The following is a 115,343-nucleotide window of genomic DNA, read 5'->3' on the forward strand; positions in this document are numbered from 1 at the left end:
AATGTAGATAAAATTCAATTTACAGGATTTTTTTGACAATATGCACTTTAAAAAACAAAACCCTAAGCAATTAGCCTAGGGTTTTAACTTATTTAATCTTCTCAGTCAGAAAAATGATTTCTTTATAATTGTCTTTCTCGTAAAGAATACCAATAGTATTGGGTTTTATCAGTACAATGTCTGAATAGGCTGAATATGCACCTTTGTAACCCTCAGGAGCTTTGGCAATCAATTTATTATAATACCAAGACTTTCCCTTATCTTTTGATAGCCTCAAGGTCAAGTTATTACGATCTTTCTCATCTGCAGCATTAATATGAGCCAAAATAAATTTTTTACCTTTTTTCCATGATAAAGCAGATCCTTGATTGATTGGATCAGGTAGATTAGCATCAGGAGATGAACTCACCCATGTCTGTCCAGCATCTTTAGAAATCGAAATAACCCTTTGTTTAGGAGTCAATTGTTGGTTCCGAGAACTCATATACACTTCATTGTCTCCTATTTGAGCAGCAATAGATTCATTCGTTCCGGGATACGGAAGGTTATCACTCAATTTAAAGGTTTTTCCATGATCGTCAGAATAAAAAGGCATGAGCATTCCAATCTTTACCTTGTGGCTGTGGGATCCCCGGCACTGTGATTGGCAGCGATGTAAATCCTACCTTTATTAGGCCCTGAAACAAATTGAAATCCATGCCCTGGTGTATTTGCATAGGTTCTCCAATCCTCAGAAAAAGAATATTCAGGATTTATTTCTGTTTGTTTTTGGCCTATGTGTCTGCGTTGTGATGTTCACAGGTTCTGACCATGTTTTGCTCCATCAGTCGAGGTAATGTACCATACTTCTCGTAGACCTTTACCTTTTCTCACTTCGCCTTCATGATTATTTCCGGTATTATAAAAAAGGAATATTCTACCTTCAGGATATGCAGGGTCCAATAAATCTGCTACTGGGGCTGCATTTCCCGCTTGAAGTTTATCATAGTCTGCCGCAACCTTCAAATCCCCCCCAAGTCTTGCCGTTATCCTTGCTAACTTTATATACAATGTCCACATTGCCATAATCTCCCGCATGATCTACACGGCCTTCGGAAAAAGCAATCAATTCCCCATTCTTGTTTTTTATTATGGCAGGAATTCTATAGCTCGCATAGCCCATCATCCCCAGATCTAAATACAACAGTTTCTTGCGCTTGAACCCCAGAAAGTAAGCAAACAGCTAATAATGATAATAATAGTTTTTTCATATTTGGTAAATTTAAACTTTGAACTTATTGATTACTGCCCAACAATACCATTCTTGCCTAGGCAAATGAAAAGGTCCTTTAAACATATTGCCTTTCGCAGTTTGGGCAATACTTCCATCTTTATGAAGATAACCAAACCATTCCCCATGTTCACTATCATGAAAATGCTTATAGGCATAATCATGGATAAGTTTATGCATCGTTGAATATTTTCTCATCCTTGGTTATTAAATAAGCTAATAGACAAGCAATTATGGTTTCATTCTGTGGCCACCAAAATTTTCATATCTTGCCAATACTCCTGCACCGGCTTGTTATAGACATCTCGGAAATATAAGATTCCACCATGTTCCTCATCCCAACCTCTTTCCCACATATAATCCAACATCCTTAACCCCTAAATCAATCAAATGTTGATCCATGCCTCGATAAATGGCTTCATGTAAAATAAAACCATGCGCCCTCAATAGCATGACCTGGATTTAATGTCCTGCCCATCAATGTGATCTATAATATCCCCATCTAATGAAACCTGCTCCATAACACAGCGAATATCATCTTTTACAAAATTTTTCCTCAATTTCTTTGATCCAGCCCATGATAGCTTCGTCACACCGAGGGTCACCGATTGTTTCCCTCAATTGCTGCGCTGTATTGCACATAATCATTGGAATGCCAATACCTTTACTTGGTCTTGTATCCTCAAACTTTGGATCCATTACCCTTTTTCCATTAGCATATTCTAAACAAACGGTAAACATTTCCCTCGCAAAAGTTGCTGCCTCACCACTGCCAGAAGCTTTAGCATAGGCAGCGCTCGCAATAACAGCAAATGTTTCCGAGAAAAAATAGCGACGCATCCGAATCGGATTTCCTTCACGGTCCACATGAAAATACATCTTGCCATCAGGGTTGAAACACTTATCCCTGATAAATTCGTAGCCTAGTCTTGCACCTTCCAAACCATTCTTGACGTGGCTCCACTGTATTGTACAATGTTGATAGTAAACCAACATGCTCGCCCCTGAATCCAAACAGCTTTATCCGTATCTATCAATGTGCCGTCATAGTCCCGCATCAATAAATAACCCCCGAATTCATGATCATATGATCTAGGAAAACCAAAATGGAACCGTATCGTTTATTAATTGATTTTTATAAAATTCAGCTAGATTGTCCAGCTCTTCATTTGTATACATTTTTTTAGTTTTTTATTGAAAAGGTCGAAACAGGAACTGATTCTTCATTCATTAAATTTGCCCTTGTAAATGCCTGATAACCATAATATATCTTAGACAAAGATTTTGGATTAAATAGGATGACTTTATTCCCTTTTATCTCTTTAACATGTAAGACTTCAAACTCCCCATTATTATCCATTCCTTGAAATCCAATAACCTCTTTGCCACCTAATACTTTAATATTTTTTGGCGTTATTGAACTCAATCACGAATAAATTGTTCTTTATTGGATAGGCTTTGATTGGCTGTGGAGTATCCGAGTTGATATTTTTTCCAAACTCATGTTTCTTAACGAGATTAGACAAACGGATACCAATTGGAATTTTGTCTTTAGGGTGCACTTCAAGAGAATCACCTAAGTCTGAACTAACAGCCATAAATACATTTGGAATTTCTGAACAAATCAACCTTTGGCTATCCCTAAAATATGGCCAAGAGGGACGATCGATACTAGATAGTTGTACAACATAAAAGGGAAGTTTGTCCTTGACATTGCCACTATTAGCAAAATTCTTGCGCCAGGAATGAACGAGGGTTTTAAATAAATGTTCGTGCAGTTCAACGTTATGAGCATTACTCTCCCCTTGATACCATAGGACAGCCTTAATATTAGTATTCTTCCATTTCACTAATCCTGCTTCAAAGTTGTAAGAAGGATCAAATGGGTGACGCTGGTGTTTTATACTAGACTGCTTCAAATTTACTCCAGCTCTTTCTTTACAGAAATCTTGAATGAAATCTGATTTTCTCCAAGTATGGATGTATCCCGCAAGTAAATCATCACTCTCCAAGCATTCCCTAGAAATCCAAGACTCGGTATTAGAGCCTCCAACAGCCAATTCAATAATACCAACCGGAACATTGCTGTCTTGATGGATATCCAATCCAAAACTATAAGCAATCGCTGAAAAATTCGATGAATTTTCAGCGTTCAGAGTTTCCCAGGTTCCTGTGAAAAATTCCAGATCGTTCACCTTTTTCAAAATATCAGTACTCCATTCAGAATTGTTCGTTTCTACTAGATTTTTGCTCTTGAAGATTCTGATTTGATTATTTAAACTTGCATTCCCTATCAGCGGTTCAGAATTTTTTGCCAATTTTAATGGGAATGCCATGTTGGATTGCCCAGATGCCAAATAAACATCTCCAAACAAAATATTCCCTAATAAAATAGAATCCTGATCAGTCTTAATCTTTATTAAATATGGACCTCCGGCAGAATGGGGATTAATACCTACTTCCCAATTCCCTAATTCATCAGCTTGGGAGGAATAAGTCTTGTTCTCTAATTCAAGGATTACCTTTTCTTTAGAAGATGCTTTACCATAAATAGAAACTTTTTCGTCGCGTTGAAGAACCATATTTGACCCAATTGTATTAGAAACAGATAATTTCTGCCTAACAGGAACAATATGTTTAAATACATTTTCTGCTAATATCTTTGCACCTTGTTCATTTGGATGCAGATAATCATCAAAAAGATCTATGCGGCTTGCTAAAGATATTTTGTTGTCAATAAGTCTATAGTTGTTTAAGATAGCTATATCTTCAATATTTTTTTGAATCTGGTTGTACCATTCCCTTGTTCCGGATAAAAATCGTGCATGTCCACTGAAAATGGGAGTCATCTGACATACATAAATCTCAATATTAGGGTTATGTTGTTTAAATAATGAGACTAGCTTATAATAATCCTTCGTAAAATCTAATTTATAATTTGGCCAGTTTCTCGGATCTGTATCATTTAATCCTAATGATATCACCACGATATCTGGACTGAATTCTAAAGCATCCTTTAACTCTTCTGATTTTAAATAGGGATTATGTCCTTTTTCCAATAAGGTAGCGCCGCTTTTTCCAAAATTACCAACCACAAATCCCTCACCTAATAATTCTTGCAATTGCGCAGGATAGGATTTCCCATTAGCCAAATTATATCCTTTGGTAACAGAATCTCCAATGCATGCAACCCTCTTTTTTGTTTGCGCAAAGAGAGAACTAATGGAGATGAAAATGAAAAACAAAAATTTAATCGATTGCTTCATTATACTTTGGTTTTAAAACAGCCAATTGAATAATCAAAACTATCAACACTATTCCTGCCAATAGGGCGAAATCACTTCCTAATTGCCCTGCATCTGCAGAAGCACCCAATAATTTAGTAATATATGCACCAGCAAAAACACCAACCATATTCATAATACCATATGCTGTAGCTCTGTATTTGGAAGAAACAAATTGACAGAGAATAGGCATATTATTGGCATCGAACATGCCAAAGCCAAACCCAAACATCAAACCAGCTAAGACAATAGCAAACACACTATGCCCATAACCTATGAGAATAACCGCAGGAATAGTTAATCCAAGACCTATTGCACTTGTATAAATCCTCCCCCGCAAGTTTCTTTGAATCCATTTGTCTGAAATAATTCCGCCAGATATAACCCCAAAGAACGATGACAGAGCAATTGTTATGGTAGCCAATGGACCAGCTTGTTCCATCGGTATGTGCAAATTCTCTGAGAATAAAGTTGGCAACCAATTCTTTGTTGCCCAGCCCGGCAAACTTGGAACAGCAAAGTATAGCAAAATCACCCAAAACGCTACGTTTGAAAACAATAAGGATATACCTTTGAATAATGAGGTCTTATCTCCAATAATTTTTTTAGCAACAGATCTATGGTCTGTTTCATGTAGGAAAAATATCAATACAAAAGAATAAACTATTCCAATCAATCCGAATAATATAAAGGTATAATGCCAGGAAAAAGATGCTGCAACTGTTCCGCCAAACCCTCCCAATGCCTGCCCAAAATAAAACCCTGTCATGTGGATCCCAATTGCCAAAGACCTGCTTTTATCCGAATGGTAATCAGCAATCAATGACAGTCCTGCAGGAATATATAAAGCCTCACTTACACCCATTATAGCTCTTAATGCATATAATTGCTCATAAGTATTGGCATAACCCATAGCCAACGTAACAGCAGACCACACAAACAAACTCCCAACAATCAACCATTTACGGTTCCATTTGTCAGCAACCATTCCTGCAACGGGGCTCATAAATCCATAAATCCACAGAAATACAGCCATTAGATTGCCAAATACAGCAGCACTCTCCAGCTCAACAATATCAATCGCCATTGCCGGACGCATGGTCGACAAAATCTGGCGATCCATATAATTTAACAATGCCACAAACCATAGTAACCCAACAACCACCCAAGGATATTTATTGCTATTTCTCATAGATTATAATTTCTTATCAGGATCATTAATTGGACCCTGCAATCTTTCCAACTAAAATTTGATCCGTTCGAACTCCCGCTCTTATCTCACCTGATGGTATTACAAAAATGTTATCCTTTAGGACTGCGGAAGTAGTAACCGGACTTAATCGCGGCATTCCTTCCAAAGCCATCCATGCACCTGTTACCAAATCAAAAGCCCAAATCTCTTTGCTAAAACCCGGATGATTTAATTGAATATCATTTTTAACACCGATAAGACTATCTTTCTTGACCTGATTGGATTCTAAATTAATCTGACCCAGCAAATCCTCAACTTTATGAAAGGTATTTGCTTGATCACCTCCAAACACCAAGATTTTACCCTGATAGTACAAACCTGTTCCCGCAGCAACAGCTGTAGGAAGCTGACCAATAGTTTTTATATTTTTAAAATTAATATCTATTTCCAAGATATCGTCATAAATATCACTGCGCGAATTCGCGTTTCTTTTCCTGCCCCCAATTACATAAATCTTATTTAAACCATCACTGACAACAACTGCGTGACTAACAGGATATGGAAGTGTTAAATATTCTTGCCAGCCATCGCCATTCTCTTTCAGATGCAATTGAAAGACCTTATCAGAAACATGATCAGAGTTTTCTCCTCCAACAAAGTATAAATGGTTACCTCCTCCAACTAATCCGCCATTCGTTAATGGATACGGCAAATCTGGCATTTGAGTTTTCTCTAGGTTTTCATCTTTATTCAACTGATACCTGTAAACTTCTCCAATTGCACCATTTTCATTTTCTCCCCCAGCACTATACAGGACATCTGAAATATTTACATTGGCAGAATAGGCGGAAGCATCCTCTAAAGCGAACTGCTTATAGAATTTCAATTCGGAACCTTCAAATGAATATAAATAAGCTGATTTTTGATAAACCTTTTTGCCTCCATCCCAAGGCATACCTTCTGGAAAATTAGCTCCTCCAGCAATTAAAAGACGATTCCCAAAAACACCAACCAAAGGCCCTGCTACCCCTAAATTAGGCTTACCAAATTCTTCCGGTAACTTGCTCGCATTACCCCATTCTAAATGAAGCTTCCCTTCATTACCTGAACATCCAACCATCAAAATCGCCATTGATATTATAACCTTGAATTGCATTATCGAATAGATTTAAATCCTGCAAAACCCAAATCCTCTACTTCTCTCTTAAATAATTCAAATTGATCGCTTGACATATTTGCTATAGGTAATCGAAACTCACCACAATCCAAATCAACCAATTTCATATAAGATTTTCCAGTAGCAATGCCCCCATATTTCCCTAACAAACGAATCATGTCAATTGATTTTTGTTGTGATTTATTTGCCTTTTCTAAATCACCATTATTATAGGCTTCAATTAATTCTAAATATAATGGTGCAGCATAATTGTAAGTACTTCCAACTGCTCCCTTAGAACCTAAAACCAATGAAGACAACATATTTTCATCACGGCCCCACAACATATCATATTTTCTTTCTTGAAAATTTAAACAGGATAAGAAATCCATAAAATCTTCGTGGGTATATTTGATTCCTCTGAAAGTAGGTATCTTATTGTCCACTTCCATCAATAGATCGATCATATTGAAATTACCACCTGTCAATACTGGAATATGGTAATAGTAAAATGCAGTATGAGGTGCAGCAGCAGCAATCTCAGCACAACATTTCGCCAATTGTTGAACGCCAGCAGGCTTAAAATAAAAAGGAGAAGTAAATGAAATAGCATCTGCACCTTCTTGTTCAGATATAACAGCAAGCTGTTTACATTCCTTGATATTTGTGCCACCCAAAAACATAATCAATGCAAAATCAGGATCATTTTTCGTTAAGGACGTCCAGGCTTTTAAAACAGAAACCTTTTCATCGAAAGTAAGAGAAACACCTTCCCCAGTAGATCCACAAATAAAAGCACCCTTAACATGGTTCTTCTTTAATGATTCATAATAAGAAGGGATAAGATCTAGATTTAATTCTCCGTTGGAATCAAATGGAGTGAAAGGAGCGGCTATTAATCCTTCAATTTTGTTAGTTAGCATAGTGTAAATGTGTAAAAACTATCCTAGAAGACTAGGATAGTATTGTTAAAATTATAAATTATGTTCCTGAATAACCAGGATTCTGATCTCCTGTAAGTTTAGGGTCTGCGGATAAGGTGCCTAAATCAATTGGCCATAATATCTTATGTTTTTGAGAATCATTGTTCTCCAATACGCCGACTAGATTTAAATCTTTTCGGAATACTAATGGTCTGCCATTACCGTCTTGCATTCTTCTCAAATCATACCATCGCTTTCCTTCAGCCACAAATTCTTTGCTACGCTCATAAAATATAGCAATTTCATTCGACTCAAAGGAACCATTTACAAACTGTGGAGCATTTCCCTGATAAGCTCTATTACGAACCATCATGATTTCAGCAGTCGGGTCCTGGTTCAATTTGTTCTTAATTTCTGCCAATAGTAAATAGGCATCTGCCAAACGATAAATTGGATAATCATCCGTATATACTCTAATATCATTCTGGAATGTTCCTAAATACTTTCTTAGGACAACCGCATGTAAATCTCCTTTATTAAAGTTTAGGAAGGTAAAATTAGCACGTTGGTCCGCTGCATCAAACAATTGATACAGATCGTATTTATATTCATATCTTAAAATCGTACCACTGGATGCAATCTTCAATGGATCACCATCAATACTATTGCCTTTATCATCCACAAAACCCGAGAGAACATCTGCCGGTGCATAAATAAAATAAGGGAATAATGTATTAGCTGCTTCTCCCGTTAAGTAACGGATAGCAAATATGATCTCATTGTTACCTTTATTTGCTGCTACACTTGCAGAATTAAATACATTTTCAAATGAACTCTGTAAAGAAAATTTAGGGATTACGGCCTCAACTGCTGTTTTTGCGGTTTGCAAATCTTGCTGTGTTGCTGTTGGAGCTGATCCATCAATAGAAACTTTCGCAGACCACAAATATACCTCTGCCTTTAACATCTGAGATGCGGCCAAAGACCATTGCCCTTTTTGATCCTTAATGCTGAAATCATCCCCAAATGAAGAAACAGACTTATTAATCTCCTCTTTGATGAAATCTAAAGACTCCTTCTCTGTTTTTGTCCTTGCCGTGTATGCTGACTCCGCTGAACTTGGTGTATTGATCGCCACCAAAGGCTCTGTAACAAGAGGAATGCGACCATATGTACGAAAAAGATGGAAATAATAAAATGCCCTGATTCCATGTGCCTGCCCTAAATAATAAGCCTTCTTGTCATCCGAGAGATAACTAGCATTATTAACTTGATAAATAAAGTTGTTCACCTGAAAGATTGGTGCATAAAGACCGGCCCAGCCTGATATACCCGTCGCACTTTCGCGTAGATCCTGAATGATAATATTGGCAGAACTTAAAGAAGATGTCCCCGTAAAACCTGTACCATCACGCAATGTACCGCCTCGAAGCTCTCCCAATGTCCAAAATGTACTCTGATTATTTCTTAATTGCGCGTGCAAGCCTTTCATTGCTCCACTTACCTGCTCCTCATTTTTCCAAAAACTGCCACTGGCAAAATAGTCCTCAGGAACTAAATCCAAATCCATCTTGCTACATGATGTCATCCAACCCGTAGATGCCATTAATGCGATCGCTAAAAATATATTTTTCATAATAAAAGGCTCTTAGAATGTTAATTGTAATCCAAAAATCACTGTTCTTGGCAATGGATAACCACCACCGCCCTGGCCAATACTCCCACTTTCCGGAGAAAATAAAGTACTTTTTGACCAATAATGTAAATTCTGACCAGTCACAGAAAGACTCAAGTCTTCAAGCTTTGCTTTCTCAGCAATTGATCTCGGCAACCTATATGACAAGGAAACTTCTCTCCACGCCAAATAATCACCTCTATTGAAAAACATACTGCTCATCCTACTCGTATTATTTTTGAATAATTGATCAGCGAAATAATAAGTTGGATATTTGGCTCCCGTATTCTCTGGAGTATATGTATCAAAAACATCCTGGGTTGTGTTAAATGTTCCTTGCATCATCCCCATGAACCATGCGCGTGGACCGTCATACTGCACAAATCCCAAGGCATAGTCGAAACGTGTGGACAAACTGAAATTCTTCCATGATGAATAAATCCCAAAACCGCCAGTCCATCTAGGAACCGTTCTCCCTTGGTAAACTTGATCGTAAGAATTAATAATGCCATCTCCATTCACATCCTTCCACATGACATCACCCAATGCTATTGGATAATGCAAAGCCTTCTCAGAGGCTGACATGCCCTCAAAAACATCAGGATGAACTAAAGTTTTCGCTCCTATTAAGTCCTGAAGCTTCAAAGCATAATTATCTAAATCAGATTGCGTACGGATGATTCCTTCGGCTTGATACGCATAAGCTATATTTGGGTCTTGACCCTCTTGAATGCCTCCAACCCAAATAAGATCTTTGGTTACTGGATCATAGACCTGAAAACCTCCTTGTCGATTGTTTTCAACTCCATTGTTTGGTAATTTTAAAACCTTATTGGCATTGTAAGCAGTATTTAAATTGAAATTCAACATCCAATCACTATTCCGTAGAATGTTGTAGTTCAAATCGATCTCAAAACCTTGATTTTGCATATCACCATTGTTCGTTAAGATTGGAAATCCTCCAGCGGTGACTGGCAAAACCAATTCTGCAATCTTATCAAAAGTAGTTCGGTGATAATATGCCAATGAAAGATCCAATCGGTTCACTAACCTTGTTTCTAAACCAACCTCTTTAGTGATTAAGCTTTCCCATTTTAACCCGAAATTACTTGGATTATTCATGGTGTAACCTACAGCACCATTGTAGTTTGAGGTCCCGTATCTTCCTTGTAAATAATAATAGCCCCTGTTATTTGCAGTAACTGGCCCTATGTCACCATTTGCTCCATAACTTGCACGAAGCTTCAAGGTATTAACGACCTGATCTTGTCCTATGAAGTTGGAGAACATCTCCTCATTATGCAAATTCCAACCGATCGAAATCCCTGGAAATGTACCCCACCTATTGTTCAATAATGTTGAATATCCATCACGACGTGCTGTCAAGGTCAATAAATACTTCTGATCATAATCATAGTTGATACGCCCAAAGAAAGAATTAATACGGTACCTATTATGGTAAGAATCTATACTGCGAAGGTTGTCAACGCTTGTGAGCGCCAAATCCATGAAATCATCTGTAGGTGCACCCGAACCTGAAGCTGACAAACCTTTGTTATAAGAATCAAAAAATTCCCAGCCTAGCATGGCGTCAACATTATGCTTCCCTAAAAAAGAGTCCCTATAGTTCAAAACCGAATTATATGTTTGGTTTAAGGTTTTGTCGTAACCAGCACTTGAATTTCGAGACCTTACCCAATTGCCTGGAGAGTTCAAATAATCCTTATTGAAGGCTTCATTCATACTTTGATTCAAATACCAACTCCCTGTTGATTTCCAATTGAGCTTTTCAGAAAACTTGATATTAAAACCTTGTGAAAGTGTAAGCTTCTGGTTCTCATTATTACGGATAAATTTGTCAATATTTACCATAACATTTCCGTCCCAGTTGTCGCGACCTATCAACAGATCCCCGTTTTCATTGTAGCCGCGCATGGTTGGAGGTGCACCTAAAGCTCTCGTCATATAGTTCGCTTCAGCATTATTAGCATCTCGCCATTTCGTGTTAGCAAAGTTCAACCCTGAAAGTGATTCCAACCACGGTTTGATCTTATAATCTCCGTTAAGAATAAATGTCAGTCGATCATAAAAAGTCTTTACGGGTACACCTTCTTCATAATATTTTCCAAGACTTGCATAATATTTCCCTTTATCGTTTCCACCTTGCATGGCAACATTATAATCTTGAGTAAGCGCATTTTGATTTAATGCCTGGTCACCATAATTGAATTCTGTGAAAATTATCTCCTTGCCAGTCACTGGATCAATCATCGTCCTCCAACCTTTATTCAATAATTCACGGTTGGTATCATCCAAAAACATAGTACTCCAGACAGCCTGGTTGGTTACATTCCCATCCAGGATATTGCCGTTTGCATCCTTATACTTATTGCCAGTACCAAATGGAACTGCAGAAGTTAGTTGATTTAGTTGTGTTGGATTGTAAATCCCAGAAGTTTGAATAGATTTACGCGACCAATAGATATAATCTTCCGCGTTCAAAAATTCAAATGGAATATTTAATGAATTCATCCCGATTTTTGCCTTGGCGGTAATGTTAGAAACACCCTCTTTTCCTCTTTTTGTTGTGATCAATACCACACCGTTTGATGCCCTTGCTCCATAGATAGCAGTAGCAGATGCATCCTTTAACACGTCAATAGATTCAATATCATCTTGGTTTATGTCTTGAAACCCCGACCGTATCAAACCGTCTACAATGACTAAAGGCGAACCTCCACCTGTATAACTGGTTCCTCCTCTAAGGACAATATTTGGAACAGCACCTGGGCGACCCGAAAGTTTGTTGAACACGTAAACCCGGAATTGTTCCTGCTAAGGCAGAAGCGGGGTTAGATCGCACACCTGTCTCCAAAACACGCTTGTCCAACCTAGAAACTGAACCCGTCAAATTTGATTTTTAATGCTGCCATAGCCCAAAACAACAACTTCATCCAAATTCTCCCCAGTCGGTACCATAAAGATCCTTAAAGAACCTAAGTTCTCTAATGTTATCGTTTGGGACTCATAACCGATCGAGGTAAATAATAGTACATCAGAAATTTCGCAGTAATACTGAAATTTCCTTGTAAATCGGTTTGTGTAGTTTGACTTTGTGTTTGATTAGAAACAGTAATACCTTCCAATGGATTCCCATCCTGATCAGTAACTGCCCCTTTGATTAAGGACTGCGAATAAGATGCTAAACTGAAGCAACTCAGAAAGATTATGGCAATAATCCCCCGCAATGAGTAATAATAAAGGTTTTTCATAGTAGATTTACAATAATTTGGATTATGTTATACATAATAACACATCAAATGTAAGACATAATGTTTTACTTCCAAACTTTTTTTTAATATTATTGTATCTTATTTCTAACCTAATACGAAAAACTTATGGAGGAAAATGGCCCCGAAATGGAAAAATTAGGAAGTATTGACACTTCAAGTTTAGTGATAAGGCTGAACAAAGAATCATTCAATACATCCAAAAAAATAAAATGACTGTAGGGGATGTTCTGCCTAAAGAGTTAGACCTTGCAGATAATTTAGGGGTAAGTAGAACTGTAGTTAGGGAGGCTTTATTGAGATTGAAAACCATTGGATTGATTGAATCAATAAAACATAAAGGTGCTGTATTGCGTAATCCTGATGTATTAGGCTCTTTGAGAAAAGTATTCCATCCCTCAATATTGGATAATGAAACATTAAAGGATATGTTCGAAATGAGATTGGCTCTGGAAGTGGGAATGGCTGATTTTATAGTAAATAATATCACCGATGAAGATCTTGATGAATTGGACAACATCGCCAATGAAATTGTATCGGGTGACACTGCTTATCCTTGGCAAGTCGAAGATGAAATAAAATTCCACGGAAAATTATATAAGATATCAAAAAATAGAATTCTATTGGAATTACAGGAAATGCTCATTCCAATTTTTGGAATATGTTCACCAAAGTGGATTGCTAGAAAAGGATATTGTAAAGGGTGGAATTTATCTCTCATAAAGAATTAGTGGAAATTTTGAGGTTAAGAGATGCAAAAGCTTATAGAACCGCTATTAGAAAGCATCTGAACAACCACTTTGCTAGAATATTAGATTAAAGATCATTACCAATTTCGGAATTCGGAAACAGTTTTTGATAATTAGCGAGTTTCAAGCACTGAAAAATTGCATAAATTAGCTAAAGAATTTTAGTGGAAATGGTTTTTATAGAGTCCCATATTCCCTCTCATGCTTAGCTGATCTTGTGCATTGCATAACCTATATCCAGCAAGATTTTCCGGCAAACGGCGGGATGTTCTATTCCACCCCCCCACACCACAATCGGGAATCTGTTTCCATTTCCATGCTCCCATTTCCCTTTACGACCCGAATACAAACCTGTTTCTTAAGCAGCCTCAATCCATAGTAGTCGGACCGCAGCTAAATCCAGTGTGGATTTATAGTAAAGATCAATACAGAACGGTCAGGGTTGGTCTACTCCCAGGAGCCTTGTTCCGACTTACTGGAATCCCTCAATATCAACTTTTAGATCAAGGAATTGACGCTGAACTCATTTTGGAAATAAAATAAAAACCCTCATCCAAGCTCTATTACAGGCAACCAGTCCCTATTGTGCACTTGACCTAATCCAATCGTTCTTAATGCAACAACTGACAATCTGCAAGGATAAACATCACTTAGATGCTGCCATGCATATGTTATGGTCCAATCAGGAACAGATGAAGATAAACAATCTTGCTGATAAGAGCTGTTTATAAACACGACAAATGGAAAGTATAAGTCAGCAACGAATTGGAATGCATCCCAAACTATGCCATAGAATCGTTAGATTCTCAAAAGCTTTTCAGATGCTAGAACAAGATTCATCCAATAACTTGACAAACTAGCCTATAGTAATGAATATTTTGACCGACAACATCTCAAAAAGGACTTTAAGAGTTTTACAGGCATGAATATGGAGAACCTAATCCATGAAATTAATAATGCACAAATTAGCATTCAAGGTAGGCTGAATTATTAGCTCTGACAGATAAAGATGTCGCATTTTTAACCCCCTTATTATTTTTAAACGAACTAATTTTACCTGAAAAATTAACATCGTTCAAATGCCTAGATCCCATTTGTCATGTCAAAAAAATTATTTCGAATCCCAACTACTATTACGAGAGTAAAACCAAAGTTTGATTTCTCCAAGGTAAAATAAATCAACTCCACACCCATAAGATTGATTTCTCCCCTAACGATAAGGTGACACTTTCTTTCAAAAGAGACCTAAAGCCTTACACCAATGCGAAGCAAGAAATTACTGGTTCAGATAACTCACCAGGTTGGAAATGTGCTATTGGTAAAACTTCAGGAACTTGGGCGTCCAACCAAGTTATCGAAACAAATTTTGCCATATCCAAAATATTCTTGGATGGGGTTTACCAAATGAAAGAACTCGTAACTGGAAATGCCAATACTGTTCCGTATGCTAGAAAGCCATTATACCTATTAGTAGATAGCCATCATTTTCAGGACGCATCAGTAAAGGTAGAAAACCCTTATAAACATGAAATAAGAGAAGTAATCAATAAGATCATTCGCAGTAAAGATATGCCCGACATTGCTTTTACGCATGGCAGTATTAAGGAATTTCAATCTTACTCCTCCCTTTTGACAAACTTCAGTGGAACAGGTCACTTCTTGGGATTCGGGGGAAGTCATGACATTTCTTTCGATTCAAAAAGAAAAACCCATAAGTTTTACTTAGAATGTAAACAGTTGTACTATACAGTTAGCGTGAGCAACACTATAAAAGAACCTGAGGACTTCTTTTACATAAAAGAAGAAGATCCAAACGTGGAAGATGCAGTACCTAGAAATAATATTGACCCAAATTGGGTATTCGTCGATTCAGTAGGTTACGGAAGATTGTTGTATCTCATCTTTGAAAGCGACGAAAGTTACGAAGGAATGGAAATGGACTTGGAGCAGTATGCAGATTATTGGCTTGCATCTGCAAAAGTCAATGAATCTGTACAAATAAAGGTACAAGAAAACAATGTGTCCGTACAGGTTGTAGCAATGGGTGGTTCTCCCCTAATCGCATTAAGCTTAACAGACAGCTCCCCAGAAAGTATCAAAAAAACAATTCAAGATTATTTAAAGGGAACTAATGATGAAGTGCCGATTTCTTATTCCTTATGTACGCTGGACATGCATTCTGTAGGAACTAGCATTTTTGTGGACTACGTAAGCCGGCAATGCCATTCTTCACCAACTAAATATAAGATTATATGGGAGACATTAATCTGTGAAGTAAATGATGATGGTGGTGAAGGTGAAGATGTAAAGGCCATGGTAAGAATCAGAGCCTTCGACAAAAACAACAAGGATATTTTGGATGAGGACAAATTCAATCAGAATATGCTCAAGGTCATCGAAAAAGGACTGCCTTATAAAGATTTCTTTTGGACATTCACAAAAGGAAATGAAGACAACCCTCTTCTATTGAAACAAAATAAATTCATTACGCTGAACAAAGCAATTAGATTTCCAATGAAAGGAGATCGCGAGATAGCTAAAATAGGAATAAGAGCGGATATCTTAGAATATGACTCTGGACCAAATGATGACTTCATGGACGACCATATCACTTTGAGAATAAATGAAATCGATCCAGATGAACCTATTGTACTGACTTGTCGCGAAGAAGAATCGGTGATTAACTTTAATTTTAGAATTGTACCGCTCTATGAATAGCTATCCTTTAACCAATTCAAAGATGGTAATCTCAGGAGCAATACCAACTCGTCCAGGATAACCTAAAAAGCCGTAACCCGTGTTCACATAAAGCTTGGATGATCCCTGAGTATACAATCCTGCCCATTCTTTGTAGATATATTTTGCTGGACTCCATTGGAAGTTCTCGCCACGGACACCAAACTGCATACCGTGAGTATGGCCAGCGAACATAACATCAATATCTGTATCCAATACCTGTGCTCTCCAATGTGAAGGATCATGAGACAACAATAGTTTTACAGCTTTATCATCAGTACCCAACATAGCTTTCTGCAGATCACCTTTTTTAGGAAATCTACCTGTCCCCCAGTTCTGAACCCCAACGATGGAAATCTCCTCATTGCCAACTTTCAACGTTCTATTTTCATCCATCAGAAGATCCCAACCCATTACTTTGTGAGTTTCGATAAGGTCTTGCAGGTTTTTACGCTTTGCAGGTGAGTCTCCAGGTCCGTAGTAATAATCTCCATAATCGTGGTTTCCTAAAGTGGAATACACTCCCAAATCTGCTTTTAAATGAGAAAAGATATCTTGGTAATCACGCATTTCTGAAGCTACATTATTCACTAAGTCACCCGTGAAAAAGATAACGTCAGGCTTCTCTCCCAACAGCATCTCAACGCCACCCATCACTGCTTTTTTATTATAGAATGAACCTGAGTGAACATCCGAAATCTGTGCAATAGTCATTCCATGGAATTCCTTCGGCAAGTTCGGCAAAACTAGTTTCTGACGTCTGATGCGATAATCATATGCCGTAGAGATAACTCCCCAAGCCAATGGAATCATCGGCAAGGCTGCAACTACGATTCCTGACTTCAGCAAAAAATCCGAACGAGAAATCCCCTTTTTAGGCACCTCCGGCAACGGTTCCTCCAAGGTCTCAATCCTCTCCTCCAAATCCTTACCTTTACCTCTAGAGAATAATCTGCCAACCCAAATTCCTCCTCTACGCAAATCATCTATTATAAGAACGATAGCATATATAAATTTACTTACCGCAGTAAGGAAAAAAGCTACTAAAATAATCGAACGTACAGAAAGAGGAATACTAAACTTAAATGAAATAAACAGACCGGCTAATAATGAAATAGAATAGCCCCACCATAAAATAGTGAACCATCTTGTTCTTATAAACTCTATTTTCGTCGCCCTTAAGGCAAAAAAGATATAAAAATCTAATAAAAATAGTATAACCGCGTTTAGTTGCAACATCTTAATTTCCGTTTTCCAGCACCATCCGTTTCAGTGCTTCAATCCATTTTGGATTATCGTTTAAACTCTCGACCATATGAACCTCTTCTCCTCCCATATCCTTAAACTCATTGGCATACTCAACCTGAATCTCATCCAAGGTCTCAATGCAATCTGCAACGAAAGCAGGACTGAAAACCAAAAGTTTCTTCTTTCCTTCCTTTGCTAAATTGTGCAAAGTGTCAGATGTATATGGCTGGATCCATGGTGTCTTTCCCAATCTGGACTGAAAACAAACCGTATACTTATCCTCGGGTATATTCAGTTTCTCAACCACTGCCCTCGTGGTCGCATAGCACTGAGACAAATAACAGTAGGGGTTAGTTTCTTTCTTACAACTTTCGCACCCAAAATCAGGACACTTCAATTCTTTCTTTGGATCGATCTTGCCCAACTGACGAACTGGTAACCCATGATAACTGAACAAAAAGTGATCATAACCCGCCCAGATCGTGCTTATGAGCATGCTCCGCAATCACATCAACCATCAAGGGGTTATCGCAGTAACTACTAACGAAACTTACTTTCGGAAAGTATTGCCACCCACGCATTAATTCCATCACGCGATCGATTACCGAACCGGTAGTAGCTGAAGCATATTGTGGAAATAAGGGAATGACAACCAGGGAGTCCAAAAACATGCCTTCAAGATTCTTTAGGGCATTAGGAATAGAAGGTTCTTGATAACGCATTGCCAACTCAACATGATAATCTTCACCCAACTCTTCCTGGAGTTTCTTTTGTTGACGAATGCTATAGTGCATTAATGGTGATCCATTCTCTTCGGACCAGATTGTAGAATAAGTTTCTGCGGACTTAGAAGCTCTCCTGGGTACAATAATGCCTTTAACCAATAACGTCCTTGAAACATAAGGTATGTCCATCACGCGAGGATCCATCAAAAATTCCGTAAGATACTTCTTCACTTCACCGGTAGTGGGTGAATTTGGAGTACCCAATTGTACCAACAAAACACCCTTTTTAGCTCTTTTACTCATTCTAAACACAAAATTAAGCAATATTTACAGCAAAACAGGCGCATCGATGTCTTTCAATGGCCTGAATCAATGAATTTTAAATTTAAATGACGATTAAAAGGATTCGATCGTATCCTTTACTTTTTTCATTAACCACATAGGGGTAGATGTAGCACCACAAATACCAACCGTCTCATTGACACCAAAAATCTGTGAATCAAGCTCTTCAGAATCTGAAACAAAGTAGGTATTCGGATTTATGTTTTTGCAAACATCAAATAAAACCTTGCCGTTAGAAGACTTCTTCCCGGAAACAAAAACAATCTTATCATATTGTTTAGCAAAATTCCCAAGATCTTCATAACGGTTTGAAACCTGCCTGCAAATAGTATCGTTTGCTTTGACTTCATAACCACGACGAATCAACTCATCCTTAATTTCATAAAAACGATCAACACTCTTGGTCGTTTGGCTATATAGTGTAAATGAAGAAGGCAATTCAACTGAATCTAACTCAGCGATATCCTGAAAAACGATAGCTTCATTATTGGTTTGCCCCTGCAACCCAATCACTTCAGCATGGCCATGTTTTCCAAAAATCAAGATTTTCTCATCACCATCAAAAGAAGTCTTAATGCGGTTCTGAAGTTTTAAAACAACAGGACAAGAAGCATCTATTAAAGTAATATTGTTTTCTAAAGCAGTCTTATAGGTTTCTGGAGCCTCTCCGTGAGCACGGATCAGCACTTTCTCGTTCTGCAAGTTAGGTAGTTCATCATGCGAAATAATGCGCAATCCTTTTGCTTTAAGTCTAGCAACCTCCTCATCATTGTGCACAATATCCCCAAGACAGTATAGATAACCATCTTCCCCGAGGATCTCTTCAGCCATATCTATCGCGTAAACTACGCCAAAACAAAAGCCTGAATCCTTATCTATAGTTACTTGCAAGTTCTTAGACATAATACAAAGTTATCAATTTTTTTGCCAAAAAAAAATGAAAAGCTGCTTCACAGCAGCTTTTCTAAACCATATAAACACTTAAACCAAATAAGTAATTTTAGAAGGCTCTAAATATTACTTATCTAATTTTTATAACCTCTGAATAAATTGCTTGATCGGCAGCAGTAGCTCGAACACCAACTCTAGCAAATAATGCTGTAGCTGACTTGGCAGTTTCATTGTTACTTAAGTCCTCCGAAACATTTATTACACTGCCGGTAGCTGTGTCATAATCTTTACGGTAAAAGTTAGAAACGTCGTCCACAAAAGCAGTCTTACTAACCAATACCGTGTAATAAGACATGTTTGCAGTAGCAACATTTTTCACAATTGAGAAGCTTCCAGACAATTTATTGTCGCCAGAAATGCTCAACTTCGTGTTCTCTACCAAGTAATAAGGATTAACCTCATAGTTCACTTCTGTATTACCGTTCAGATTGATGTCCAACGTATCGGTTGCATTGACCCATGGACCGTTGTTATTTCGTCCCACAAGCTTATATTGACCATCAAAAATTTTGATCTTAAATGTACCATCTTGACCAACATAAACAGGTACCTCCGCTTTTAACTGATACCCAGGCTGAAACAACTTGAGTTGAACCGCCTCACCGGTGCCCTTAACATTCAACGGAACCCCATTGAAAGTCACCTTCCCTGTAATCACTGATTGGGGCTCATCATAATTATCCTTTCCACAACCTTGAATAAACAAAGCTGTCGCGATTATCGCATATAGTAATCTTTTCATCTTCTTTGTTTTTAAAATTATTGAAATGGATTCCTAACAATCTTAGGATTATTATCAATCCAAGCCTGATCAATGAAATTATAATAATGTTTCATCTGGAAGAATCTTGGGTTTGGTGAGTTATTGAATTGTTGCTTGTCAAAAACCCATTTCCCGTGATTGGCAGTGCCAGGTGCTACAACTTTATATGGAAATAAAGCATAATGCATGGCTTTTGGATTCTGATTAGAACCGTTCCAAATCTTGTCCGCAAGTCTAAAACGTTTTAAATCCCAATATCTATGGTTCTCAAAGGCAAATTCAACCCTACGTTCCTGAACAATATCATTGATGGTCATCGAGGTCAATGCTGGTAAACCGGCACGTGCTCTAACTTGATTGATATAAGTTAATCCTTTAGCCGTATTGCCTAACTCAAATGCGGCTTCTGAAGCAATCAAAACAGCTTCCGCAAATCTAAATCTAGGGTACCAAAGGTCACTGTTACGACCACGCGTAGAAGCCAATGGAGTTTCATCCAAAAATTTCCTGAAAAAGAAACCAGTCTTATTGACATATTGAACGTTGGAAGTGATAGGTCCATTTTCAGATGTAATAAGTCCGTTTGCATCAGTAGATCCTAAATCACCAGTCTTATTCACATAAACACCATTCTGCAACACTTTTTGCCCTGCTTGAAGCACTACAGTTTCACCTTTAAAATCCGCACCTGGCAAAATAACAGTCCCTGCTAAACGAGGATCCTTATCTTTGAACAAATCCAAAGGTGAATTATAGAAAATATAATTGCCAGAAGCATCTTTGGTCTTTAATTCTCCATTCCTTGAATTTTTATATTCAAAATCCTCCACCAAGTTTAAGATAGGACCAGCATAAGCTCTATCGATATCTTCAGCATGTGAAGCCGGAATATTAACTCTCGTAAAGCCAACAGTTAACCCCGGATAAATATAATCCTTAGCCCAAATTACTTCTGTATTATTCTCTTTGATATTAATTGCTTCATAAAAGTTCCGACTTAAATCCTCAGGCTTTTTCAACATAAGGTTATATTTACCACTGTTGATAACTTGCTCAGAAGCATCCAAAGCCAATTGATAATATTTTGGTGCTTCAGAAGCCGGAATTCCAACTTCACCACCTGAAGTACGAATCGGACTAGTCATCTTATTGTTGTAATTAGCAATAGAACCTGCATAAATTGCTGCTCTTGCCTTTAACATTAATGCTGCCCATTTATTCGCGCGTGCTGCCTTTGTAGCCGGCACATCAGTCATATTACCTACAATGGCATCCACCTCAGAGATCACATAATCGTAGATCCCTGCTTCTGTAGATCGTGGGTATTGCAAAGCTGTAATATCCATCCCTGGGACATAATCAAACACCTCATCGCCAACAATCGGCATACCGCCAAGACCTTTCGCCATATTGAAGTATATCCAGGCCCTTAAGAATCTCGCCTCAGCCTCATATCCAGCACGTTTATCCTCAGCAATAGTCGAGCTTGCACGTAAGCCAGCCAAAAACTGGTTGATATTACGTATCAATGTATAGTCATAAACTCGCCATTGGGTATCAGAATAAGTTTGGATATTATCAGGACCACCATCCGATTTGCCAGCCTCATCAAGTATGGTAAAAGTGTAGGAATCATCAGTACTCTGACCCCACTGAACTCTGCCATAATAATTTGCCAACACAGACTTGATCATAATCTCGTCGGTATAAACTTGTTGTTCCGTTAAAATCTGATCCGGATTCTGATCTAAAATCTTATTACAACTCGCAGAAAACAAAGCAAGGAGAATAAGCGCTTTATATTTGTTTGAAAATCTTTTCATTACTAATCAATTTTAGGTTGTAAATTCAATTTATAGAGTCAAATTGATCCCAAAGTTCATAATCCTAGTCGTTGGATAAACCAAGCCATTCGTCGCATTGATCTCAGGATCTAATCCCTTTAAATTCGAGAATGTCAACAAGTTCTGACCAGAAAAATAAACCCTGATACGCTTCATATTGATCTTGTTGGTCAACCCTTCTGGAAGTGAATAACCAAACTCAAGATTTCTTAACTTGATGTAACGTACAGTAGTCTTCCAGAAATCACTGTTCCAATAGTTACTGTGATTCGAGTTACCGATTAATAACATCGGATATTTACCCGGAATTAGTTCGCTGTTGGCATCATAAATATCTGATAAACGCCATGTATCCTCCATATAATGCTGTGCATTGTTACCTCCGTCATGGAAAGGATTTCTTTGCTCCCACTCCATGAAATAGGTATTCAAAGCACTTCCCGATAAGTCAAATGCTAAATCAAAATTGCGCCATGAAAAACCAAAGTTCATACCATAGTTGAAAATAGGAGTAGAATCTTGACGGTAACCAATCGGACGCTCATCTAATCCGTTGATAACCCCATCGCCATTTTGATCTACATATTTAATGTCTCCCGGACGCAATGTCTTGTTTCCTTGACGGTCGTTGTCGATTTGCCAATTAGCAATTTCTTCCCAACTCTGGAACTGACCATCAGACTCTAAACCCCAATTGATATAACCATAACGCTCATTAATAGAATTACGGTAAACATTCCATGAATTGCTGAAACGTGGCTTATATTGATTCCAATCAAAGAAACGTGAATAAGTGGCATTGGCTCCTATACTATAGTTCAAATCACCTAAACGGTCTGCCCATTTAATCATCGCATCCATACCCGTGATAACGTCTGAGTTTAAGTTTTCGCTAGGCAAGGAAAATCCAACTTCTGACGGAAGCAGAATATCATACCTTGAAGCCGGTAAACCTGTTCTGATACGGCGAAAGTAATCTACAGTACCTGATAATTTTGAATCCAATAATGCAAAGTCAATACCTATGTCTAACATTTTAGCTTTGATCCAAGATAAAGTAGTCACTGGCAAACCTCTAGGCTGTGACCCTAAAACATATTTACCGTCAATTACAGAACCACCTGTTTTGTAGTTGAAACCTGGCATATATCCAAATGCACTGTATCCAGAAACCTCATCATCACCTAACAAACCATACGACGCCCTTATTTTAAAATCATTAACAACGCTCAAGCCACTGTTTTGCCAGAAATTCTCTGCTGAAGCTCTCCATCCAACAGATCCTGCAGGGAAAAATCCCCATCTATGGCCCGGAGGAAATTTCCATGAACCATCATATCTTCCTGATAATTCAACCAAATATTTCCCTTCAAAATCATAATTAAGACGTGCTGTGTAACCTATTCTACCTTGGGTATTGTTTCCCTCGTCATTATAGGTATCCATGGTCTGATAATCTATTAATTTCAATGAATTTGAAGTAGGAATTGAGTGAACCCACGTCGTTGGAGTATTTCGTTGTATTGTTTCGAATCCTCCTAAAACGTTAATATTGTGACCATCTATAGCTTTAGTATAGTTCAATTGAATGTTTGAGGTTAACTCTTCTACATAACCCATCCTGCGCTCCCTCCAAGGGTTATTGTTCTCAAAAATTACTGGATAAGTATCTGTGGGTTCATCATAACCATACAATTTATACGTGAATTCATGGTTATCCAATTTTTGAGCTGCATAATAGTATCCAACCAAAGCTTTTGCTTTTAACCCTTCAAATAGATCATACTCTGCATTGGCATTTAATTGTGCTACACGCCAAGTATCGGTGTATTTTCCAGAGAGGTCATAGTTCAACCAGGCGAAGTTGGTTCCAGGGTCAGTAGATGTTCTGGTAGGATAAAGTGGATTGTCGTTTGCAAAAGGTCTTTTTGTAGGCAGATTCCGGTATGTACCGAAAACTGGAAGCCAGTAATCGTCCGCTCCTGGAACCCCAGGATTGGTGCGGTTCTCATAGCGTCCGTTCATCGAAGCCCCAACTTTAAGCTTTTGGGTTATCTGGGACTCAACGTTCATCTGAATATTGGTACGCTTGAACCCTCCATAATTAACAATGATTGCATCTTGGTTCAAGTGACCAACACTGAAATAATAATTGATGTTCTCGGAACCACCTGATGTATTTGCAGAAATATACTGTTGTGGTGATGTCTCCCAGATATAATCGTACCAGTCAAATGGAACATATCCCTTTTCGGTACCCTGGCGCCACTTCTCCAAATCCTCCCTGCTATACGTCAATGACTTGCCCTGAACAGTTTCTGACTGAATGTAATTTTCAATGTAGGTTACTGCATTTGCTGGCTTGGCAAAAGTTGAAAGGTTCTGAAAGCCGTAGTTCCCGACTATATTGATAGTGTTTCCCGAATTGCGCTTACCTTTTTTGGTTGTAACAACGATTACACCATTCGCTGCGCGAACACCATAGATAGCGGCAGAAGCATCCTTCAGAACAGCAATGGTTTCGATATCATTGAAATCCAAGTTATTGAATTGTCCGGCATCTTTCTGCACACCGTCAATGACATATAAAGGATTTCCCATGTTCCGAATCTGAAGGGCAGTGCTTGCTCCCGGACGACCATCCGTCTGGCGAGAGTTGATTCCCGGGATCTTACCAACTAAGGCTCCAGAAGTAGTCGAAGCTACTGAACGACTGATGTCATCTGCCCCAATTGTAGAAATCGCAGAAGTCAACGACTCCTTCTTTTGGGTCATACCAAAACCTGTAACTACAACCTCTGTGATAGCCTCCGGATTGTTGTTTATTAAAAAAACAGAAATATTAGTGTCACTAGGCTTCACTTCTACTTCTTTTGTGGCATATCCTTGATAGGTAACAACTAAAATGGGATTCGTTTGCCCGGTAAGATTGATGGAAAAATTTCCATTGATGTCCGTAGAAGCTCCAATATTGGTCCCTTTAACGAAAATTGAAGCTCCTCCTAGTACATCACCAGAATCAGACGTAACTGTTCCGGTTAATGTTCGACTCTGAGAAAAAACCTGATTTATAAAAATCAAATTAAAAATTAATAGAATCGCAATTGATGATTTCACCTTCCCAAATGAAATCCAATTCTTAAAACTACACTGGTTAGTATATAAGTTTATCATTGGTGATAAGTTCATATTGATTACTTTAGGTTAAATAAATCCTGAGTGCTTTTGAGAAGCACCTTGAACTTGAATATTTTTTGTTGTTCTATTTCTCCTTGAAAATAGAACCTTGGTTTATAAGTTGGTTGAAATGTCTACTGGTTTATAGCCTCCTTTCCTTTTGAAATAAATAAGTAATATCAAATAGAACACAAACAATCCTGCCGGCAACAACGAAACTGTTGAAAGGGCAGATTTCTTAGCCTCATTTTCAACTTGCTGAACAACTCCCTTAACTTGGTCATCCTCGCCAGCTAACCTAACATGGTCGATAGATTGGTATTCTCCAAAAATGCTTTTCTTATCTAAAGTCATTAATTCTTCATGATAGTGGGTATTGTTGGTTTGGTCGTACGCCCGAAGTCCTTGGTCTATGTTTCCATCTTGTATAAATCCTAGGAACACTGCTCCAATTATGCCAACACCTAGTTGACCTACTGCACTTGTGATATTAAGTGCCAAAGCACCTCCACCCGGAAATTGCTCCGATACAACACCTAACATAGTACCCCATAAATAGGTCTTTCCAAGGGCATATAGCAATGAAGCCAACAGAATATACGCTCCAGTAGTAACTGATAATAATTGTAATCCTACTGCAGCAATCAGACAGCTAATCGTAAGGATGACTAATGGTGAAAAGATCTTGGTCACAGCACCTGAATACATCCTCAATACAGTCATTATAATTGCAGAAAAGACTAAAACCCAGCCGCCTTGGAATCCTAATTTCTTCATCTCAGGAGTCATCAAGTCTGTGATCCAACTGTCAGTCCCCAATTCCATCGTAGCCAAGGGAACCATAGCCAACAACAATAAAAAGAATAAACCCTTGCCCCAAGAACGAACGTAATAAGCAAAGACTCCTACCGATAACACAATCAAAATGATCTTTAAGGTTAAACCAATAGAAAACAAGTTCCCGATCTCAAAGACACAGAGACTGATAATTACCAATGCTCCCAATACCCCTACTTCCTTGAGCATATCGATATATTTCACACCTGCTTTAACCCGTTCGTTGACCGGAAAATGAACATTGGCAATCAGCAAACCGTAAACAATTACAGGCAATAAAATAAAGCAAATGATAATCTTCCAATCTGTTTGAATAGATATTAAGCCTATCCCCAATAAACCTGCAATTGCTATACCCATCGGCCAACCTGCATGTAGAATATTCAACCATTTAGTTTTGTCTTTGGGGTACAGACTTGCAACAACAGGATTTACAACAGCTTCCGCAGCACCATTTCCCAACGCAAACAAAAAAGTCCCTAAATACAACATCCAATATCCATTGGCAAAAATGGTAATACCAACAGAAAGGACGTGACAGATGAAAGCAAAGATCATTGACTTCTTATATCCAATGGAATCAATGATCAAGCTGAAAAACACAATACTTAAGGCAAATGGCCAAAAACTAACCCCAAAAATCTCTCCTTGTTGAGTTTTACTCAAGTCAAACTTTACCGCCCAATCGGCCATCAAAAAGGAACGGAAAACAAAACCAAATGCAGAAGCTACCAATACGATAAAACAGCCCCAAAACAACTTATTCCTAGCACCAAAGCTAATAGTCTCTATATCTTTTTGTTCTGCCATTGCAATTAAGATTTAAATTGTTGATAATAAAACTCGAAACACTCTTGTGCTAAAATATCTGCACTCTCTGCCAATGGTCTCCAAATGCTCGCTGCACGAGCCAGCTCTTTTGAAGGTGAACCAAATGTTTCCAAAACAATAGCACCTTGGTAATTCACTTCCGCCAAAGCAGCCTTGATTTTGTCCCAACTTAAATGCCCTGTTCCTGGAGTTCCTCGGTCATTTTCATTGCCTTGAATATGTACGATCAAATCACCATATTTCAGAATTTCCTCCTCAATATGCTTTTCCTCTATATTAGCATGGAAAGTATCTAGCAATAACCGTAGGTTTTTATCGTTAATTTCTCCAATCAGATCTGCAGCCTGATCCAAAGTATTGATCATGTCAGTTTCAAATCGATTCAAGGGCTCCAAGGCAAGTGTAATTCCTTTACTCTTCGCATAGGCTGTGGCTTCAGCTAAATTCTCTAGACACCACATCCGTTCTTCATACTTCTGATCATCAGAGACCAAACGGGTCTTGCCAACTGCAGAATATAAGGGTCCACCAAAAATGGGACTCTCAAAATAATGAGCAATATCAACGCAGTCTTTGATGTATTGTAATCCTATTTTCCGAAATTCTGGATTGTCACTCGAAATATCTCGCTCAGCACCAAAAGCACCACTCACACTCAGCTTAATATCCAATTCTCGACTGTACTTTTTTATCTGCCCAAAATCAATCAGCGACTTGTCCTCTACCGCAACTTCAAATAGATCATAGCCTATTTCTTTAGCCTTTAGAATGATATCCCTGTTTTCCGTAGAAAACGGGGATACCCATACAAAGGAACTTATTCCAATATCCATAGCTCCAGACCTTAGAAAGTTGGGATCTCTACTCGTATACCACCTTTCATTGCAGACTCATGCGCGCATATACCAGCAAGTGTATAGTTTGCCGCAACCTCAGCATCAACCGCTGAATCACGACCCTCAACAATAGCAGCAACAAATTCTTGAACCAGGTGAGGATGTGAACCGCCATGACCTGCTCCTTGTAAGAATGAAACATGGTTTGGATCATCTATCTTTTCACGCTTTGTAAAAGACGCAATCTCTGGAATCAACAAATCATCTGTATCAGGAACATCAATCCTAGAAGCATTCTCGCCACCGTCAAAAATAACGTGCTCCTCATCCTGCAATTGCTCCCACTCAAAAGACATCTTCGTACCATAAACATCATAGCTCTCGCGGTATTGACGAACAACATCAAACAATGAACGTGTTGCTTCAGCAACGACATCCGAATTCTTTAATTTGAAAGTTGCGGTCTCTACAGCAAAAGGGGAGTTATATCTTTTCGCCAAATCTTCACTCAACCTACCAGATCCATGGCAAACAACAGATTCTGCCAACGTATTATTGATCCTTAACAAAGGTGAAATTGCATGCGTACCATTCAACATTGGTGGATAACCTTTCCAGTATTCCGCCCATCCTTCCATGCTCATGTCTTGGATATGCGACCCTCTTACAAATTGAATCCTACCTAATTGGCCACTTTCTGCCAATTTAAGACCATACAGAAATTCTCTCGTATACAGTGCTGTTTCCATCATCATATACACCTTGTTAGCTTTACGTTTTGCCTCCACGATAGCCTTACAATCCTCAACTGTCATCGCCATAGGGATAGTACAGGCAGTATGTTTATTGGCATTCAATGAAGCTAAGGTCATTTTTGCATGTTCAGGAACCGGTGTGACAACGTGGATTGCATCCACATCCTCACGCTTAACAACCTCCTCAAAGTCCGTGAAAATTAGGTCATCGCTTAAATTGAACTTCTCCTTCAATTCTCGCAAGGTCTCCGGATTTCTTGTACAAATACCCACCGCCTCAATGTTTGGGTGTTGCTGATAGATCGGTATAAATTCCTTACCAAATCCCATTCCTACAATTACAACTGTGATCTTCTTCATAATATATTTTAAGGTTTAAAGTTTTAATGCCCAATTGACAGAATTAATTAAAATGGCCTTGTAGTCCTTGTTCAGGTGACTATGTTGATCATGGCCTTGCGTGATACCTACTAACCTGGACTTTGGATGGTTAACAGTAAAAACTGCAGGATAAACTTTGCCAGTTTCCAAAGACTCACCAATTACCAAAACATCTATGCCTTTGCCAGCAGGATCAGGTTCGTGACGGTACAGCTCATCCTGAAAATTGAACTGTGGACTTACATTTTTGGTAATAGCATGCCCATTGTTCACGACCAAGTTTTTAAATTCTTGAACCTTCTCATGACTCTTACTGCCACCACCCACATATTCAAAATTGTATTTCGGCCAATCATTCCAATTATACCATACCGCAGCATGCATCATGATCATAGGTTTTCCCTTTTGAATGAACTTCTCTATAGCCACCTTTGAAGGTGCCGCGATTTCTTGATTGTTAACCAAAATCAACAAATCTGTGCTCTTTAAATAATGAGCAATAGAATCCGTATTCTCAGTATATTGGACTTCCAAGTGATCAAAGGAATCCAAGAATTTGGCGTCTTCATTTTTGTACCAACGTTGATAATCGTGAGATGAACCCCCTCCAACCATCAAAACTTTCTTTGGCTTACCTGACTTTACTACGGCCTGTGCGAATAGTTCTGAACTAAACAACATCAGGATCATTCCTGCAACAATTACTAAATAGGTATTTCTCATATTCTAGATATTTATTTATTGACAACTTTCATTATTCCGTTCATCCCACGCCAATGCCCTGGGAATGTGCAGACATATGGATAATCTCCAGCTTCTTTCGGAGCTTTGAATTTTAAGGTGAAACTCTCACCTGGGTTTACCAAATTCGTGTGAAATAGAACATTCGGATTATCAGGTACATACGATTTTTCCATCGCGTCGTTGAGCTTCAGCATCTCGTCAGCAGCTTTCCCTACAGACTCCAAGCTATTAGGCTTAATAATCAATAGATTGTGCATCATAGCATCTGTGTTCTCAAACACCAAAGTCACATCGGTGCCAGCGGTAACCGCAATGGTGCGCTTATCATATTGCATCAGATCCTTCACAGCTTTGATAACAATGGTAGAGGTTGGCTTAACATTTTCCTCAGAAGTACCCATGTCCATGCCGGCATGCCTATGAACATGGGTAGTAGGTTTTAGATTTACGATTAACTCATTTATATTTCCTGTGAATTCCGAACCTTGACCATAAGTATGCAATTCAAACGGTGCCTCGAAATCTTGACCCGAACGAAGGTAGAAGTTCAAAGGATTCGCAAAAATGGATATGCCTTTATTTGAAGCAACTAATTTTGAATTGACATACAGGGACATTCCGTTTTCTTTGGTTAATTCTGCCCTGATTACGCTGTTGTCTGGAATAACGCCCGGACTCGACACAATTTCTTTCTTCCCAGATGCATTGATCTGCCAGTAAACCTTGTTGTTCTCTGCATATAAGGCAAAACCTTCCTTAGAATCACCCTGGCCCAAGATCAAACCGTTAAGTGGTTTTCCCTCTGTCTTTTGTAATTGAACCTGAATAATGATATCCTTATTTTTGATGTCAGGTGAAAATTGCATCCTTCTTCGACGATCGATTTTATAGGTCTCCTGAATTAAATGATGGGAAATGGTCGTTAAATAAGGTGTAGACATATCATGAAAACCATTTTTCCTAAACAGCTCCTCGTTGGTCTGTACCGCGGCAAACAATGCAGGAGATAGCCATCTGTCATTTTGGTTTACTGTATCCTTTAACGAGGAAACCAATATTTCATAAACTCCATCAATTGGTTGACTCTCCGCGATCTTTACAAATGCAGCTAAACGAGTGTTTAGATTTTCATCTTTGAAAATATTAGACTTAGCAATTTCTTTGATGGTATTATTGTCCAATTCCAGTGCTTGAACGGCAGCCTTCCTTACGCCGGCAGATGGATGATTTAATGCTTGCATCACAGCATCCAACACATTCTTATCTTTTAGTAATCCCAAACCTTTTGCTGTCCAAATAGAATGGATAGCTGCTGGATTCAGACCAATCTCGTCTTTACTATCGTCGTTGATTAATTTGATTAAATCACCTCTGACATCAGTTTTCTGACGCTCAACTAATAAGCGTTGCGCATGCATACGCCAAAATTTATTCTTGCTCTTTAATGCTTTAATCAGCTCTTTTGGATCATCTTTAGATAATTTATAAGATTCATTATGTTTTGCATCTTTATAAACAACTCGATATACCCTGCCGAATTTCTTGTCCCTTAAATCGCTTTCAAAGGCATTCCCAGGGCCATGAGGTTGCTCAACAAATGGAAGTACCTTTTCAGATGGGGCTTGTGCAGGAACAAAGACATTATGCTGGATTATGAAGTTATACCAATCCAGAACCCATACGGCACCATCCGGACCAACCTCAGCTGCCAATGGACCAAACCATTCATCCGAACTCGCCAATAAATTCCAACCATCACTTTCTTTGAATCCAGCGCCCTCAGGTTCAATGATCGCATTGTGAACTAAACGAACTGTAGGCTCCGTTACAAAAGCAATCCTATTCCAATAGGATTTTGGAAATTCACGAGCTGTATACATCTGATGACCAGCAGCAGAAGTAAAACCTCCAACAACATCAACCTGTCTTAAATTAGGTGTAAGGGCGTGGACATCATAATGACCATCAATCTTCTGAACAGCATTCACAAGGGAACCAGGCTTACTTTCAAAAACTCTCCTCTGCAAGAAACGCTCAGGCAAAGAGTAAAAAGCACTATGTGTATTGTTGGCAGTAGAAATAAAGACATTGTTATCTTCACTTATGCCCAAACCCCAGGTATTATTGCTCGTTGTAGCTAAATACTCAAACCCTGAACCATCAGTATTGAAGCGATAAACTCCCTGACCAAACTTATAAGGAACTCCTTTGATCTCTCCATTGAAACCTGCATACCCCGTCACGCCCCAAATCTTGTTGTCAAAACCATACTGCAGGTTCGATGGTCCAGCATGTGTGTCATGCTTGCTCCAACCCGTCATGAAAACCTCCCTAACATCAGCCTTATCATCTCCATTGGTGTCTTTTAAGAACAAGAAATCTGGAGCCATAGCAACCAAAACACCATCATTCATAAAAGTCAAACTTGTTCCAATATTCAAGCTGTCAGCAAAAACAGTAAATTTATCAGCAACGCCATCTCCATCTGTATCCTCACAAATCTTGATTTTATCATTACCCTTTCCACCATCAGCAAAACTATTCGGATAATCCACCGATTCAATAACCCATAACCTTCCTTTATGATCCCAACTCATAGCAATGGGATTTACAATATTGGGCTCCGAAGCAAATAGTTTAAGCTCAAAGTCTACAGGCTTCTGGATTAATTTCATAGACTCTGAGCTCTCTAATGGATCTTGCATTTTAGGAACATCATATCGCGCTGTGAAATCTGCAATAGTGTCTGCATAAATGCTAACATTCGGAATCTTCAACTCATCAACCAAATCCTTAACTTTCGGCCCCAAGGTCCACCAGATACCTTCTGAAAGAACCCTTAAGAAACTCAAATTTTTCCAGGTAGCATCTTTGCCCCCAATTGCCGAATAAAAGAACCGGCCACGACCAACTTCATCTGCCCACATATAAGATTGATTTCCATTGCCATTATTGGAAACTGCCAATTCATATTTAGCCTCTTTATTATTCTTAAATTGATATAATTCGTCTACTACCTTTAAATCAGGATACTTGTTACCGATCACTACCGAAGAATCAGCAAATGTTACATTCGCAGCACCCTCACCTTTGTTTTCATAACCACCTTTGACCAAATCTTGATACCATTGTTCTTTGGTAAATGAATTGGCTGAAGTGTTCAAAGAAACCAAGCCGTGACCATCCTCTAGATAGTCTTCTAAGGCAGAACTCTGCTCAGAATCAAGCTCTTGTTCATTAACTAATAAGACAACACCGTCATATTTATTTAAATATTCGGTATTCATATCTTCTAAATTAGTTGTGTAAGTTAAATTTACGCCAGTTTTTGAATAGCTCTACTGCTAACCAAGTGGCATAGTTGGAGGAACTCTCATGTCCGGCCCCAAAAAACAAAACCTCAGCCCTACGTGGCTGTTCTTTAGAACATGAGTAAATAAAAACAAGTGCAAATAAGAGTATCCGTGAGAAATAACTTTTCATTTGATAATAGGAATTTGATTATAATTGTTGAACCAAATATAAAGCTTATTATACCATAAATAAGGTTGTATATTATCAAAAAACTAGATGAATTATATCATTAATTACTATCCTTATTAAAAACAAACTGTTATGACAATAAGACACGTTATATCCAAACCGCTTATTCCAACGAGCAAGTGTTTTGTTATTAAAAAAAATATAGAACCCTACTTCGACCCAACCTTGCACAGCCACGCTGAATTTCAGCTCTCCTATGTCATGAAAGGATCCGGAAACAGATTTGTCGGAAACAGCTTGAATCCGTTCAGTGATGGTGACATGGTATTGATAGGGCCCCATTTGCCCCATGTCTGGAAAAGTCACGATTCCTATTTTCAGCATAGAATACCGAATGCAACAACGGTCATAGTTATATATTTCAACAAGGAAATCTTGGGGGAAAGTGTCTACCTGAAGCAGGAGTTCCAAAAAATCAAGATCCTATTTGACATGAGCAACCAAGGTCTGCACATCGTTGGAAAGACCAGAGATGAGGTTGGAAGCATGCTCGAAAAACTTCTTGTAACAGATGGAGTGGACAGTGTGATATTGTTTCTGAAAATATTGGATAAAATCGCGAATTCATCAGACTTGCATTTTCTAAATGATTTGGAAGCAATCGCCTTTAAAGAGTCAGAAGCAAATAGGATTCATGAGGTCTACGATTATGTTATGAAAAACTTTAATTCCAAAATTAGACTCGAGGAAGTAGCTGATATCGCTAACATGACGCAAACCTCCTTTAGCAGATATTTTAAAACCAGGATGAACACCTCTTTTTCAGACTTTGTCAAAGAAGTACGAATTAGTTTTGCGTGCAAAAGATTAGAAGATGAATCTCACTCAATAGAATCAATCAGCTATGAGAGCGGATTCCCTTCCCTCACAAACTTCAATAAACAATTCAAACAAATCACAGGCAAAACCCCAAAAGAATACCGCGAAGAATACTTTAGAATCCTAAACACCAAATAACCGGTCCCTGCGTTGGCTGTCCTTCGGCTCGGTGGCTGCGTTGGTTTCGCGGATTCGAAGCCCAGGGACTAAGGGGTGTAAATAAAAAAGCATTGAATCGAGTGATTCAATGCTTGACAGGTTTGTTAAAAGACAAAGTTAAACTGTTGCTTGGACCTGTTTATTTTTCTTGACCTTATTGATTTTAATCTGGAGAAGGATAATTGAAGCTATTAGTGTCACAGCTGCTATTATTGCAAGTCCAATAACTGGTCCTTGAAGATATTCTATACTTCCCTTTTCTATCATTAATGTTCTGAAGATCTGCAAGTAATGTGTTAAAGGGATCATTTTGGCTATCGCTACTACCCATTCAGGCATTTGACTCAATGGCCATGTAAATCCGCTCAGGATAAAGCTCGGTGTAGCAATGACCATTAAGATCTCTGTAGCTTTCAGCTGACTTGGAATGGCAATACTAACTAAAATCCCAATAAAGCTTACCGCTAACGAGAATAGTATGGTTGTTGCAAAAAATGCACCGCCGTCCAAGTTCAATGGCATCCTATACCAAATGGAATAACCATAGTATAAGATATATATCAAGCCAGACATCAAAATATAAGGCAAGATTTTCACCAAGATAAGGACAAATACATTGTTGCTTTTTTGAACCAGTTCTGGAAATGTCCCTTTTTCAAATTCTGAGGCAAAACTCAATGCCAGTCCTAACATCATCACTTGTTGCAATACAGTCAACAAAACTCCAGGAAGCATAAAATAAAGATAGTTACCGCTTCTTATATTTTGTTTGATCATGGTTATTTTGAAGGGTTCAAACTGTTTTGAAGCGACGTATTCTGGTACACCTTTTTTCTGTTGCGCCTTGATCTGTATCCCAGCTTTTAAAGTAGATGCAGCTACGTTTACTGCCATCATTGCTGAATTTGAGGTCAATGTGTTGGATGCATTTACAAATAATGTCAATTCGGTACTTCTGTTATAGTTTACATCTGCAGAAAAGTTTCTTGGGATTTGTACCACAACAGTAGATTCTGTTTTCAGGGCTTCATCTTTAGCTCTGAATGGATCATTGAGCACCTTGGCTACATAGATAACATCATTTTCATTGAACATATCGATCAATTGTCTGCTCAAAGGGCTTTTATCTTCATCAACTACGATAATAGGTAAGTTAGTAACCTTTCCTTTTTTATAGACCCCTCCTACCAAAACTCCATATAAAATCGGAGCTCCCAAGAATAGAACAAGCAAGACCTTGTTTTGGAAGAAGAGTCTGAATTCTCTTTTTAATAAACTCAAAAAATTCTTCATGTCTTAATTTTGTTTTACTATAAATGTAGCTTTTGTTAGCAGGTCTTTAGATTCCTGAATATTTACAGGTTTTAAATGTACTTCGAACAAAGTTTCTTGTTCTTCAAAATCAGGATAAGCTGTTGAGATATTAGCATAAGAGCTCAATGGCTTAATTGTTTCGACTTTAGCTTGTACCTCTTTATTTTCCAAGTATGGGATAATAAGGGTTTTGTTTTGCCCTTTTACAAAATCCTTGATTTTGCTTTCTGGGATTGTTACCCTGAAAAATGTACCATCATTGATATATCCAGATACTAAGCTATATCCTGCCATTGCCAACTCTCCTACCTGCAAGTTTATATTCTCAATGCTCATATCCTGAGGTGCCAAAATATAACGTTCTTTAGCCGCTACATTCACTTCATCTACAGCCCCTAATGCACGTTCTTTTTGGCCTAGTGCCATTCTTTGTTGTTCGATCCTTGCTCCATGTTGTACATCAGCTAATTCGGCTTGAGCGGCAAGGTATTGGTTTTTGGCACCTTGATATTTCGCATATACTTCATCATACTTTTTGTTGTGAGATCAGGGAGTCACGCAAAAGGTTGTTCATTCTGTCCAAAGATTTTTGCGCGAAATCGTACTGTTCTTTTAAGCCGTCTACTTTCGCGTGCAACTGTTTCATTTGTCCATCTGTTGCACCTTTCACGGCCATTTCATATTGCGCTTGCGCAGCGGAAAGAGCTCCTTCTGCCTGTATTGCTTTCGCGTCTACCTCTGGAAGTTCCAAAATCACCAAGGTATCCCCTTTATGTACATTCTGACCTGCCTCGACCAATATTTTCTGAATTTTCCCGGGGATCTTTGTTGTGACCGCAATTTGATCACGTTCGATCTTTCCTTCTAATTTTATTTGCTTTTTTTGGTTGTCACCAGAACAACTTTGTAAAAGAATAATTCCTGCTATAGTGTATAAAATATTTTTCATGATTATTTAGTGATGGTTTGGTAAAGATTTCCGTTTGCTTTCAATAGTTCAGATGCTGCCATTCTTTGGTTGAGCACTTGATTATAATAGCCTAGAGACTGTTTATAGAATTCGTTTTCGGCTTCCAATCTTTCTGTCACATCAGAAAGACCTTCTTCGAATTGACGTGATGCTAGGTGCAGGTTGTTTTTTGCTATTTCAACCTGTTGATTGCTCACTTGGATTTTTTTGCGGGCAAGGTTATAATCTACCTCAGTTTTTCTTTGCAGCAAAGACAGTTTTTCCTTGGTGTCGGCAAGCTTGTTTTCATTGATCTGGATATCCAATTTAGCTTTGTCGATTGCTGTTTTGTGAGCTTTACCTTCAAAAATAGTCCATTTCATTCCAACGCCTAATGCAAAATTCGGCGCCATTTTCAAGTGATTGGATTCCAATTTCAAATCACCCACACGAGGAAGATCCTTTACCGTTAAATCTGTACCAAACGCGTTCAAATAAGACACGTTTCCAAAGGCAAATACCTGCGGTAATTTTGCGCCTTTTTCTTTTTTTAGGACAAACTCGTAAGCTTTTTGCGAAGCTTCTAATGCTTGCAGCTCCTTTCTGTTCATCTGATTTGCTGAATCCATTTCCAGGTTGAGTTCGTCCAGTTTATAATTTATTTTCCTTCAATTCTTCCATTGACATCCCTGTCAATTCTTCTAATTTAAAGAAAAGCAATTCTCTGTTACTTTGGACTTCTGCTTTTTTAGATTCAAGCTCCAGCATTGCCAGTTTGATTTTATCGCGGTCATAAGGAATTGCGAATCCGTTTTCAATTCCTTTAATAACTTTTTCATGCTCTTTATTGAGGCGTTTTTCTGAATCAAGGATCAAAAGATCCACTTCTTTGAGCAACATCAATTGGTCAAAACTTGTCATTACCTCTTGGGCAAGTTGGTCATAACCTGCTTCGGTCATTAATTGCTGCGCTTTAAATTTTTGCTCCAGCGCTTTTTGTCCATTCGTGATCTGCAATCCTGAGAAAATCACTTGGGTAGCAGTTACGCCTGCCAATCCAATTTGGGTTGACATATTCATTTTTTGGGTACCATCAAAAATTGTGGTTCCCAATAGAGGCAATGTTTTTGCGGGGAGATCTATATCCAAAGTGCTGTTTAAATAGCCATACATGGCATTTGCGGATACAGTTGGTAATAATTTTCCTTTAACATTTTCTCTGTCCAGTGCTACTTTTTGATTTTCAAGGTTAGCATTGATGAGACTTTTGTTGTGAGTTACTGCCTGTTGTACAGGGATCTTAAAATTGTTTAACCCATCTTGTGCGAATGCAGACATTGAAGTCAGTAAGGTAAGGGTTAAGCTAGAAAAGGTTTTTTTAAATCTAAAATCCATTTTGAATCAGTTTGACTTATATCTTTTAACAAGACAAAGATGGGACTGTTTTAGGTTAATAATTTTAAGATATCTTAAAAAAGCATTTTGCGAGTTTAAAGAATAGAGTAGTATTTTTTCTGAGACGATTTGGTTTTGGAATTGTCCTATAATAGTTACACCCCTAGCGGGGTTTAATGCCGTTGTAAAATCTTTTCTAAAATAGTTCCGCCCCGCTGGGTCGGTATGGCGTGGTATTTCATTTCAGTGGCTGGTGGAGACACCAGCCACGGCTTTAAGTGGCGGTTCCTGGCTTGCCCTTCGACTCCGCTCAGGGACCGAATTCCGTCCAGGGATAGGACTTAACCTCGGTGGCTGCCCTTCTGCTCCGCTAGCCACCGCAGGGTGGTCCCTAGCGGAGTCGAAGGGCAATTTTCTCATATCTCATATCTCACATCTCAAATCTATTCCCTACCTTTGCAAAAATTTAAGAGTAAAATGGCTACAAACAGAACATTCACAATGATTAAGCCAGATGCGGTTGCAAATGGTCACACTGGTGCTATCTTGAACGACATTATCGCTGGCGGTTTCAAAATCGTTGCTATGAAGTACATTCAATTGAGCGAAGTAAATGCTGGTAACTTCTACGCAGTACACAAAGAACGCCCTTTCTATGGTGATTTAGTAAAATTCATGACTTCAGGTCCTATCGTAGCTGCTATCTTGGAAAAAGAAAACGCAGTAGAAGACTTCCGTACTTTGATCGGTGCTACTGACCCTTCAAAAGCTGAAGAAGGAACTATCCGTAACAAATACGCAAAATCTATCGATGCTAACGCAATCCATGGATCAGACTCTGACGAAAACGCAGATATCGAAGGAAACTTCTTCTTCTCCCAATTCGAAAGATTCTAACAAATAATATTCTATAAAAATAAAAGCCTGCCTAAATTCTTGAGGGCACTGAAAAAGTCTTCTTAAAAATTTAGAGGTTTCAAAATGCTTGAAAACCATGTGTTAAACCCTTTGAGAATCGAGTATTTGCGACTTAAAATATAGAAGCATTCAAATAGACAAAAGATAAGGGCTTATGAACATAAAAATTCATAAGCCCTTTTTTAATGGATAGTTTTTCAGTGCCCTCAAATTCTTAGACAGGCTTTTATTTTTATATACTCTCCTATTTCACTGCATTCACATAAGCTGTCTTGCCCCCAACTACCGGAAGAGTCAAGCTTGTCCCGTTAAGATCAACTGTCAGCTCTGTTCCAGCTTTCGGCCAGATCGTAAACTCAGGATCGCTCGAAAGAATCATCAGACCAATCTGTTGGCCTGCAGGAATAATCTGATCGTCAGGTTGCAGATCAAAGGTTAAATCATAAAACTCACCTGGCTTCAAAGGACTGCTTTCAGTCAATGATTTATAATTCTGAGGATCGGCCCAACCCCTTGTGATAATATTCTCTGTGATCTTTACCTTTTCTCCTTTTTCCCAAGGCAGGGCTACTAACCAAACCGAAAGATTTGCCGCAGCCTTACTGCTTGCCAAACGAATCTTGATTTTCGGCAAGCCCGAAATATGAAGGTCCTTAGTTAGAATAGGGGTTAGGTATAATAGTCTATATTTTGAATTTGCCAACTGAGCCAATGAATCTCCCGTAAAGTAAACATCATCAACTAAAGTCTCATTCTTCTGTTTAGCTTTTTTATTGGTCATCAATGATCCATGTTCATTTCCACCTTCACCTAAAAACAATTCCACATCCGAGGCGGCAGGATTTGGAAAGTCTGCATAGGGGGTAGGATTCACTTGACGCTCATCCTCCCTTACAATCCAAGCTTTGGGATCTTTCTCCACCCCATTTTCATCACCATAGAGGAATCTTGTGAACCAACGGTTCATCATTTTCATTGGCGGAGGACCACCATGACCATCCTGATGGTAATAAATCTGCGCTGGAATACCCAATTCTTGTGCTGCTTTATATATTCTATAGCTATGCTCCGGCATGACATTCCAATCGTTGAAACCATGTGACATCAATAGGGCTGCTTTCATTCCCGACATTTGGTTTAAATAATCGCGACCCTTCCAGAAGTCATTATAGTCTCCCGTTTTACGGTCCATACCCTGTGCCATCTCCGTATCACGAACAACCTTATTGCCATAAGCACGTTTAGACTCATCTCCAGAATGCACAAAATCATACAATACATCGATATCTTCACCCAAATACCCACCCGGACTGCGCACCAGTCCATTAGAACGATAATAATGGTAATAAGAAGTATTTGGAGCTACAGGGATAATTGCCTTCAAACCTTCAACACCTGTAGTTGCGGCTGCCAATGGCAATGTGCCATTGAAGGAAGTGCCCGTCATACCGACTTTTCCGGTAGACCAATACGCTTTTACCTTTTCTTGCCCTTCCCTGCTTGTATAACCATTATCTTTGCCCGAAAGCCATTCAATTACTGCTTTTGGAGCCAATGATTCATTCGGACCTCCTATCGTTGGGGAACCATCTGATAGGCCTGTCCCTGGTGAAGATGAATGTACCACGATAAATCCGCGCTTCACCCATTCGCGAATCAAGCTGTTTGATATAATCGGTCTTTCCCCTGTCCTTTTCACATCTGGATGAACTCGTGGAGTCGGTGAATCCTCTCCCAATTCATGCTTTACATTCCACATCACTCCTTCCACATCGCCAGCAACACCGGCATAATAAGGGCTGGTCTCATAAATGACCGGCAATTTCAACTTCTCGGTCTCCGTCTGAAATGGCCTCGTCACATCCACATGCATACGGTCCAGCTTCCCATCTCCGTCGGTATCAAACTCCGTTTCAACCCACAGATCCTCACGGATCCATTTGTCCGGCGTATTGAACCCCTCCCACAACCTGAGCCTCACCTTCCTTAATCACTGGCACAGTCTGCCCATCAACAAGATTTACTGCCCCCCAGTAGGAATGCAGAAAATAATAATGCACTAAAAGATTTTTTCATCATCATTGGTTTATCCTTATTACAATATTACCTAATTTTTCTAAAAATATCCTCCAAGCCATTGGGGTTACAAAATCAAAATCGTAAATTACTAGAACATAAGCTGCTACCCGCAGCAAACCTAGACTATAAACCATCAACTGGATAGCAGTTGCATAAAATTATCAATTATGAAAAACTTCAATTCTGATACTTCAAGAAGGGATTTTATTAAAAAAGCTGCTTTGGGCGCCGGTATGCTTGGCTTATCCGCCATGGGCATGAGCGCAAAGTCTTACGGCAGAATAATGGGCTCCAATGATAGAGTACAGGTGGGAATAATCGGATTCTCAAATCGGTTCAGAGATTCTTTGGTACCATCGTTTATGAACCATGCCAAAGACCTCAACTTTGAATTCGTTGCCGTTTCTGACATCTGGAACCGCCGCCGTGATGAAGCTGAAGCCTATATTAAACAGAAGACCGACCAGAGTATCAGAAAATACCGCAACAATGATGAACTTTATGCTGCGGGTAACATTGATGCTGTTATAATCAGTACTGCAGATTTTCAGCATGCCCTGATGGCTGCCGAAGCTGTTAGGAACGGTAAAGATGTCTATGTCGAAAAACCAATGGCCGAAACATTGGAAGATGCTAAAATCCTCCTCAAAGCAGTCCAAGATACAGGGAAAATCCTACAGGTAGGCTCCCAGCGGAGGAGTGCATCCAACTATATCGCTGCAAACGATTACATTAAATCTGGAAAATTCGGAGATATCAATATGGTAGAAATGACCTGGAATGTCAATCAGCCGGGGCGTTGGAGATTACCAAAATTGGTCAGCGAAATACGCAAGGAAGACACAGACTGGGACCGCTTTCTCATGAACAGGCCCAAGGTGGCTTGGGACCCGCGAAAATATCTTGAGTTTAGGCTTTTCTGGCCATATTCGTCCGGTATTTGGGGACAATGGATGGCACACCAGATCGATACCGTACATTGGTTCTCCGACCTCAACCACCCGAGGAGCATCGTGGCAAACGGAGGGATATATACGTGGAAAGATGGCCGCGAAAACCCAGATACCGTAACTGCCGTAATGGATTACGGTCCAAAGGACGACTCTACAAAAGGATTTCAGGTTATCTATTCATCTAGATTCACGAACTCCGCTGGGGGAATAAAAGAACTTTATTACTCCAATGCCGGAATGTTAAACCTGGACACCAATCAAGTATCTGCCGAAGGAGGGCTGTCCGAGAAATCCGCTGCAGAAATGGGAATGAAAGCAAATCTATTGACTCCATTCACCCTGGACAATGCTACAAAGATTGAGACGTCAGCAAATACTGGCGGGGACCCCATGACATCGCTGCACATGAGGAACTGGATGGATTGCGTGCGGAGCAGAAAAACACCGAATGCTACCGTACAAGCTGGATATAATCACTCCGTGGCTAATATTATGGCTAGAACAGCAATGGAAACCGGAAAAAGAGTAACATTCGACGATGTGAAACAAGAAGTAATTACCAGCTAAAAATTTGGTCCAATGAAAAGAAAACTTATTTTTAAATACTCCTTAAAAGGAATTTCCTTGCTTGCATTAAGTGCCATTTCCCTTACTTCTGTTGCACAGAAAAAATATGCCATCTCAGAACGACCTGATGAACAACGAGTGGATATTACGGTAGATGGAAAACCTTTCACATCGTACATCTACCCTGATGATTTAATGAAACCTGTCCTATACCCATTGAGAACCAGCAAAGGGACTTTAGTTACGCGAGGATGGCCATTAGATCCTCGTCCGGGAGAAAGAGTAGACCACCCACACCATGTCGGAATGTGGTTCAACTACGGAAATGTAAATGGCCTCGACTTCTGGAATAATTCAACAGCAATTCCTGAAGATAAAAAGAAAGATTATGGAACCATAAAGCATGTTGCCGTAAAAAACAAGGAAATCAACCGTGATGGTGCCATCCTAGAAGTTGAAAAAGACTGGCAAACACCCGAAGGAAAAACTCTGATCAGGGAAACTACGAAATATACTTTCAGTGAAGTAGACAATCAAAGGTCTATCGAAATGGATTCTAAACTAACCGCCCAAGATGAAGATGTATCATTTGCGGACAACAAAGAAGGATTGTTGGGGATACGAATAGCCCGTGAACTGGAGCATCCTTCCAAAAACCCAGAGATATTCACCGACGCGAATGGAAACCCCACCAAAGTCGCAGCGCTCAATAATGACAAAGTAACTGGAAAATATAGAAGCAGTGAAGGAATTGAAGGAGACGATGTTTGGGGAACAAGAGCCCATTGGGTCAACCTGATGGGAAAAATAAACAATGAACCCATATCCATCCTGATTCTAGATAACAATAAAAATATTGGATACCCAACCTATTGGCATGCCCGTGGATATGGCCTGTTTGCTGCAAACCCTTTGGGACAGAAAGAATTCAGCAAAGGTAAAGAAACACTGAACTTTAATTTGAAAGCAGGTGAATCCGTGAATTTTAAATATAAAGTAATCATCAACTCAGGATCCAACCTTACTGATAACGAAGCCTTCAAAGCATTTAATGACTTCGTAGGAAAACAAAAATAGATAGGAGGATTTCTAAAAAGCCCTAGTGGACAAATAGTAATCCTCTTTTTCTGTCATTAATGCCTTATCTTCTTTTTTCTTGTCGTAATAGCCACAAAGGTGAAGCACACCATGGATAATGACCCTGTTCAATTCATCCTTTTCGGAAACTGAAAACTTTGAAGCATTCTCACGAATACGCTCAACAGATATAAAAATATCTCCAGCAATGACATCTTCATCCTCAGAAGAATCAAATGTCACGATATCAGTAAAAGTATCATGGTTCAAATATTGTTTATTGATCTCCAATAGATAAGCATCAGAACAGAATACAAAGCTCAATTCCCCTACGCGCTTAAAACCTTCCGCCTTAATTGTTTCTGCGATCCAGGTCCTTATTTTTTGTTTATCCTTAACTGTAAAGTCAATATCTTCCGAAAAAATTGAATATCCTTTAATGCCATTTTAAAATGATTTACTGTCCATATAGGTCTGCAATATCAAAACTGCCGACACCTGATCGATCAATTGCTTGTCCTGTCTTTTATGTTTCTTCATGCCAGACTGAGAAATAGCGTGGGAAGCTATCTTAGAAGTAAATCTTTCATCTACCTCTTTAATGGGAATATGGGGATAGGTTCTGCGCAGTTTCCGCTTAAATCCTACTACATGTTGCGCTGACTCTGATGCTGTCCCATCCATTTGCAGCGGCTTGCCAACGACGAAGGTCTCAACCTCCTCCTTGGACAGGTAATCTGCCAGGTAAGTCCATATCTCTTCAGGGTGAACAGTCGCTAAAGGACTCGCAATAATCTGAAGACTGTCTGAAACAGCCAACCCTATCCGCTTGGTCCCGTAATCAAATGCCATTATTCTCATGTCTCTGCAATTTTCACAAAATTACAATTAAACTTTAGATTACAACCTCCCATAAATCGCAAAATATCTATACATTTGATAGATATTATTTTGAAAATGAAAACAATCATCTATCTGATAACATTACTGTCCCCTGTTTTTGTGAGGTCACAGTCCTTGGAGCAAGAAATCCAGCAATATCGCGACAAACAGATCCAAGAAATGGCAAAGGATGAATTCGGCCCGCTCCGCAAAGATCAAGTGGAATTCATCAAGTTCTTTCCGGTAAACCCAGATTATGTCGTAACCGCTGAGGTTGAGCCTCTGTTTAATGAACAGACCTTCCGCATGCCGACCTATGATGGAACATCCAATGAATACAAAAGATATGGCATTCTCCACTTTGAGCTTAATGGACAAAAAGTAGCCCTGACCGCTTATCAAAGTGTTGCCCTATTCCAGAATCCTACCTATAAAAACCATCTTTTTGTCCCATTTATGGACAATACAAACGGGGATGCCACTTATGAGGGGGGCAGATACCTGGACCTGAGCCTCGAAGACATTAAAGACGGAAAGATCAAAATTGACTTCAACAAAGCTTATAACCCTTACTGCGCCTATAGCAATGGCTACAGATGTCCACAACCTCCAAAGGAAAATATCCTTACTGGCATTACAATTGATGCTGGAGAAATGAAATATAAAGGACCAAAAAACGAACGTAACGTGAATAAAAGCATGGCAAAGAACTTCAGTGAAGGAGAAATTGCTTTAATAAATGGAGCTGATGAAAACAGCAAGATGCATGTTTATCAGATAACTGATGACAAAGAACTTGCCGTCCTGAAAAAACCTTCTGAAGATATCAAATTTGATGACCCTCTTTTGGATAAGCTTTCCGCTCGGATGCTACTGACAGTCAACGACCCTGAACATGCCGGAGTCGGAATTGCCGGACCACAGGTTGGTGTCAATAAAAATGTCATCTGGGTGCAGAGACTGGACAAAAAAGATGAACCCTTCGAATTCTATATCAATCCTAAGATTATCTGGAGGTCCAAACTAACACGTGTGGGAGCAGAAGGATGTCTCTCAATTCCGGACCTAAGGCAAGATGTAAAACGCAGCTATGCCATCAAACTGCAACATATCGACCGAAAAGGTGAAGTGAAAGAAGAATTGGTCGAAGGATTTACAGCAGTTATCTTCCAACATGAGGTCGATCACCTGTATGGTATTTTATTTCCGGACAGGATTGAAGAGTCCGGAAAACTAGAATTCGAACCGCTAAAAGAAAAAGTAGAATTCCTGATTCCAAAAGGAAGTATCCGGCCATAGGGTATATTTTTGTACCCAGAAACAGGCATATTTAAAATTGAACGTTTAAATGCTGAAAACTTGGCTATCTTTAGCGATATTTAACCTTCGTCCTAAAGAAAATGTACAATACTGCCCATAGCATCGCTATTGTCGACGACCATTCCTTGATTCTTCAAGGCTTGGTAAGCCTATTGGACCGCATCAAAACCTATGAGGTCACAGCAACTTTTACCAAAGGTTCCGACCTGCTCAGCTACCTCCAAACCGACCCTGTGGACATTGTCCTGCTGGACATATCATTGCCCGACATCAACGGCATCGATCTATGCCTAGAAATCAAAAGAGTAGCACCCAATGTTATTATCTTGGGGCTCAGCAACCATACCGAACGAAGCGTGATCCTGCAGTTGTTGCAAAACGGCGCGTCCGGTTATTTGTTGAAGAACATTGATATCGAAGAGTTGGAGAATTGCCTCGATCAAGCAGTGTGCAAACAGATGGTTTTCAGTTCAGCTGTACAGGACATTATTGCCAATCCCATCAGCTCAGACCTGCCCTTACTACCAAAACTAACAAAAAGAGAAACTGAAATCCTGAAACTGATCGCCTCAGGGAAGACCTCCGTGCAGATCGCAGAGGAATTGTTTCTGTCCCCGCTCACCATCGAAACCCATCGGAAAAGGATGATGAGCAAGTTCAAAACAAAAAATATGATGTCGCTAATAAAAATAGCAACCGAGAATAGATTGATCTAACGTTCCTTTAAACGAACCTCATAAAGCTTGGTCCATAACTTTCCAGTCAATAGCAATGTCTTGGTATCAGGCTTATAAGCAATACCGTTCATCTCATTGTCATAAGGAGCACGCTTGCCATCATATAAGCCCACAAAATTAATCTTCCCTTCAATTACTCCAGTCTCCGGGTTGATAATCACAATCTCATCCCTATCACCATGATATAGATTGGCATATACTTTACCATCGATAAATTCAAGTTCATTGATGCTGTCAACAGAACCATTATCATCAAAAACCTCGATCGATCCGGTCTCGGTTAGATTCTCAGGGTCTAGGAAATATAGTCGGCTCGTACCGTCCGATTTTATGAACCTATTGCCGTCATGGGTAAGGCCCCAACCTTTGGTGCTCTTCTGATAATCGAATGATCCGAGTTGTTTGAAATTGCGCTTGTCGTAAATGTGACCCCGATTGTTTTCCCATGTCAGAACGTACATCCTGTCCCCGACCACGGTCATTCCCTCGCCAAACTCATCTCCTGCCATATCAGCCCGTTCAAGAACCTCGCCGGTAGCCAGGTCAACTTTCCTCAACGTAGATTCCCCCCACCTTCCAGTGGTCTCATAGAGGGTCCCATTGTCATAATAAAGCCCTTGGGTAAACGCAGCCGGATCATGGGGATAGACGTTCAACACCTCGAAGGAGTAGGCGGTGGGGGCCACAGGGACAACCTGGATATCCCTGTAGGCAATTTCCTGGGACCGATTGGCGTACAGCTTGGCACTCAGTGTCTTGTTCCCGTAACCGTACGGGTCAGTATCGAGATCCAAGGAATTCGTGTCCGTCCTGACCTCAAGAACTTCACCGTCCAGAGAATAAACTACGGAATCGATCTGCGGGTCCGGGAAGTTCAATCTTAGGGTAACTTTTTCACCCTTTTGGACCTTGAGGGTACCGGAAGGCTCAGAAAATTCGAACTTACCACTCTGGGTCCTACACGAAGAAAGGAAAACCGTCAGAATGGGAACCATAAATAATAATTTGACTTTAGATCTCATTGTCTGTCTTAATTTGATGAATTAACGATTAAAAGGCATCACACTACCGACAAACCATGTTGGGTCGATAGGAAAGTGGCCAGTTAGCGGGCCGTAATTCTGATCCCGGCACTGGTTCATTGAGTACCAGACCAAATTTAGCATTATTTTTATGCATACTCCAAAATTTCATTGTAGCGTTTTATCCATATCAATGTTTCCGGACCGCTGTACAAGCGATTGATTGATTCGGGAATTCGACCAAGACCATAAAAACGAATAAAATAAAACTTTTTGGGGAACAAATCGTTACCCTGAAAGGCTTTCGGGGAAAAAAGGCGATGCAGCCTACTTTCCCCTGCTCTAGCCCTCCCGGTCGGTAATGCCTACAATTGTGCGTTGTTCCTGCTCCCAATGGGCTATCATCCTGTGACAACAGGTCATATAGAATTATAACCGAAAAAACTATCCGTTAATGACCAAGAAACGTACGAGACTTTTTAAAACAACAACGGTTTTCAGACTGTTCCCTCATCCTTTCGACCTTAAAAGGAACCCCTTGAAAAGGTATGATGAGGACAGGGCATTTACAGACGCCGTTGCCAACCTTACCCGCCCAGCTTTTGAACTTTTCTACCTCCACCACCTTGAACACTTCCTGGAATCAAGATCCGGTAATTTCAGGGACTTCAACCTCAGGTTGAACTGCATCCTCAGGGAAAGGATAAAAGAGCTCGAATCCCATTTCCAGGACACTGGTTATTTTCCCAAGGACATGGATGCGGTCCATCTCATGGAATTCCAGGAATTCATCGCCAAAAAACTCTTCTTGCCCTACAGAAAAACTTGAGCTGTTCCATAAGGTATTGCTCCGTGGACTGGTGGACAAATGTGAAAGACGTTAAGGGGAACTTTGGAACGGATTGGATTTTGCATTCTTGGGGGGGATTTTAGGAAATAAAACCCGGGGCGTACTTGGCCATCCCGGGCATAACGAAATTTCTAAGCATCGCTTAGCTTTTGTTAAATTAGTTATTTTTTTCAATGGTGGCGCAACTTCCGTACAAAAATAATATCGATCATCTCTCCTGCTGGTCCCGGGTGGCCAATCGGGCCATTTTCCCAATCACCGCTGAGTCCTGAATTTCAAAAACTTATCAAAACTTCGCCGTCTTTTTCTCCAAGATGCTTCGGCATTCCTGGCCCCCTCGAGATTTTTTTTAAGAATCCTCATCAATGAAAGGAAAAGCCGGATGAATTCCCGAAATACCAGTTCAATAAATCTTTCTGGCCGAAAAGGAAGGCACCATAACCTGAGCAACCACCAACCCTGGCAACTTCGACAGGAAGCTAATGAAGCCCTACCCCGACCCCCAGAGAGCAAACAGCTCGATCCTATTGGTCCAAAATTTTTCCTTCGGCCCAAACTTATATATCCAGCAGATTGTTATATGCAGGAAAGGAGATACATCATGCCCGAAATTCTGACATTCAAGAGTACGATTTCTAAAGAGGGACTGGAGCTGACCAGTGTAGTGTCCGATGCCATCCTCCAGGTTGAGGAACTGCTGAGGAAAATAGAGGAAGTGAAGGAATTTACCTACAAAGGGTATGACATTCACGAATTCAACAGCAATTGCGACATGTTGCTGATAAAGTTCAGTATCCAGTGGAGGGGGTGAGCAAACAATAAAGAGCGTCATTAGCCAAACTATAAATAGACCGATGAACAGACAAAAATCATTTACATATGACCGACAAACAGAGAATAATAGAAAAGATCGATAAGTACATACATATCTTCAAGCTCATCAACATTGGGATTCTGCCATGTTCGGCCAGGGAGATTTTTCGTGAATATTTCCACGTCCCCTCTGCAGGGGCAACCTATTCAGAAGATCTCCCTCAGAATGGGGAGAGGGTGTATTTAAGTGTCAAGGATGAAAAAAAAGAGCTGCTTCCGGAGGTTTTCGTGGACTTTTTGAGGGATCTGAACGAAAAGAACAAGTCCCTGCCTGATCCGATCGAAAGTGCCGACCTGTCAGAATTCAGTGTCAGGTCCCAGGGCGGACCATCTTCCATCCCACAAGGCAGGGCCTGATGGGAAACGCAATATCCCCATTACTGCCAAGGGTTACGCCTGGATTGATTTGGGATCCCGTGGGATATCGTTAAAGTGTATATTTTTTCATTATATCCATTTTGAGCTAGGATATAGCTGGAGGAGGACTTACACGGCCAGGCAGCCTGAGCTTCTTAACGATTGTTACCAGTTATTAAACGAAAAAGGGAAGTTTCTCGTGGTAAAGAATAGAATGACCGATAAAACATTTAGACGATTGGCCACAATCTACGGGCATTGGTCGAGACGACCGACGAACTCAGTATCCAGGAAATTTACATATCCCACATCTCTCCCCTCGGCAGGGTTGAAGGCAGTTTCATTGGCAAGGATCTATCCATCCTGCTGGCGAAGAACATCTCCCAGCGCATCAAGGATCTGCTCGAGAATCCTCCCCTCTGGCACTTCTTAAATGTTTCGGTTCCAGGCAGCAGGCAAAAAAACGACCTCCGTGCTGCCGTCGAACGCCAGGGGGGGAGCGATAAGGATCCTGGTATTTCCGGGAGACGGAAAGCAGGTAGCTCCAGACCTCAATGAAGAACTTGAGGCGGAGAGGGAGCGCATAGGGAGGCTCCTTCACGACGAAGTGGGCCAGCTGCTGTATGCCGCCAGGTTGAATTTACAGCACTTTCTGTCCCAGCACCAGGCGCACCTGGGAGACATTACCCCGACCAAGTGAATATTGGGCGAGGCCATACAGAAAATCCGAAAGATATCTTATGAGCTCTCTCCAAAGACGCTTCTGGACTTTGGATTGCAGAGTGCCATGGGCGAGATGGAGGCAAAGCTCCAGAACGGGGGCATTAAGGTTGACGGCCAGTTATATGGTCCGGAAAACAACTTGATGAAAAGCGAGAAATTTTTGGTTTACAGGATCTGTCAGGAACTGCGGAACAACAGCCTTAAACACTCCCATGGCACCCATATCAGGATAGTTGCGAAGGTAGAGGGCACCAAGGCCACGGTCACCGCCATCGACAAAGGCGATGGTTTCCATACAACCGGCGGTGAAGTGTTCCATCTCGGTTCTGGGCTTGCCCGAATAAGGGAGGCCGTCCGGGTCAGGTTCGGTACGGTTAAATTGAAAAAACACCCAATTTGGCACCTTGTGTCTGTAAGCCTTTTCCTCATGGGCGGGCCATACAAGTTATTGAAATACCACATTACTATTGGCATTAACAATCGGCCATTCTGTAACCAAGGAATTCTTCCATCCTGCACGATTGATCGGACAGTTAATACAGGTACAGAAGTACGCTGCAGACAAAAAGGGGCTGGACCTTGCCACGGACATCGCCATAGCAGAGCAAATCCAGATCTATAGCTGTGAGTTCAGGATAAAGCAGATAGTATCAAACCTGCTCAGTAATGCCATAAAATACACGTCCAAGGGGACCGTTTCGATCTCAGTCCGAATCTCGGAAAGCAACGGGCACCCAGCTCTCCAAGTTAGGGTGGAGGTGACTGGAACGGGTATCAGCAAAGATCAGCAAAAGTACATTTTCCGCCAGTACTACAGGATTAGGGAAAACTCTCGGGCCACAGGGTTCGGCCTTGGCCTGTACATCAGTAAGCTACTGGCAGAACAGATCGACGGAAAGATAACGGTGCGGAGCACACCGGGCAGAGGATCAACTTTTCGCTGCAGGTCAGACTGGCCAAAGATGGAATAAAAATAGACCACCAGTGGGCCAAAAAGCATTTCGTACATCCCTAAGGACATCAGGATGGTTATTATTGAGGACAACAAGATAAACAGTTTCTATATGTCTCAACTCAACGAAGGGTTTGGCAATGTCAGGGTATTCCTGAACAGTGATGCCGTGGACTTCACCCTTGCTAATCCCGTTGACCTCATCCTGACCGACCTGCACATGCCCGGACCTGACGGATGGGATGCCCTGAGAATGGTCCGCAAGGAAAGGGAATTCCTACCAGTCCTCGCTTTGACCTCAGAGAACAGGGACAGTTTCTATACAGGAAGAGAGGACACCGAAGACCGCTTTGACCGCGTGCTTTCCAAACCCCTGGTTTCCACGGAACTGGCGGAGGCGGTTCTATCCTGCCGTCAATCAAGGGCAGCGGGCCTCACCAAGGGCTGGAAAAGGGTCAAAAAATCCTAGGGTTGAGAAACTTGGGAGTTCACTTTACGACGGTATTTCCCAACAGCCCGCCAAGTAGCTTTTCAGCTTCCTTGAGCTTTTGGTACTTGTCCAGGAGGATCTGCAGGTTGGCCGGATCCTGTTCAGCCTTAATTTCCTCCCTGAACCTTTCCATCTCCACCTCGACCTTGATCTTTTTCATCCTGTAGATCAGCTGTACCACGAGTTCCTTCAACTGGTCCCTTTCCTGGGGAACAAATATCTTTCGCTTGTCGTCGTTCCAGTTCGGACTCACCTCATACCTGTTTGCCAAACAGTCTATCGCCATTTTGGCCACCAGGGGATCTGCATGGGAGAAAAAATACCTGGCCTCTGGCACCTCGAAACGCTCTGAGTGAGCACGGAACTCCTCAACGATCTTTCTGCTCACATGGTCACTCAAGGTGATATCCTCCAGACTTGCCAAAAGGTACGGTGCAACCGGGAGATCTGCGTCCCCTTCCCAGGTCACCTGTTCCCTGCCGTAATTCAGCAGCACCCTTACCAGTTCGCGTTCCATAAGGACCTCGGAGGACTCGGGATTACCAGGTTTTGGCGGAAGTACGCCCTGCGACTCCATTGCTGCGAGCATTTCCGCAGGGATGAATCCATCGTCCGGGATCTGGGAATTACTTTCCGCAGACGGTCCCTGGGCCGATTTTGAGACATTCTTGGCACGCTCCAGCCTCATCTTGTTCAGCTCGGTCAACAGGACCCTCTCCTCGATCTGGAGGAGACTGCTGCACTGCTGTATGTATACAGAGACCTTGATTTCATCTGGGATAAGGGAGATGCTCTTTACAACCTCACGGATAACTTCTGACCGCTTGATCGGATCATGGCCAGCCTCGCCGAGCAGGACCCTGGTCATGTAAAAGACGAAATCCTCCTCGTTTTTCTCCAGGTAGGCCCGGAATGAGGAGGGACCGTGCTTTTGGATGTAAGAATCGGGGTCGTTCCCGTCTGGGAAGAGCAGCACTTTGACGTTCATGCCTTCCTCGAGCAACATCTCGGCACCTCGGATGGATGCTTTGATCCCAGCTTGGTCCCCGTCGTACAGGATGACCACATTGCGCGTGAACCTTCTTATGAGCTTGATCTGGCCAGTGGTAAGAGAAGTGCCCGAGGAGGCTACCACGTTTTCGACCCCCGCCTGATGGCAGGAGATGACGTCGGCGTACCCTTCCACCAGGTAGCACGCATCGCTGTCCACTATAGCTCTCTTGGCCAGATGTATTCCATAGAGCACATTTGACTTGTGGTAAATGTCCGATTCAGGAGAATTAACGTATTTGGGCACCTTCTTGTCAGTCTTTAGGGTCCTGGCCCCAAATCCTATAACCCTTCCGGTCAAGTTGTGGATGGGAAAGATAACGCGTGCCCTGAACCTGTCATACAGCGAACCGTCCTCCCGCTCGATTGCAAGGCCAGCCTCCAGGAGGTATTCCGCGGAGTGTCCCTCCCTTTTGGCCGAGTCCACGAGGGCCGTCCAGTTTTCCGGGGAATAACCCAGTTCAAATTTCCTAATGGTCTCCTCATGGTAGCCCCGCTCATGGAAGTAGCTCAGGCCAATGTTCCTTCCCTGCTCGGTCTCCAGTAGCTGTTCGGCGAAATATCTGCCTGCCCATTTGCTCAAGACGTAGAGGCTCTCGCGTTTCCCCTGAACCTGCTGCTGTTCTTGGCTAACCTGCTCTTCTTCAACGGGGATACCGTATTTGTTCGCCAGATAGCGGATAGCCTCGGGATATGAATACTTTTCATGTTCCATGACGAATTTCAGGGAATCCCCTCCCGCACTGCACCCAAAGCATTTGTAAATGCCCTTGGAGACAGAAACATGGAAGGAAGGGGTCTTTTCGTTATGGAAAGGACAGTTGCCTATGAGCGAGGTGCCCCGCTTCTTCAGGTCTACGAACTCCCCCACCACCTCTTCAATCCGAGCTGCGTCCAGGACCATTTCAATTGTTTCCTTCTTGATCATCTTGAACAAAGATAGCAATATAAGTCCATTGCTGGGTATAGGATTAACGTTGCCCACCACATCCGGGATCCAGTGTTCATGGATATATCACCAAGCCCAACGGACCCCCCTGGACACCCTTGCAAGGTATATCCCCATGCGCTTGCTTTCCCTTGATCCTTTCGGGCCACAGCCCCCTTAACTAGATCCTGCTCGGCCTAGTCCTGTCAAAGAAACGCACATAGTGAACATATCCCAGATCGTGGAGGTCCCTGAGGCAGCTGAAGTAGGAGGCCAGTGACATCTTGGACATCGTCGCCCCCTGGACTCCGAACATGCTTACCGGACCTGTCGGTCCGTTTTCAAGGTGCGTTCCCAAAAGGGCAGGAAAAACGGCCATATGGCGGCATGAAACCCTGGGATCCATTTCCAAACGGCGAAACGATCGGGGCAGGAAATTTCCCAGTGCCAGCAGCCAACCGAGTTTCACGGCTTCCCTGGTTTGTGACCCGATCTTCGGACCTGTATCTGCCGTTGCTGTTCCTGTAACTTTGCGCCATTTCGTTGAACGTGCTGTCGGTCGTCAATAAATTCCTGCCTAATACCCTTTCCATTGTAGATGCATACGGCCTTGAAGCGCGGAAGTGCTTCAACGTACAGTTTCTCGGGACCGCTGCTAAGATCGAAAGTGACCAGCTGCCGGTTTCCCCTCTTGAGGGACTCGAGGACCCGTTTGCGGGAATCCGGATCAGAGATCTCACGGATCGGAAACCTTTCCAGCTGCTTTTCAAGATCATAGCCGTTACTCTCGTAGAACTTGGACATCCTGTACTGTCCCTGGATGTCCATCTCCTTGGTGTCCAGCTGGCACCAAGCCCTGTAGGGCTCACCGTTCATGTTGGTAAACTGTTTGTGGACCGATCGGCCGCACATCAGGTTGTATGCCTCCTTTAGGGTGAACCTCTCCCTTCCGTTCACGTAGAATTTTCTCGGCCCTTGCTTTGAATCCGCGGGGATTTCGAGGGTATATGAGTTGAAGAAATAGTGCTCTGTCTTTCTGCTCTGGGAGAACTGGAGCTCCGCCGAGACGGTTTGGCCGCTGACAATTCCCTGGAAGTGTAGTTGGAATTCCTTTTTGCCCCTTGAAATCTTTGATTGGAGGGCTTCGTGCAATTTGTTCCCAAAGCCAGCATAGAAAATCTGGTCTTTGAGGTAGTCGTAATTTTCTTTGTTCATTCTGCTTGAATTTAGTTATAGGATGGTATCTGCAATACCTTGCTCATTTGGCCGTGTCCGGTTTTAACGTCGATTCTCATTCCTCCATTTGGCTCGGATACCCCCACTGATAGAAATTTCCCTCGCGAAAAGGTGAATTGTGGAAACACGGCAACAATGGTGTGATGGATGTACGGAGCGAACCTATCCATGGCTCTATCACATAATCTGGAACGACTTCCAACTCTTGGAGGGCAGTCCGCCCTGTTCTCCCAGAGGCCTGAAAAATTTAGTCAAGGGGCGCGCCTGCACCAAAGGTTCCAGAAGCTGGGTACCCCAGTTCGATCAGGGATAGCAGCGGCCCCAAAGTTCGTCCAATTGAGAACTGTCTGGAGGCTCTAGGCCCTGCACGAGAAACCTCTCCCTGAGAAGCTCTCCACCCTGTTTGCGTGTCAACGGTTCTCCAAGTGCAACTCCGTCCCATTCTGCCCTGCTCCTTCGATCAGCGGCCAGATATATCCGGAGCTGGGAGAGAAGTTCGGATGATCCCTCAGGTATCTGACCAATTTGCCCTTCTGACGATGGGGCAAGGGAGGTATACCTCCCTTGCCCTGTCCGTTTGGACCTGTGAGACGATCCATGATGCCTATCCCGTAATGGGCAGATAGCATCCGTGCATAGTAGGCTGCCGTCAAGATGACAGTCGCAGTTATGAAGCCCGTCCAGGTAATAAAATTTAGCATATCCTTCCTTGTAGCGGCCAAGGATGCACCCATCAGATTGCCGGCCATTTAATATTCCAAAGAAAGCCCATCTCTGGGCAACAGGCAAGCACAAGTTTAGCTTGTATCCTAACTGTGCCTCCAGGACGACTTTTTCTGCGGAAGTGTATCGGGCAGTCCTTCTCCCTGCCGGGCCGGGACCGACAACTGGAAGCAAGGTGGCGAGATGTGATGGGAATTCTCTCGAGGAATTTTATCTGCAAGTAAGCTTTATGGTACCTGAAAGGTACCTCGTTGGGGACGCGGGGAGGGGAATCTCCCATGCAAGGGTAATAGCTAAGGCAAAGGAAGCCGGAGACCGGGCAGACCCTTGGTGGTGTGGGGCGCTCAGTCTCCTCTGATCAACTTTATCAGTTCTTCCCTTAGCGCGGGACGGTCCTTAAGGGTTGCCCGAACGAAGTTTATGGATTCCTCCATGCCCAGGTTCTCCTTGAACCAGAGTGCATGTCGCAGCACAAACGACCTGATGTTCAGTTCACTATAATCTTCTGTGTGAAGGTTTTTCGGCATGCTTTTTATTCTTTATGACACTGTCAGGGCCCCTTCGGTTTAATCCTTGTTCACAAAGGGTATAAATACCCGGTCAAGTGCCGCCAACTACTGTGCATCGCCCGTGCATCACCTTACGAAGCAGCCAAGGGGCCACCGGCGCATCCCATGACCGATTTTAACAGGGTAATCCGGTGGCATCCGTCTTCGAGGGTTTCATGGATTTCCTCACCTTCAGGGCGCTCCACAGGTACTTGGACGAGAGCAGGATGGACTATGCCGTTCTCAACTCCGTTCCTATGTTCGGCAGGCCCCTTCTGGTGCTGAAGGGACCCCAGCAAGACTCTCTCTATCTGGACACGGACAGGGGCATCGATCGGGAGTAGGCCAGCTTCACAAAGAGCAGGCAAGATCAGGGAGTTCGACAAGAAGCATGTTCACATGATCTAGATGCAGATCAAGAAGGACGTTGAGGACCTCCCCTATTCGGAGATAGACAGGCCCCTTTCCGATCCGAGCACCCGTCACCTGGTTGTGCCCCGAATATGTTGCCGGTCCCACATTCAGCTGACCGGCTGTCACGGTTCCGGACTGTTCTGGGCCCGTGAGGCTCCCGTTAGGAAAAAACAGACATCGGTCAATGGATTTATCGATCAATTCACTAACTTGCAGCAATTAACAACTAACTATCCAGAAGCCATGACAAACATCGCACTTAAGGTGCTGACCGAGAATTCCAACCTGATGGTGTTTTCCCTTGACAGGGAATCCGGGCTTTTCGAACATGCCAACCATGCCTTCCGCTTCTTCCAGGAGATTCAGGGACCGTTGCAGAACATACAGGACCTGGCAGACCGGCTGCCAGTGGAGGACAGGGATCTTCTGCAGGCCAGGCTCCTGGGGATAGAGAACAGCCCGATCGAGGGAACGGTCGTCAAGTTCTCAGGCGAGGGCGGGCAGGTTTACCTTGAACTCAACATGTACCCATACCGCGATGCGGGCATCTCCAAGATCGCCGGATATGCTCGAGACGTGACCCTGCAGACCGAGTTCCAGCAGGCCATCCTCGGCCACAACTCCAAGAAGAACGCCATCCTCAATATCCTGAGCCATGATCTTGTGGGTTCCCTGGCAATTCTGGAAAAACTTGCGGTCCTCGCACTGGAGACCTCCGGCAGGAAACAGGGCGATCCCCTGGTTCCCGTCCTCACCTCCATGCAGGAGATGTGCCGGAGCAATGCCGGTCTGATCAGGGGCTTTCTTAGGAAGGAGTTCCTTACCTCGATGGGGGTCCCACTGAACCGGGTGAGGGCGGACCTGAACGATATGCTCAAAGGTTTCATGGGACAGTTTGCATCCATGGCAGCGGAATGCGGGATAAGCGTCCAATACGATCAGGTCAAGAGCCCCGTCCACCTGTTCATCGACCAGGACAAACTGATCCAGGTCCTGAACAACCTTCTGTCCAATGCCCTCAAGTTCACTCCCAGTGGTGGTATGGTGCGGGTATGGGTGGAGAGCGGCCGAGACCTTGTCACCATCTGCGTGAGTGACACCGGAATAGGGATCCCTGCGCACCTTAAGGAGCATGTCTTCGAGAAGTTCAGCAGTTCCAAAAGGACAGGGCTCAACGGTGAGGAACCCCACGGGATGGGGCTATGGGCAGTAAAGACGATGGTCGAATGGATGGGCGGGAACATAAGGGTGGACAGCACCGAGGGACAGGGGACAGAGTTCCGGATTGAACTGCCCATCACCCAGAGCTGAAACCCGGACAGCAGACCGGACCATGGCACCCATCGAAACCAACAGTATCCCGGGTGTGATTTGCCCTAGCTCAGAAGGGACCGGACGGAATTTTGCACCTATCCTCACCCCGACTTTCCTTAACCCAAGGACAGTCGCTATATTTATGCGTTTTCTATAGCCGCACTCACGTGCACTTAGTACTTTGCCCAAGGGATTCAATCCGTTGGGCTAGTTTTTTATGGCCCAATTTTACTATCTTTACGGCAGTCAGGAAATGAGTAACGGCGAATGTTTAGCCAACGGTCCAGAACCGTTGGTTTTTTTTGGAACACGGTCTGCCCCAGCCTGGCTATGCAGGAATCCCGGAAATCGGCCAATGGCATTATTTTTTATTTTTTTGAACCAAAGCCAGATCTGCGTGTTCTTTATTCAGTTTATATTTGTTAATGTAATTGCAAGGAGTCGGTATGCCCCCTAAAGAGGGGGCTTGATCCGGTGGATGCTCTTACAGCGAAGCTACTCCATCCATATTAATTTTCAACAAGCCAAGCCACCCGCCATACGGGTGGCTATTCTTTTTTTTGCTCGCCTGCTCTGTCCATGGAAAGGTCCTCAGGTCCTATTGGTCTACCGGTAGTTGCTAAAACCGACCACTGCCATAGCCAGCCCGGCCTTAACTTTCCAACGTTTCAGGAAATTGTCAGACCAGTAACGCCTCGGAATAGTGGCTTCAGGAAGAATTTCTTTATCCCCTTGTGAGCCCACCAAAAGATGGACCGACCCGATCATATGGAAGGGCCGTTCAACAATCAAGCCCCGGGGCCGGAACTAAGTACCATTGGAGTAAAGGAAAATCCGAGGGCATCTCACTTTCAGTTCGCCCTCTTCTGCCTGAAGTAATCTGTCGGATTGACCCCGTGGGCGGTCTTGACGTAGTGTGAGAATTTAAAATAGCTAGAGAAACCCGCTAGGAGAGCTATGGCTGTAAGGTTATAGATCGCCCCCGGCCCAAGGTCGTCTATCAGTTCCTGGACGTATCCCAATCTCAAGCTATTGATATATCCGCTGAAGTTAGTCCCAAAACCCCTGTTGATCACACGGGAGAGGTATTTTTTGTTTACCCCGACATCTTCCGTAAACCTATCGATGTTGTAACGGGGATCCCTATAGTGCTTCCCCATTTCCCATTGCTTGATCCTCTTGATTATAATTTCCTCTTTTTCGGGCTTTAGGGAGTATCTCTTCTTTTCAGTCCCTCCTGCATTTTGACTCATACCAAACTAATAAACCGTTCGTGTTTTTTTTCCAAAGATACAATTTACATCGAAATCGGGGAGCAGATCAATGGTCCTCTGCCCCAACAGGTCCGGGGGGGGCCGGGGAAGGAGGAAATTCTTCTTCGCGCTGTCACCTGACCTTGCCCGGAATTAAACCTATATGGTTCTCCCTACCCATCGCACAGCTTTCCTGACATCTATCCCCTGGGATTTCAAGAGAAGTGAACTTTAGAGTGCCATTGGAACAGGACATATCTAAACACCTGGGGTCATCCCGCATTACCCCTTGTCCATTCCGTGTCTCTCCATGGTTCCCTATTCCGGGGACAGCTACCGGGCAATATTTCGTGACCTGCACAGCCCCCCCTGTTTCCACATATCGGGGGACTTTTTGTTCCACAAAAAAACCTCCATGGGATTTGGAGGTTTCTTGCTAACTACTTTTGAAAAACATTTGAATGACCCAAATATATCGATTTATTTAAATAAATTATAGAATTTCAGTTCATTTAGAGGAAGAGGGATAGCCATGGGAACTTTCACGTGTAAGAGGTGACAACAAATGATCACCGGGAACCGCGGCCATCTCAACCGGAATTTATGCTGGCCCTCAATATTCTCACAACACTCCACTTGTCCTGTTCGCCCTTTATAGCGGTTACATTAAAAGTCGACCCGAATTCGTCTATCGTGAACTCTATCTTATCAGCCCCGGATTGCCCAGTTATTCTGAGCAGCTCGTCCTGTGCAGTTATCTTCAGGAACTCTCGTTGCACATCTGTCAGTAACTCCATAATGTTCAGATAAAAATTGATTTATAAATATAGCAAAAAATCGAACATTTATTTATAAAAAAAACCTCCTTATGGTAAGGGAGGTCACTACCTATTGAATTAAACAACTCAAATTCAAGTATTATGGAAAATCAAATATAACATATCCGGACCATAATCGGACCAAAAAATTATAGATTCATCAAGTTTTCCCTATCGGGCTGGCGATCTGCGATGTAAAAAGATGATCGGTTACCACGAGGCAGTCCGAGATGAACAGCGAAGTTGGGCCGTAACCCGAAGGACAGTGTTTTGGAAGAGGGCCAAAATCTCCCGTAGCGGAATGATGTCCGGCCTTCAGAGCTTTCTGTTCTGCTCCCTGGTACGTATTGGAGAAAAAGGAGTTTAGTCAAAATCGTAGAAATCCGAAAGAAATGGCTTTTTCTCCTGGGTTGGTCCCCCGGCCCCTTCTGATTCCATTGCCGGTGCTTATCGTGGTCATTCCGCTCTCTAAAATTCCGCTCCCCTTTGCCCAAATGATCCTTTATGGAGATCGGACTTCGATCGTTCCTTCCATCTGGTACACTTGCTGCCAGCGTACTTTACTGCGTTGCGGAAAAATCCATGATTTAGTCTGGTTCGCTCCCGTTATGTCCATTCGCCCCGAAAGTTCAGGCAATAATCAATTTCCAGACCGTGCGTTTCGGCTACCAATAAGGTTTGCTTACAATCAGGACATTTCATGATTTTTGATTTTGGTGCCACCCAAATCGCTTATTTGGAGCAAAAGCCCATAACCTGCGGGAAATTACACCCAGGTAAATAAGGTCAGCAGCCCTTGGCTTGGTGGCAAGAAGGTTTTCACCGGTCCCGTCCCGATCGATTGCGCAATCCATCTCGAATACTCCAACTCCCTTTCACTACATCACCATCAATCGATATTTCCGAGCATGTGTTTGGCCGAAAAATCTTTTCAACGAGGCAGGAACTGGGTTAACAATGTTCACGACCCCATTCCCGGCCATATCAACTTGTAGGGGACCTCTGGCATATTTGGAGAAAAGGAAACCAACAGGACTTAAGCAGGGGGAGTCAAAGCGATCGGGGAGCCTTCAAGCGGGCCATGCAAGGCTTATCACGAAAACGCCTAGAGTTTGACATTGTCCTTTTTTTGTATATTTTTGCGCAACACACTAACTGATACTTATTTATGGATTTCTCAGCAGGAGCGTTAGGCTTGCAGGTTTTTTGCTTACTGACGGTTATTGGAATAGTTTTGATGATAGTCAGAGATCTCAAAATCAGGAAATAGGTCCTACCTGTTCAGGCTTTGGGCCTAGTTCAAAATTCTTCAGGAATCCTCTCTGATCCATGTTATTATGGGCGGTAGAGGGCTGGCATCATTTTGCATTTTGTGGGGGAATCCCGAGCCCGGGGCCATTAGAAAATAAACTCTAAGACCCGGACCGGTTTTGAGAAGGCTGTCAGTAGCCAAGGGCACAGGAAGCCCTGGTGCAGCCGGCTTGCCATTGGACATGCAGCCCAGGGCTATGAAACTTCGGTCCCTACGAACCCATGGTTCCTTCTGATTGTCAATGGATTCCAAAGAGACTGAGCGTCTAAGTTAAAGATTCGAGTGATTCAATTTTGGTTCCCTGCAAAAAAAACCGCTCGGATCATTTAACTTTGGGAGCAACAAAACCAATCATGATGAGTGAGAACCAATTCCAAACTCCCCGATCCACGAAACAGATTCAGTACATCGAGATTCCTCTCTGAAGACCTCCAACGGGCAAAACAATTTTTACACCACATGCTTCGGTTGGACGTTTACTGGGAAACACGGGCCAAAGCCGGATTTCACACCGGATGGGGTATTTAGGCTCGGCACGCCCCTGAATGGCCTAACTCCTTATTGTCCTCTATTAAACAGGACCTGGAAGCCACTATGGGAAAGATCGATGGAGAGGGCGGAGCCATAAGCAAAGGCATCTTTATAATTTCCCCGGTGGCAGGCGTTTCCATTTCAGAGATCTGGACGGTTATGAACTTTGCTGTTTGGGTCGGAATAGTACCCGATCAGGTCGAACCGTCATGGCGGAATACAGAGATCTGTTGCCCATTAGCCAGATATGCTCACCTACGCTGGAATTGCACGGCTGTGCGGTGAGCCCGGTAGGGAGCCGTACTCCATAAGTTTATTTTCGAGATTCCCCTCACCAGCCATTTTTTGGGGAAGACCATCATTCTATCCGTTCCAAGCCAGTGGTAGTCGGCCCGGTCAGGATCTGCCCGTTAACGTTGAACCGGGAGCCATGGCACGGACAGTCCCAGGACAGTTCGGCATTGTTCCAGCGAACCTCGCACTTTGCGTGCGGACAGGTGCTCCTTAAGACGTGCAGCTCCCCATCCTGCTCTGCAAAAACTGCATAGGATCGGCCCTCATGCCTTATTACCTTTGCCTCGCCTGCAGCAATCTCTGCCAATGAACGTATCCGCTCCATTCCGATCTTATCTCCTATCATGTCCTTGAGCACGGTCGCATTCTCCTTGATGAAGGTGGTAAATCCCGCGGTTGGCCGGAATCTCCTGGGATTGAAAAGAGCTTCGTACCGACTGGAACCCTCATTGATCAGATCGGTGATAATTGCAGAAGAAAGGGTCCCGAAGGTCATGCCGTTCCCCCTAAACCCCGTGGCCACGAAGACCCTGCCCTCGCTGGGAGGCAGTACCCCGATGGAGGGGAGCCCATCGGCCGGTTCGAAATACTGGCTCGACCAGGCATATTCGACCCTATCGACGTCGAACTGCTGCCTGCAGTGGTCCTCAAGCCGCGAGAGGCATGCCCCTGCGTCGCCCGTGTGACCCGTCTTGTGGTCCTCCCCGCCCGCTATGACCATCTTCTTGCCATCGATCTCGTGCGTCCGGTAATAATGGTACGAATCGTAGAGATCATAGCCGAGCGTGCTCGGGTAGCTGTTTCCCTTCAGCGAAAAGGCAATCACGTAGCTCCTGTAGGGAGCGGCTGGTGAAGTGGAGCAGACTGATCCCGGGAGGTGTGGTGGGTCGCAAAAACGGCATGTTTTGCCCGGACCTCCCCCAGGCTGGTATGGAGAAGTACCCCCTCTTCGGATTCCTCGTGGGAATGGAATAGGCAGTTCTCGACGACCGCGCCCCCGTTCTCTATAAACACCTCGGCGAGTGCCCTGATTATATTTGATTGGATGGAACTGCGCCTGGCCCGGTATCCTTACGCCTTCTTGAAGGGGATCGGAAAGTCGATCCTGTCGGTGTAGTGCATCTGGTAGCCTACTTGCTTCGCACCTTCAACGATATCCTCCAACTGGCTCACCTGATCCTGGTCCACAGCGAAAAGTTCTGCAGTTTTCTCTTCAAAGTCCACAGTCTATAGAATGCTGGGTTACGTTCGAACGGAAATACGCTCATGGCCCTCTTTTCCCGCATCGGCCAGCAAGCGTGCGTTATAAAGCCCAAACTTTCCTATGGCTTCCTCGAACGTCGTGTCGAAAAAATCATTGAGATGGCGGTGGTGCCCCGGTGGTGCCAAAACCCAGGTTGTTAGCTTCCAGCAGCAGGCAGTTCAGCCCCGATAGCTGCAGCCTATGGGCTGTCGAAATACCCGTGATCCCTCCCCCGATGATGACAACATCGTACTTTAGGTCTTCGCTGAATACGGTGCCGTACCTCTTGATCTCAGCTTGCCACATGCTCTTGCGTGCTCCGTCTCTGAACATAATTTTTTTCTTTTTGATGGTTTATTGATAAGATGTTTTATAGGGGAACAAACTTTTCGGGACTTTGGTTGGAAAGAACTTCAATAAATCCACCGGAATGCTGGCAATAGTACCAGGGCACATGGTCACAACAGAGTACGGGACGGTCAATACCAAATGTCCCTAAGAGCACATTTTGTCCCACCGGACATGGAAAAGGCCTCTTTGTACGGTTTACCGTTCCTGTCCTAGATTTACCGTTCCCGCTTGGAAGGGAACTTCGGCCGCCCTATCAACTGGAGGTCAATCCTGTGAAATCACCGGCCCTAACAGAGGGTCCGCCCGCAGAACCCCTTTTATGGGGTGCAAAAAGAAAACCACCTTGGGGAGGTGGTTCCTCGGCTACTGATTACCGGTGTATCATTAAACTGATATCGACAAATATAGAAACTGCATCCCAATAAATAAAGAGCCTGAGGGGGCAAATTTAAGTACCGGGCCTTTTTGCTCATTCATAGGGAAGACAGCCCCTTGCCAGGGATGCCTGCATGGCGCTTTCCCGGGTTCCTCGGCGCATGGAGAGCGCTGAGAGCCCCCGTAATCTGGTCGAGCCGGGGCTTCCCTGTCCCCTGTCCTCAGGCAGCTCGGATGGATGTTCCGGGGCCAGGCCCCCTTCTTGCCGAATTGCGAAAACCTTGCCATCAGTAATCCATTGCCCTGCGCACCATGCCCTGCAGTATCTGGATGACCCGCTGTTTGTCCCCTTCTTCGGGGTGGTATGACTTCACCCTTACCGATGAGGGTGAAAGGTCCTTCCTGTATGCCGTTGAAAGGTGAGGCACGATGCTCTGGAAGACCTGGCTGAGCGAGCGGGCATTCACCACCCTCTCCTCGTCCAGAAGCCGCAGGAGTATGGCCAGCTGGTCGGCTGAGGCATTCAGGGTGAGCATCTTTTCCCCCGTTGGCATTGGCCCGCTCCCTGCGGCCGGGTTCCACTCCCCGCACCATGCCCGATTCCAGCTCTATCTCCAGGTCGAACCATCCGTTGATGAAGGAATCCAGGGAGGTATATCCAGGGTTCAGGACGATTCCCGGTTTTCTGTGCAATTGGTTGAAGCAAACCCGGCGTTCACGGAGCATAACTTCCCGCCCTGTTTGCGGACCGGAGACCTTGCAGCTCTCCGAAATCCCCTTCACCAGCAGGTCAATCAGCTCCTTGCTGTTGAAGTTCATGTAGACCAGGAACCTCTGGACCGGACAGAAGGGGCAATCCTTGCTCTGCCAGTCCCAGTCCGAAAGCCTACGCACCAGCTGCTGAAAATAATCCATCGACCCCCTTGTCAACCGAACGGCCTCGGCTCCGGAGGTGAAACGTTCCAGCCTTTGTGTGAGAAGGACCCCAGCCGGTGTGCCAGGTATGAGGTGGCGTACTTTCTGGAACTCCCCCGAGAGCGCCTCCATGGCCTCTCCTGCCAAGCATGGCAATAGGGGCAGCTCTGGGCCCAGCAGCTGCCCGTGGCCGTTCTCCATGTAACGCCCTATCGTCTCCAGGCTGGCCAGGACCTGCTGGCAGGTAGCCCTTTGGCTGCCCGCGCCCCGCTCGCAGAGCGATGTGGCCTCCTCCATGAGCCGTCCCACTGCACGGTAGCTGCCGGTGAGGTATGCCCTGAAATCGAGGCCCGAAGCCTGCTGGAGCTCTGCTGCACAGGTCTGGGAGATCACTTGGCAGCAGGCCCGCTCCAGGAGGTCGGGCCGTACGGCAAGCGAGATCTCCTGGAGGTCCTGGGGAGCTGCCCGCCAAAGGGACAGCAAGACTTGCTGGAAATATTCCAGCCCGATAGTCGGTGTTTCTTTCATTTCTTTCTTGTTTTTCGAGGACCCGCAATGGGCAAGCAGGACAAGGAAGGAACGGGAAGCACTATACCGAATTGGTCTCCAGGAATTCCCTGAAGGAGGCGTGGTTTGCCAGGTTGCCGGCGGGGAGCTCCTCCCTGACATGCTTCAGCCTCACCTTTCCAGAGGTGAAGGAATGGAAGAACCTGACATTGAAGGCCATTGACCTTGAGAACTGCTTGAATTTCCGTTTGGGCAGCATCTCCATGACGCTCCTGAAGGATGCGTTGCTGATCAGGACCTCAGGGTCCGTTGCAAGGTGGATCAGCAGATAGCCGTTGCTGGAACAAATGTGGGTTATCTCCCGGAACCATACAAGCCGTCGGTTCCACTTTCCGTCCTTCCTGACGTTCAGGTATTCGTTGGCATGGTCATCGGGATCCTGCGCTGGGTTCCCCGGCATGCTCAGGCGGATCTCTGTGTCCAGGCGCTTCATGGCCGTTGCGAATCGCTGGTAGCTCACTGGCTTGAGCAGCACGTCGACAACGTTGCGCATGTACCCGTCGTCCTCGAACTGCCTGTAACCCGTATAGAGGATGAACTTGGTGTGCTTTCCGGTGAAGGCGGACATCCATTCCAGCCCGTCGATGCGGTTCTGCAGGTCCACGTCCAGTATGACCAGGTCAACTGGATTCACCCTGACATAGGCAAGGGCTCGGTAGGGATCGGTGAACTCGGCCTCTACCCTTACCTGTTCCACCTTCTGGAAATGTTCCATCAGATGGTCGATGCTCGATTGCTGGTCGTCCAGGATAATCGCTCTGTAATTTCTCATGATGATTTAATTTGGTTAGAATTCTATTCTGATATCCACCGAATGGACGCCCTCGTGGCAGGAGCAGACCATCTGGTACCTGTTCTGAAAGACGTGGTGGAGCCTTTTGCGAAGGTTCGTGAGCCCAAGGCCGTGCCTGTCCGAGAGGGGATTGCCCTTGCGACAGGTGTTGCTGACCGAGATCGAGCAGAGGTCCCTGTCCACGGACACCCGGATCTGGGGCGGGCGGCCAGGAGAATAGGGGTCACCGTGCTTGAAAACGTTCTCCACCAGTGTCAGAAGGGTTGTCGGCGGTACCACGGCGCCGGAGAGCTCGCCGGAGAGGTCCCAGCGGAAGGTGGGTTCCCTTCCCGACATCGAGGAGCTTACCTGGATGAACCTCCGGCAGGCACCGAGTTCCTCCGAGAGCAGGACGGTCCTGGAGCTTTCGGGCAGGCTCGCCCGCATATAGTGCAGCATGAGCTCGTAGAGGTCCATAACCCCCGAGCGAAGCTGCTCGGGCACGCCCCCGCTCATCTGCCTGTCCAGGGACTGGAACAGGTTGGCCAGCAGGTGCGGCGAGACCTGCTGGGCCAGCGAGGCATACTCGAACCTCAGCCGGGATTCCCGCTCGCGCCCCTCCTTTTCCATGGATGCGAGCTTGGTGCGGTACTGATGGCCCAGAACTGCGAATATGCTGAAATTGCCTATCAGCTTGAGGTAGTTCTGCAGGAACTTGCCCAAAGAGAATTCGGGACTGGAGGTAAGGTACTCCGAGAAGAGCCCTAAATGGGAGGCTCCGCCGTGCGTTAGCGACAGCATTCCCAGGAAAGCGGCCAGGTAGACGGCAAGGGCGAGGCCCGCAGCAGCGGCGTACCTCCCGCGGGAAAAGTGCGCCCCTAGCGCGTGGCCCACCCCGTAATAGACCAGCAGGAAGAAAGGGAGCGAAAAGATGACCGTGGGAAAGGTCAGGTTCTGGTTGCCCAGCCTGTTCACCGCATAGAAATAGGTGAGATAGGCGAGCCAGAAACCCGCGTGCCTCACTGTCCGTCCGGCCATCGTTCTCTTTATTGAGCTCAGGTACGATTCAGTCATTTGATTTACTATTGGTCAGCTGAATTTAACGAGAAATTTTGAATTTACCAACCAAAACCCGCCGGGTCTCCCACCATGTACCTCCTGTAGGTATAGCGGTCGAGCCCCCAGTGCATCTTGGGATCGAGCGGCACCAGCCGCTCCTCGGCCTTCCATCCGGCAAGTGCGGAGGTTGGCACGCCCTTGCGGTGCAGGTACAGGAGTGGCTCCCAGAGGTGAGCGAACTGGCGGAGGCTCCGACCGAAGCAGCGGAAGGTCTCGCCCAGGGACCTCTCTGCGAACCTTCTGCGGTCCGAATCCCACGGCAGGGTCATGGCCCGGATCTCCTGGCCCTGGAAGCCCAGCTGCGGTTGGAGCGCGCTGTCCAGGAGCAGGTGCACCCCCATGTCCAGCATGTGGGCAAAGTCCAGGTATCCGGACCTCGCCCCCAGCCTCCCACTGAGGAGCTCCACGGAAATGAGCTGTCCCTGTTCATTCCCAGCCGCTCGGGCTCCCCTGGCCCCGTCGGCATAGACGAAGGCGTGCATTCCCCGGCGGGCGGCCCTTCGCAGCTTGAAGAAGAGCGAGGGGTCCTCCGCCTCTAAAAGAAGGAGGCCCGCGGGGCCATCCGGATCACCGGGATCGGCCAGCAGGGCAGAATAGTACCGTGAATATTTGGCCAGTACATCCCTTGAGAGCACCACGCAGACCGAGCGCCCAAGGGCGAGGATCCTGAGCGGAACGCTCCGGTAGGAGCCGAAATGGAAGGAGACGAACATGGCCGGGGGCCCTGTCGCCAGACGGGCCAGGTTTGTGTCCGCAAAGGGCACGGTGATCCCCGCCCGGAGGTCCAGCCCTGCCTGCCTTCGGGCATAAGCCCGGCATGCCGAGTATTCCTGGAAGTGCCTGACGGAAAAGGGGATGCCCAGGATGTGCTGGAGGTTGGCCGAAAAGTGGGCGAATTCCTCCCAGCTCTCCGCTGGCAGGCTGCCGTAATGTTCTCTGATTTGCTTGTCCATTGGTCTAGAGATTTAGGGGGACGGTTAGTGGAATACAGCAGGACAAGTGCCGCATCCCTGGCAAATGGATGGGCGCACATCCCTGGGGATGTGCGCCCACGCTCATTTCTGAGACGGAAACACGATGTTGCATTTCGGGTCGTCAGGATGGTCCTGTCCCAGCCCAAGCATCTCCAACGGGGAGATGGGAATGTCCGAGAGCAGGATGTAGCGGTGATGTCTCTGCTTGCTTTCCATTTTTATGGTCCTCTATGGTTAATACTCTTCCGGTCTCGCACCGGAACGGCGGCTCCAGGCCAAGGAGTCTTTGCGATCGATCAGGACAAAGGTGCCCCAAAGATCCCGGCAGCGCAAGGGGCACGGGCAGGAAAACCAAGTTTTGGCCCACAGGGAGAAGAAATTCGTCATTATTGCCCAAAAAGACTGTTTGGAGGGTTAAAAACTGCACTTCGTGCAGGGATCCTAATGTCGAAAACGCTGATAATCAAACCTAGACATACCTCTTCCTGAACTCTCAGTACCGGCTGCAAACTCCTTGGACCAGGGGTTTCCGACGGTGGAAAGACGATATCGCCAAAATCACCGGTAATTGGGATCCAGCTCCCATTTCATATCCCCTGGAACCCCTAATTGGGGGAGTTGGCGGTATTTTGTTTTGTTGCACGGGATTATCCATCGACCTTTACATGACCGTTTCTGAAAATTCAATGCGGCACTGGAAACCCGTTCCGGGAGCCGTTGAGTCCAAGAGCCGGGGATGCGGCCCGATGCCGGGCAACTTCTTTTCAGGAGCTGGAAAGATTGCCCACTGATTTGCCCTTGACCTTTATGGGAAAAGCCGAAGTGGCCAATTTTTCGATCGCAACAATGACCAAGAACACAGTTATGTTAAAGGAATTCCACAACCGTAAATTCGCTCTCTTTCCCCATCCGGGGGGTAACTTTTTTTTGGGCGGTGAGGTCCGGAAGAGTACAGGCGCCCCGCAAGATGAACCACCGATTCACACCAACAGGCAAAGCATACCATGAAAAACCGATTCCAAAGAACGGGAGTGGCGGCCGGGACGGCCGGAACCTCCGACCCAAGGCTGTCCCAGTCCAGGGATATCTTGGTCTACCAGACGGTCTGTCTGACCTATGTCTTCCTTTTTGCTTACACGGGTTACAGCAAACTGATGGACATCGCACCTTTCATAAAGGGCATAGGCAGGGTCCCCATACTGGGCAGCCATGCCGCGGTGATCGGATGGGGGATCCCCGCCCTAGAACTACTCCTGGCCCTGGGCATGGTCCTTCCCAGCAGAAAGCTGAGGCATAATTCCCTAAAGGCCTCCGTAGCCCTGATGGGAGCATTTACGGCCTACTTGCTTCTGATGATCGCTTTTGTCAGGGAAAAGCTGTGCCACTGCGGCGGTGTCATCGGATCGATGGGATGGGAACAGCACCTGGCATTCAATATCATCATCCTTATGCTGGGAATGTGGGCCATCCGGAAAAACAACTGATTTTTGAACATAAAAAACAAGAACATCATGAACATCATAAAAAAAACATACGGCCCCTCCCTATTGGGACTGGCCGTGATCGGGACCGCATTTTCGATGAGTGCGTTCACCGAAAGCAACAGATCGAGCGCCAGGTTGGCTGGAAGAAATCTACGTCAATTCCTCCAGTGGGGAATATACACATCTCTCCGGTGCCTATGACCCAAACAACTGCCGAGAAAACAGCACGAACACCTGTGCTTGGCAGAGAACTGAAAAAACCTGGTTCCGTTCCCAGCACTTTCAGTGCTTCTCAGGCCGCTGACCTGAAAGCACAGGGGCTGATCGTGGAGATGGATGCCAAGAAGGGCGTCTATATCCCCTAAACACTCAGAGAATCCCGGCATGGCCGGGATTCTTTCCTTTTTACTGAAAAAAGGCAACCAACCTACATTTTCGGTTCTATGGCACGCTCGACCATCTCGATGAATCCCGGTACCTGGCTGCTTGTCCGGACATCCGGTGGATTCATGGCTACCACTCGGTTATTGCCATCCACTATCACTTGGGTTGGATATGAATTTATCCCCAGGTGCCTCACTATGGCACGGTCTTTTCCCGGACCTACCCAGAGGTTTATGTCGCCTTCTGAGGAATATGTTCCGGAGGTCACCGAACTCTTCCATCTCTGTTCATCCAGGTCCACCGATATGTTGACGAACCTGACATTGGGATTCCCCCTGAACCGGTCCTTTACAGGACGCATTGCCCTTGTGCAATACCGCGCAGCCTATGCAACCCGTGTACCAGAAGTCATATACGACCACCTTGCCCTCAAGGTCCGAATTCCTCACCAGCTGACCGTCCTGGTCCACCATTTCGAATTCGAAGAAAGGATTCCCCGGGGAAGTCCTTGACCTCTGCTTCAGCACGTATTCCCTCCTTTGGGGCTCCCCAATCTTTGAGGATAGGACAGAAAAGGTCCTAGGGTCCATGTACTTTCGGGCCCCTCGGTCCAAGAATGCCGAAAAAGCAACCTCATCAAAGGTCCTGCCCTGATACCTTCGGGCTATTATATCCAGTACGGGCGGAAATTCAACCGACATTCTCCCCCTGGACCATGCTATATGCTACAAGCAGGTCCGTCACTGCCTTCATGTTGAGGTAGGAGGCAAATTCGGGCGAGTTGCCTTCATATGATCTTGCATAATCCTGTTCCCGGCCGATCTGGCTGTCCATATAATAGCGCGCTGCAACGGGACGGGCAGCATCAGGGCCCAGCTCCACCAAATAACGAAATCCACCCAACTCCCTGTTCCTCAGCCTCCCTATCTGTTCATATTTAAGGACCCGTGCAAACTCAGGGTCCAGCATTGGCAGATAGCGTTCGAAGTTCTCCATCAGGGCGGCTTCCCAACCCAGGTATGCCGAACGAATTTCATCAAGAAAAGGACGGGTCCTTTGGGCCAGCCCGAGAGTGTCATTTTGGTTGTAGCGCACCCTGATCCGGACCATTTCCTCTAAACGCTCCTCATCCAGAGAGATGGCCTGCATCTGCAGGAGGCACGCTGGGGTGGATGCAGGTCCGGGCGATATCCGCGAACCCGAGACGCGCAGATCAAGTGTATCCCCCTTTCCCATCAGAAAAGGGCGATAGGACAGCGGACGGAAAAGCTTCTCGGCCTGAAGTGTGCCGCTGGGAGGGATGATGAGCAGATAGGAAGGACCGGGGGGTCTCTGGCAGGTTGATTTGGAAACTCCCCGATTCCAGCCTGGCATAGTGAGCGGGTGCCTCCGAATATATACGCCCCATCCCCAGGACATCACCCGAATACCTGAACTCTATGGAATCAACCTTTAGGGAAGGGTCAACGCTCCCCATGAAAACTTTCTGCCCTAAACTGCAGGTTGTCCATAGGGAAACCACCAGCGCCAGGCAGAATTGGTGCAATTTGATTTTTTTTGATTTTTTCATCTCATTTATTTTTTTAGTGTTATCTATCTTTCGTTCTGGGCGATTCCGCTCCTGTTTATTTCGTCCTGGGGGATATTGAAAACGTACCTCCCGGAGGTGGGCTCAAGGGTATGTACCTTTCCGCCCAATGTCCGTCTGAGCACGAGGCCTGCGCCACGGCCGTTCAGCCTCTTGATGTCGTCCCAGCGGATCCCCCTCCAGACCAGTTCCTTCCTCCTCTCCAGCAGGACCAACTCAAGGGCAGAGGATGCCTCAAGGAATGTTGTGCTGGCGTACGAGCCAAGGGAATACCTGTGCTTGCGCAGCCTGTTGTAGAGGACCTCCGCGCCATGCAGGTGCCCCCTGCGCACCAGGCACTCTGCCTTTATGAGCAGGACCTCATCGACGGCCAGTCCATTGAACGGGCTGAGCCCACTCCCGTTGTAGCCCCTCTTCACGATGTGCCTGCCGGGTAGGACCTCCCTGAAAAAGACGCTGCGCCTCAGGTCTCCCGTATCGTACAGCGCCATCAGCGAAGTGTCCACGAACACCGTCCCGCCCTGGTTGAGCTGGGATGCGTTGTTGTAGCTGTTGGTGGCACCGTACAGAATCAGCTCATCGTTGGTCAGGGAAAATGGTGTATTGGTTTCCGTGGAAACCGAATTGTAATCGATCAGCCTGTCGTAGCGATTCAGGACGCTGTCGGCATACCTCTCTGCCAGATGGAACTCTCCCCTGTACAGATATATCCTTGAGAGCTGCGCAAAGACGGCCAACCTGGTGGGCCTGTTCCTCTCTGGGAGCGGTCCATAGCTCTTCAGGTGAGCGAGTGCCTGCTGTAGATCTGCAAAGACCGAAGCGTAGCACTCCTGAACGCTGGCCCTTGGCATCAGGGCATCGACCGAAGGGTCCCTGCGCAGGGGTATGCCCAAATCCGATGACTGGGTGAGTGAGTCGAAGGGTACAGAGAAGTTCTTGAGCAGGTCATAATTTGCCCTTGCCCTGTGAAAATGGGCCTGTCCGTAGACCTCAGCGTACTGGCCGCCCTGGATGAGGCCACCGGTCTGCTTCTGTACCCCATCGATTATGCTGTTGGCGTAGAAAACGGTCCTGTAGGGAGCGTTCCAGTCTTCCCTTGCGACCTCCCCTCCAAAAACGTCCCGCTCCCAGACATAGGCATTGCGCTCGGTGGCCGACCTGCTGGAGAGCCAGTCCGATTCTGAGGTTATGAAATATTCGTCCGCGCTCAGGTGGGGAAGTGCGCTGGTATAGCCCACGGCCGTAAAGTTGTCCAGCAGCCGCTGGAAATCATCCGGTGAGCTAGGAACGATGACGTTACTGTTGGGCCTCTCTTCCAGGAATTCTGCCGAGCATCCCAGCAGCGAGAGCAGTGCTGTAAAATAAAATATTGATCTTTTCATCATTTCCAGTAGTTTAATTTAATACCAAGAGTCATTTCAAAAGGTGATGGGATTCCGTCCCCTATATCCGGATCCAGCCCTTCCCCATTGGCCCTCCAGATGATGCCCAGATTATTGGCGTGCAGGAAAAGCTGCAGTTCTGCCTTTCTATGTGAAGCAAAGGGCAGGACGGCATAGGAAACCCTGAGATCCTGTAACCTGACGGCGCTTCCACTATAGGCCAGGACAGAGGAATGCTGGTAGAACTCCTCCCTGTTCAAATCCCTGGGATAGACGAACCTGGGAACCTGTGTGGTTGCCTCATCCCCCGGCCGCTGCCACCTGCGATGGTAATCCGAGAAGGTGTAGCGTCCGGCGATCAGTTCCGAGGAATTCATGGAATTGGTCCTTCGAAGGTAGTTCCCCAGCTTGTAAAGGAGCTGGAAGGATACCTCAAAACCCTTGAAGGACAGCGTGTTCCGCAAACTGCCGTAATGGGTCGGTGACATCGAGCCCATCACGATTAGGGCATCCCTTTCGAAGCCGTTCAGTATCCCGCTGTACTCGTCAGACTCTTTGCCCCCGAGATATCCCATCGGGTCGCCCTTATGGTCAAGGCCGGCAGACCGGTAGAGGACCAGAGAGTTGATGGGGTTGCCGGCAATAGGGAAGATGCCCGAAGCGGTCACCACGTCGGAATTCGTACTTGTGGCAGCATAGTAATCAACGACGCGGTCCCTGGTGTGGTTATAGATCAGGTCTGTCCTGAACCTGGCCGCCCCGGAGCTCACCCAGTCGACCCATACCTGGGCGTCGATGCCCCGGGTCTTGGTCCGGGCAACGTTGCCATAGAACTCGGTAACCCCGGTCTGAGGGGCTATGGGGCTGTTTCCCATCAGGTCCTTGCCGCGCTTGATGTAATATTCCAGGGAACCCCCCAAATCGGTTGCCCAAGGCCTGGAAATCGAGGCCAATGTTCAAATTGGATACACGCTCCCATCTCAGGGCACTGTTTGGCGGATTGGTGATCCGGTCCGCGGGGCTCCCCCAGAGGTTCCTGTTCTGGTAGAGCACAGAGGTCAGGAATGCCGTTGTACTCTTGTCGACGTTCCCGTTGTAGCCATAGGTAACCCTCAACTTCAGCCCCTCAAGGGGCGGCCACCCCAAAAGGTCCTGGAAGGAGTAGGAAGTGCCCAGGGACCATAGCGGTACCCCCTTCTGGTTGGCGGAGACACCGAAGATGTTGGAGGCATCCTTCCGTGCACTTGCGGTCACCGTGAGGTTGTCCCTGAAAGTATAGGACATCAGGCCGAACCAAGACCTGTTGTTGTCCACCTGCCTTCTAAGGGAACCATACCGCTCGATCCTCCTGTAGTCACCGTTATGGTATATGGGAAAGAAGCTGAATATGTCCACCTCGGCAAAATTTTCCAGGTCACTGTCATATCCATAGATATAACCGGGGCTCTCCGAACGGACCCTGTCCTGCCTCCACTCGGCACCCAAAAGACCGCTAAGCCTATGGTCTTCCCAGAGCGTCTCGTTCCAGTCTAGCTGCGCGCGCCCGTACCTGGAATCCGAGCGAACCGTCCCTCGGTCCATTATCGCGCCCAAGGGGACCGGCCTGGTCACTGTACCTGTGGATGGATCGATGCTGGAAAACTGGTTGACCATGTTCCTCACAAAGAAGGAACTTGGGTCATAGAGTGTGCTCCAGTCCTGCCAACCCGTGCTGGAGAGGAAGTTGACCTTCAGCGCCAGGGAACGGTAAATGGCTCCCCTTGCACCAAAATCGTACCTCAGGTTGCGGTCGCTGCGGGAGTAGCTGTTCCACTCGCCCCGAAGCTCCTCCACGGGTCGGTATTTCCAGTCCAGGAGCATTCCATTTCCCACGGTATCGGTATAGGATTTCCTGAGCGTTCCGGCAGCTGAAACCTCCAAGGGAGCCCCATCGTCCCCCAACAGCCTTTCATAGGGAAACCTGGGACTAAATCCCAGCGCATTCCCATTTCTGTTGCTGTTGCCGGAATACCACAAGTTCATTTCCGCGCCAAACCTGTCCGATGCATCCTTCCATTGGCTGGATGCCCTCAGGTTCAATCGCTGCTGGTCCACAGATACCGTTTCTTTGAGGGAACGGTCATATCCCACGCTCATGGTACTGCGCACAGATCTGGACGATGAGGATAGGCCCAGATAATATTGCTGCTCGAATTTTGGCCTATAGAAGATTTGGGACAGGTCCTTCCTGTTGTCTACCCCTGCATACTGCTGCAAAAGGCCTTCTGCACGGCCGGATGATATCTCACCCTTTCCCAGGCGATCCAGCAGGTCCACAACGGGCGAAACGTCCTCGTAGCTGCTGTTGAGGGCCCGGGTGTATTCACCCTTGGAGAAGAGGAAACTCTCCAGCTCGATCAGCTCCGCGGACCCTATGCGTTTCTGATAGAAAAGATCGGGCCGGTCTGAAACGGTGAGATTTGATGAAAACTCAGCGCTGAAGGTCTCTTTTGCTTTCTTGGTGGTGATCACGATCACGCCATTGGCAGACCTTACGCCCCATATGGAGGCAGCGGTGGCATCCTTCAGCACCGTCACACTTTCTATATCACTTGGATTCAGGCTGTTGATATCCCCCTCATAGGGAAAATTATCGACGACCACCAATGGCCTCGTTGATGAGAAAAGCGTACTCCTGCCCCGAATGCTCATTCCATCGGCATTGCCCGTATTCCTGTCCAAGAGCAACCCGTTGGTGACCCCGTTCAGCCTGGAAAGAATGTTCATGGACGGGCTGCGCTGCAGGGTCCTGCTGTCCACTAGAGCAAAGCTACCGGTAGCCCTTTCGCGGGGTATCTGCTGGTATCCGGTACTCACGACCTCTACCTGCTCGATCATGTTGGCCACGGGCACCAACATGATCTCCATCGGTAAGGTCGATGGGTTCAATAAAATTGCCGTATCCCTGTACCCAACATGGCTCAGAGATATCTTTCGTTCGGAAGAGTCCGATGGCAGCTGGAACCGTCCCTTGCTGTCGGTCTTGGCCTCTACTTCCAGTCCCCGGATGCTGACCCCTTGAACGGGTTTACCAGTAACGGCATCCAGGACTGTCCCGGTGGCCAATTTACCTTTTGTTTCCATTGTTAGGTGTTCTTGGGCGACCAGCTGATTGCCCAGAAGAAAGAAACCTATCGTTAGAAGGATAGGAAAGAGAAAATTCCCTTTCAGGCAATAATTTTCATTGATGAAAGGTTTCACTGCTGATGAACTCCTTATCAAAAACTTAGGTATTGCATTTTTTAAAGTTTTATTTTGCATAGTGTTAATTTGGTTTCTAAAGGTTATCCATGCTGTTTGCAATAGAAAAATAAAAATCGATCAATTGTCCAATTTTCCCTTATTGGGGGCCAGCCATACAAGGCATCCTTCATGGTCGTATCGATTCTTATCTTAAAATGTACATCCCCCTTGCTTGCAACAGAGTTGGGTTCCCACGTTTGTCCGATCCAATGCAACCTTCCCCTTTTTCAGGGAGAGATAAGCGGTGATCTGCCTGCCATCACAAGTTTATTGTGGCGGGATAGGATAGAACATGCTCCTACTTTTACCATCTTCGAACTAATAGAAAATTTGAAGAGTCATGTTGAGGACCACTCGGTTCCATTCTCCTTCATCAGTATTGGTGAACAAACTTTCCTCTGGCCATGGAAAGAATGTAGCCATCCAGCACCGATCGAAAGTAAATGGACCCCTGCCCGCCTCTATTTCTGTCAATGTGCAGTAATCTTTCCCTATCTTACTTATATCCTGTGGCAATCTGCGGTCTCTTAAAGAAATATATCATCCCATCTGCTTCCTCGCACAAGCTCAATCATTTCCGCCGTATGCTCATTTCCAAAAACAGCCCTTTTGTATACCCCTCTTATATGATCGTTGCCATTGGCAATGCAGTCTATTTAAAATCTTATGGAAATCCTGGTTGCCTAATTATTCCATACTTGCTGGATCAGCCTGCCTTACTGTTCTACCCGTTCCAGAAAAGCCGACACAAGGTCTTTGGCCTGGTCGGTGAGCATGATCACTTCCAGGTCCTTTTCCAATTTTTTCTTCAACGCTACGTTTTTTGGGATCATGGCCACGCACGGGGAGCACCACGTTGCCCAAAAGTCCAGGATAATCAGTTTCTTGTCCCTGAAATCGTTGAGACTTACCCTGTGTTTCCCCTGGGGATGCCTTGTCACGTTCAGCGGCACTTCCCACATGGATTCCGGGAGCGTCTGTCCTGCCTGAATCGGAAGGATCTCGTTGGGCCCATCGCCCCCACTCTCGTGGGGATCTTGGGCTACTACTAACTGATTATTAAACAAACTGAAACATAGGGTCAGCAAAATCGCTTTCGCAATCTTTTTCCAAGAAGCGGAGGAACCATCAAACGGATCGCTCGGCCGGTTCTTGGTCGTAATCGTCTTACTAAATCTTTTTTGGTTCAAATTCAGCATTGGTTATTTGGTTACGTGAAGTTTCAGTCCTTTGTGAGAGCACTGAAAAAATCTTCACAGGTTTATATCTTATGGCAAAAAGCATTCATTTTTTTGCAATGAAGGCTTTAAAATGAATTGCTTTTTTGTCAAATTGAACAATAACCAGCCCCCTTCCAGATCAAATTGACCTGAAAACTATATCCGATACACTTGACAGAATGAAAAAATTAGCCTAGATTTAGATTGTCGAGAAATAAATCATGATGCTGATATTAACTTTCTGCAAAGTTGCCCTTGCCACTTGTTTTAAGAAGGGGACTGGTGGAACAGGAATACTAGAGGGATTGGCCTGAAACTGCAATTCGAAAGCACCTTTTGCATCCTGCTATATTGACCGACTATTATTCGGGCGAACAGAATATGTTCTTTATTAATTGTTTCTCGGAGAAAATGCAATGATGATCTTGGATCATCAAAAACATTTTTTTTCTTGCTTCAATAGTTTTCGTCCACATAATTTATTTGGTTTATCATGGAACGAGTCAAGTAATACGTAAGGAGTGAAACCTTACGATCCACCGCTCTTCTCACTAAGGCTGTGACCTTAGGTCAGACCTAGGCAATCCTAGGCGGAACCTGAAAGCGGATTCACAGTAAGGCCCACTCCTACGTAAATATATACAAAAATATAATAAATCGTAGGAAATGAGCATAACCTTACTGCCTCCATCCCAGGTTCCAATTGAGAAGTTGGAGACTCGTTGTATTAATTAGTTAATTCTAATTACTGCTCAAACTTTTTGACATACATTATCACGTCATTACAAATATAATAAAGTTGATTTTAAAAATCAACAAAAAATAAAAAAAATATGTCACCTAAGAAAATCAATCGAATAAGAGAAATTTTAGAGGAGAAAGGCTTAAAAAATAAAGATTTAATAATCCATTTTAAAATAAAGAAAGAAACAGTTTCACGATGGATTAATAATAAACAACAACCTACTTTAAATACATTAAACGACTTAGCAGAGTTTTTGCAAGTAGATATTAGAGACTTACTCTATCCAAGTGAATGGATGAATAAAAAATCGTAGAAATATCGAAAAATTGTAGAATACAAAAAATATAAAAATTTTTTCAAGTACATGATCTCTTGCGAAATAATTTTTTTGAAACTTATTATATTTCTGACATCATCTGTAACTAGCCGACTAAAACACATAATTTAATTAATTTTATCGAGCTTCTCAAAAATAGAATTCTGTGAGATATATTCTGGTACGATTTCCTTGATTAGCTCAACCAATACCATTGGGTTATGGTTAGCGAATTGGTTGGCTACTTGAGCACATAGGTGCTCAATTCGTTGCTTATTGACATCCAGTTCTTCGGTCCTTACCCTGGCGATCATAATTTTCTGATGATGCGTTTTGGTGGTGTTTTCATTGTCCGCTAGCAGCTCCTCATAGATCTTTTCACCCGGACGCAGGCCTGTCACTTCAATACCGATGTCTTCAGGATAATTATAACCTTTCAGTCGGATCATACGTATCGCAAGATCCATGATCTTGACAGGTTGTCCCATATCGAATACATAAATCTCACCGCCCTGACCCATTACCGCAGCCTCCTGCACTAATTGACAGGCCTCCGGAATGGTCATAAAATAACGCGTAATATCTTGATGGGTTACTGTCAATGGACCACCACGTTTCAGCTGCTTCTCAAACAATGGAATAACCGAACCGTTCGAGCCCAAAACGTTCCCAAAACGAGTCACAATAAAATTGGTTTTGCTCTGTCTGTTCAGTGCAGAGACATAGATTTCCGCTGCTCTCTTCGTTGCCCCCATGACATTCGTTGGGTTCACCGCTTTGTCCGTAGATACCATCACGAATTTCTCAACCCCATATTTATCAGCCATGTCGGCAAGGTTCTTTGAACCCCAAACATTGGTCAAGATAGACTCATAAGGATTCTGCTCCATCAAAGGAACATGCTTATAGGCAGCTGCATGGAATACAATCTGTGGTCTATAATGTTCAAAGACAGATTCCATAAACTGACGATCGCGAACATTGCCGACCATAAATAAAGTATCCTTGTGGCAGTTCGCCTTTAACTCCTGCTGAATATCATATAGTGCTGACTCAGCCTGGTCTATAACTAACAGCTTATCAAAATCCGTAAAGCTGATCTGACGAACCAGCTCTGAGCCAATAGATCCCGCTCCACCCGTAACCAAGATCACGCGTTCGCGCATCATTTCATGGACAACAGGATTCTCAAGTTTTATGGCCTCCCTGCCCAATAGATCATCGATCTTCAAGGTACGCAATTGTCGAGTAGCTACCTTGCCACTCATCAACCTTGCCGAAGTAGGCATGATCTTCAGCTTAACTGGCAATGGCTCTATTTGAGAAGAAATACGTGAAACCCTTTCCTTGTTGTTGTCATCCAACGCGATAATGATGCTGTCCACCTTCAGTTTCTCAACAAATTCCTTCGTCAAGCGAACCATGCTTATAATCTTATAGCCATTGATCATCTTACCGATTCTGTTGGGATTATCATCTGCAAATGCCACCACCTTTACCTTTCTGCGCGTATCATTGCGCAATAAGTTCAAGGTGGTGTTTCCCATATTGCCGGCACCAAAGATCAGCACATTCTCAACCTCACGACCGCTAAAGAAAAAGCTCTCATAGATGGTGCGGTAAAAAATCCTTGCCGCCACCAGACATACCGTTGTAAAGAATGCATGTGTAAACAATACGGCATACGATGGACGTAGGTATTCACTGATTTCCGCCGTACGCTCATAATTGAAGCGTATAACCGTTGAAACCAACATCAGCACAGCCCAAGCCGCAAATACAGCCTTGAAAATCCCCCAAGCATCCCGAAAACCAGTCTGCCTTACAATACCGCGATATGTCTTGAAATATAGAAAGGACAAGTAGTAAACAGCCCCGATCAAAATGGACTTCTTGACCATCAGCTCCACAGTGAATCTTCCCTTGAAACTATTAATCACAAAATTCGATAGGAAAAAGCAAAAAATCACTATCATCATATCGATCAGCAAGATAACCCACCTAGGGCTGTCTTTCTTGAAATACTTTCTCAGTCCAACTATGTCCATTAACTACTAATATTTTCCTTTAAAATTAAAGCCAAACCTATTTTGGGAGTAGGTCCGTGTGTCGTGTATCAAAGTAAACATCTACAAAGTTAGTGCCACAAGATGACGTAAAAATACTATCAATTGTTTTTTAGCAAGTTATGGTTAAATTCGTTAGTGTACTCTAATTAGATTGATTAAATCTTTTACAAAGATAGAAATATAAACTACGTGAAAACAATGTAATGAATAATTTAACAAGAACTTAATTTTAGATTATATCAGAAAAAAATGGGAGGTCTACCCTCCCATCTTCTTACTCTACCACTTCTTCTGTGATCTCCGATAGGAATTCACTGTCGGAACACCTCCGAGATTCCTCATTGTACACAAAGGCCCAAGCAATTAAATTCTTCCGGTCTGAGCTTGATGTCAGACTCAGCTCCATCATCAGGTCCTTGCGCTGAACCGCTCCATACAGCCAGACCAACTCCCTTTCCTTGTCCATCAGCAACACGATGACCTGGTCGGTATCGTCAGAATTGAACAGGTTCCGGTCATTGCTCCAGCTCACCTTGATCTTTCCCTCCGCAGTACTGGCCCATTTGAGGTCATGCAGCCGCAACAAAGGTCCCTTACTGATCTCTACCTTGCTGTGATCGATCCTGAAATTGGGATATTCTCCTACGATCACATCATTCAGGACATGCCCAAAAGTTTCTGAGTACACAGTTGTCCTGGTAAACCTAACACCGATATGCCCAACCTCAAATGCCTGCTTCACCATCTTCATAAAATCCAGACCTACCCTGAACTTATGTCGCTGCAGCATCTGCTTTTCCGAGGGCTCACTGCCAGTCATTTAAGTCTGTTAGTGCCAGTTATTACGGTTCAAAATGTGCCATATGATTAGTAATGATTTAGTATGTTACGGATCGATTTGTGCCATTATTAGTTTTTGAGAAACTTTTGGTTACATATTCTCTCCTTAATTTGACTTTACGGTTCGATTTGTGCCACCGTCCGTCAATCATCATCTATGTCACTACTGTCTAAACAGCAGTGGTTTACGGTTTGATTTGTGCCACTTTCTGAGATCAATAAATTACCTTGTCGCCAAAAAAAAATCAGCGACATGGCCAATATACTTGATCCAATGGACTTAAAACAGATCCTTACATTACATATTGATGGTTTGAGCAATCGTAGAATAGCCGTCATTTTGGGTATTTCACGCAATACCGGTAAATACCTATATCAAACTGTTCTCTGCCAGTGATTACCCTTTCACGTCTCTTCTGGAGTTGGACAATGCCGCTTTAGCTGAACTATTTTCTTCCTATACTACGATCGATACTGACCGTCACAATGAGCTGATGCTGTTTTTCGAGGGTGTAAACAGAGCCCGTCACCACCCTGGCTTCACATTTCTGTATCACTATCAGCAATATGTCGAACAGAGCAAAGATCCATATAGCTATACGCAGTTTCTAGAGCATTACCGCCGTAAATATCCTGTAGAAAAAGGCTCCATGAAGCTCGACCATGTTGCCGGCCAGGAAATGTTCATAGACTTTGCTGGAAAGAAGCTCCAGATCGTCGACCGTGATACAGGCGAAGTAACGAATGTTGAAGTATTTGTCGCTATTCGAACTATAAATATTGGATTAAACAAATTAAATCAAACCTTCTCATTAAACAATATAAATTTAATATTTAATCAATTATTTATCGAATAAATAATATTAAGTATTGATTACCAGATTGTTACCAAATAATAATTTGTGAAAAACATGCGCTTGTGGTCGTAAACTTCAAAAGAAAAGTCCAATGAAATAATTCATTGGACTTACGAAAAATCAAAATTAACGTGTGGATGCCAATTAATGATTCAATAAATTTATAACAAATAATTGAAACCTGTAAGTTCAATTATTTAATGTTCATTATTTTTTCTTTTTGAAAAGCTTTTTAAATTGCTTACCAATTTTAGCTCTTAATGATACTGAACTCGCATCAACATAGCCATAACCATAACCGTAGCCATAACCATATCCATATCCCCTAGCAAAGTCAACATCATTTAAAACAACTGCCATATTGCGAAGTTTGCCATCTTCATATAGTTCCTTAGGAACATTCAATAAGCGTTTATCTAGGTAATTCGCTCTAGTAACATACATAGTCAGATCTGCAAATTCAGAGATTAATAAGGTATCGGTTACTAAACTCACTGGAGCTGTATCTACAATAACAAAGTCATAATTTTCACGTCCGTACTCAATTACTTCTTTAAAGTGGCCATTCATCAAAAGCTCTGCCGGGTTAGGAGCAATATATCCTGAATAGATAATATCAAAATCATAAGGGGCAGGCTTGCGTATAATAATATTATCCACAGGCATATCCGGATTGATCAAATACTGTGTAATACCAATATTGGTATGCTGTAAATGGGATAAGCCTAGATAATCCAATACTTTTGGAGAACGAATATCAGCACCAATCAATAAAACTCTCTTACCAGACATAGCTAGAATTCTGGAAAGATTAGTAGAAACAAATGATTTACCTTCACCTGATGTAGTTGAAGTTACAAAGATTACAGCTGAATCCTTCTTTGCTCCCAACATAAAAGCAATATTGGTGCGCAAGATCCGGAATGCTTCTGCTAATGAAGACCTATCATTATCTTTAACTACTGGATCATCAGAAGCCGGAATCTCGCCTAATATAGGAGCATTGAATTTCTCCTCAATATCTTTCCTTGAATGAACCTTATTGTCCATTAAGAATTTTAGATAAAGAATACCAAGAGGTAGAAGAAATCCTATAATCAAAGATCCTAACAAAATAATTACTTTTCTTGGAGCAACAGGTTTATCAGAACCGTACGCTTCATCAATCACTTTAAGATTTGCGGGAGTAGCTGAGGCTTTAATTTCAGTTTCTTCTCTCTTTTGTAATAAGAATAAGTATAAAGATTCAACAATCTGTTGCTGCCTAGAGATGTCTTTAAACCCTCTTTCTTGATTAGGCAACTGATTTAACTTTCCTTCAAATTTATTTTTTTGACTTCTTAAAGAATTTACATTACTTTGCAGAACCTGTCTATAATTATTTAAAGAAGTACCTAAATTTGCTCCAATTTCATTAATATTTTTAGTTATATTTTGAACTACGGGATTTTCAGGTGTGGCAGATTTTAATAAATCCTCTCTTTCCAAAATTAAATCGTTATAATTCTTCACAGTATTTTCTACTGATAAATCATTTAATCCAATATTAGAAGGCAATAGTTGAGGATTAGAAGGATTTACTGCTTGCCTCATCATATCAGCTAATTGAAGTTGAGTTTCAAATTCAATTAGTTTCTTTTCGTTTTCTGAAGCATTTTGCATATATAGTTGAACTTCAGAGTTCATGTCAACCAAATTATTGTTGTCTTTATAATCAGCAACTTTAGAATCTGCCGCTGCAAGATCTTTAGAAATAATTTCTAATCTTGAATCAATAAAATCAGATGTCGCTCTAGTAAGTTGTGACCTGTCATTGGTTACATCTTTATTATATTGATCAATTAAGGAATTCAAAATCAATTCAGCTTTACTTATATTTTTGCTTTCAAGTGAAAAATTTACAACATAAGATTGTTTTTCATTATTGGGCTCAACAATAACATCCTTCATCAAATCTTCAACAATACTATTAACAGGGGAAAAACTGATGATTAAGTCATTATACAACTTTTTGTTATTTTGTGGCAAAATCATCAATTGTCCTAAGGGGGAAGATATCTTCTGACCTAAAGAGTATTTTTCTTGGTCCATTAATTTCATCATCAAATAAAAATTCTCCATTTTTCTGAGATAAAGTAAAACTGTATTTTATTGAATCTAGTTTAGAATTATTTGGATCTAAAACAACTAATTTCACTGGGGATTGTTGCTCAGTTAATTCAGAGTTTTTAACATTTCCTTTATACTGATATACAATATTTAATCGATTTTGATCAACAACTTTCCTAAATATTCTTCTAGATTTAATTACATCAATCTGGTCCATTACAAAAGCAGAAGCAGGACCTCCAGTAAGATTTGCTATTTCGGTTAATCCAGATAGCTCTCCTGTGGCTTTACTTTCGTCTTGCAACAAAATTTTTGAATCAACTTTATATATTTTATCGGCATATCGAAGATAAATCAATGCTAAAATACCGAATAACAAAACAGATACAAAAAACCACTTCCAATAATAAATATATTGCTCAAATAAATGTTTTAAATTTATTTCTTGATTTTCCTTACTTAAATTGTCTTGATTTGACGAATTAACCATTTTAATATATTGAAAAATTAGCGAACAATTACCGCAACGATAGTTATAATTAAACTTGCAATGGAAACAAAAACGGAAGTGTTTTGTGTATATTTTGAGGATTGAACTCTAGCACCATTAGGTTCCACATAAATTACATCATTTTGGGCTAGATAATATACTGGTGAATTTAGAGCATCTCGTTTAGTTAAATCGACTCTATATTCTTTTTTAACTCCATCTTCTTCTCTTATTACTAGTACATTTTTTCGAACTCCATTTATTGTCAAATCACCAGCCATTCCTAATGCCTCCAGAATTGTTATCCTATCATTTTGAACGGGAAAAGCACCAGGACGTACAACTTCGCCTAAAACAGTAATTCTGAAATTTTGAATATTTATGTTTACTCCCGGGTCAATTATATATTGGGAAATTTTAGATTTTAATAAATTTATCGCACCTACCCTTGTCAATCCAGCTAATTTAATATTACCTAATTTCGGAAAATTTATATCGCCATTTGCATCAATAGTATAAGTAGGAACAAACAAACTAGTATTTTGAAATACCCCATTTTGATATGCACCAATTTGATTGAATGGTAGCGCAGCCTTTTCATCATCTGCAGAAACTGAAATCGTTAATATATCACCAGGTTTCAAAGTAGGTGCATTTATATTAAAACTAGAGTTCAAGGCTGTTGAATCTGGTTGAAAATAGACTAAATCCTTTCTTGAAGCACAAGAAGAAAATAAACTTAGTCCAACTATTATAAACAGAAAAATACGCATATATTTATTTTTAATGGTCAGGATTATCAAAAATCAATCCAAGTTAATATAATTAATAAAATAAGTTAATAAATTTAATATTCTAACAATTTCTATGTTATTAAAAAGCTTTTAAAACTAATAACATGAGTTATTAAATTTTAAAAAATAATCCAATGGATAAGTATAATTATCTTTATCTGCATGATCTAATAAATGATCAGCAAAAACTAACAATTCACTGGTTAGGTTCTAGAGCCTTAAATACTGTACCAAACCCTGGAGGAAAATAGACCAATTTATTTTCTTCAGAATTTATTAAAATTTGATCAATCTCTGATAATTGATTCGGACAATTCCAATCATCAATTTTTTACAAAACTTAATAAAAAACTACCTGAAATAGCATAAAACCACCTTTTCTCAATCTTATGAGCCCTCCATCCTCTACTAGGATTAGTATCTGAATTTTTAATTAAATAAAAATCTTTTGACTAGAGACATATCAAAATCATTTACAAATCTAATTTGACCTCTATTATCACTTGCTATACTCCTTGGATAATTTTTATCATTTTTGAATATTTTTTAACACATATACTTTAATTATATAGTCTTTAATCCATAGATAGATTCCACTTAAAAACAATAATAAAATGATTGAAAAAGTTATTTGAATGGTTGAACTTAAACCTGAGACTAAAATAACTAAAACACCTATTACAAATTGAATTATACCATATGTAAATGAAACAAATAATTTATTCACTCCAGCTTCATTGCTTAAATATTGATATAAATGTGAACGATGTGCTTCAAATATATTTTCATTCAAAGACAATCTTCTAATTATAGTCCAAATTGTATCAATTCCATAAAGAGCCAAAAACAAAATATAAATCAAATTTCCAGTTTTTATTATTAATGCTCCAAGGCAAAATAATATAATAAAAGCTATAGATACGGAACCCACATCTCCAGCAAATGTTTTTGCTACTTTCCTAAAATTAAAATATCCAAAAACTAGTATGCTGATCATTGAAAATATCAGTAAATCCTGATCAATAAATTTTTCATAATTATTTACTATGATTAATAAAATAATTACTGTGAGGCTATAAATTGCAGTGATACCATTAATACCATCCATAAAATTATAAGCATTAATCACTCCAACAACTATAATGAAGGTAATAATTAAATAATACCAAGGTAAATCAAATACTTCTAGTTGATAAACCATTAGTAAAACAGAACCGAAATGAAATAATAACCTAATTTTATTTGACAATGTTAATATGTCGTCCAAAAATGAGATCACCGTCATTAAAGTTAATCCCAAAAAAAACCAAGGATAATTAAATCCTGAATAAAAAAAATATGCTAATGCTCCAAAATAAAATATTACACCGCCACCTCTTATTGTTACTTCTGTATGTGACGATCTTAAATTTGGCTTATCTATAATATTATATTTATCAGCGACTTTAAAATACAGCAACTCTAAAACTATAAGACCTACCAAAATCACGAAATATTCCATCTATACTATTTTTTATTTGAAAATGACTGAATAGTTTTTTTAATTCCATCTTCTAATGAGATAGGAAGTACTGTTAAATTTAATTCTTTTTTAATTTTTTTATTTGAAACCACATAAGATTCAGTAAGTTTTTTTAATCTTTCAGAATTTAATGGAAAAGAAAGAATATCGCCTAATTTGGAAATTAATTTAATAAAGTTTTTATTAACGTTCCAAATTTTTTCTTTTTCGCCTATTGCTTCCGAGATAATCTTTACTAACGCATTTGTAGAAATTGATTTATCATCTGCAAAATTATAAATCCCAGATTTAACCTCTTTATTCTCCAAAATTTGGGCTATTAAATAACATAAATTATCTATAGATAAAAATGACCTGCAATTATGAAACTTTCCTAGCGGCCAAGGAATTCCTTTTTTAACAACATTATATAGTAAGTTCAAATTTCCTTTGTTTCCCGGTCCATGAATCATACATGGGCGAATAATGAAAAGTCTTTTTCCAAAAGGAAGGTCTTTATTGAGAAGGTATTTTTCTGCTTCTAATTTTGATTTACCATAGGCAGTCTTTGGAGATAAAGGGTAATTTTTCTGTCAACACTCCGTCAACAGTATCAGCAGCAGCTTTAACTGAACTAAAAAATATAAAATCTCTGATATTAGATTTTAGAAATTTCTCGAAAATATTAATAGTTAAATCTCTATTAACTTTATAATATTCTTCATCATTTAAACTATTTGTTAGGTCATGAGCTTTTCCAGCTAAATGAATTAAAGCATCGCAATTAAAATCAAAGTATTCTTCCCAATTGTCATTTCTTAATGGCAAAGAAAGTATTTGATTGCTGCCATTAGATAAATATTCTTTTAAATTCTTACCAACAAAACCTGTAACCCCAGTAATTAAAATTATCATTTTCTAAGGAACTTATTATAAATGAACAAAACTAGTGGAGCTGGTAACAACCTTATTGGAAACTTTAAAGTTTTGTATTTTACTACATCCCAACTGCTATATGCACCTATTTGCTTTGCATAATCTAAAAATTTAGATTCTTTTTCCAAATAGTGTTTTCCACTTCTTCTTTTAATAGTAGCTATACCATCTCCAACCCTAAAATCCAAAAGTACATCTTGAATATTATAAAACTTCAAACCTGCCATCCACATTCTTAAGAATAAGGAATAATCCTCAAACAGTAGAATATCACCATTATAACTACCAGATTTTATTAAGGAAGATTTCCTCATCATTATAGATGGGTGGTTGAAAGGGGATTTTAATTTTATTTGGCTAATTAAGTCTTCATGATTTTCTGGAGAAATCTTAAATCTTTTTAAATCTCCAGGAACATTATTAAATTCTTCTATATTACTACCGACAACATCAATTTCAGGATGTTCTTCTAAAAATTTATACTGCGTTTCGAAACGATTAAACCGAGCTATATCATCTGTATCCATCCTAGCAATTACATCAAATGAACAGTGACTGACGCCAATAGATAAAGCATTACCCAATCCCCTATTTTCTGGCAATTCAATTACTTTGAAAATTTTAGGAAAGTCCTTTGTAAAAGAATTAATAACATTTTCAAGTTCATCACCTAACTTTCCGTCTTTAATTAAAACAATTTCATTTGGAACCAATGATTGATTTACAGTGCTATTTAAAGCTAATTTTAAATATTCCGGTTTTTCCTTATGATAAAACCGAAAGTAGAACAGAAAAAACCAACCATATATTTATTGAACTTTTATACTTTTACCTTTGAACATTAGTGAAGAAACTTCTGTATCCTTCATAGTTTGCTTGAATCTTTTTGATCTATTGTCTCCCTTATTCAAATTTCCCCCCCATTATATTTATATCAATTTGAGACCTTACTTTATTTACTCTTTTAAGAAATATAGGACTGCTGTCAACCGATTTACTGGCATCGGCTAAAATTGCATCGTAATTATTTAAATATTTACTATCAAGATATTTATTGCTTGTGTCGTAAAATCGAAATCTATCGCCAGTATTCTTAACATTATTTTGCAACTCAGTAATATATTTAACAATATAATTACCGGCCGGACCATAAAATTTATTACAAAAATCTTTAACTATAAAATTTGGATCCTGATTAATGTTCCAATATAATTTATTAAATAAATAAGTATATAACTCATTGAATACTTCCTCATTTCTATTAATACCTTCTAAATATATTCTTTTAACACCAGTTTTGTGATAGAATTTTAAATTTTCACTGATGACATTGAAAGTTGGATATGGCATCATTGGATTTGAATAATTGCTCACATATTCCCAAACCATTAAATTTTTTGTGAGTTCACTCCATTTAATTAGTTCATTCGAATATTTAATATTTACACCTGAATAAATATTTTGATTATAAACAGCATCTATTGGTGCAAAACAAACATATACATTTGTCAGTGGCTTGATATTAGTTGGAGCACTTAGACTTTCCTGATAGGCGAATGTACCAATTATTTTATCTGGAAAAGAACTTGCAATATTATTTATAAATTTCATCAAATCATTTGACAAATTAGAAGATTTATTTTTTCCGAAAAATGTTTTATCATCTTCTTGACCAACCATCCAATATTTTTTATTTGGCTTTTTACTCATCAATTCCTTTAAGTTTTTCTTAACCTCTTCAACTAATTTTGAATTATAAATATTTAATTGTGAAGGAGAACCTTTATCATATAAAAAGAAATCGGGATTAGACTTTAAATACTTGCTTGGAGGAATAATTGCAAAAAATGTATGACCAAAAATTCCCCACTCGGAATCAAAATTGTTTTTAAACAAATGATCATTCCCATACCAAAACCCATATAAATCTGTATAAGATATGGCATTAAAAATATCCATCCTTTCAAAGCTTGGATTAAAATATTGATTTTTTATATCGATTGTTTTTTGGTTTTCTTTAGAAAAATAAACATCATTTTTCGATAGTAATTCGATGTCCAAATACTTTTCTAAAAAACCAAATATTGAATTAAGACTTCCTCGTTCAGTTTTTTCCTATTAATAGAATATTATTTCCATCTTGACCAATGTAATAACCCCGATCGGATAGACTATTGGTATTAAACTTTGATTTAGAGTATCGAGTTTGACCAATATAAATTCCACTACTTCCTTTATATTTTTGTTCATCAATTATTGGAAAATTAATACCTGATTTTTGTTGAATATATTTTTGTAAAATGGAAGCTCCCTTTTTCAAATCCGCATTCGAATTTGATGGCAATATTATACTATAGTTTGAAGAATTTTGCCGCCATAATTGAATGGTTGAACAATTTGCTTGGAATGTTAATATGAATAAAAAAATAATTGATATGAATAATTTCATTTTATGTTTTTTTTAAAAAAGATATTAATGACCTTAAACTAATTCCTATGCCAAAGAGACAATAGTCGAACTTTTATTGCTTGTGAATTACTGGGGAAATCAAATTTATTTTCAAGAATAGATTTGTGGACTAACACTTTTTCAATTAAAGACATGTTATTTGAATAACTCCCGTGTTTCAAAAGTGAGAAATATTCTAAAGCAAAATAGGTGTAAAAACTTCTTTTTAAAGTTTCTGATAATTTTAAAACTTCCTCATTAGACTCTAATCTTTTGAAAACATTCATAGAAGTTATTCTCTTCTCCAGAAAATTTGCTTTTCATAAAAGATTCTGATTGCATTTTGGTAAACAAAGAATATCTCACCTATATAATGAATATATCTACTACTCAGCATACAGTTAATTTGCACTTCTTGATCCTCTCCAGCAAATGTATTGACATCAAAATTAATTTCATTGTCCTTCAAAATATCCTACGAACTGCAAAAGAACACATGCATTGTCTAATATTTCTTCTAAAGAATAATGTTAAGAAATCATCTCTTTTAAATGTATGATTATCAAATTCCGATGAAACTATTTTCTTAGAATTCGCTCCTTCAATTATTTTCAAAAACCAAAAGAAATAAAATCAACACTTTGGTTTTCAGAGAAAACTTTCCTTAATTCTTCAAAGATATTTCCGCTATATTCATCATCTCCATCCAAGAACATTATAATATCTCCAGTTGCAATAGAAAATACCAAAATTCCTCGTAAACGATACTCCTCTGTTTTCAGGATTCTTGAAGGCTTTGATCTCTATATGCTTTAGTCTATTAATAACTTCCCAACTGTTATCTTTCGAGCAATCATCAATTATTATCACCTCCAAATTTACATCGTTCTTTCTATTGAAAACACTACTTACCGTTCGCTCGATAAAATTTGCAACGTTATAACAAGGAATTATTATTGATATTTTTAAATCTTCATGTTTTAATTTTTCCATAGTTCATAAAATAAGTTATCCCATAACTTATTAATATTAGATTTCTTAAATCTTTGTGCCTCCATTTCAGAACCAACAGCCTTTTCCTTCATGATTTCAGGATTCTCAATAAATAGTTTTATAGCTTCACCCAATTCAATTAAATCTCCGTCTCTAACTAAAACACCATTCTTAGAACTTACTATTTCAGCAGGACCAGTGGGACAATCGAATGAAATAATAGGGAGACCAAAACCCATCGCTTCTAATAACACCATCGGTAAACCTTCAAATCTTGAGCTCATCACATAAAAAGATGCTTTTTTATAATAATTCTTTATATTCTCTGTTGAAGGTTCCAAATGAACAAAATCTAAATTATACCTATCTATTAAACCTTTTAAAAGATTTTTATCACCATAATCGTCTCCGATAATTACTACTTTCCAATTATCAAATATTTTTTTGTCTAATTTTGACAAAGCTTCCAAGTACAAATCAAATCCCTTTTGGTAAGTATATCTTCCAATAGAAATTATTGTATTCTTATTTTCTCCTGAATAATGTTCTAAATCAAATGGAATAGCATTAGGTATACAAACACAAATTTTAGGATTAAACTTCTTTTGCAAAAGTTCTTTATCTCGCTCTGTAAGAGATACCACAGCAATTTTTGAATAAAATGATTGTCTTAAAAAATTCGAGAATCTGCCTGCTATATGCATTGAAAAGTGTTCACATGAGATTACCTTTATATTGGAAAACTTTTTACTGCAAAAATAAAAAATTGCCGCAAGGAAGGAATTTGAACATATAACAGTATAATTTTCGCTAGAATCAAGTAAATTAATATAATTTTTTAATCTTTTAAATACATTTAGATAGTTTGACAGCAATGCGATCTTACTACTCCTAATTGCTTCTAAATTTAAGCTATCAATTTTTATTGGCAGACCATCTATACCATATACTAAACTCTCAATTTTCTCACATAATAAAAGTCTGACTCGATTATTTGATGAAGACGATAAATGTTCTGCAATATTATACAAAACTCTTTCTGTTCCTGCAGAGTTACTAAAGCTTTGATGGAAAATTAAATAGTTATTCATGAAATAGCCAAGATTTGTAAGGAATAAACTTAGTAGTCAAATTTGTAGATTTAGATTGAAACTCATCCATGGTAATTATGTCCCTATAATAAGTTACAATTGATATAGTCCATATAATTAAATAAACTACTAACCTAGAGGATTTCGAAAAAATAAATATTATATAGGGAAACATTAAAGCATGAAGAATTTTGTTAAACATATTTATTCTTCCGAATTCACCCAAAGATTGAACTAGTACAAACATTGAAAATGAAAAAATATAAATATTAAAGAACAAATTAAAATTGGGCAAGTTTCGCAACTTGTCCAAATTTGCGATAAAGAAAATTAAAACAAACACCCACAAAAAAAAGATTGTGGATATCAATCCCGATTCTTCATTAGTCCATTTTGTAACTTTTGTTGCATCCAAAAAAGGCAAGAAACCTAACAAATAAGATGAAATAATACTAAAAATCCCAGAGAAGTAAATCATTAAAGGACATAAAATTAACATTGTACAGGTTAATTTTGATAATTTCCAATTTCTAATGACAATAAAAACTATTAAAACAATTGCCGAATAATGAAACAAGGTAGCTATCACAATTGAAATAGCATATTTAAAACGTTTTTCTTGAATAATAAATTTTAATGCATAGAAAAATATTGATCCGGCCATAAATTGACGGATAGCTGACCATCCAGATATGTAAGCAAATCCTACATAGACCATAATTGAAATGAAGACGTAGGGAGTATATTTTGAAATATTAAAGATAAATAACCAACAAAAAACCCAGTAAAAATTAAATGAAAAATTTCAAAAGATAGACCCAAAGATTTTCCTAAGGATGTCGTTATAATATATAATGGTTCGAACTTAGAAAAAATAGTATATTCAGCAAATTGTCCCGAGAGTTCAAAAATATTTGGAACCATTAAGTAATATGTATGATAAACATAATAATCTGGTCCAATTGTTCTTGTACCTATAAATAGTGTTGATAATAACCAAATGATAAACAGAAAAATTTTCTGATTACTTTCTTTTCCAATAAAATCAAAGATTGAAAAAGCAGATATAAAAATAAAGAACAATAGATAAATTCCCATGGCTTAGTATTTCAAAGTTCAATATTACCTAATTAATTTTTAGCCAAATCCATCTCACCAAACAATAAATTGTTAAAAGAGTTCAATAAAATTTCGAAATTATCAAATTCTAAAACATCCTTTAAATATACTTTTTCCAACAACTCAGTATATTTTAAAAAATCTACTTTTGAATCTAATATATTATTAAAAAGAATCTTATCAATATTGATAATTTCTGCTCCTAATAATTCACTTGCTTTTAACATTCTTTTATAGTAATAATATAATGTTGGAATTTTAAACATTTCTTCAAAATAAAGATAAATAATAGGTTTTTTTGCTAATAATGGAAAACTTATTGACAAACTCCCATGGGTTAAAATAATTTCAGCATTTATGCATAGTTCAGCTGTAAGATTTTTTAATACAACACGATTTTTAAATTCATTTGAATAATTTGCTTTTGGATGACTGGCAATAATGACATTGTAACCAGTTTCTTTTTCTATCTTATCAAAAAAATAATTTATTTTTTAAAATAAGTGGAGGCCTTTACACTCGACAAATTACTTCGTTGTAAATCAGGATGATTAGGAAGCATAATGTCAAGAAAAACAATATATTTTTTTCCAATTAATGAACTGATTCCCTTTTTTTCTTCATAGGTTTTTATGTCAAAATAATCTAATCCAATAATATTTTCTTTTGGTACTAAAGGATAATTTTTCAAATTACCAGTAACAAATACTCTATTGGGCAAGTTAAGATGTTGCCATTTTTTGAGTAAAAAATTATTATATCTTTCTTTAATCTTTTTTATTTCTAAAAGTTTGAAAATAATATCATTAATTTTTTTTGAAGGTTCAAAAATATTGGTAGGATTATAATAAAAATCTAATCTCACCCATTTAATTTTTAAATCCTTAATTTTCTTAAAAATCTCAACTGTCTGTAATTTGAAAAACAACTCGACAATTAATATGGTTGAAAGGTTATCAATTTCATTTAAAGAACCATAAAATTGATTCAAATTATCAAATTTAAGAACATAATTTTCGGGTTTTTCGTTATTATAATTAATGTTTTTAGAATAATTCAAAACTTTACTTAAATCCCAATACTCTATAGAAATTGATCTATCTTTAAATTTTTGTATATAATAATGATCGTTTTTCCTATCATTAAATGGTTCATGTTCAATAATTATTATTTTCATTTTATAATTGCCTTTAAATCTAAGTCAGTCATATATAATTACATTAATTAGCAATTTTCTCTCATAAACTAATCAAAGTTTTTCAAATCTATTCTTGCAATTTTAACAGAAAAACTTGATGTATAATTATTTCTTTCGTTGTAAACTATATAAACGAACTTCTTATCAAAACTAATTACTGGATAAGCGTGATCACGAACAAATTGATTAAATGGTTCAATATCGCAAACCATGGTCCAAGATTTTCCTTTATCATCACTTATAGCTAAAGATAAGGGACTTCTATTACCTCCATGTACATCTACTCGAACATTATTGTTATTCCAAACCATTAATAATTTATTTGTACCTGGAATTTGCCTTATTGTTTGAGGTGAAGATGGCGAATTAAAATTACTCTCTTCAATATGCCAATTCACACCACCATTAAAACTTCGAGCAAAAATAATTCCACCTAAATTAGTTCTTATATTCATTAAAAGTTCATTGCCACCAGTTGAAACAATTCCTGGCTCTAAAAAGTCAATATTTTTATCACCAATTGCTCCCGATTTATTCCATGTCTGCCCCTTATCATCTGAAAAATAAAAAAATGAAACAATTCTTCTTTAAATGAAACACATACTGGTAAGACTAATCGATTTCCAATCTTCATCAACCTAGAATTATTTATCATTTGATACCCTTGATTGGGTAAATGAATTAATCTAGCTTCAGACCACGTTTTACCGCCATCAAATGATTCCTCCATAACTAGATCAATTTTTTGTAAGTTATATTTTACTAAATAAACTAAAATCAGATGTCCACCCTCATAGTTCAAAATCGAAGGCATTGACAAATTGATTGATCCTGGAAAATCCGAACTAATATCACCCTCTTTTTTCCAGGTTTTACCGTTATTGTAACTTGTGTATTTAATTATTTGATCCAGAGGAAAAATCTTCAATGTTTTTTGGACTGGACATTGTCACTAACATCAAAGTTGAATCTTGAACATTTATTAAGTCAGTATAAGCAAAGTTATCTGTAAGCTTACTATTATCTGGCTGCAGATAGCCTTTTTCTAATTTTACATCATAAATGCCATTTCGAATAGTGATGACTTTACCTAAATTTTCTAATTTTTTATCAACCTCTAGATTTATTTGGTCTTTTTTACAACCAATTTGTAATATTAATAAATTTAAAATTATTACAAATTGAATTCTTTTTAACTGGATTTTCATTGCATCATCAAAATTTTTTAGTACTTAAAAGTTCACTAAGAGGTTCTAAATTCTTATTATTATATAATGTTTAATTTTTTGTAAACCAAGGCATAGGATATATTTTCATGCTAAATAACATTACTATTATAAAATTAACCAGCGATACTATAACAGTTGAATAAGCTGCCCCAATTGCACCTAAATATTTAACTAAAATATATGACAGACACAATTGAAGAAAAGCACATCCTATTGTAATGCTTGCTAATTGTTTGGTCTTTTTTACAAAAAAAATATAATTCACAAATAAAATATAAAATCCATTAAAAACTTGAGCTAAATTGCCCAAGTAACGAAATCTATAGATTGAATATATTCTTTAGAAAACCAGAATTTTATAATGTATTTGGATAAAAAGGCAAAGATTAACCCTGCAATTGACAAACCAAAAATTATATAGTATGTAAGTCGAACTATTTTTCTTTTATTAAAATTTAATTGAATTTCGTCAGTGCCGGATAAAGTTTTAAATAAATAAGGAGAAAAGGCATTATTAAAAGCACTTATTAAGAAAGATACAAGTAAACCAAATTGAAAGCCTGTTGCATAAAGTCCGACTTGTTCTGAACCCCAAAAATTTGATATGTATATCCTGTCTATTCCCGACCTTAACCAAAAACTTAGCGCATGAGGTAGCAATGGAATTCCAAAAACTAGGGCATCTTTGAAAAAAATTTGTTAAATTCAAATTTTAAATAATTATTTCTGAAAAGATAAATCCAGCTATATGCTCCAAAAAGAATAATAGCTATTGCCATTCCGATTATTCTTCCCTCCCAACCCTTATTCAGAGTAACTACTAATATTAAAGAAAAATACTATATTTACTAATGTATTTCCTATTCCATAAATTCCAAAATTTAAAGATCTTTCTTCTAATCGCCAAATAATTAAGTTAATAGAACTGATCATATTAAACAAAGCCATTATTAAACAAAGGATTTGATATTTAAAAGGAATCTCTAGTAACTCATTAATTGATTTATTTATAATAAAAAATACAATAAATAGAAAAATAAATGATCCAAGTGAAATAAGAAAAGAATTAAATATATAAACAGGTAATTCAAACTTTGAAATTCTATGATAATTTACAGAAATTGCTCCATCCATTGTTAATAATACAAGCAAATTTAAAATGCCTGCTAAAACCCCAAAATTAGCCACTAAACCATAATCTGACGGCAATAAATAATGGCTTAGAATGGGCAAAATAAAAAAAGGAACTGCCTTGTTTATTGCATCGCATATAGTATATATTAAGCTAGCTTTTAATAAAGGATGTTTTAAAATATTATTTATTTTTTTCATCTATTTAACAAACTCTTATACATTTTTTAAATAGCAGTCCATCCACCGTCAACCATTAAATTATGTCCAGTAATAAATGAAGAATCATCAGACAATAAAAAAGAAACTGGAGGTGCTATTTCCTCAGGTCTCCCCATCCTTTTAAGAGGGGATTTTTGTTCGTATTTTTCAATAAAAGATGGATGTTGCTTATCAATTATTTCCGCCTGGAGATACACAATTCACGCGTATATTATATTTACCAAAATATGAAGATAAATACCTAGTAAAATTAATTAAGCCGCCTTTTATAGCGGAATAAGCTGCAGGAGAAGTTCCACCATAATCCTCATAGATAGTAAAATCATTTCCAACAACTCCATAGATAGAACCAATGTTAACAATGGAACCTTGCTTTTCTTGTTTCATATGGACTAGCACGTGTTGAGTTAATAGAAAAACACAGTTTAATTGCATGTCAATGTTTTTTTGCCATGATTCATATGAAATATCCTCAAATTTTGCACCCCAATCAAATGTCCTCGGATAGGCATTATTCACTAAACCATCTATTTTACCATATTTTTTAAAAACTTCCTCAACTAGTTTTATGATAGAATCTTTATCGGTAAGATCACACCCGTATTTACCTGCCTCCCAGTTCGTTTTATTATTGATATCTACGTCTATAACAATAGCTCCATCTTGCAAACATTTATCTACAATATGCTGCCCAATTAAACCTGCTCCACCTGTTACAATTATTACTTTATCTTTTAATCTTCTAAACATAACTTTAAAATATTATAAGCTTCTTTAATATTATTCATATTTTTGCTCTTTTTTTTCCAAACTTCATTAATAAAATACTTCATTTGTGGTTCATAAGTATCTTTTATCAATTGATTAGATTTAAAAATTAAACTAGAATTCCAAAACACTTCATTTTTTAATAAGTCTACATCAAACACACCATCATCGCAAATAATTTCAATGGTCCTTTTAGATATTTTTCGATAGTAATTGAGAATTACATTTGCACAAAAATTATCATAGAAAAACAAGTAATTAGCGTAATCAAATGCAGTGATTTTTAAAGATGAATTACTCCTAAAAGTTTTTATTACATCTTTCGGAAATCCAAATAAATAAACTAAATAATCTATCTCATGTATTAAATCTATATGAACACCTCCTCCTAAATCTTTATTTGCACTATAAATTTTTCTAAAATCAATATCAGGTCTCCAATCTGGTAGAAAAGATCCACAATAGATATTCACCTCGTTGATTACTTTATTACAAATAATATTTTTCAAAAATTTAATACAATCCAAAAATCTTAAATTACAAGCAACATAATTTGGAATTTTATTATCAATTAATTCAGAAATTAAATCTTCATGATTTAATTTATTAAACAATGGTTTTTCAATAAACAAAGGAATTTTTAAATCTTTAAGCAATTCAATTGTGTTTGCATGTTCAGAGGTAGGATTAGAAATTATAGCAAAATCAAAAAATTGTTCCGAATTAATTTCATAAACATTTTCAATTCCTTCTAATGTAGTAACACTTTTTCCTTTCCTTCTTAATGCAGAAATTTCAATATTAAGATCAATTTTCCTTAATGCATCAATGTGTTTATTTGCAATTGAACCCAATCCAACTATTAAAAACTCTCATTCTATATTAAATTCTAATTTATTATTAGCCATAAGAAATTCCATAAACTCAAAATCAATCAAATGATCCAAATCAAAACAAATATGGTTCATATTATAAATTAAAGATTTATTAGTTATGACTCCATTGAGATTTAAATCAAAATACTTACGATTATAAATATAAAATGACGCATTTAATTCATAAACATTCGGTGCCGTTTGTCTAGAAAGTGTAGTTGTGGCTAACCTCTTTGATAATTGATAAAATCCGTCATCTGATTTTTCAACCATGTTAAAGTATGGATTTTTGTTTGCTTTATTAACCGAAAATAATGTTAAAGCATCACTATTCTGCTTTATAATTGAAAATGCTTCTAGAATGTCTTTAGTAGTTCTAAGTGGAGAACTAACATCTAAATCTAAAATAAAATCAAATTTTGTTTGATATTCAGATTCAGAAAATTTTAATAAGTCTTTTATAGCATCCACTTTACCAGCACTATCAGTTGCTAAATATTTCTGGTCTTCTGTAATTCGTGGTAAGTCCTATTTTTTTAGCTGTCGATAATATGTCTTCATCATCAGTGGACAGTTCAATTATTGAATCATTATAAATTGATACTATATTTTGTTGCAATTCTAAAACTGTATTCAATTAGAGGAATCCCATTAAGTAATTTAATATTCTTTTGAGGAATCCCTTTTGATCCTCCCCTTGCGCAAAGTGTTATTAAAATCTTCATTTCTTTATATCTTTAATAATTAGATTAGGAGATTGGTCCAAAAACTATTGAATTTGAAGGTATATTTGTATCTTTAATGTAAGTATTAGCCGATAATAAAACATTATCTCCGATATTAGAGTTTCCCAAAATTTTAGAATCTGAATACATTTTTACATTATTTCCAATTGTGGGATAATGACCTTTATTTCCTCCAACTGTACATCCTTGCATAGCAAAAAAATTGTTACCATAAGTTGCCCTCCCTAAAATAAGACCTATAGGATGTTCAAAGAAAAACACTTCAGGTAATCTAACCTCACTGTAAATATCAACACCATGCATAATTTTATTCAAATAATAAAATTTATCCTTTAAGGGATGATTCATTAAAGAAAACTCTAAACTGAAAAAATATAAGTAAGCAAGATATTGTCCTGAATGGGTATAGGAAAAATAAGCAATTCCATCACTATTGAAATATTTATTATCAACTCCAGAAAAACATGTCCTAACTCTATTTAAAACTGGTATATGAACTGACTTAATTAATTCTGACTCAGACTCATCAATAATAAAGAAATTCCTTAATCTATGATGAAGATTATTAAGTAAGTCATCCAAACTTAAATCACTTTTAAGATTCTCTATTAATATCATAATCGAATATGTTTAATATCTTCTTGTGCTTTTTTAAAATCTTCGTGTTTTCCTATATCCAACCAATAACCATTTATTGGATAAGTCACTAATTTTAAATTCATTTCTAAAATTTTATCCATTAGATCGGTTATATCAAAAAATTGATCTTCAGGAATCATTTTCAGGATATCTTTTTTCAAGATGTATATTCCAGCGTTAGAATAATAAGTATATCTAGGTTTCTCTTTTAATGATTTAACAGCATTAGAATCATTTACTTCTAACACAGCATAAGGAACATCTACATGATATGAAGTTGCAGCAACTGCCATATCAGCTTCACTTTCTTTAAATGTCTTGAAGAAATCTGCATAATCTATATTAGTAAGTAGATCTGAATTCATTACAATAATGTCTTCATGATCAAAATTATCTACTAATAAAATCGAACCAATAGTTCCGAGAGGCTTATCTTCTTTAACATATTTAATATTTAAAGATCTATCATTTCCATCCCCAAAATATTCAACTATCTGCTCGGCTAGATAATTAACACTTAAATGAATATTCTTAATCCCGACATTTTTTAAGCGGTCTATATTATATTCAATTATTGGTTTCCCTCCGACTTTTAAAAGAGGCTTTGGAGTTGTTTCAGTTAATGGTCTTAACCTTTTTCCTTCACCCCCTGCCATTAAAACAGCATCAGCAGGTATTAAAGTACTTCTTGTCCTAAAATTTAGAATGTCAACAATTTGGTTTTTTTCATCTAAGATTGGAACTACTTTAAAATTTTTGGCTTTATATTCTTCAAGTTTTTCCATGCTATATTCGTTATAACAAATATATTTTGGGTTTTTTTGAATAAATGAGGTTAATGGATCTTCAAAACCCTAAGCCTTTAATAAAGCCCCTCCTCAAATCACCATCAGTCAAAGATCCTAATAGTGTTAGATTTGAATCTACCACAAAAAGGATTGCATCAGATGCTAATAGATCAAGTTTTATCAAACTTTCTCTAACTGAATCATTTTGATTTATTATATGTTTATTAACTAGTTCCATGTCAAATTATTGAATTTCTTAATACTGTTAATATTTTTATTAGACTTGATTACTCGTAATATTTTGGAAGCTGCACCTCCATTATTATATGGATTTATTACCTGTTTTAAAGATTCCTTAAATTCTAAATCTTTAACTTTTTCAAAAGCTTTATTTATATCTTTAATATTGCAATTACAATTCACAATACTTTTTGCTTGAGTTTCTGCCCTTTTGTCTATCGCCAATATTAATAGTGGCAATATGTAAAGATGGTGCCTCTAAAATTCCACTTGAACTATTGCCGATAATTGCAGTAGAATAAGAAAGAAATGATTAAAATCGGAGAGCACCTAAAACTATGAAAAGCTTTAGCTTTTTCATGATTTTTTGGCCACATATGCATCAATCATTTTGATTGATAATTCTCCCATCTGTATCTGCATTTTGCCTTGGTAAAAACGGAACAAACTGTCCTTTTGACTATCTATAGATTCAAAGTAGGATCTTAAATTGTTCGGCAGAGCTAAGGTCTCCTAAAGTTTCAGGATGAAAAGTAACTTGGTAATTGTATTTTTTGAATTTATTCCTAATTCTTCTTCCAATTCACTTTTAGTTAACAATTGAAAATCACGAATATTATCTAAACCTATTGCACCAACATGAAAGACATTCTCTTCAGGTTCGCCCATTTGTATGACTCTTTGCCTATATTCTTCAGTTGATACAAAATGGAGATGACTCATTTTAGTAATAGAATGCCTTTATCGCATCATCATATGCTCCTTCAGTAATTTCACCTCCATGTAAATGCGCTACAGGAATTTTAAATATTGTGGCAGCAGAGACAACAGACAACATTTCATATCGATCTCCCAAAACACAATTAAATCAGGAGTTAATCTTTTAAAAGAATCTGCGATAGAAATCATACATACCCCCATAGTTTTTGCAATTCCAGTTGGAGTATCAGAAGACATTAGCATTTCTACTTTATCTGATATAGTAAAACCATCCTTTTCGATTAATTGGTAAGTCAATCCAAACTCCGGCGATAAATGAGCTCCTGTTGCAATAATCTGCAACTCCAATGAATCATCATCCCTAATTTTCTGGATTAAGGCTTTAGCAATCCATATTCTGCTCTAGTTGCTGTTACAACACAGATCTTTCTTTTCATATTTCTATAAGCTCATCAGATTCAAAATCTCTTCTTGCAGGTTTTCCAATTACACTGTCCCAATCCATAGGAGAAATACCGGATCCTGGACGTTTAACAGTTATATTATCTTCGCTAAATATTTCTCCCATCTTGATATCAGTTTTAGCGACAATACTTTTTCTGGCAATTTCCATATTCTTTCTTTCAGACTCACTAGGTTCTTTTATTCCAGATCCAGAAATCGCTTTTTCAATATTTCTGATAGCTGAGACCATTGCTTTTAGTTCTTGTGGCTCTAATGAGGCAGCATGGTCAGGACCTTCCATTTTATTGTCCAAAGTAAAGTGCTTTTCAATAATTTTTGCTCCTAATGCTACCGCAGCAGTCGGCACCTCAATACCAAGGGTATGGTCTGAATAAACCTATTTTCTGTACCGAATTCTTTTTCAATTGCCAACATAGCCTTTAATTTACATCTACCATTGGCGTAGGGTATTCAGTATTGCAATGAAGAATTGTAATTTGATCATTTTCAATTCCTTCATTTTTGAAAATTTGAACTGCTGCAGAAATATCTTCCATAGTACTCATTCCTGTTGAAAGAATTACTTTATTAAATAACTTAGCTGCTTTTCGTAAATAAGGTAAATTTGTTATTTCACCTGAAGGAATCTTTACCAATTCCAAACCAATTTCTTTTAAATACTCCAAAGAATCTAAATCAAATGCAGTAGAGAAAAAATTAATATTTCTTTCTTTGCAATAAGCGATTAATTTATCATGATCCTCATGGCTCAATTCAAGTTTCTTTAACATGCTCAATTGAGAATCTTCATTATTTTTAGTATTTTGAATCTGATAATCAGCTTTTTTAGCATTCTTAGAAACTAATTTATCCGCTTTAAAAGTTTGAAATTTTATATAATCAACCCCAGCATCTACTGCAGCATCTACTAATTTAAATGCATTATTTAAGTCACCATTATGGTTTACGCCTGCTTCTGCAATAATTATTATCTTACTCATTATTTTATAGTTTTGGATGGGTTGCCAGCAATTATATAATTATCTGGAACATCTCTGATAACCACCGAACCAGCTCCAATAATTACATTTTTCCCAACTTTTACACCCTGTTTTATAACTGAATTTGCTCCAACAAAAGTACATTCCCCAACTTTTACATTCCCTGCTAGAACAGCTCCTGGCCCAATATGGACAAAATCAGAAATTTCACATTCATGCTCCACAATACTCCCCGTGTTAAGAATACAATGATTGCCAATTCTAGCTTGAGCATTCACACAAACGTTTTTATTTATGAAATTACCATTTCCAATAATTACACTTGTACTAACTAATGCACTTCTATCTATCACATTTGTAAAATCAAATCTATGACTTAAATTCGAACAGATTTTTTTACGTATATTATTATTTCCAATGCATAAGATAAATTTAACATCGTTATTAAAAGCAAAATCTGGATCTGCTTCATTCCCTAAATATTCGATTCCATAAGGATTATGATCCATTTTTTTAGTATCACAATATCCAATTATGGCAAAATCACTTAATGCTGACTCTAATACCACATAAGCATGACCTGAATATCCGATGATGGCAAGTTTATCTAACACTACTTGGAATATTTACTATTCTTTCTTCTAAAAATATTGCATTTTTTTGCTGATCTCTTTGGCAATTTTCATACATCGGAAGCCTGAACATCAAAGTCCAAATAGGTCGGGTCATCACAGAATTCTCATTGGATATTTTTAAAAAATTATCCCTTTCTGCCTTGTCGCCTAATTCTAAACACATTAGCCAATAATTAACTTTTGTGTCAGGAAGTTCCTCTCGGAATTTAATGTTTATTGATTTAAAAAATTCAGCATATTCATGAGCCAAATTTCTTTTATCCTCTAAAAATTTAGGCAACATTTCTAACTGTGCACACGCTAAGGCTGCATTTAGATTAGGCATCCTGAAATTATATCCTAATTCATCATGAAAAAATTCATAGGGATGTGGTCGTTTGGCCGTTGTTGTCAGGTATTTTGCATGCTTTCCAAGTTCAGCGCTATTTGTAACAATAGCTCCACCTCCACCACAGGTTACCGTTTTATTTCCATTAAAAGAAAATCCTCCTATCAATCCAATAGATCCCGTGTGTTTACCTTTATAATAGCTTCCTAAAGACTCTGCTGCATCCTCCACAACTGGAATTCCCCACTTATCACAGACTGTAATCAATTCATCTAAATGAACCGGAAAACCAAAAGTGTGCATAGGCATACATGCAGCTATTTTTTTTCCCGTTTTTTTGTTATATGTACCATCATCCCTAAGCTCCCCGAATTCTTCTAAAAATTCAGCTACCGCTTTTGGAGCCAATCCCATAGTATCCAAATCGACATCTAAGAAAATTGGTTCAGCATGATTGTAAGCAATTGCATTAGCCGTCGCGATAAAAGTTAAGGCTTGTGTAATAACCTCGTCACCAGCTTTTACTCCTGCTAGCCTTAAGGCTACTTGTAGTGAGGAAGTTCCATTTACAACTGCAATAGCTTTTTCAACCTCCACAATATTTTCCATCATTGATTCAAACTGATCTACATAAGCTCCAACTGAAGATACAAATGTAGAATCAATGGTTTCATTTAAATATTTTTTTTCATTACCCCTAAATCTAGGAACATGTAATGGAATAAAATCATCCGTCTTATATTGATCCTTTATAAAGGATAATATTTCATTTATCTTTTGCATGATTACATTTTAGAATCTAAATACTTGCCTGTCTCTTTATGTCCGAAATCAGGAATCATTTTAAAAAATAAATCCACAATTTCTTCCTTATTCCATTTCTTTGCTCCTTTTAATTCAGATAAGGTATTTTCAAATAAATTTAATTTATCTTCTTCTACAATCAAATCATTCTTAATAACTCCTAGATTATTGAATCTTGTCATATCCAAAGTTTCTTTATCGGTAAAAAATTCCTCAAAATCCTTCTCACCTGTTGTATCACTTTTTTGTAAACAAGCATGGCCATTTTCCTTCTTTAGGCAAAGAGTGAACTAATTCCCTTGCTTCCTCTTCCATTTCGCATAGGTATGGTTCATAACCTATTTGTTGCAGATATTTTTCAGCAATTTCAGCAAAGGTTATTAAATGTAGGTTTTCACTTAACTTTGGAAAGAAAATATCTCTATTTTCTCCAAAAACACAGGACATCAAACAAAGTTCACCTGATTCTTTTGGTATGACAAAATATCTTTTGATATCATTCGGAGCAACAATTGGTTGTAATTTCTCTATTCGCTTATTAAAGCCGTGGAGTAAAGAGCCGTCGGAAAAAGCAACATTGGCAAATCTAGCTGTTGATATATCAATAAATTGACTTTTACGCATTAAAAACATTTCCATAATACGCTTAGATGCTCCCATCATATTAACTGGATTTGCAGCTTTGTCAGTAGAAACACAGAAATATTTTTTAACCCCTTTATCTATGGATTGTTGTAATGTCTTGTCAGTATTAAAAACATTAACATCTATCATTCGCATTAATGTATAGGGATCTTTTTCACTGCGAACATGTTTTAAAGCTGAAAGATTCAAAACATAATCGTAATCGCCATCATTCTCCCAAAATGCATCATATTCAACAGATCCTATATCAAGTGCAAAAGTTTGAAAATCACCATCAATATATCCATAAGATGATCGTATATCCCTTACAAGCTCAACCATATTGTTTTCACTTATATCTACAACATGAAGTTTTTTAGGATTTCGCTTAAAAATCTCTTTAGTAGTTGCCTGACCAATTGAGCCTGCACCTCCTATAACTAAAAATTTAGAGCTTGAGACTATATCACGAAGTTCTGTTTCATGATTTCTTATATCGTCGGTAAATAACTCGTCTTTTCTACCAATCAAATTTAAAATATTCATATATTATAATCTTGCGTCTACTAATTCTTTATCTAATAATCCCTTAATATCAAATGTTACATTCAATCTTTTCTTTAATGAGGAAAAATCTAAACTCTTAAATTCTGAATGTGCTACTGCTAAAATAATAACATCAAATTTCTTATTCTGAACATCCTCCATAGTGGAAGAACATTTCAATCCATAAATATTATTAACTTCGCTAGGGTTTGCCCATGGATCGAAAACATCTACCATCATTCCAAATGACTTTAATTCCTGATAAATATCAAACACCCTCGTATTCCTAATGTCTGGGCAATTTTCTTTAAAAGTAACTCCCAATATCAAGGCATTTGAATTTTTTATTACAATTTCTTTTTGAATCATCAACTTTATTACCTTATTGGCAATAAAAGATCCCATATTATCATTAACCCTTCTTCCTGATAAAATAACTTCAGGATGGTACCCTACTGACTGAGCTTTGTAGGTCAGATAATAGGGATCCACTCCTATACAATGTCCTCCAACTAATCCCGGCTTATATTTTAAAAAATTCCATTTGGTTCCAGCTGCTTCTATCACATCATTGGTATCAATTCCTAATCGATCAAAAATTAATGCCAACTCATTCACAAAGGAAATATTCACATCTCTTTGTGCATTTTCAATTGCCTTTGAAGCTTCGGCAACTTTAATTGAAGGCGCTTTATGTGTGCCTGCTAAAATAATTGAACGATAAAGTTCATCAACACGATCAGCTATTTCTTCAGTAGAACCAGAAGTTACCTTTTTAATTTGTGACAAGGTATTTACTTTATCCCCCGGATTGATTCTTTCTGGTGAATATCCAACAAAAAAATCTTGATTAAATCTAAGGCCAGAAGACTTTTCTAATATCGGTATGCATTCTTCCTCTGTACATCCTGGATAGACTGTAGATTCATAAATAACAATATCTTCAGGTTTAAGCACCGAGCCAATCATTTCGGAAGCTTTTCTCAAAAAACTTAGATCCGGAAGTTTAAAAGAATCGATTGGTGTTGGCACAGTTACAATATAAATATTGCAATCCGTCAAATCGTTTAAATCGGAAGTAAATAATAAACCATTTTTAATTGATTTTTGTAAATCAGCTGATTTGACTTCTTGAGTATGATCCAAAGCTTGTTTTAAATCTTGGATTCTTTTATGATTTATATCAAAACCAAGCACTTGATAATGCTTAGAAAATTCAACAGCAAGAGGTAAGCCAACATAACCTTGCCCTACAATAGCAATTTTTATCTGACTCATTTCTTTTTCGATAAATCCCCCTTTAACCATTAATCTTTCAATTATTTTTTGCCGTTTTTCTGATTCTCTTTCTCCGCAACAATCTTCCTTAATCCAGAACTTGAAAATCTATGATCTCTACTATTATAATATAGCTCAATCCCTTTATCTTCACAATATTTTCTACCTGTAAAATCTCTGTCTTTATATTCATCACCTACAATTCTGACATCTAGCTTAAAAGACCTTAATATATCTTCCAAATCCTGCTCAGTAGAATATGGGACAATCTCATCCACATAAACACATCCTCTTAATTGAATATATCTTTCAACCACAGTCTGTGTTGGTGCATTTTTTTCAGGTCTGTCCAAGGTTGGATCCATCTGCAGTCCACAGATCAAATAATCGCATTGACGTTTTGCTTCTGCCAGCATCATAATATGACCGGCATGTAGCAAGTCAAATGTCGAAAACGTAATCCCCACCCTAGGTCCTGGGTTATAATCTTGTTGCTTAACTTCTTTTTGAATTTCTTTTTTAGATTCTTTCATATTATAGAAATATTAGTTTTTACTCACCTATAGCATAGTAAACAAATCCCAAACTCTCAAGTTTCTGTTTATCCAGAAGCTTTCGCCCATCAAATATAAATGCGGGTTTTTTCATGGATTCTTTGATTCTTTTCCAATCAATGTCCTTGAATTCATCCCATTCTGTAAGGATTGCCAATCCGTGGGCATCCTTTGCAACCTCGTAGGGATCATTGATGACCTTTAACAATTCTTTATTCTCATCTGCACTTCTTGTAGCAAGGTAATCCAGATCCTTATAGATCTGATTTTCCTGCACTTTTGGATCGTATACTGAAATCTGTGCTTGTTCATCCAATAAATGGTCTGCTACATAAATGGCGGCTGATTCACGGGTATCATTAGTATTCTTTTTGAATGCCCAACCCAAGAACGCAATTTTCTTGCCATTTACCGTATTGTACATCGATCGGATAATCTTTTCTGCAAACCTTGTCTTTTGATGGTCATTGATCAGGATTACTTGTTCCCAATAATTGGCAACCTCAGTCAGGTTATAGGATCTGGCAATATAGACCAGGTTCAACAGATCTTTTTGAAAGCAGGAACCCCCAAAACCCACTGAAGCTTTCAAAAACTTAGACCCTATCCTGGAGTCCTGTCCAATTGCATGAGCAACTTCGTCCACATTGGCTCCTGTTACTTCACAAAGCTCAGAAATCGAGTTAATGGAAGATACACGCTGCGCCAAGAAAGCATTGGCCACCAGTTTAGAAAGTTCTGAAGACCATAAATTGGTCGTAATAATCCTTTCCGTTGGCACCCAAGCTTCGTATATTGTTTTTAAGGCATTGATTGCACTTTCGTCTTCTCACCGATGAGAATTCTATCAGGATTATGGAGGTCGACATTGCAGTTCCTTCAGCCAAGAACTCAGGGTTGGATAACACACTGAATTGCACACCTTTTCCGGTATGGTCCAGAATGCTTTTTATCGTTGCGGCAGTACGAACTGGAATGGTTGATTTTTCAACGATGATTTTGGACGATGTGGCGACATCGGCGATCTGTCTTGCACAGAGCTCAATAAACTTAAGGTCTGCTGCTTGTCCTTTACCTTTTCCGTATGTTTTTGTGGGGGTATTGACTGAGATTAAAGATCATTTCAGCTTCTGAAATAGCCTTTTCTACATCTGTTGAGAAGAAAAGGTTGCGACCTCTGGCCTCAGCGACGACCTGATCCAGTCCCGGTTCGTAAACTGGCAGTTCATCCAAGTTCTCGGAATTCCAAGCGTCGATACGAGAGCTGTTCAAGTCAACTACCGTTACCTGTATATTTGGGTTTTTCTGGGCAATAACAGACATGGTTGGTCCTCCAACATATCCTGCCCAATACATGCAATATTTTTGATTTCCATTTCTAGTAAACCGAGTTCAAATTGGCTATCTACCAATTTACAACTTTCATTTTTCTTTTCGATACAATATTATCTGTTGTTTCACTTCTAATGGCTTTTCAAGATATATCTTGATGTTTTTTGCCCAACAGCTTCTCGGTTTTGCCGCTTAGCTGCAATAAATATGCCGAATCAAGATCCTTCCCCATCACCAGCACCTCGATTGTCCCTGAATCTATGCCATTGGCATATTCACCCAATAAAGAAACCTGCTCCACATCGCCGGCTCTTTCCAAAACCTGGTCTACCGCTTGGTCAATTCCCAAAAAAGTGCGAACCAAATTCTGCAAACTCTGGAAAAGAGGATGTTCCACATTGGCACGGTAATAAATCTTGTTGTTTTCTTGGGACTTGTTCAAGTAACCAGCATCGGTCAATTGATTCAGTTCTTTCCTGATGGAATTGGTAGATTCATTGAACTCTTCTGCAATGCCACGCAAATAGCCCTTGTTGGTCGAGCTTACAAAAAAACTTGATCAACAATTTTAAACGCGTCTTTGAGGTTATCAATGAATCCAGCATATAAAATAGAAAGTGAGCAACAAAAGTACTCAACATTATTTGCAAAGCAAAATTAATTCTATGTTAAATGGATTAGTAGAAAGTATATAGTATTTAGTATTTAGATGCCCTTAAATTAGCCCGCCTTCACGCCATGGTTGGTGTCCCCACCAACCATCTTCAGCAATTGCTAGCGCAAGTCTCTGACTTGTGCTTCAATTACTCAGCGACCGACTCGTGCTGTCAACATCCATCTTTTCTTAAGCCTTTGCTTCGCTTTTTTTACTCCTTCTAAGGAAATACCCAATAGATCACCAACACTGCGGTTTGTTAAACCCAACTTCATTAAGGCAAGCAGCCTTAAGTCATATTCCGTAAGTTTTGGCACGGATTCTTTCTCATTATCAAGATAGCCTGGGTAAACGCGGTCAAAGATATTCTTGAACTTGATCCATCGTTCATCGGTCATCAACTGGTTCTCCAGCATTTGTTGAGGCTATCGTTGAATTTTTCCTGTCGATCTGGAAAATGATCGAGATTATGGATTACCTCATTGCGCAATCTCTGGATCGTAAGGTCATTCTGCTTGATGGTTGCAGTAAATTCCTGCAAGGAATTATTGGAGCACAATCAACTCTTGATCCACCAATTGCTTCTCATAAGACAATTGCAGCTGTTCCTTTTCAAGTTCTGTATTTTTAAAGAGTATTTATTCTTGGACCGGTTGACAAGGAGAAGGATAATCACAAACAGAAGCACAAAGAACACTACGACATAAAAATATGTCTGATTGATCTGTTTTCTTTTGAGCTCAGCGTTCTCCAGGTTCTGTTGATATTTCTCTGCTTCCCATTGCCAGGAGACTTTCTGGAACTTCTCCTGATCTCGAATATTGTCCAGGCTGTCCTTTAAGTGGAGGTAGGTATTTAGATATTTCAGTTCTTCTGCTTGGTTTCCGCTGCCATGTGCGATTTCGGCCAAAACCTTATAAGCGTCAGTTTTGTAAAGTAAAAAAATAAGGCTTGTCGCTCATTCCTTTTTGGGCTTCATGCACATGTTTTCTTGCAGAATCCCAATCCTTGAGCTTCACATACATGGATGCCAGAATAAGGTTAGCACGCATGGCGTCTAAAGGTTCATTGAATTTATTGGAATATTCAATATTCTTCTTCACAAGTGCGATGGCCTTGTTGTAATTGCCTTTTTCCCACTCCCTATCCGACAGGTTACCCGATACAATCCCGATCCAAACGGAATCCTTGGCTTGTTCGGCAATATCCAGGGCTTGTTCAAAATAACGAAAAGCTTCGTCTTTTGCTGAGTCCCTCAGATTATAAACGGCTATGGCATTGACCATATCAATTCTGTTACGGCTCAGAGGCTCTGAATATGGCAATGCTGATTTGAGGTAATCAGATGCTTTTTTCTGGTCTCCGATAAAACTGTAGAAGCTTGCAATTAAAGCCATAATGAAGGGTAATCCTGGGGATTTCATCTGGATCGATCTTATCCTTGAGATCATTGGCTTTCAGGAAGCAAGGAAAGGCTTCTTTTGATATTTCTATAGACATAAAAATAGTAACCTTGGCGAATGTAGCCCAGCTGTTGGAGTTCAAACTCTCTTGTAGGTTCTACCAATTCTTGTGCCTTCGCATAATATTCATTGGATTTATTATTGACGCGGTCGAATGCTATGGAATAGCCATCCGCCATCAAACTGGTAATACGCCCACTTCAGAGGAATACTGCGTCTTTCGTCAGCAAGAATACGAACAGAATCCAAGCGTTTTTTAAGTGCAATGGTATCTGTCTTAAAATTAACATCGATATTAAGTACTTCCTCTAACTCCTTAAGAGCTTTGGATCGTTCGCTCTGCGCTTTCAAAGGAATATACACCCAAAAGAATAGAGTAAAGTTAATAGAAGTATGGTTAATTTGGTTGGTATAAAATTCATTTCCCTAAATTTCGGGAAAATTTAGATATAAAAGGAAAAATTAACCAATATGGATATTGGTTGAGGTTAATCTTAGTGGTCGATGTTTGCTAGCGCACGCCTCGACTACGCTCAACGACCGCCCGCTACAATATGCGCTGGGTGGACTTGTGCCTCAGACCATCTTCAGCAAAGCTAGCGCAAGTCTCCGACTTGTGTTTCATCCACTTATCTTTTTCAGATAATCAAAATATACTCCTTTTAAGTCCTTGACTCTGTTATATAAATCTTCTTTTTCAATATATCCTTTGGATAGTGCAATTTCTTCTAGGCAAGCTACTTTTAGGGAGGTTCTTTTCTCGATTGTTTTTATAAATTCCGTAGCTTCAGATAATGATTCATGAGTTCCCGTATCCAACCAAGCAAAGCCACGGCCTAATAGCTGAAGCTGAAGGTTATCTTGATTAAGATATTCTTGATTTACGGTGGTGATTTCTAATTCACCCCGGTCAGAGGGCTTTACATTCTTAGCAATTTCTACAACGGTGTTCGGGTAAAAGTACAAACCCACAATCGCGTAATTCGATTTTGGTTCTTTTGGCTTTTCCTCAATATCAGTGACACGTCCGGATTCATCAAATGCAGCAACTCCATATCTTTCTGGATCATCGACATAATAACCAAAAACTACAGCCTGTTTATTCTCTTCGACCTTTTTCTTGGCATCCAATAATTGTTGCTGAAGGCCTGCTCCATAGAATATATTGTCCCCCAATATCAAGCAGACATCATCGCTGCCAATAAATTCTTCCCCTATAATAAAAGCTTGTGCGAGTCCTTCAGGCGAGAGTTGCTCAGCATAGGAAATCGAAATTCCCAACTGACTGCCATCTCCAAATAAACGTTTGAAATTAGGTAAATCAACAGGTGTAGAAATAATGAGAACCTCTTGGATTCCTGACAACATTAATACCGATAAGGGGTAATAAATCATGGGTTTATCATATACCGGCAACAATTGCTTAGAAACAACCTGTGTCAATGGGTGCAACCTTGTCCCTGAACCACCTGCTAAAATTATTCCTTTCATAATATCTATCTATTGTTTTTATTGGTTAGCTTTCAACTTATCAAGCATCTTATTCAAGCTTTCTTTCCATTCCGGAACATCAACTTTAAAGGTATGTTTTACTTTCTCCTTGCTCAACAATGAATAATGTGGGCGCTTTGCTGGTGTAGGGTAACTAGCACTTGGAATTGGGTTCACCTTACAGTCTAGATCAGATTGATCTCTGATTTCTTTTGCAAAATCATACCAGCTGATTCTACCTTCATTGGAATAATGATAAATTCCAGCAACCCATTTTCCATTTTCTATGATATACTTTATCAGAATAGCCAGGTCATATGCATAAGTAGGGCTACCGATTTGATCTGAAACAACATTGATTTCATCCCCGCTGTTCATCAAGTTGAGCATGGTCTTGACAAAGTTTTTCCCAAATGTAGAATATACCCAAGCTGTTCTGATAATTATGGCATCATTGCAAAACTCTTGTACAGCCAATTCACCCTTTAATTTGGAAGCTCCATAGATATTAATTGGGTCCGTCGGTAGATCCTCACTTAAAGCTTCGTCTTTATTTCCCGGAAAAACATAATCCGTTGAGATATAGATCAACTTGACAGAATTTTTACCAGCATATTTGGCGATTTCCGATGTAGCAAGATGATTGACAACATTGGCAATATCAGGCTCCTGTTCCGCCAAATCAACAGCAGTATAGGCCGCTGAATGGATGATATAATCCGGTTGATAATGATTAAGGATTCCTTGAATTAGGTCAGGATTGGTTAGATCTAGATCTTTTCGCTCCAGAAAATACAATTCAAAGCGATAGTCAGAATACCAAATATCTTTTAGCTCAGAACCCAATTGGCCTGAACTTCCAGTAACCAATACTTTTTGCTTTTTCAATGTTAGTTAGTCTTTAGCTTTAATTGAGCAATAGCATCCTCAAAGGACGGCAATAACCTGTCTTTGTCAGATACCAAGAGGTTGTCAGTTGGCAATGACCAGTCAATATTCAGTTGACTGTCGTTGTAGATCACACCCCATTCCGCGTCTTTATTGTAAAGGTTATCGCATTTATAAGAAAACTCAGCAGTTTCGGATAATACAATAAAACCGTGCAAAAATCCTCTTGGCACAAAAAGTTGTCGTTTGTTTTCAGCGCTTAACAGGACTGCAACATGCTTACCAAATGTGTTTGAGTCCGGTCTAGCATCAACAGCAACATCCAGCACCTCACCTTGTAATACTCGCACCAACTTAGCCTGTGCAAATTCACCAGCCTGTGCATGCAGACCACGCAATACAGCTTTGGTCGAGAAACTTTGGTTATCCTGAACAAAATCCACGTCCAAACCAATAGCTTTCTTAAAAACAGACTTATTGTAACTCTCAAAAAAATAGCCTCTGCTATCACCAAATACTCGAGGCTCTAAAATGAAACAGTCCTTAAGACCAGTTTCTATTGCATTCATATTATGAATCTAATTAATTATCCTTTTTATTAACCCCTTCAAATTCTACCCCTAAATTTAACGTTTCTTAAAACACCATTCAAACCCAATTTCAATCAACC

General features: G+C 40.4%; 123 protein-coding genes and 5 pseudogenes. 22 read left to right on the forward strand and 106 right to left on the reverse strand.

The genetic code is table 11. The features are described 5' to 3' along the window. Window positions 1-88: 88 nt before the first annotated feature. From FGL31_RS26940 to FGL31_RS20635, 13 genes are all read right to left on the reverse strand, one after another. Window positions 89-595, reverse strand: coding sequence for an exo-alpha-sialidase (locus tag FGL31_RS26940; RefSeq protein ID WP_232047038.1), 507 nt, complete (start codon window positions 593-595; stop codon window positions 89-91). 200 nt (window positions 596-795) lie between these two features. Next, the gene (locus tag FGL31_RS26945; protein WP_232047039.1) at window positions 796-1,005 is read right to left on the reverse strand and encodes a sialidase family protein; all 210 of its coding nucleotides are present in this window, start codon (window positions 1,003-1,005) and stop codon (window positions 796-798) included. Next, on the reverse strand, window positions 983-1,183 hold the full coding sequence (locus tag FGL31_RS26950; RefSeq protein ID WP_232047040.1) for a sialidase family protein: 201 nt from the start codon (window positions 1,181-1,183) through the stop codon (window positions 983-985). The genes FGL31_RS26945 and FGL31_RS26950 overlap by 23 nt, the downstream gene beginning before the upstream one ends. Before the next feature lie 78 nt (window positions 1,184-1,261). Next, window positions 1,262-1,468 (reverse strand): AGE family epimerase/isomerase, encoded by a 207-nt coding sequence (locus tag FGL31_RS26955; protein WP_232047041.1) that lies wholly within the window; start codon window positions 1,466-1,468, stop codon window positions 1,262-1,264. 336 nt (window positions 1,469-1,804) lie between these two features. After that, complete coding sequence (locus FGL31_RS26960) at window positions 1,805-2,284, reverse strand: AGE family epimerase/isomerase (RefSeq protein WP_232047042.1); 480 nt, start codon at window positions 2,282-2,284, stop codon at window positions 1,805-1,807. Between the two features lie 169 nt (window positions 2,285-2,453). Continuing rightward, window positions 2,454-2,696 (reverse strand): hypothetical protein, encoded by a 243-nt coding sequence (locus FGL31_RS20600; RefSeq protein WP_138094115.1) that lies wholly within the window; start codon window positions 2,694-2,696, stop codon window positions 2,454-2,456. Further along, window positions 2,668-4,536: a GDSL-type esterase/lipase family protein gene (locus FGL31_RS20605; protein WP_138094117.1), complete on the reverse strand. Its 1,869-nt coding sequence runs from the start codon at window positions 4,534-4,536 to the stop codon at window positions 2,668-2,670. Before FGL31_RS20605 ends, FGL31_RS20600 begins: the two co-directional genes overlap by 29 nt. Further along, the gene (locus tag FGL31_RS20610; RefSeq protein ID WP_138094119.1) at window positions 4,520-5,746 is read right to left on the reverse strand and encodes an MFS transporter; all 1,227 of its coding nucleotides are present in this window, start codon (window positions 5,744-5,746) and stop codon (window positions 4,520-4,522) included. Before FGL31_RS20610 ends, FGL31_RS20605 begins: the two co-directional genes overlap by 17 nt. Window positions 5,747-5,771: 25 nt before the next feature. Continuing rightward, a complete protein-coding gene (locus FGL31_RS20615; protein ID WP_138094121.1) occupies window positions 5,772-6,902 on the reverse strand; it encodes a Kelch repeat-containing protein in 1,131 nt (376 codons plus the stop codon). Then, complete coding sequence (locus FGL31_RS20620) at window positions 6,902-7,825, reverse strand: dihydrodipicolinate synthase family protein (protein ID WP_138094123.1); 924 nt, start codon at window positions 7,823-7,825, stop codon at window positions 6,902-6,904. The genes FGL31_RS20615 and FGL31_RS20620 overlap by 1 nt, the downstream gene beginning before the upstream one ends. A 58-nt stretch (window positions 7,826-7,883) precedes the next feature. Next, a complete protein-coding gene (locus FGL31_RS20625; RefSeq protein WP_138094125.1) occupies window positions 7,884-9,461 on the reverse strand; it encodes a RagB/SusD family nutrient uptake outer membrane protein in 1,578 nt (525 codons plus the stop codon). 12 nt (window positions 9,462-9,473) lie between these two features. Continuing rightward, window positions 9,474-12,314, reverse strand: coding sequence for a SusC/RagA family TonB-linked outer membrane protein (locus FGL31_RS20630; RefSeq protein WP_138094127.1), 2,841 nt, complete (start codon window positions 12,312-12,314; stop codon window positions 9,474-9,476). A gap of 197 nt (window positions 12,315-12,511) precedes the next feature. Beyond that, on the reverse strand, window positions 12,512-12,772 hold the full coding sequence (locus tag FGL31_RS20635) for a carboxypeptidase regulatory-like domain-containing protein (protein ID WP_138094129.1): 261 nt from the start codon (window positions 12,770-12,772) through the stop codon (window positions 12,512-12,514). Between the two features lie 197 nt (window positions 12,773-12,969). On the opposite strand from FGL31_RS20635, the pseudogene FGL31_RS30145 reads away from it, so the two are divergent. The 3 genes and pseudogenes from FGL31_RS30145 to FGL31_RS20645 all read left to right on the forward strand — a co-directional run. Then, a pseudogene (locus FGL31_RS30145) lies at window positions 12,970-13,125 on the forward strand (FadR/GntR family transcriptional regulator); the annotation flags it as partial. Then, window positions 13,108-13,521, forward strand: a complete 414-nt coding sequence (locus FGL31_RS20640) for a FadR/GntR family transcriptional regulator (protein WP_394366197.1) — start codon at window positions 13,108-13,110, stop codon at window positions 13,519-13,521. The pseudogene FGL31_RS30145 and the gene FGL31_RS20640, both read left to right, overlap by 18 nt. A gap of 1,239 nt (window positions 13,522-14,760) precedes the next feature. Further along, window positions 14,761-16,257 carry a thiol-activated cytolysin family protein gene (locus FGL31_RS20645; RefSeq protein ID WP_138094131.1) on the forward strand — a complete coding sequence of 499 codons (1,497 nt, stop codon included), beginning with the start codon at window positions 14,761-14,763 and terminating at the stop codon, window positions 16,255-16,257. On the opposite strand, the gene FGL31_RS20650 is transcribed toward FGL31_RS20645, so the two are convergent. The 13 genes and pseudogenes from FGL31_RS20650 to FGL31_RS28480 form a co-directional block, all read right to left on the reverse strand. Next, window positions 16,258-17,514 (reverse strand): metallophosphoesterase, encoded by a 1,257-nt coding sequence (locus tag FGL31_RS20650; protein ID WP_138094133.1) that lies wholly within the window; start codon window positions 17,512-17,514, stop codon window positions 16,258-16,260. Window position 17,515: 1 nt separating this feature from the next. Then, on the reverse strand, window positions 17,516-18,019 hold the full coding sequence (locus FGL31_RS29390) for a ferrochelatase (RefSeq protein ID WP_317131101.1): 504 nt from the start codon (window positions 18,017-18,019) through the stop codon (window positions 17,516-17,518). After that, entirely contained in the window at window positions 17,988-18,551 is a 564-nt protein-coding gene (gene hemH, locus FGL31_RS29395) for a ferrochelatase (RefSeq protein ID WP_317131102.1), read from the reverse strand. The genes FGL31_RS29390 and hemH overlap by 32 nt, the downstream gene beginning before the upstream one ends. Window positions 18,552-18,644: 93 nt before the next feature. After that, window positions 18,645-19,493 carry a 4-hydroxy-3-methylbut-2-enyl diphosphate reductase gene (locus FGL31_RS20660; RefSeq protein WP_138094135.1) on the reverse strand — a complete coding sequence of 283 codons (849 nt, stop codon included), beginning with the start codon at window positions 19,491-19,493 and terminating at the stop codon, window positions 18,645-18,647. Between the two features lie 118 nt (window positions 19,494-19,611). Then, window positions 19,612-20,283 carry a DUF3823 domain-containing protein gene (locus FGL31_RS20665; protein ID WP_138094137.1) on the reverse strand — a complete coding sequence of 224 codons (672 nt, stop codon included), beginning with the start codon at window positions 20,281-20,283 and terminating at the stop codon, window positions 19,612-19,614. Between the two features lie 17 nt (window positions 20,284-20,300). Further along, a complete protein-coding gene (locus FGL31_RS20670; protein ID WP_138094139.1) occupies window positions 20,301-22,127 on the reverse strand; it encodes a RagB/SusD family nutrient uptake outer membrane protein in 1,827 nt (608 codons plus the stop codon). Between the two features lie 30 nt (window positions 22,128-22,157). Then, window positions 22,158-25,229 (reverse strand): SusC/RagA family TonB-linked outer membrane protein, encoded by a 3,072-nt coding sequence (locus tag FGL31_RS20675; RefSeq protein WP_197734346.1) that lies wholly within the window; start codon window positions 25,227-25,229, stop codon window positions 22,158-22,160. A 210-nt stretch (window positions 25,230-25,439) separates the two neighbouring features. Then, on the reverse strand, window positions 25,440-26,972 hold the full coding sequence (locus tag FGL31_RS20680; RefSeq protein ID WP_138094143.1) for an MFS transporter: 1,533 nt from the start codon (window positions 26,970-26,972) through the stop codon (window positions 25,440-25,442). A 5-nt stretch (window positions 26,973-26,977) separates the two neighbouring features. After that, complete coding sequence (locus FGL31_RS20685) at window positions 26,978-27,826, reverse strand: sugar phosphate isomerase/epimerase family protein (RefSeq protein ID WP_138094145.1); 849 nt, start codon at window positions 27,824-27,826, stop codon at window positions 26,978-26,980. Between the two features lie 11 nt (window positions 27,827-27,837). Further along, window positions 27,838-28,944 carry a Gfo/Idh/MocA family protein gene (locus tag FGL31_RS20690; protein ID WP_138094147.1) on the reverse strand — a complete coding sequence of 369 codons (1,107 nt, stop codon included), beginning with the start codon at window positions 28,942-28,944 and terminating at the stop codon, window positions 27,838-27,840. 15 nt (window positions 28,945-28,959) lie between these two features. Continuing rightward, window positions 28,960-29,688, reverse strand: a complete 729-nt coding sequence (locus FGL31_RS20695; protein WP_138094149.1) for a ThuA domain-containing protein — start codon at window positions 29,686-29,688, stop codon at window positions 28,960-28,962. Between the two features lie 11 nt (window positions 29,689-29,699). Further along, window positions 29,700-32,414 (reverse strand): PVC-type heme-binding CxxCH protein, encoded by a 2,715-nt coding sequence (locus tag FGL31_RS20700; protein WP_317131157.1) that lies wholly within the window; start codon window positions 32,412-32,414, stop codon window positions 29,700-29,702. Window positions 32,415-32,531: 117 nt separating this feature from the next. After that, window positions 32,532-33,029: pseudogene (locus FGL31_RS28480) on the reverse strand (ThuA domain-containing protein); the annotation flags it as partial. Between the two features lie 295 nt (window positions 33,030-33,324). Here FGL31_RS28480 and FGL31_RS20705 point away from each other — a divergent pair. After that, window positions 33,325-34,209: a helix-turn-helix domain-containing protein gene (locus FGL31_RS20705; RefSeq protein ID WP_138094153.1), complete on the forward strand. Its 885-nt coding sequence runs from the start codon at window positions 33,325-33,327 to the stop codon at window positions 34,207-34,209. Between the two features lie 138 nt (window positions 34,210-34,347). On the opposite strand, the gene FGL31_RS20710 is transcribed toward FGL31_RS20705, so the two are convergent. From FGL31_RS20710 to FGL31_RS20725, 5 genes are all read right to left on the reverse strand, one after another. Further along, entirely contained in the window at window positions 34,348-35,523 is a 1,176-nt protein-coding gene (locus FGL31_RS20710; protein WP_138094155.1) for an ABC transporter permease, read from the reverse strand. Window positions 35,524-35,526: 3 nt separating this feature from the next. Beyond that, window positions 35,527-35,970, reverse strand: coding sequence for an HlyD family secretion protein (locus FGL31_RS26965; RefSeq protein WP_232047043.1), 444 nt, complete (start codon window positions 35,968-35,970; stop codon window positions 35,527-35,529). A gap of 100 nt (window positions 35,971-36,070) precedes the next feature. Further along, window positions 36,071-36,493 carry an HlyD family secretion protein gene (locus tag FGL31_RS26970; RefSeq protein ID WP_232047044.1) on the reverse strand — a complete coding sequence of 141 codons (423 nt, stop codon included), beginning with the start codon at window positions 36,491-36,493 and terminating at the stop codon, window positions 36,071-36,073. Between the two features lie 2 nt (window positions 36,494-36,495). Beyond that, window positions 36,496-37,122, reverse strand: coding sequence for a TolC family protein (locus tag FGL31_RS20720; protein ID WP_138094157.1), 627 nt, complete (start codon window positions 37,120-37,122; stop codon window positions 36,496-36,498). 22 nt (window positions 37,123-37,144) lie between these two features. Then, a complete protein-coding gene (locus tag FGL31_RS20725) occupies window positions 37,145-37,888 on the reverse strand; it encodes a TolC family protein (RefSeq protein ID WP_138094159.1) in 744 nt (247 codons plus the stop codon). A 477-nt stretch (window positions 37,889-38,365) separates the two neighbouring features. Here FGL31_RS20725 and FGL31_RS20730 point away from each other — a divergent pair, with 477 nt between their 5' ends. Then, entirely contained in the window at window positions 38,366-38,785 is a 420-nt protein-coding gene (locus FGL31_RS20730; RefSeq protein WP_099370797.1) for a nucleoside-diphosphate kinase, read from the forward strand. A gap of 265 nt (window positions 38,786-39,050) precedes the next feature. Here FGL31_RS20730 and FGL31_RS20735 read toward each other — a convergent pair whose 3' ends face one another. Beyond that, window positions 39,051-40,775: a Xaa-Pro dipeptidyl-peptidase gene (locus FGL31_RS20735; RefSeq protein ID WP_197734347.1), complete on the reverse strand. Its 1,725-nt coding sequence runs from the start codon at window positions 40,773-40,775 to the stop codon at window positions 39,051-39,053. A gap of 277 nt (window positions 40,776-41,052) precedes the next feature. Here FGL31_RS20735 and FGL31_RS20740 point away from each other — a divergent pair, with 277 nt between their 5' ends. Both FGL31_RS20740 and FGL31_RS20745 read left to right on the forward strand, forming a co-directional pair. Further along, window positions 41,053-42,405, forward strand: a complete 1,353-nt coding sequence (locus FGL31_RS20740) for a Gfo/Idh/MocA family oxidoreductase (RefSeq protein ID WP_138094161.1) — start codon at window positions 41,053-41,055, stop codon at window positions 42,403-42,405. A gap of 12 nt (window positions 42,406-42,417) precedes the next feature. Beyond that, on the forward strand, window positions 42,418-43,482 hold the full coding sequence (locus FGL31_RS20745; protein ID WP_138094163.1) for a DUF6807 domain-containing protein: 1,065 nt from the start codon (window positions 42,418-42,420) through the stop codon (window positions 43,480-43,482). Window positions 43,483-43,494: 12 nt separating this feature from the next. Here FGL31_RS20745 and ybeY read toward each other — a convergent pair whose 3' ends face one another. Together ybeY and ruvX are read right to left on the reverse strand one after the other, a co-directional pair. Beyond that, the gene (gene ybeY, locus FGL31_RS20750; protein ID WP_138094165.1) at window positions 43,495-43,923 is read right to left on the reverse strand and encodes an rRNA maturation RNase YbeY; all 429 of its coding nucleotides are present in this window, start codon (window positions 43,921-43,923) and stop codon (window positions 43,495-43,497) included. Between the two features lie 6 nt (window positions 43,924-43,929). Further along, window positions 43,930-44,343, reverse strand: coding sequence for a Holliday junction resolvase RuvX (ruvX, locus tag FGL31_RS20755; protein WP_138094167.1), 414 nt, complete (start codon window positions 44,341-44,343; stop codon window positions 43,930-43,932). Between the two features lie 96 nt (window positions 44,344-44,439). On the opposite strand from ruvX, the gene def reads away from it, so the two are divergent. After that, window positions 44,440-45,663, forward strand: a complete 1,224-nt coding sequence (def, locus tag FGL31_RS20760) for a peptide deformylase (RefSeq protein ID WP_138094169.1) — start codon at window positions 44,440-44,442, stop codon at window positions 45,661-45,663. Between the two features lie 101 nt (window positions 45,664-45,764). Then, window positions 45,765-46,400, forward strand: a complete 636-nt coding sequence (locus FGL31_RS20765) for a response regulator transcription factor (protein ID WP_138094171.1) — start codon at window positions 45,765-45,767, stop codon at window positions 46,398-46,400. Here the strand turns inward: FGL31_RS20765 and FGL31_RS20770 are convergent. After that, window positions 46,397-47,443 (reverse strand): glutaminyl-peptide cyclotransferase, encoded by a 1,047-nt coding sequence (locus tag FGL31_RS20770; RefSeq protein WP_138094173.1) that lies wholly within the window; start codon window positions 47,441-47,443, stop codon window positions 46,397-46,399. The genes FGL31_RS20765 and FGL31_RS20770 overlap by 4 nt on opposite strands. 454 nt (window positions 47,444-47,897) lie before the next feature. On the opposite strand from FGL31_RS20770, the gene FGL31_RS20775 reads away from it, so the two are divergent. The 5 genes from FGL31_RS20775 (at window position 47,898) to FGL31_RS30150 (ending at window position 50,223) form a co-directional block, all read left to right on the forward strand. Next, entirely contained in the window at window positions 47,898-48,272 is a 375-nt protein-coding gene (locus FGL31_RS20775; RefSeq protein WP_138094175.1) for a hypothetical protein, read from the forward strand. Window positions 48,273-48,873: 601 nt separating this feature from the next. After that, window positions 48,874-49,104: a hypothetical protein gene (locus tag FGL31_RS20780; RefSeq protein WP_138094177.1), complete on the forward strand. Its 231-nt coding sequence runs from the start codon at window positions 48,874-48,876 to the stop codon at window positions 49,102-49,104. A gap of 68 nt (window positions 49,105-49,172) precedes the next feature. Next, the gene (locus FGL31_RS20785; RefSeq protein WP_138094179.1) at window positions 49,173-49,523 is read left to right on the forward strand and encodes a hypothetical protein; all 351 of its coding nucleotides are present in this window, start codon (window positions 49,173-49,175) and stop codon (window positions 49,521-49,523) included. A gap of 258 nt (window positions 49,524-49,781) precedes the next feature. After that, window positions 49,782-50,081, forward strand: coding sequence for a hypothetical protein (locus tag FGL31_RS22825; RefSeq protein WP_171017486.1), 300 nt, complete (start codon window positions 49,782-49,784; stop codon window positions 50,079-50,081). Next, a complete protein-coding gene (locus FGL31_RS30150; RefSeq protein WP_171017747.1) occupies window positions 49,996-50,223 on the forward strand; it encodes a histidine kinase in 228 nt (75 codons plus the stop codon). Before FGL31_RS22825 ends, FGL31_RS30150 begins: the two co-directional genes overlap by 86 nt. A 141-nt stretch (window positions 50,224-50,364) precedes the next feature. On the opposite strand, the gene FGL31_RS20795 is transcribed toward FGL31_RS30150, so the two are convergent. Continuing rightward, the gene (locus FGL31_RS20795) at window positions 50,365-50,637 is read right to left on the reverse strand and encodes a hypothetical protein (protein WP_138094183.1); all 273 of its coding nucleotides are present in this window, start codon (window positions 50,635-50,637) and stop codon (window positions 50,365-50,367) included. Between the two features lie 76 nt (window positions 50,638-50,713). On the opposite strand from FGL31_RS20795, the gene FGL31_RS20800 reads away from it, so the two are divergent. Beyond that, window positions 50,714-51,217, forward strand: a complete 504-nt coding sequence (locus FGL31_RS20800) for a sensor histidine kinase (protein WP_138094185.1) — start codon at window positions 50,714-50,716, stop codon at window positions 51,215-51,217. A gap of 54 nt (window positions 51,218-51,271) precedes the next feature. Next, entirely contained in the window at window positions 51,272-51,667 is a 396-nt protein-coding gene (locus tag FGL31_RS20805) for a response regulator (protein ID WP_138094187.1), read from the forward strand. 19 nt (window positions 51,668-51,686) lie between these two features. Here FGL31_RS20805 and dnaG read toward each other — a convergent pair whose 3' ends face one another. Continuing rightward, on the reverse strand, window positions 51,687-53,666 hold the full coding sequence (gene dnaG, locus FGL31_RS20810; RefSeq protein ID WP_138094189.1) for a DNA primase: 1,980 nt from the start codon (window positions 53,664-53,666) through the stop codon (window positions 51,687-51,689). Window positions 53,667-54,131: 465 nt separating this feature from the next. Further along, on the reverse strand, window positions 54,132-54,881 hold the full coding sequence (locus tag FGL31_RS20815) for a hypothetical protein (protein WP_138094191.1): 750 nt from the start codon (window positions 54,879-54,881) through the stop codon (window positions 54,132-54,134). Window positions 54,882-56,830: 1,949 nt separating this feature from the next. On the opposite strand from FGL31_RS20815, the gene FGL31_RS20820 reads away from it, so the two are divergent. After that, a complete protein-coding gene (locus tag FGL31_RS20820; protein ID WP_171017749.1) occupies window positions 56,831-57,898 on the forward strand; it encodes a PAS domain-containing sensor histidine kinase in 1,068 nt (355 codons plus the stop codon). Window positions 57,899-58,752: 854 nt separating this feature from the next. Here FGL31_RS20820 and FGL31_RS20825 read toward each other — a convergent pair. The 9 genes from FGL31_RS20825 to FGL31_RS20870 form a co-directional block, all read right to left on the reverse strand. Next, on the reverse strand, window positions 58,753-59,154 hold the full coding sequence (locus FGL31_RS20825) for a helix-turn-helix domain-containing protein (RefSeq protein ID WP_138094195.1): 402 nt from the start codon (window positions 59,152-59,154) through the stop codon (window positions 58,753-58,755). A 590-nt stretch (window positions 59,155-59,744) separates the two neighbouring features. Continuing rightward, entirely contained in the window at window positions 59,745-59,951 is a 207-nt protein-coding gene (locus FGL31_RS20830; RefSeq protein WP_138094197.1) for a hypothetical protein, read from the reverse strand. Between the two features lie 2,222 nt (window positions 59,952-62,173). After that, entirely contained in the window at window positions 62,174-63,178 is a 1,005-nt protein-coding gene (locus FGL31_RS20845) for an FAD-dependent oxidoreductase (protein ID WP_317131158.1), read from the reverse strand. A gap of 2 nt (window positions 63,179-63,180) precedes the next feature. Then, a complete protein-coding gene (locus FGL31_RS22830; RefSeq protein ID WP_171017750.1) occupies window positions 63,181-63,333 on the reverse strand; it encodes a hypothetical protein in 153 nt (50 codons plus the stop codon). A 130-nt stretch (window positions 63,334-63,463) separates the two neighbouring features. Then, window positions 63,464-63,685: an FAD-dependent oxidoreductase gene (locus FGL31_RS30160; RefSeq protein ID WP_138094203.1), complete on the reverse strand. Its 222-nt coding sequence runs from the start codon at window positions 63,683-63,685 to the stop codon at window positions 63,464-63,466. A gap of 402 nt (window positions 63,686-64,087) precedes the next feature. Beyond that, window positions 64,088-65,521: a hypothetical protein gene (locus FGL31_RS20855; RefSeq protein ID WP_138094205.1), complete on the reverse strand. Its 1,434-nt coding sequence runs from the start codon at window positions 65,519-65,521 to the stop codon at window positions 64,088-64,090. A 61-nt stretch (window positions 65,522-65,582) separates the two neighbouring features. Next, entirely contained in the window at window positions 65,583-66,332 is a 750-nt protein-coding gene (locus FGL31_RS20860) for a LytR/AlgR family response regulator transcription factor (protein WP_138094207.1), read from the reverse strand. Window positions 66,333-66,347: 15 nt separating this feature from the next. Continuing rightward, on the reverse strand, window positions 66,348-67,406 hold the full coding sequence (locus FGL31_RS20865) for a histidine kinase (RefSeq protein ID WP_138094208.1): 1,059 nt from the start codon (window positions 67,404-67,406) through the stop codon (window positions 66,348-66,350). A 44-nt stretch (window positions 67,407-67,450) separates the two neighbouring features. Further along, complete coding sequence (locus FGL31_RS20870) at window positions 67,451-68,404, reverse strand: hypothetical protein (RefSeq protein ID WP_138094210.1); 954 nt, start codon at window positions 68,402-68,404, stop codon at window positions 67,451-67,453. A 1,025-nt stretch (window positions 68,405-69,429) separates the two neighbouring features. Between FGL31_RS20870 and FGL31_RS20875 the strand changes: the two genes are divergently transcribed. Further along, entirely contained in the window at window positions 69,430-69,909 is a 480-nt protein-coding gene (locus tag FGL31_RS20875; protein ID WP_138094212.1) for a MauE/DoxX family redox-associated membrane protein, read from the forward strand. After that, on the forward strand, window positions 69,885-70,274 hold the full coding sequence (locus tag FGL31_RS20880; protein WP_138094214.1) for a hypothetical protein: 390 nt from the start codon (window positions 69,885-69,887) through the stop codon (window positions 70,272-70,274). Before FGL31_RS20875 ends, FGL31_RS20880 begins: the two co-directional genes overlap by 25 nt. Before the next feature lie 62 nt (window positions 70,275-70,336). Here the strand turns inward: FGL31_RS20880 and FGL31_RS30165 are convergent, their stop codons facing one another. From FGL31_RS30165 to FGL31_RS20910, 8 genes are all read right to left on the reverse strand, one after another. Then, entirely contained in the window at window positions 70,337-70,654 is a 318-nt protein-coding gene (locus tag FGL31_RS30165; RefSeq protein ID WP_138094216.1) for a thioredoxin-like domain-containing protein, read from the reverse strand. After that, window positions 70,581-70,994, reverse strand: coding sequence for an SCO family protein (locus FGL31_RS30595; RefSeq protein ID WP_171017751.1), 414 nt, complete (start codon window positions 70,992-70,994; stop codon window positions 70,581-70,583). Before FGL31_RS30595 ends, FGL31_RS30165 begins: the two co-directional genes overlap by 74 nt. Then, window positions 70,984-71,667, reverse strand: coding sequence for a hypothetical protein (locus FGL31_RS20890; protein ID WP_232047046.1), 684 nt, complete (start codon window positions 71,665-71,667; stop codon window positions 70,984-70,986). The genes FGL31_RS30595 and FGL31_RS20890 overlap by 11 nt, the downstream gene beginning before the upstream one ends. Window positions 71,668-71,886: 219 nt before the next feature. Continuing rightward, entirely contained in the window at window positions 71,887-73,266 is a 1,380-nt protein-coding gene (locus tag FGL31_RS20895; protein WP_138094220.1) for a RagB/SusD family nutrient uptake outer membrane protein, read from the reverse strand. Then, window positions 73,263-74,033, reverse strand: coding sequence for a hypothetical protein (locus FGL31_RS22840; RefSeq protein WP_171017752.1), 771 nt, complete (start codon window positions 74,031-74,033; stop codon window positions 73,263-73,265). Before FGL31_RS22840 ends, FGL31_RS20895 begins: the two co-directional genes overlap by 4 nt. Beyond that, window positions 73,990-76,563 carry a TonB-dependent receptor plug domain-containing protein gene (locus FGL31_RS20900; RefSeq protein WP_138094222.1) on the reverse strand — a complete coding sequence of 858 codons (2,574 nt, stop codon included), beginning with the start codon at window positions 76,561-76,563 and terminating at the stop codon, window positions 73,990-73,992. The genes FGL31_RS22840 and FGL31_RS20900 overlap by 44 nt, the downstream gene beginning before the upstream one ends. A 300-nt stretch (window positions 76,564-76,863) precedes the next feature. Next, window positions 76,864-77,061, reverse strand: coding sequence for a hypothetical protein (locus tag FGL31_RS20905; protein WP_138094224.1), 198 nt, complete (start codon window positions 77,059-77,061; stop codon window positions 76,864-76,866). Between the two features lie 200 nt (window positions 77,062-77,261). Continuing rightward, window positions 77,262-77,744: a TlpA family protein disulfide reductase gene (locus FGL31_RS20910; protein WP_138094226.1), complete on the reverse strand. Its 483-nt coding sequence runs from the start codon at window positions 77,742-77,744 to the stop codon at window positions 77,262-77,264. Between the two features lie 854 nt (window positions 77,745-78,598). Between FGL31_RS20910 and FGL31_RS20915 the strand changes: the two genes are divergently transcribed. After that, window positions 78,599-78,823 (forward strand): helix-turn-helix transcriptional regulator, encoded by a 225-nt coding sequence (locus tag FGL31_RS20915; RefSeq protein ID WP_138094228.1) that lies wholly within the window; start codon window positions 78,599-78,601, stop codon window positions 78,821-78,823. A gap of 131 nt (window positions 78,824-78,954) precedes the next feature. Here the strand turns inward: FGL31_RS20915 and FGL31_RS20920 are convergent, their stop codons facing one another. Together FGL31_RS20920 and FGL31_RS20925 are read right to left on the reverse strand one after the other, a co-directional pair. Further along, window positions 78,955-80,874 (reverse strand): polysaccharide biosynthesis protein, encoded by a 1,920-nt coding sequence (locus tag FGL31_RS20920; protein ID WP_138094230.1) that lies wholly within the window; start codon window positions 80,872-80,874, stop codon window positions 78,955-78,957. Between the two features lie 295 nt (window positions 80,875-81,169). After that, complete coding sequence (locus FGL31_RS20925; protein WP_138094232.1) at window positions 81,170-81,715, reverse strand: DUF6266 family protein; 546 nt, start codon at window positions 81,713-81,715, stop codon at window positions 81,170-81,172. Window positions 81,716-81,988: 273 nt separating this feature from the next. On the opposite strand from FGL31_RS20925, the gene FGL31_RS26975 reads away from it, so the two are divergent. Continuing rightward, the gene (locus tag FGL31_RS26975) at window positions 81,989-82,132 is read left to right on the forward strand and encodes a hypothetical protein (RefSeq protein WP_232047047.1); all 144 of its coding nucleotides are present in this window, start codon (window positions 81,989-81,991) and stop codon (window positions 82,130-82,132) included. A gap of 25 nt (window positions 82,133-82,157) precedes the next feature. Beyond that, on the forward strand, window positions 82,158-82,592 hold the full coding sequence (locus tag FGL31_RS26980) for a hypothetical protein (RefSeq protein ID WP_232047048.1): 435 nt from the start codon (window positions 82,158-82,160) through the stop codon (window positions 82,590-82,592). Between the two features lie 207 nt (window positions 82,593-82,799). Here the strand turns inward: FGL31_RS26980 and FGL31_RS20935 are convergent, their stop codons facing one another. The 49 genes and pseudogenes from FGL31_RS20935 to rfbC all read right to left on the reverse strand — a co-directional run bounded on the left by FGL31_RS20935 (window position 82,800) and on the right by rfbC (window position 115,242). Further along, window positions 82,800-84,683 (reverse strand): GumC family protein, encoded by a 1,884-nt coding sequence (locus tag FGL31_RS20935; RefSeq protein WP_232047049.1) that lies wholly within the window; start codon window positions 84,681-84,683, stop codon window positions 82,800-82,802. Further along, complete coding sequence (locus FGL31_RS26985; RefSeq protein WP_232047050.1) at window positions 84,607-85,191, reverse strand: Wzz/FepE/Etk N-terminal domain-containing protein; 585 nt, start codon at window positions 85,189-85,191, stop codon at window positions 84,607-84,609. The genes FGL31_RS20935 and FGL31_RS26985 overlap by 77 nt, the downstream gene beginning before the upstream one ends. A gap of 17 nt (window positions 85,192-85,208) precedes the next feature. Next, on the reverse strand, window positions 85,209-85,964 hold the full coding sequence (locus FGL31_RS20940; protein WP_138094234.1) for a polysaccharide biosynthesis/export family protein: 756 nt from the start codon (window positions 85,962-85,964) through the stop codon (window positions 85,209-85,211). A 550-nt stretch (window positions 85,965-86,514) separates the two neighbouring features. Next, window positions 86,515-87,486, reverse strand: coding sequence for an MraY family glycosyltransferase (locus FGL31_RS20945; RefSeq protein WP_138094236.1), 972 nt, complete (start codon window positions 87,484-87,486; stop codon window positions 86,515-86,517). A gap of 5 nt (window positions 87,487-87,491) precedes the next feature. Next, window positions 87,492-88,016: pseudogene (locus FGL31_RS28485) on the reverse strand (Rossmann-fold NAD(P)-binding domain-containing protein); the annotation flags it as partial. Between the two features lie 22 nt (window positions 88,017-88,038). Beyond that, on the reverse strand, window positions 88,039-88,401 hold the full coding sequence (locus FGL31_RS28490) for an NAD-dependent epimerase/dehydratase family protein (RefSeq protein ID WP_262709199.1): 363 nt from the start codon (window positions 88,399-88,401) through the stop codon (window positions 88,039-88,041). Beyond that, a complete protein-coding gene (locus tag FGL31_RS20955) occupies window positions 88,398-89,231 on the reverse strand; it encodes a glycosyltransferase (RefSeq protein ID WP_138094238.1) in 834 nt (277 codons plus the stop codon). Before FGL31_RS20955 ends, FGL31_RS28490 begins: the two co-directional genes overlap by 4 nt. Window positions 89,232-89,325: 94 nt before the next feature. Further along, entirely contained in the window at window positions 89,326-90,483 is a 1,158-nt protein-coding gene (locus FGL31_RS20960) for a glycoside hydrolase family 20 protein (RefSeq protein ID WP_138094240.1), read from the reverse strand. Between the two features lie 43 nt (window positions 90,484-90,526). Then, window positions 90,527-90,871 carry a hypothetical protein gene (locus tag FGL31_RS20965; protein WP_138094242.1) on the reverse strand — a complete coding sequence of 115 codons (345 nt, stop codon included), beginning with the start codon at window positions 90,869-90,871 and terminating at the stop codon, window positions 90,527-90,529. 696 nt (window positions 90,872-91,567) lie between these two features. After that, window positions 91,568-91,864, reverse strand: coding sequence for a glycosyltransferase family 2 protein (locus FGL31_RS20970; RefSeq protein ID WP_138094244.1), 297 nt, complete (start codon window positions 91,862-91,864; stop codon window positions 91,568-91,570). Continuing rightward, window positions 91,852-92,955 carry a glycosyltransferase gene (locus FGL31_RS20975; RefSeq protein ID WP_138094246.1) on the reverse strand — a complete coding sequence of 368 codons (1,104 nt, stop codon included), beginning with the start codon at window positions 92,953-92,955 and terminating at the stop codon, window positions 91,852-91,854. Before FGL31_RS20975 ends, FGL31_RS20970 begins: the two co-directional genes overlap by 13 nt. After that, window positions 92,948-93,727, reverse strand: a pseudogene (locus tag FGL31_RS30170) (EpsG family protein); the annotation flags it as partial. The gene FGL31_RS20975 and the pseudogene FGL31_RS30170, both read right to left, overlap by 8 nt. Window positions 93,728-94,085: 358 nt before the next feature. Beyond that, complete coding sequence (locus FGL31_RS20990) at window positions 94,086-94,400, reverse strand: hypothetical protein (RefSeq protein WP_138094249.1); 315 nt, start codon at window positions 94,398-94,400, stop codon at window positions 94,086-94,088. 161 nt (window positions 94,401-94,561) lie between these two features. Next, on the reverse strand, window positions 94,562-95,251 hold the full coding sequence (locus FGL31_RS20995; protein ID WP_138094251.1) for a hypothetical protein: 690 nt from the start codon (window positions 95,249-95,251) through the stop codon (window positions 94,562-94,564). A 68-nt stretch (window positions 95,252-95,319) separates the two neighbouring features. After that, complete coding sequence (locus FGL31_RS21000; protein WP_138094253.1) at window positions 95,320-95,853, reverse strand: sialidase family protein; 534 nt, start codon at window positions 95,851-95,853, stop codon at window positions 95,320-95,322. Then, window positions 95,766-96,200, reverse strand: coding sequence for a hypothetical protein (locus FGL31_RS21005; RefSeq protein ID WP_171017753.1), 435 nt, complete (start codon window positions 96,198-96,200; stop codon window positions 95,766-95,768). Before FGL31_RS21005 ends, FGL31_RS21000 begins: the two co-directional genes overlap by 88 nt. Beyond that, a complete protein-coding gene (locus FGL31_RS21010; RefSeq protein WP_138094257.1) occupies window positions 96,169-96,480 on the reverse strand; it encodes a hypothetical protein in 312 nt (103 codons plus the stop codon). The genes FGL31_RS21005 and FGL31_RS21010 overlap by 32 nt, the downstream gene beginning before the upstream one ends. 318 nt (window positions 96,481-96,798) lie before the next feature. Next, complete coding sequence (locus FGL31_RS30180) at window positions 96,799-97,197, reverse strand: lipopolysaccharide biosynthesis protein (protein WP_138094828.1); 399 nt, start codon at window positions 97,195-97,197, stop codon at window positions 96,799-96,801. A gap of 108 nt (window positions 97,198-97,305) precedes the next feature. Further along, window positions 97,306-97,833 (reverse strand): lipopolysaccharide biosynthesis protein, encoded by a 528-nt coding sequence (locus tag FGL31_RS21025; protein WP_138094259.1) that lies wholly within the window; start codon window positions 97,831-97,833, stop codon window positions 97,306-97,308. 26 nt (window positions 97,834-97,859) lie between these two features. Then, window positions 97,860-97,970, reverse strand: a complete 111-nt coding sequence (locus tag FGL31_RS28495) for an SDR family oxidoreductase (protein ID WP_262709200.1) — start codon at window positions 97,968-97,970, stop codon at window positions 97,860-97,862. A 55-nt stretch (window positions 97,971-98,025) separates the two neighbouring features. Then, complete coding sequence (locus FGL31_RS21030) at window positions 98,026-98,604, reverse strand: SDR family NAD(P)-dependent oxidoreductase (RefSeq protein WP_197734350.1); 579 nt, start codon at window positions 98,602-98,604, stop codon at window positions 98,026-98,028. Continuing rightward, window positions 98,589-99,485: a Gfo/Idh/MocA family protein gene (locus FGL31_RS21035; protein WP_138094261.1), complete on the reverse strand. Its 897-nt coding sequence runs from the start codon at window positions 99,483-99,485 to the stop codon at window positions 98,589-98,591. Before FGL31_RS21035 ends, FGL31_RS21030 begins: the two co-directional genes overlap by 16 nt. Before the next feature lie 9 nt (window positions 99,486-99,494). Then, window positions 99,495-99,968, reverse strand: a complete 474-nt coding sequence (locus FGL31_RS21040; protein WP_197734351.1) for a glycosyltransferase family protein — start codon at window positions 99,966-99,968, stop codon at window positions 99,495-99,497. A 119-nt stretch (window positions 99,969-100,087) separates the two neighbouring features. Next, entirely contained in the window at window positions 100,088-100,222 is a 135-nt protein-coding gene (locus FGL31_RS23975) for a cytidylyltransferase domain-containing protein (protein ID WP_232047053.1), read from the reverse strand. Window positions 100,223-100,246: 24 nt separating this feature from the next. Next, entirely contained in the window at window positions 100,247-100,861 is a 615-nt protein-coding gene (locus FGL31_RS21045; protein ID WP_138094263.1) for an LbetaH domain-containing protein, read from the reverse strand. Further along, window positions 100,858-101,667 carry a nucleotidyltransferase family protein gene (locus tag FGL31_RS21050; protein ID WP_232047054.1) on the reverse strand — a complete coding sequence of 270 codons (810 nt, stop codon included), beginning with the start codon at window positions 101,665-101,667 and terminating at the stop codon, window positions 100,858-100,860. Before FGL31_RS21050 ends, FGL31_RS21045 begins: the two co-directional genes overlap by 4 nt. 61 nt (window positions 101,668-101,728) lie before the next feature. Further along, window positions 101,729-101,908 (reverse strand): CBS domain-containing protein, encoded by a 180-nt coding sequence (locus tag FGL31_RS26990; protein WP_232047055.1) that lies wholly within the window; start codon window positions 101,906-101,908, stop codon window positions 101,729-101,731. Window positions 101,909-102,082: 174 nt separating this feature from the next. Next, window positions 102,083-102,199, reverse strand: coding sequence for a hypothetical protein (locus FGL31_RS30185; RefSeq protein ID WP_197734408.1), 117 nt, complete (start codon window positions 102,197-102,199; stop codon window positions 102,083-102,085). A 224-nt stretch (window positions 102,200-102,423) separates the two neighbouring features. Then, complete coding sequence (locus tag FGL31_RS28500) at window positions 102,424-102,633, reverse strand: UDP-N-acetylglucosamine 2-epimerase (RefSeq protein WP_197734352.1); 210 nt, start codon at window positions 102,631-102,633, stop codon at window positions 102,424-102,426. A gap of 1 nt (window position 102,634) precedes the next feature. Then, window positions 102,635-102,978: pseudogene (locus FGL31_RS28505) on the reverse strand (UDP-N-acetylglucosamine 2-epimerase). A gap of 85 nt (window positions 102,979-103,063) precedes the next feature. Further along, window positions 103,064-103,441, reverse strand: a complete 378-nt coding sequence (locus FGL31_RS29400; RefSeq protein ID WP_317131103.1) for an N-acetylneuraminate synthase family protein — start codon at window positions 103,439-103,441, stop codon at window positions 103,064-103,066. A gap of 73 nt (window positions 103,442-103,514) precedes the next feature. Beyond that, window positions 103,515-104,075, reverse strand: a complete 561-nt coding sequence (locus FGL31_RS29405) for an N-acetylneuraminate synthase family protein (RefSeq protein WP_317131104.1) — start codon at window positions 104,073-104,075, stop codon at window positions 103,515-103,517. Then, window positions 104,075-104,689, reverse strand: coding sequence for an acetyltransferase (locus FGL31_RS21065; RefSeq protein ID WP_138094264.1), 615 nt, complete (start codon window positions 104,687-104,689; stop codon window positions 104,075-104,077). Before FGL31_RS21065 ends, FGL31_RS29405 begins: the two co-directional genes overlap by 1 nt. Then, window positions 104,679-105,821, reverse strand: a complete 1,143-nt coding sequence (locus tag FGL31_RS21070; protein WP_138094266.1) for a LegC family aminotransferase — start codon at window positions 105,819-105,821, stop codon at window positions 104,679-104,681. Before FGL31_RS21070 ends, FGL31_RS21065 begins: the two co-directional genes overlap by 11 nt. A gap of 2 nt (window positions 105,822-105,823) precedes the next feature. Further along, a complete protein-coding gene (locus FGL31_RS27000; protein WP_232047056.1) occupies window positions 105,824-106,024 on the reverse strand; it encodes a hypothetical protein in 201 nt (66 codons plus the stop codon). A 55-nt stretch (window positions 106,025-106,079) separates the two neighbouring features. After that, window positions 106,080-107,012 carry a UDP-N-acetylglucosamine 4,6-dehydratase gene (locus tag FGL31_RS21075; RefSeq protein WP_232047057.1) on the reverse strand — a complete coding sequence of 311 codons (933 nt, stop codon included), beginning with the start codon at window positions 107,010-107,012 and terminating at the stop codon, window positions 106,080-106,082. A 3-nt stretch (window positions 107,013-107,015) separates the two neighbouring features. After that, the gene (locus FGL31_RS21080; RefSeq protein WP_138094268.1) at window positions 107,016-108,320 is read right to left on the reverse strand and encodes a nucleotide sugar dehydrogenase; all 1,305 of its coding nucleotides are present in this window, start codon (window positions 108,318-108,320) and stop codon (window positions 107,016-107,018) included. Window positions 108,321-108,331: 11 nt separating this feature from the next. Beyond that, window positions 108,332-108,823, reverse strand: coding sequence for an adenylyltransferase/cytidyltransferase family protein (locus FGL31_RS21085; RefSeq protein ID WP_138094270.1), 492 nt, complete (start codon window positions 108,821-108,823; stop codon window positions 108,332-108,334). 19 nt (window positions 108,824-108,842) lie between these two features. Beyond that, complete coding sequence (locus tag FGL31_RS27005) at window positions 108,843-109,625, reverse strand: nucleotide sugar dehydrogenase (RefSeq protein WP_232047058.1); 783 nt, start codon at window positions 109,623-109,625, stop codon at window positions 108,843-108,845. Further along, on the reverse strand, window positions 109,573-109,956 hold the full coding sequence (locus tag FGL31_RS27010; protein WP_232047191.1) for a hypothetical protein: 384 nt from the start codon (window positions 109,954-109,956) through the stop codon (window positions 109,573-109,575). Before FGL31_RS27010 ends, FGL31_RS27005 begins: the two co-directional genes overlap by 53 nt. After that, window positions 109,916-110,200, reverse strand: a complete 285-nt coding sequence (locus tag FGL31_RS27015) for a hypothetical protein (RefSeq protein ID WP_232047059.1) — start codon at window positions 110,198-110,200, stop codon at window positions 109,916-109,918. The genes FGL31_RS27010 and FGL31_RS27015 overlap by 41 nt, the downstream gene beginning before the upstream one ends. A 118-nt stretch (window positions 110,201-110,318) precedes the next feature. Continuing rightward, window positions 110,319-110,699, reverse strand: a complete 381-nt coding sequence (locus tag FGL31_RS21095) for a winged helix-turn-helix domain-containing protein (protein ID WP_197734355.1) — start codon at window positions 110,697-110,699, stop codon at window positions 110,319-110,321. Between the two features lie 284 nt (window positions 110,700-110,983). Beyond that, a complete protein-coding gene (locus FGL31_RS21100; RefSeq protein WP_138094272.1) occupies window positions 110,984-111,247 on the reverse strand; it encodes a helix-turn-helix transcriptional regulator in 264 nt (87 codons plus the stop codon). A gap of 143 nt (window positions 111,248-111,390) precedes the next feature. Continuing rightward, the gene (locus tag FGL31_RS21105; RefSeq protein WP_138094274.1) at window positions 111,391-111,741 is read right to left on the reverse strand and encodes a hypothetical protein; all 351 of its coding nucleotides are present in this window, start codon (window positions 111,739-111,741) and stop codon (window positions 111,391-111,393) included. A gap of 13 nt (window positions 111,742-111,754) precedes the next feature. Further along, window positions 111,755-112,228, reverse strand: a complete 474-nt coding sequence (locus tag FGL31_RS21110) for a tetratricopeptide repeat protein (protein ID WP_138094276.1) — start codon at window positions 112,226-112,228, stop codon at window positions 111,755-111,757. A gap of 50 nt (window positions 112,229-112,278) precedes the next feature. Beyond that, a complete protein-coding gene (locus FGL31_RS21115; RefSeq protein ID WP_138094278.1) occupies window positions 112,279-112,473 on the reverse strand; it encodes a hypothetical protein in 195 nt (64 codons plus the stop codon). A gap of 442 nt (window positions 112,474-112,915) precedes the next feature. Continuing rightward, on the reverse strand, window positions 112,916-113,785 hold the full coding sequence (gene rfbA / locus FGL31_RS21120; protein WP_138094280.1) for a glucose-1-phosphate thymidylyltransferase RfbA: 870 nt from the start codon (window positions 113,783-113,785) through the stop codon (window positions 112,916-112,918). A gap of 18 nt (window positions 113,786-113,803) precedes the next feature. Beyond that, a complete protein-coding gene (gene rfbD, locus FGL31_RS21125; protein WP_138094282.1) occupies window positions 113,804-114,673 on the reverse strand; it encodes a dTDP-4-dehydrorhamnose reductase in 870 nt (289 codons plus the stop codon). 2 nt (window positions 114,674-114,675) lie between these two features. Continuing rightward, window positions 114,676-115,242: a dTDP-4-dehydrorhamnose 3,5-epimerase gene (gene rfbC, locus FGL31_RS21130; RefSeq protein WP_099370284.1), complete on the reverse strand. Its 567-nt coding sequence runs from the start codon at window positions 115,240-115,242 to the stop codon at window positions 114,676-114,678. Window positions 115,243-115,343: the final 101 nt, after the last annotated feature.

Source organism: Sphingobacterium daejeonense (assembly GCF_901472535.1).
Taxonomy (GTDB): Bacteria; Bacteroidota; Bacteroidia; order Sphingobacteriales; family Sphingobacteriaceae; genus Sphingobacterium; species Sphingobacterium daejeonense.

Excerpts from the sequence above, each read along its gene's own strand:
- FGL31_RS26940 (WP_232047038.1), bottom strand. The coding sequence starts at position 595 with ATGCCTTTTTATTCTGACGATCATGGAAAAACCTTTAAATTGAGTGAT.
- FGL31_RS26955 (WP_232047041.1), bottom strand. The coding sequence starts at position 1,468 with ATGAGAAAATATTCAACGATGCATAAACTTATCCATGATTATGCCTAT.
- FGL31_RS20605 (WP_138094117.1), bottom strand. The coding sequence starts at position 4,536 with ATGAAGCAATCGATTAAATTTTTGTTTTTCATTTTCATCTCCATTAGT.
- FGL31_RS20610 (WP_138094119.1), bottom strand. The coding sequence starts at position 5,746 with ATGAGAAATAGCAATAAATATCCTTGGGTGGTTGTTGGGTTACTATGG.
- FGL31_RS20615 (WP_138094121.1), bottom strand. The coding sequence starts at position 6,902 with ATGCAATTCAAGGTTATAATATCAATGGCGATTTTGATGGTTGGATGT.
- FGL31_RS20620 (WP_138094123.1), bottom strand. The coding sequence starts at position 7,825 with ATGCTAACTAACAAAATTGAAGGATTAATAGCCGCTCCTTTCACTCCA.
- FGL31_RS20625 (WP_138094125.1), bottom strand. The coding sequence starts at position 9,461 with ATGAAAAATATATTTTTAGCGATCGCATTAATGGCATCTACGGGTTGG.
- FGL31_RS20635 (WP_138094129.1), bottom strand. The coding sequence starts at position 12,772 with ATGAAAAACCTTTATTATTACTCATTGCGGGGGATTATTGCCATAATC.
- FGL31_RS20650 (WP_138094133.1), bottom strand. The coding sequence starts at position 17,514 with ATGTTGCAACTAAACGCGGTTATACTATTTTTATTAGATTTTTATATC.
- FGL31_RS29390 (WP_317131101.1), bottom strand. The coding sequence starts at position 18,019 with ATGCTCATAAGCACGATCTGGGCGGGTTATGATCACTTTTTGTTCAGT.
- hemH (WP_317131102.1), bottom strand. The coding sequence starts at position 18,551 with ATGAGTAAAAGAGCTAAAAAGGGTGTTTTGTTGGTACAATTGGGTACT.
- FGL31_RS20660 (WP_138094135.1), bottom strand. The coding sequence starts at position 19,493 with ATGTCTAAGAACTTGCAAGTAACTATAGATAAGGATTCAGGCTTTTGT.
- FGL31_RS20665 (WP_138094137.1), bottom strand. The coding sequence starts at position 20,283 with ATGAAAAGATTACTATATGCGATAATCGCGACAGCTTTGTTTATTCAA.
- FGL31_RS20670 (WP_138094139.1), bottom strand. The coding sequence starts at position 22,127 with ATGAAAAGATTTTCAAACAAATATAAAGCGCTTATTCTCCTTGCTTTG.
- FGL31_RS20680 (WP_138094143.1), bottom strand. The coding sequence starts at position 26,972 with ATGGCAGAACAAAAAGATATAGAGACTATTAGCTTTGGTGCTAGGAAT.
- FGL31_RS20685 (WP_138094145.1), bottom strand. The coding sequence starts at position 27,826 with ATGGATATTGGAATAAGTTCCTTTGTATGGGTATCCCCGTTTTCTACG.
- FGL31_RS20690 (WP_138094147.1), bottom strand. The coding sequence starts at position 28,944 with ATGAAGAAGATCACAGTTGTAATTGTAGGAATGGGATTTGGTAAGGAA.
- FGL31_RS20695 (WP_138094149.1), bottom strand. The coding sequence starts at position 29,688 with ATGAGAAATACCTATTTAGTAATTGTTGCAGGAATGATCCTGATGTTG.
- FGL31_RS20700 (WP_317131157.1), bottom strand. The coding sequence starts at position 32,414 with ATGCAAGATCCATTAGAGAGCTCAGAGTCTATGAAATTAATCCAGAAG.
- FGL31_RS20705 (WP_138094153.1), top strand. The coding sequence starts at position 33,325 with ATGACAATAAGACACGTTATATCCAAACCGCTTATTCCAACGAGCAAG.
- FGL31_RS20710 (WP_138094155.1), bottom strand. The coding sequence starts at position 35,523 with ATGAAGAATTTTTTGAGTTTATTAAAAAGAGAATTCAGACTCTTCTTC.
- FGL31_RS26965 (WP_232047043.1), bottom strand. The coding sequence starts at position 35,970 with ATGGCACTAGGCCAAAAAGAACGTGCATTAGGGGCTGTAGATGAAGTG.
- FGL31_RS26970 (WP_232047044.1), bottom strand. The coding sequence starts at position 36,493 with ATGAAAAATATTTTATACACTATAGCAGGAATTATTCTTTTACAAAGT.
- FGL31_RS20720 (WP_138094157.1), bottom strand. The coding sequence starts at position 37,122 with ATGGATTCAGCAAATCAGATGAACAGAAAGGAGCTGCAAGCATTAGAA.
- FGL31_RS20725 (WP_138094159.1), bottom strand. The coding sequence starts at position 37,888 with ATGGATTTTAGATTTAAAAAAACCTTTTCTAGCTTAACCCTTACCTTA.
- FGL31_RS20730 (WP_099370797.1), top strand. The coding sequence starts at position 38,366 with ATGGCTACAAACAGAACATTCACAATGATTAAGCCAGATGCGGTTGCA.
- FGL31_RS20740 (WP_138094161.1), top strand. The coding sequence starts at position 41,053 with ATGAAAAACTTCAATTCTGATACTTCAAGAAGGGATTTTATTAAAAAA.
- FGL31_RS20745 (WP_138094163.1), top strand. The coding sequence starts at position 42,418 with ATGAAAAGAAAACTTATTTTTAAATACTCCTTAAAAGGAATTTCCTTG.
- ruvX (WP_138094167.1), bottom strand. The coding sequence starts at position 44,343 with ATGAGAATAATGGCATTTGATTACGGGACCAAGCGGATAGGGTTGGCT.
- def (WP_138094169.1), top strand. The coding sequence starts at position 44,440 with ATGAAAACAATCATCTATCTGATAACATTACTGTCCCCTGTTTTTGTG.
- FGL31_RS20765 (WP_138094171.1), top strand. The coding sequence starts at position 45,765 with ATGTACAATACTGCCCATAGCATCGCTATTGTCGACGACCATTCCTTG.
- FGL31_RS20770 (WP_138094173.1), bottom strand. The coding sequence starts at position 47,443 with ATGAGATCTAAAGTCAAATTATTATTTATGGTTCCCATTCTGACGGTT.
- FGL31_RS20775 (WP_138094175.1), top strand. The coding sequence starts at position 47,898 with ATGACCAAGAAACGTACGAGACTTTTTAAAACAACAACGGTTTTCAGA.
- FGL31_RS20780 (WP_138094177.1), top strand. The coding sequence starts at position 48,874 with ATGCAGGAAAGGAGATACATCATGCCCGAAATTCTGACATTCAAGAGT.
- FGL31_RS20785 (WP_138094179.1), top strand. The coding sequence starts at position 49,173 with ATGACCGACAAACAGAGAATAATAGAAAAGATCGATAAGTACATACAT.
- FGL31_RS20805 (WP_138094187.1), top strand. The coding sequence starts at position 51,272 with ATGGTTATTATTGAGGACAACAAGATAAACAGTTTCTATATGTCTCAA.
- dnaG (WP_138094189.1), bottom strand. The coding sequence starts at position 53,666 with ATGATCAAGAAGGAAACAATTGAAATGGTCCTGGACGCAGCTCGGATT.
- FGL31_RS20815 (WP_138094191.1), bottom strand. The coding sequence starts at position 54,881 with ATGAACAAAGAAAATTACGACTACCTCAAAGACCAGATTTTCTATGCT.
- FGL31_RS20820 (WP_171017749.1), top strand. The coding sequence starts at position 56,831 with ATGACAAACATCGCACTTAAGGTGCTGACCGAGAATTCCAACCTGATG.
- FGL31_RS20825 (WP_138094195.1), bottom strand. The coding sequence starts at position 59,154 with ATGAGTCAAAATGCAGGAGGGACTGAAAAGAAGAGATACTCCCTAAAG.
- FGL31_RS20830 (WP_138094197.1), bottom strand. The coding sequence starts at position 59,951 with ATGGAGTTACTGACAGATGTGCAACGAGAGTTCCTGAAGATAACTGCA.
- FGL31_RS30160 (WP_138094203.1), bottom strand. The coding sequence starts at position 63,685 with ATGTTCAGAGACGGAGCACGCAAGAGCATGTGGCAAGCTGAGATCAAG.
- FGL31_RS20855 (WP_138094205.1), bottom strand. The coding sequence starts at position 65,521 with ATGAAAGAAACACCGACTATCGGGCTGGAATATTTCCAGCAAGTCTTG.
- FGL31_RS20860 (WP_138094207.1), bottom strand. The coding sequence starts at position 66,332 with ATGAGAAATTACAGAGCGATTATCCTGGACGACCAGCAATCGAGCATC.
- FGL31_RS20865 (WP_138094208.1), bottom strand. The coding sequence starts at position 67,406 with ATGACTGAATCGTACCTGAGCTCAATAAAGAGAACGATGGCCGGACGG.
- FGL31_RS20870 (WP_138094210.1), bottom strand. The coding sequence starts at position 68,404 with ATGGACAAGCAAATCAGAGAACATTACGGCAGCCTGCCAGCGGAGAGC.
- FGL31_RS20875 (WP_138094212.1), top strand. The coding sequence starts at position 69,430 with ATGAAAAACCGATTCCAAAGAACGGGAGTGGCGGCCGGGACGGCCGGA.
- FGL31_RS30165 (WP_138094216.1), bottom strand. The coding sequence starts at position 70,654 with ATGCGTCCTGTAAAGGACCGGTTCAGGGGGAATCCCAATGTCAGGTTC.
- FGL31_RS30595 (WP_171017751.1), bottom strand. The coding sequence starts at position 70,994 with ATGTCGGTTGAATTTCCGCCCGTACTGGATATAATAGCCCGAAGGTAT.
- FGL31_RS20890 (WP_232047046.1), bottom strand. The coding sequence starts at position 71,667 with ATGCCAGGCTGGAATCGGGGAGTTTCCAAATCAACCTGCCAGAGACCC.
- FGL31_RS20895 (WP_138094220.1), bottom strand. The coding sequence starts at position 73,266 with ATGATGAAAAGATCAATATTTTATTTTACAGCACTGCTCTCGCTGCTG.
- FGL31_RS20900 (WP_138094222.1), bottom strand. The coding sequence starts at position 76,563 with ATGCAAAATAAAACTTTAAAAAATGCAATACCTAAGTTTTTGATAAGG.
- FGL31_RS20910 (WP_138094226.1), bottom strand. The coding sequence starts at position 77,744 with ATGCTGAATTTGAACCAAAAAAGATTTAGTAAGACGATTACGACCAAG.
- FGL31_RS20915 (WP_138094228.1), top strand. The coding sequence starts at position 78,599 with ATGTCACCTAAGAAAATCAATCGAATAAGAGAAATTTTAGAGGAGAAA.
- FGL31_RS20920 (WP_138094230.1), bottom strand. The coding sequence starts at position 80,874 with ATGGACATAGTTGGACTGAGAAAGTATTTCAAGAAAGACAGCCCTAGG.
- FGL31_RS20925 (WP_138094232.1), bottom strand. The coding sequence starts at position 81,715 with ATGACTGGCAGTGAGCCCTCGGAAAAGCAGATGCTGCAGCGACATAAG.
- FGL31_RS26975 (WP_232047047.1), top strand. The coding sequence starts at position 81,989 with ATGGCCAATATACTTGATCCAATGGACTTAAAACAGATCCTTACATTA.
- FGL31_RS20935 (WP_232047049.1), bottom strand. The coding sequence starts at position 84,683 with ATGGACCAAGAAAAATACTCTTTAGGTCAGAAGATATCTTCCCCCTTA.
- FGL31_RS26985 (WP_232047050.1), bottom strand. The coding sequence starts at position 85,191 with ATGGTTAATTCGTCAAATCAAGACAATTTAAGTAAGGAAAATCAAGAA.
- FGL31_RS20940 (WP_138094234.1), bottom strand. The coding sequence starts at position 85,964 with ATGCGTATTTTTCTGTTTATAATAGTTGGACTAAGTTTATTTTCTTCT.
- FGL31_RS20945 (WP_138094236.1), bottom strand. The coding sequence starts at position 87,486 with ATGGAATATTTCGTGATTTTGGTAGGTCTTATAGTTTTAGAGTTGCTG.
- FGL31_RS28490 (WP_262709199.1), bottom strand. The coding sequence starts at position 88,401 with ATGATAATTTTAATTACTGGGGTTACAGGTTTTGTTGGTAAGAATTTA.
- FGL31_RS20965 (WP_138094242.1), bottom strand. The coding sequence starts at position 90,871 with ATGAAATTATTCATATCAATTATTTTTTTATTCATATTAACATTCCAA.
- FGL31_RS20970 (WP_138094244.1), bottom strand. The coding sequence starts at position 91,864 with ATGGAAAAATTAAAACATGAAGATTTAAAAATATCAATAATAATTCCT.
- FGL31_RS20975 (WP_138094246.1), bottom strand. The coding sequence starts at position 92,955 with ATGAATAACTATTTAATTTTCCATCAAAGCTTTAGTAACTCTGCAGGA.
- FGL31_RS20995 (WP_138094251.1), bottom strand. The coding sequence starts at position 95,251 with ATGAAAATAATAATTATTGAACATGAACCATTTAATGATAGGAAAAAC.
- FGL31_RS21010 (WP_138094257.1), bottom strand. The coding sequence starts at position 96,480 with ATGAAAATCCAGTTAAAAAGAATTCAATTTGTAATAATTTTAAATTTA.
- FGL31_RS21025 (WP_138094259.1), bottom strand. The coding sequence starts at position 97,833 with ATGAAAAAAATAAATAATATTTTAAAACATCCTTTATTAAAAGCTAGC.
- FGL31_RS28495 (WP_262709200.1), bottom strand. The coding sequence starts at position 97,970 with ATGGGGAGACCTGAGGAAATAGCACCTCCAGTTTCTTTTTTATTGTCT.
- FGL31_RS21030 (WP_197734350.1), bottom strand. The coding sequence starts at position 98,604 with ATGTTTAGAAGATTAAAAGATAAAGTAATAATTGTAACAGGTGGAGCA.
- FGL31_RS23975 (WP_232047053.1), bottom strand. The coding sequence starts at position 100,222 with ATGAAGATTTTAATAACACTTTGCGCAAGGGGAGGATCAAAAGGGATT.
- FGL31_RS21045 (WP_138094263.1), bottom strand. The coding sequence starts at position 100,861 with ATGATATTAATAGAGAATCTTAAAAGTGATTTAAGTTTGGATGACTTA.
- FGL31_RS21050 (WP_232047054.1), bottom strand. The coding sequence starts at position 101,667 with ATGGAAAAACTTGAAGAATATAAAGCCAAAAATTTTAAAGTAGTTCCA.
- FGL31_RS26990 (WP_232047055.1), bottom strand. The coding sequence starts at position 101,908 with ATGGAACTAGTTAATAAACATATAATAAATCAAAATGATTCAGTTAGA.
- FGL31_RS28500 (WP_197734352.1), bottom strand. The coding sequence starts at position 102,633 with ATGAGTCATCTCCATTTTGTATCAACTGAAGAATATAGGCAAAGAGTC.
- FGL31_RS29405 (WP_317131104.1), bottom strand. The coding sequence starts at position 104,075 with ATGAGTAAGATAATAATTATTGCAGAAGCAGGCGTAAACCATAATGGT.
- FGL31_RS21070 (WP_138094266.1), bottom strand. The coding sequence starts at position 105,821 with ATGCAAAAGATAAATGAAATATTATCCTTTATAAAGGATCAATATAAG.
- FGL31_RS27000 (WP_232047056.1), bottom strand. The coding sequence starts at position 106,024 with ATGACAAGATTCAATAATCTAGGAGTTATTAAGAATGATTTGATTGTA.
- FGL31_RS21075 (WP_232047057.1), bottom strand. The coding sequence starts at position 107,012 with ATGAATATTTTAAATTTGATTGGTAGAAAAGACGAGTTATTTACCGAC.
- FGL31_RS21080 (WP_138094268.1), bottom strand. The coding sequence starts at position 108,320 with ATGGTTAAAGGGGGATTTATCGAAAAAGAAATGAGTCAGATAAAAATT.
- FGL31_RS21085 (WP_138094270.1), bottom strand. The coding sequence starts at position 108,823 with ATGAAAGAATCTAAAAAAGAAATTCAAAAAGAAGTTAAGCAACAAGAT.
- FGL31_RS27015 (WP_232047059.1), bottom strand. The coding sequence starts at position 110,200 with ATGTATTGGGCAGGATATGTTGGAGGACCAACCATGTCTGTTATTGCC.
- FGL31_RS21100 (WP_138094272.1), bottom strand. The coding sequence starts at position 111,247 with ATGCTGGAGAACCAGTTGATGACCGATGAACGATGGATCAAGTTCAAG.
- FGL31_RS21110 (WP_138094276.1), bottom strand. The coding sequence starts at position 112,228 with ATGGCTTTAATTGCAAGCTTCTACAGTTTTATCGGAGACCAGAAAAAA.
- FGL31_RS21115 (WP_138094278.1), bottom strand. The coding sequence starts at position 112,473 with ATGGCGGATGGCTATTCCATAGCATTCGACCGCGTCAATAATAAATCC.
- rfbA (WP_138094280.1), bottom strand. The coding sequence starts at position 113,785 with ATGAAAGGAATAATTTTAGCAGGTGGTTCAGGGACAAGGTTGCACCCA.
- rfbC (WP_099370284.1), bottom strand. The coding sequence starts at position 115,242 with ATGAATGCAATAGAAACTGGTCTTAAGGACTGTTTCATTTTAGAGCCT.